95 protein-coding genes (2 of these 95 running past the window's edge) are annotated in these 115,343 nt (G+C 35.6%); 87 read left to right on the top strand and 8 right to left on the bottom strand.

The features are described from left to right. The 3 genes in view from RUH95_RS09715 to RUH95_RS09705 are tightly spaced (at most 39 nt apart) and all read left to right on the top strand, a layout consistent with a single transcriptional unit that may run on beyond the window. Positions 1–586 carry the 3' portion of a response regulator transcription factor gene (locus tag RUH95_RS09715; RefSeq protein WP_313892667.1) on the top strand. The gene continues 116 nt to the left of window position 1, outside the view, so the window shows 586 of its 702 coding nt (coding positions 117–702); its start codon lies off the left edge, out of view; it ends in the stop codon at positions 584–586. Then, positions 583–1,944, top strand: a complete 1,362-nt coding sequence (locus RUH95_RS09710; RefSeq protein WP_313892666.1) for a sensor histidine kinase — start codon at positions 583–585, stop codon at positions 1,942–1,944. Before RUH95_RS09715 ends, RUH95_RS09710 begins: the two co-directional genes overlap by 4 nt. Positions 1,945–1,983: 39 nt before the next feature. After that, positions 1,984–3,036, top strand: coding sequence for a PepSY domain-containing protein (locus RUH95_RS09705; protein ID WP_313892665.1), 1,053 nt, complete (start codon positions 1,984–1,986; stop codon positions 3,034–3,036). Positions 3,037–4,070: 1,034 nt separating this feature from the next. Here the strand turns inward: RUH95_RS09705 and RUH95_RS09700 are convergent. Further along, a complete protein-coding gene (locus tag RUH95_RS09700) occupies positions 4,071–5,048 on the bottom strand; it encodes a proline dehydrogenase family protein (RefSeq protein WP_313892664.1) in 978 nt (325 codons plus the stop codon). 204 nt (positions 5,049–5,252) lie between these two features. Between RUH95_RS09700 and RUH95_RS09695 the strand changes: the two genes are divergently transcribed. Next, positions 5,253–7,559, top strand: coding sequence for a 5'-nucleotidase C-terminal domain-containing protein (locus RUH95_RS09695; RefSeq protein ID WP_313892663.1), 2,307 nt, complete (start codon positions 5,253–5,255; stop codon positions 7,557–7,559). A 47-nt stretch (positions 7,560–7,606) separates the two neighbouring features. On the opposite strand, the gene menC is transcribed toward RUH95_RS09695, so the two are convergent. Together menC and RUH95_RS09685 are read right to left on the bottom strand one after the other, a co-directional pair. Beyond that, positions 7,607–8,716 (bottom strand): o-succinylbenzoate synthase, encoded by a 1,110-nt coding sequence (menC, locus tag RUH95_RS09690; protein WP_313892662.1) that lies wholly within the window; start codon positions 8,714–8,716, stop codon positions 7,607–7,609. Positions 8,717–8,804: 88 nt separating this feature from the next. Continuing rightward, positions 8,805–8,972 carry a hypothetical protein gene (locus RUH95_RS09685; protein WP_313892661.1) on the bottom strand — a complete coding sequence of 56 codons (168 nt, stop codon included), beginning with the start codon at positions 8,970–8,972 and terminating at the stop codon, positions 8,805–8,807. Positions 8,973–9,186: 214 nt separating this feature from the next. On the opposite strand from RUH95_RS09685, the gene RUH95_RS09680 reads away from it, so the two are divergent. The 21 genes from RUH95_RS09680 to RUH95_RS09580 all read left to right on the top strand — a co-directional run bounded on the left by RUH95_RS09680 (position 9,187) and on the right by RUH95_RS09580 (position 36,557). Continuing rightward, the gene (locus RUH95_RS09680) at positions 9,187–9,363 is read left to right on the top strand and encodes a hypothetical protein (protein WP_313892660.1); all 177 of its coding nucleotides are present in this window, start codon (positions 9,187–9,189) and stop codon (positions 9,361–9,363) included. A 242-nt stretch (positions 9,364–9,605) separates the two neighbouring features. Continuing rightward, complete coding sequence (locus tag RUH95_RS09675) at positions 9,606–9,851, top strand: hypothetical protein (RefSeq protein ID WP_313892659.1); 246 nt, start codon at positions 9,606–9,608, stop codon at positions 9,849–9,851. Positions 9,852–9,959: 108 nt separating this feature from the next. After that, on the top strand, positions 9,960–10,385 hold the full coding sequence (locus RUH95_RS09670; protein WP_313892658.1) for a VOC family protein: 426 nt from the start codon (positions 9,960–9,962) through the stop codon (positions 10,383–10,385). A 150-nt stretch (positions 10,386–10,535) separates the two neighbouring features. Continuing rightward, on the top strand, positions 10,536–11,699 hold the full coding sequence (locus RUH95_RS09665) for an aminotransferase class I/II-fold pyridoxal phosphate-dependent enzyme (RefSeq protein ID WP_313892657.1): 1,164 nt from the start codon (positions 10,536–10,538) through the stop codon (positions 11,697–11,699). Positions 11,700–11,813: 114 nt separating this feature from the next. Continuing rightward, the gene (locus tag RUH95_RS09660; RefSeq protein ID WP_313892656.1) at positions 11,814–12,887 is read left to right on the top strand and encodes a hypothetical protein; all 1,074 of its coding nucleotides are present in this window, start codon (positions 11,814–11,816) and stop codon (positions 12,885–12,887) included. Between the two features lie 264 nt (positions 12,888–13,151). Then, the gene (locus tag RUH95_RS09655) at positions 13,152–14,150 is read left to right on the top strand and encodes an ABC transporter ATP-binding protein (protein WP_313892655.1); all 999 of its coding nucleotides are present in this window, start codon (positions 13,152–13,154) and stop codon (positions 14,148–14,150) included. Then, on the top strand, positions 14,140–15,138 hold the full coding sequence (locus RUH95_RS09650) for an ABC transporter ATP-binding protein (RefSeq protein ID WP_313892654.1): 999 nt from the start codon (positions 14,140–14,142) through the stop codon (positions 15,136–15,138). The genes RUH95_RS09655 and RUH95_RS09650 overlap by 11 nt, the downstream gene beginning before the upstream one ends. Beyond that, complete coding sequence (locus tag RUH95_RS09645; RefSeq protein ID WP_313892653.1) at positions 15,135–15,947, top strand: IclR family transcriptional regulator; 813 nt, start codon at positions 15,135–15,137, stop codon at positions 15,945–15,947. Before RUH95_RS09650 ends, RUH95_RS09645 begins: the two co-directional genes overlap by 4 nt. A gap of 11 nt (positions 15,948–15,958) precedes the next feature. After that, positions 15,959–17,551 carry an ABC transporter substrate-binding protein gene (locus RUH95_RS09640; RefSeq protein ID WP_397469491.1) on the top strand — a complete coding sequence of 531 codons (1,593 nt, stop codon included), beginning with the start codon at positions 15,959–15,961 and terminating at the stop codon, positions 17,549–17,551. A gap of 71 nt (positions 17,552–17,622) precedes the next feature. Next, entirely contained in the window at positions 17,623–18,555 is a 933-nt protein-coding gene (nikB, locus tag RUH95_RS09635; RefSeq protein WP_313892652.1) for a nickel ABC transporter permease, read from the top strand. Beyond that, positions 18,555–19,457, top strand: a complete 903-nt coding sequence (locus tag RUH95_RS09630; RefSeq protein WP_313892651.1) for an ABC transporter permease — start codon at positions 18,555–18,557, stop codon at positions 19,455–19,457. Before nikB ends, RUH95_RS09630 begins: the two co-directional genes overlap by 1 nt. 6 nt (positions 19,458–19,463) lie before the next feature. After that, positions 19,464–22,328: a M14 family metallopeptidase gene (locus RUH95_RS09625; protein ID WP_313892650.1), complete on the top strand. Its 2,865-nt coding sequence runs from the start codon at positions 19,464–19,466 to the stop codon at positions 22,326–22,328. A 2-nt stretch (positions 22,329–22,330) separates the two neighbouring features. Next, entirely contained in the window at positions 22,331–22,930 is a 600-nt protein-coding gene (locus RUH95_RS09620) for a pyroglutamyl-peptidase I (RefSeq protein WP_313892649.1), read from the top strand. A gap of 4 nt (positions 22,931–22,934) precedes the next feature. After that, positions 22,935–23,678 (top strand): 5-oxoprolinase subunit PxpB, encoded by a 744-nt coding sequence (pxpB, locus tag RUH95_RS09615; RefSeq protein ID WP_313892648.1) that lies wholly within the window; start codon positions 22,935–22,937, stop codon positions 23,676–23,678. Next, positions 23,675–24,436 carry a LamB/YcsF family protein gene (locus RUH95_RS09610; RefSeq protein WP_313892647.1) on the top strand — a complete coding sequence of 254 codons (762 nt, stop codon included), beginning with the start codon at positions 23,675–23,677 and terminating at the stop codon, positions 24,434–24,436. Before pxpB ends, RUH95_RS09610 begins: the two co-directional genes overlap by 4 nt. Continuing rightward, positions 24,436–25,293, top strand: a complete 858-nt coding sequence (locus tag RUH95_RS09605) for a 5-oxoprolinase subunit C family protein (RefSeq protein ID WP_313892646.1) — start codon at positions 24,436–24,438, stop codon at positions 25,291–25,293. The genes RUH95_RS09610 and RUH95_RS09605 overlap by 1 nt, the downstream gene beginning before the upstream one ends. A 136-nt stretch (positions 25,294–25,429) precedes the next feature. Continuing rightward, a complete protein-coding gene (locus RUH95_RS09600; protein WP_313892645.1) occupies positions 25,430–28,528 on the top strand; it encodes a hybrid sensor histidine kinase/response regulator in 3,099 nt (1,032 codons plus the stop codon). Positions 28,529–28,805: 277 nt separating this feature from the next. After that, positions 28,806–29,411, top strand: coding sequence for a class D sortase (locus RUH95_RS09595; RefSeq protein ID WP_313892644.1), 606 nt, complete (start codon positions 28,806–28,808; stop codon positions 29,409–29,411). Between the two features lie 12 nt (positions 29,412–29,423). Next, positions 29,424–34,862 (top strand): SpaA isopeptide-forming pilin-related protein, encoded by a 5,439-nt coding sequence (locus tag RUH95_RS09590; protein WP_313892643.1) that lies wholly within the window; start codon positions 29,424–29,426, stop codon positions 34,860–34,862. Positions 34,863–34,994: 132 nt separating this feature from the next. Beyond that, a complete protein-coding gene (locus tag RUH95_RS09585; protein WP_313892642.1) occupies positions 34,995–35,192 on the top strand; it encodes a hypothetical protein in 198 nt (65 codons plus the stop codon). A gap of 249 nt (positions 35,193–35,441) precedes the next feature. Beyond that, the gene (locus tag RUH95_RS09580; protein WP_313892641.1) at positions 35,442–36,557 is read left to right on the top strand and encodes a DUF5050 domain-containing protein; all 1,116 of its coding nucleotides are present in this window, start codon (positions 35,442–35,444) and stop codon (positions 36,555–36,557) included. A gap of 42 nt (positions 36,558–36,599) precedes the next feature. Here the strand turns inward: RUH95_RS09580 and RUH95_RS09575 are convergent, their stop codons facing one another. After that, positions 36,600–37,505 (bottom strand): LCP family glycopolymer transferase, encoded by a 906-nt coding sequence (locus RUH95_RS09575; RefSeq protein ID WP_313892640.1) that lies wholly within the window; start codon positions 37,503–37,505, stop codon positions 36,600–36,602. A gap of 223 nt (positions 37,506–37,728) precedes the next feature. On the opposite strand from RUH95_RS09575, the gene RUH95_RS09570 reads away from it, so the two are divergent. The 3 genes from RUH95_RS09570 (at position 37,729) to RUH95_RS09560 (ending at position 42,446) form a co-directional block, all read left to right on the top strand. After that, positions 37,729–39,663, top strand: coding sequence for an NHL repeat-containing protein (locus tag RUH95_RS09570; RefSeq protein ID WP_313892639.1), 1,935 nt, complete (start codon positions 37,729–37,731; stop codon positions 39,661–39,663). Between the two features lie 142 nt (positions 39,664–39,805). Continuing rightward, the gene (locus RUH95_RS09565; protein WP_313892638.1) at positions 39,806–41,536 is read left to right on the top strand and encodes a methyl-accepting chemotaxis protein; all 1,731 of its coding nucleotides are present in this window, start codon (positions 39,806–39,808) and stop codon (positions 41,534–41,536) included. Positions 41,537–41,624: 88 nt separating this feature from the next. After that, on the top strand, positions 41,625–42,446 hold the full coding sequence (locus tag RUH95_RS09560) for an SLAP domain-containing protein (protein ID WP_313892637.1): 822 nt from the start codon (positions 41,625–41,627) through the stop codon (positions 42,444–42,446). A gap of 171 nt (positions 42,447–42,617) precedes the next feature. On the opposite strand, the gene secA is transcribed toward RUH95_RS09560, so the two are convergent. Further along, entirely contained in the window at positions 42,618–44,987 is a 2,370-nt protein-coding gene (secA, locus tag RUH95_RS09555; RefSeq protein ID WP_313892636.1) for a preprotein translocase subunit SecA, read from the bottom strand. Between the two features lie 193 nt (positions 44,988–45,180). On the opposite strand from secA, the gene RUH95_RS09550 reads away from it, so the two are divergent. From RUH95_RS09550 to RUH95_RS09450, 21 genes are all read left to right on the top strand, one after another. Continuing rightward, the gene (locus RUH95_RS09550) at positions 45,181–47,403 is read left to right on the top strand and encodes a ligand-binding sensor domain-containing protein (RefSeq protein ID WP_313892635.1); all 2,223 of its coding nucleotides are present in this window, start codon (positions 45,181–45,183) and stop codon (positions 47,401–47,403) included. 57 nt (positions 47,404–47,460) lie between these two features. Beyond that, on the top strand, positions 47,461–49,968 hold the full coding sequence (locus RUH95_RS09545; RefSeq protein WP_313892634.1) for a phosphodiester glycosidase family protein: 2,508 nt from the start codon (positions 47,461–47,463) through the stop codon (positions 49,966–49,968). 90 nt (positions 49,969–50,058) lie between these two features. Continuing rightward, complete coding sequence (locus RUH95_RS09540; protein ID WP_313892633.1) at positions 50,059–50,469, top strand: hypothetical protein; 411 nt, start codon at positions 50,059–50,061, stop codon at positions 50,467–50,469. Between the two features lie 193 nt (positions 50,470–50,662). Further along, positions 50,663–51,727, top strand: a complete 1,065-nt coding sequence (locus RUH95_RS09535; protein ID WP_313892632.1) for a glycosyltransferase family 4 protein — start codon at positions 50,663–50,665, stop codon at positions 51,725–51,727. A gap of 58 nt (positions 51,728–51,785) precedes the next feature. Beyond that, positions 51,786–52,901 (top strand): DegT/DnrJ/EryC1/StrS family aminotransferase, encoded by a 1,116-nt coding sequence (locus tag RUH95_RS09530; protein ID WP_313892631.1) that lies wholly within the window; start codon positions 51,786–51,788, stop codon positions 52,899–52,901. A 71-nt stretch (positions 52,902–52,972) separates the two neighbouring features. After that, positions 52,973–53,710, top strand: coding sequence for a hypothetical protein (locus RUH95_RS09525; RefSeq protein ID WP_313892630.1), 738 nt, complete (start codon positions 52,973–52,975; stop codon positions 53,708–53,710). Then, complete coding sequence (locus tag RUH95_RS09520; RefSeq protein WP_313892629.1) at positions 53,707–54,720, top strand: Gfo/Idh/MocA family protein; 1,014 nt, start codon at positions 53,707–53,709, stop codon at positions 54,718–54,720. Before RUH95_RS09525 ends, RUH95_RS09520 begins: the two co-directional genes overlap by 4 nt. 179 nt (positions 54,721–54,899) lie before the next feature. Continuing rightward, positions 54,900–56,216, top strand: coding sequence for a nucleotide sugar dehydrogenase (locus RUH95_RS09515; RefSeq protein WP_313892628.1), 1,317 nt, complete (start codon positions 54,900–54,902; stop codon positions 56,214–56,216). Between the two features lie 13 nt (positions 56,217–56,229). Then, positions 56,230–56,961 (top strand): acyltransferase, encoded by a 732-nt coding sequence (locus tag RUH95_RS09510; RefSeq protein ID WP_313892627.1) that lies wholly within the window; start codon positions 56,230–56,232, stop codon positions 56,959–56,961. Beyond that, positions 56,962–58,377: a lipopolysaccharide biosynthesis protein gene (locus RUH95_RS09505; protein WP_313892626.1), complete on the top strand. Its 1,416-nt coding sequence runs from the start codon at positions 56,962–56,964 to the stop codon at positions 58,375–58,377. Positions 58,378–58,391: 14 nt separating this feature from the next. Beyond that, complete coding sequence (locus tag RUH95_RS09500; protein ID WP_313892625.1) at positions 58,392–59,993, top strand: 7-cyano-7-deazaguanine synthase; 1,602 nt, start codon at positions 58,392–58,394, stop codon at positions 59,991–59,993. Continuing rightward, positions 59,990–61,057, top strand: a complete 1,068-nt coding sequence (gene wecB, locus RUH95_RS09495; RefSeq protein ID WP_313892624.1) for a non-hydrolyzing UDP-N-acetylglucosamine 2-epimerase — start codon at positions 59,990–59,992, stop codon at positions 61,055–61,057. Before RUH95_RS09500 ends, wecB begins: the two co-directional genes overlap by 4 nt. A gap of 107 nt (positions 61,058–61,164) precedes the next feature. Beyond that, positions 61,165–62,460, top strand: a complete 1,296-nt coding sequence (locus tag RUH95_RS09490) for an O-antigen polymerase (RefSeq protein ID WP_313892623.1) — start codon at positions 61,165–61,167, stop codon at positions 62,458–62,460. Next, positions 62,457–63,596 (top strand): glycosyltransferase, encoded by a 1,140-nt coding sequence (locus RUH95_RS09485; RefSeq protein WP_313892622.1) that lies wholly within the window; start codon positions 62,457–62,459, stop codon positions 63,594–63,596. Before RUH95_RS09490 ends, RUH95_RS09485 begins: the two co-directional genes overlap by 4 nt. Then, entirely contained in the window at positions 63,568–64,653 is a 1,086-nt protein-coding gene (locus RUH95_RS09480) for a glycosyltransferase (RefSeq protein ID WP_313892621.1), read from the top strand. Before RUH95_RS09485 ends, RUH95_RS09480 begins: the two co-directional genes overlap by 29 nt. Continuing rightward, entirely contained in the window at positions 64,650–65,513 is an 864-nt protein-coding gene (gene galU / locus RUH95_RS09475; protein ID WP_313892620.1) for a UTP--glucose-1-phosphate uridylyltransferase GalU, read from the top strand. The genes RUH95_RS09480 and galU overlap by 4 nt, the downstream gene beginning before the upstream one ends. 13 nt (positions 65,514–65,526) lie before the next feature. Beyond that, positions 65,527–66,747 carry a glycosyltransferase family 4 protein gene (locus RUH95_RS09470; protein WP_313892619.1) on the top strand — a complete coding sequence of 407 codons (1,221 nt, stop codon included), beginning with the start codon at positions 65,527–65,529 and terminating at the stop codon, positions 66,745–66,747. Positions 66,748–66,827: 80 nt separating this feature from the next. After that, on the top strand, positions 66,828–67,871 hold the full coding sequence (locus RUH95_RS09465) for an LCP family protein (protein ID WP_313892618.1): 1,044 nt from the start codon (positions 66,828–66,830) through the stop codon (positions 67,869–67,871). 817 nt (positions 67,872–68,688) lie between these two features. After that, on the top strand, positions 68,689–70,983 hold the full coding sequence (locus RUH95_RS09460; RefSeq protein ID WP_313892617.1) for an N-acetylmuramoyl-L-alanine amidase: 2,295 nt from the start codon (positions 68,689–68,691) through the stop codon (positions 70,981–70,983). 18 nt (positions 70,984–71,001) lie between these two features. Then, positions 71,002–71,715: an SH3 domain-containing protein gene (locus RUH95_RS09455; RefSeq protein ID WP_313892616.1), complete on the top strand. Its 714-nt coding sequence runs from the start codon at positions 71,002–71,004 to the stop codon at positions 71,713–71,715. Continuing rightward, entirely contained in the window at positions 71,716–73,251 is a 1,536-nt protein-coding gene (locus RUH95_RS09450; RefSeq protein WP_313892615.1) for a SpoIID/LytB domain-containing protein, read from the top strand. A 33-nt stretch (positions 73,252–73,284) separates the two neighbouring features. Here RUH95_RS09450 and RUH95_RS09445 read toward each other — a convergent pair whose 3' ends face one another. Both RUH95_RS09445 and RUH95_RS09440 read right to left on the bottom strand, forming a co-directional pair. Further along, positions 73,285–74,421 carry a CAP domain-containing protein gene (locus RUH95_RS09445; protein ID WP_313892614.1) on the bottom strand — a complete coding sequence of 379 codons (1,137 nt, stop codon included), beginning with the start codon at positions 74,419–74,421 and terminating at the stop codon, positions 73,285–73,287. A gap of 27 nt (positions 74,422–74,448) precedes the next feature. Further along, on the bottom strand, positions 74,449–75,084 hold the full coding sequence (locus RUH95_RS09440; protein ID WP_313892613.1) for a YigZ family protein: 636 nt from the start codon (positions 75,082–75,084) through the stop codon (positions 74,449–74,451). 139 nt (positions 75,085–75,223) lie between these two features. On the opposite strand from RUH95_RS09440, the gene RUH95_RS09435 reads away from it, so the two are divergent. Both RUH95_RS09435 and RUH95_RS09430 read left to right on the top strand, forming a co-directional pair. Next, positions 75,224–76,369: a sensor histidine kinase gene (locus RUH95_RS09435; protein WP_313892612.1), complete on the top strand. Its 1,146-nt coding sequence runs from the start codon at positions 75,224–75,226 to the stop codon at positions 76,367–76,369. Between the two features lie 16 nt (positions 76,370–76,385). After that, a complete protein-coding gene (locus RUH95_RS09430) occupies positions 76,386–77,060 on the top strand; it encodes a response regulator (RefSeq protein ID WP_313892611.1) in 675 nt (224 codons plus the stop codon). Positions 77,061–77,577: 517 nt separating this feature from the next. On the opposite strand, the gene RUH95_RS09425 is transcribed toward RUH95_RS09430, so the two are convergent. Continuing rightward, positions 77,578–78,342 carry a nuclease-related domain-containing protein gene (locus tag RUH95_RS09425; RefSeq protein ID WP_313892610.1) on the bottom strand — a complete coding sequence of 255 codons (765 nt, stop codon included), beginning with the start codon at positions 78,340–78,342 and terminating at the stop codon, positions 77,578–77,580. Positions 78,343–78,490: 148 nt separating this feature from the next. Here RUH95_RS09425 and RUH95_RS09420 point away from each other — a divergent pair, with 148 nt between their 5' ends. The 36 genes from RUH95_RS09420 to RUH95_RS09245 all read left to right on the top strand — a co-directional run. Then, the gene (locus tag RUH95_RS09420; RefSeq protein ID WP_313892609.1) at positions 78,491–79,066 is read left to right on the top strand and encodes a nuclear transport factor 2 family protein; all 576 of its coding nucleotides are present in this window, start codon (positions 78,491–78,493) and stop codon (positions 79,064–79,066) included. 108 nt (positions 79,067–79,174) lie between these two features. Beyond that, positions 79,175–80,023 carry a DegV family protein gene (locus RUH95_RS09415; RefSeq protein ID WP_313892608.1) on the top strand — a complete coding sequence of 283 codons (849 nt, stop codon included), beginning with the start codon at positions 79,175–79,177 and terminating at the stop codon, positions 80,021–80,023. A gap of 298 nt (positions 80,024–80,321) precedes the next feature. Beyond that, positions 80,322–81,353 carry an ATP-dependent helicase ComFA gene (locus tag RUH95_RS09410; RefSeq protein ID WP_313892607.1) on the top strand — a complete coding sequence of 344 codons (1,032 nt, stop codon included), beginning with the start codon at positions 80,322–80,324 and terminating at the stop codon, positions 81,351–81,353. After that, positions 81,350–81,973: a ComF family protein gene (locus RUH95_RS09405; protein ID WP_313892606.1), complete on the top strand. Its 624-nt coding sequence runs from the start codon at positions 81,350–81,352 to the stop codon at positions 81,971–81,973. Before RUH95_RS09410 ends, RUH95_RS09405 begins: the two co-directional genes overlap by 4 nt. A gap of 54 nt (positions 81,974–82,027) precedes the next feature. After that, positions 82,028–82,441: a TIGR03826 family flagellar region protein gene (locus tag RUH95_RS09400; protein ID WP_313892605.1), complete on the top strand. Its 414-nt coding sequence runs from the start codon at positions 82,028–82,030 to the stop codon at positions 82,439–82,441. 139 nt (positions 82,442–82,580) lie between these two features. Further along, positions 82,581–82,844: a flagellar biosynthesis anti-sigma factor FlgM gene (flgM, locus tag RUH95_RS09395; RefSeq protein WP_313892603.1), complete on the top strand. Its 264-nt coding sequence runs from the start codon at positions 82,581–82,583 to the stop codon at positions 82,842–82,844. A gap of 16 nt (positions 82,845–82,860) precedes the next feature. Further along, the gene (locus tag RUH95_RS09390; RefSeq protein WP_313892602.1) at positions 82,861–83,355 is read left to right on the top strand and encodes a flagellar protein FlgN; all 495 of its coding nucleotides are present in this window, start codon (positions 82,861–82,863) and stop codon (positions 83,353–83,355) included. 12 nt (positions 83,356–83,367) lie between these two features. Further along, positions 83,368–84,957: a flagellar hook-associated protein FlgK gene (gene flgK, locus RUH95_RS09385; RefSeq protein ID WP_313892601.1), complete on the top strand. Its 1,590-nt coding sequence runs from the start codon at positions 83,368–83,370 to the stop codon at positions 84,955–84,957. A 17-nt stretch (positions 84,958–84,974) separates the two neighbouring features. Next, the gene (flgL, locus tag RUH95_RS09380; protein ID WP_313892600.1) at positions 84,975–85,862 is read left to right on the top strand and encodes a flagellar hook-associated protein FlgL; all 888 of its coding nucleotides are present in this window, start codon (positions 84,975–84,977) and stop codon (positions 85,860–85,862) included. A 68-nt stretch (positions 85,863–85,930) separates the two neighbouring features. Continuing rightward, positions 85,931–86,485 (top strand): DUF6470 family protein, encoded by a 555-nt coding sequence (locus tag RUH95_RS09375; RefSeq protein ID WP_313892599.1) that lies wholly within the window; start codon positions 85,931–85,933, stop codon positions 86,483–86,485. Between the two features lie 13 nt (positions 86,486–86,498). Beyond that, complete coding sequence (gene fliW / locus RUH95_RS09370; RefSeq protein WP_313892598.1) at positions 86,499–86,933, top strand: flagellar assembly protein FliW; 435 nt, start codon at positions 86,499–86,501, stop codon at positions 86,931–86,933. After that, positions 86,933–87,157, top strand: a complete 225-nt coding sequence (gene csrA / locus RUH95_RS09365; protein WP_313892597.1) for a carbon storage regulator CsrA — start codon at positions 86,933–86,935, stop codon at positions 87,155–87,157. The genes fliW and csrA overlap by 1 nt, the downstream gene beginning before the upstream one ends. A 138-nt stretch (positions 87,158–87,295) precedes the next feature. Continuing rightward, positions 87,296–88,201 (top strand): flagellin Hag, encoded by a 906-nt coding sequence (hag, locus tag RUH95_RS09360; protein WP_313892596.1) that lies wholly within the window; start codon positions 87,296–87,298, stop codon positions 88,199–88,201. A gap of 121 nt (positions 88,202–88,322) precedes the next feature. Beyond that, complete coding sequence (locus RUH95_RS09355) at positions 88,323–90,071, top strand: motility associated factor glycosyltransferase family protein (protein ID WP_313892595.1); 1,749 nt, start codon at positions 88,323–88,325, stop codon at positions 90,069–90,071. Next, positions 90,071–90,418 carry a DUF8042 domain-containing protein gene (locus RUH95_RS09350; RefSeq protein ID WP_313892594.1) on the top strand — a complete coding sequence of 116 codons (348 nt, stop codon included), beginning with the start codon at positions 90,071–90,073 and terminating at the stop codon, positions 90,416–90,418. The genes RUH95_RS09355 and RUH95_RS09350 overlap by 1 nt, the downstream gene beginning before the upstream one ends. Beyond that, complete coding sequence (locus RUH95_RS09345) at positions 90,418–91,680, top strand: motility associated factor glycosyltransferase family protein (RefSeq protein ID WP_313892593.1); 1,263 nt, start codon at positions 90,418–90,420, stop codon at positions 91,678–91,680. The genes RUH95_RS09350 and RUH95_RS09345 overlap by 1 nt, the downstream gene beginning before the upstream one ends. A gap of 20 nt (positions 91,681–91,700) precedes the next feature. Further along, the gene (locus RUH95_RS09340; RefSeq protein WP_313892592.1) at positions 91,701–92,702 is read left to right on the top strand and encodes an NAD-dependent 4,6-dehydratase LegB; all 1,002 of its coding nucleotides are present in this window, start codon (positions 91,701–91,703) and stop codon (positions 92,700–92,702) included. Next, on the top strand, positions 92,699–93,853 hold the full coding sequence (locus tag RUH95_RS09335) for a LegC family aminotransferase (RefSeq protein WP_313892591.1): 1,155 nt from the start codon (positions 92,699–92,701) through the stop codon (positions 93,851–93,853). The genes RUH95_RS09340 and RUH95_RS09335 overlap by 4 nt, the downstream gene beginning before the upstream one ends. Positions 93,854–93,856: 3 nt before the next feature. Further along, a complete protein-coding gene (neuC, locus tag RUH95_RS09330) occupies positions 93,857–94,984 on the top strand; it encodes a UDP-N-acetylglucosamine 2-epimerase (protein WP_313892590.1) in 1,128 nt (375 codons plus the stop codon). Beyond that, complete coding sequence (gene neuB / locus RUH95_RS09325) at positions 94,981–96,060, top strand: N-acetylneuraminate synthase (RefSeq protein WP_313892589.1); 1,080 nt, start codon at positions 94,981–94,983, stop codon at positions 96,058–96,060. The genes neuC and neuB overlap by 4 nt, the downstream gene beginning before the upstream one ends. Beyond that, positions 96,053–96,676, top strand: coding sequence for an acetyltransferase (locus RUH95_RS09320; RefSeq protein ID WP_313892588.1), 624 nt, complete (start codon positions 96,053–96,055; stop codon positions 96,674–96,676). Before neuB ends, RUH95_RS09320 begins: the two co-directional genes overlap by 8 nt. A 3-nt stretch (positions 96,677–96,679) precedes the next feature. Next, positions 96,680–97,744, top strand: a complete 1,065-nt coding sequence (locus tag RUH95_RS09315; protein WP_313892587.1) for a nucleotidyltransferase family protein — start codon at positions 96,680–96,682, stop codon at positions 97,742–97,744. Beyond that, entirely contained in the window at positions 97,741–98,664 is a 924-nt protein-coding gene (locus RUH95_RS09310) for a Gfo/Idh/MocA family protein (protein ID WP_313892586.1), read from the top strand. The genes RUH95_RS09315 and RUH95_RS09310 overlap by 4 nt, the downstream gene beginning before the upstream one ends. Beyond that, positions 98,657–99,364: an acylneuraminate cytidylyltransferase family protein gene (locus RUH95_RS09305; RefSeq protein ID WP_313892585.1), complete on the top strand. Its 708-nt coding sequence runs from the start codon at positions 98,657–98,659 to the stop codon at positions 99,362–99,364. The genes RUH95_RS09310 and RUH95_RS09305 overlap by 8 nt, the downstream gene beginning before the upstream one ends. Next, complete coding sequence (locus RUH95_RS09300) at positions 99,361–100,185, top strand: SDR family oxidoreductase (RefSeq protein ID WP_313892584.1); 825 nt, start codon at positions 99,361–99,363, stop codon at positions 100,183–100,185. Before RUH95_RS09305 ends, RUH95_RS09300 begins: the two co-directional genes overlap by 4 nt. A gap of 238 nt (positions 100,186–100,423) precedes the next feature. Next, positions 100,424–101,926, top strand: a complete 1,503-nt coding sequence (rfbH, locus tag RUH95_RS09295) for a lipopolysaccharide biosynthesis protein RfbH (RefSeq protein ID WP_313892583.1) — start codon at positions 100,424–100,426, stop codon at positions 101,924–101,926. Between the two features lie 19 nt (positions 101,927–101,945). After that, positions 101,946–102,728, top strand: coding sequence for a glucose-1-phosphate cytidylyltransferase (rfbF, locus tag RUH95_RS09290; protein WP_313892582.1), 783 nt, complete (start codon positions 101,946–101,948; stop codon positions 102,726–102,728). After that, positions 102,725–103,804, top strand: coding sequence for a CDP-glucose 4,6-dehydratase (gene rfbG / locus RUH95_RS09285; RefSeq protein WP_313892581.1), 1,080 nt, complete (start codon positions 102,725–102,727; stop codon positions 103,802–103,804). Before rfbF ends, rfbG begins: the two co-directional genes overlap by 4 nt. Next, positions 103,801–104,730 (top strand): NAD-dependent epimerase/dehydratase family protein, encoded by a 930-nt coding sequence (locus RUH95_RS09280; RefSeq protein ID WP_313892580.1) that lies wholly within the window; start codon positions 103,801–103,803, stop codon positions 104,728–104,730. The genes rfbG and RUH95_RS09280 overlap by 4 nt, the downstream gene beginning before the upstream one ends. 19 nt (positions 104,731–104,749) lie before the next feature. Further along, positions 104,750–106,516, top strand: a complete 1,767-nt coding sequence (locus RUH95_RS09275) for a thiamine pyrophosphate-binding protein (RefSeq protein ID WP_313892579.1) — start codon at positions 104,750–104,752, stop codon at positions 106,514–106,516. A 37-nt stretch (positions 106,517–106,553) separates the two neighbouring features. Then, positions 106,554–108,407 carry a glycosyltransferase family 2 protein gene (locus RUH95_RS09270; protein WP_313892578.1) on the top strand — a complete coding sequence of 618 codons (1,854 nt, stop codon included), beginning with the start codon at positions 106,554–106,556 and terminating at the stop codon, positions 108,405–108,407. Between the two features lie 326 nt (positions 108,408–108,733). Next, positions 108,734–109,702, top strand: a complete 969-nt coding sequence (gene pseB / locus RUH95_RS09265; RefSeq protein ID WP_313892577.1) for a UDP-N-acetylglucosamine 4,6-dehydratase (inverting) — start codon at positions 108,734–108,736, stop codon at positions 109,700–109,702. A 3-nt stretch (positions 109,703–109,705) separates the two neighbouring features. After that, entirely contained in the window at positions 109,706–110,689 is a 984-nt protein-coding gene (gene galE, locus RUH95_RS09260) for a UDP-glucose 4-epimerase GalE (RefSeq protein WP_313892576.1), read from the top strand. After that, complete coding sequence (locus RUH95_RS09255; protein ID WP_313892575.1) at positions 110,686–111,621, top strand: UDP-glucuronic acid decarboxylase family protein; 936 nt, start codon at positions 110,686–110,688, stop codon at positions 111,619–111,621. The genes galE and RUH95_RS09255 overlap by 4 nt, the downstream gene beginning before the upstream one ends. Positions 111,622–111,645: 24 nt before the next feature. Continuing rightward, positions 111,646–112,917, top strand: coding sequence for a UDP-glucose dehydrogenase family protein (locus RUH95_RS09250; RefSeq protein ID WP_313892574.1), 1,272 nt, complete (start codon positions 111,646–111,648; stop codon positions 112,915–112,917). A gap of 3 nt (positions 112,918–112,920) precedes the next feature. Next, positions 112,921–115,343, top strand: partial view of a motility associated factor glycosyltransferase family protein gene (locus tag RUH95_RS09245; protein ID WP_313892573.1) — the 5' portion only. It continues 367 nt past the right edge of the window; 2,423 of the gene's 2,790 nt are visible here — the first part of the coding sequence; it begins with the start codon at positions 112,921–112,923; the stop codon falls past the right edge of the window.

Genomic DNA, 115,343 nt, shown 5'->3' with positions numbered 1-115,343 from the left:
GATAAAATACCGCGAGAAACAATGGGACCTAATACTATTAGATGTCATGTTGCCAGGACTAAATGGGATGGACGTTTTGCGAAGAATTCGCGCAACAGAATCAGATACACCTGTTATTTTACTAACTGCCAAAAGTAATGTAGAAGATAAAGTAACTGGATTAAACATTGGGGCAAACGATTATGTCACGAAACCGTTTGAAATAGAGGAACTATTAGCACGTGTTCGTACAGCTATTCGCTTTTCAAAACCAACATCTTTTCCAGTGGAACAAGATGAAAATGTACATTCTTTTGAAACACTTACGCTCAACGAACAAACACGAGATGTAGTAAGAGATGGAACTTATATTAATCTGACTCCTCGTGAGTATGATTTATTACTTTATATGATGAAACATCCTACGCAAGTGTTGACACGGGAGCAACTGTTGGATGCAGTCTGGGGATTTGATTATTATGGAGATACAAATGTAGTAGATGTATACATACGATATGTGCGAAAAAAATTAGAAGGAGATAATAAGCCATCTCTTATTCAAACTGTGCGCGGTGTTGGATATGTATTGAAGGGGCAAAAAGAATGAGGCTTAAAACAAAAATACATCTATTCTCTACATTCCTAACATTTATCATTTTGAACATGATGAATGTGGGAATTTATTTTCTATTTGAACAGATGGCTTTTGATACAGAATATAAGCAGCTAAATGCAGATACAGATGACTTGATATCTGCCCTAAGTAAAATGGGAGACCAAGATGATGCTGCAACGATTTTGCGCACATTCATCCCAGCGAATGGTGCAATTCGTGTGAATGAAACGAATGGGAATGTCAAATTACTTGTACAAACACTGATTGATGTAAACGATTATCAGCCGAAGTTTGACGCAGGTGAGAGATATTCTACAGGGACTTTTCATGGTACACCCGTTTTAGCCATTAGTAAGCCTGTTATTTGGGTGGATGGCAAAGTTGCAGAAGTGCAAACAATGGTTTTACTAACAGATACGAAAAAAAACTTGGACTTTTTACGCCTTATATTATTCGGTGTAACGATAGCGGGAATGCTACTTATGATAGCTTCGAGCATATCGTTAGGGAGAACTATTACGAAACCGATTAACAAACTTATTAAAACGATGTCACAAAGTAGATTATCAGGCAAGTATGAAAAAATTACGGTTCCGCCGAATGGAAAAGATGAAATGGCCCAAATGGGTATTGCGTTCAATGAAATGATGGATCAGCTGGAACAAAATTATAATAAGCAGGAACAATTCGTATCAGATGCATCACATGAATTAAAAACGCCTTTAACTGTAATTGAAAGCTATGCAAAACTGCTCTCAAGGCATGGTCTAAATAATAAGGAAATTGCTGAAGAATCGATTGCGGCAATCATAAGCGAAACAAGCAGAATGAAAGAAATGATTTCACAAATGCTTCTTCTTGCAAAAAGTAGCGATAATGCGTTGAAATCCTTTGAAGAAGTGGATATTTACGATTTAGTAGAAACTACTTTGCAATCGATGCGACGTGCTTACAATAGGAACTTTCATCTAAAAGGAGAAGGTCCGATCTATGCACGAACAGATATTGAACAGCTGAGACAATTGCTTTTTATTATTTTAGATAATGCACGAAAATATAGTGAAAAAGATATTAAAACAACTATTTCTGAAAATGCACAAGGTATAGTAATTTCCGTTTTAGATTATGGAAATGGTATCCCGAAAAAAGATTTAGAGCATGTTTATAATCGTTTTTATCGTGTAGACGAAGATCGTAATCGAGAAACTGGAGGAACTGGACTCGGTTTGGCAATTGCAAAAGATATCGCGGAAAGGCTTTCTGCTGAACTGACTATTGATAGTACAGTAGGCTTTGGGACGACGATTATTATTTTTATTCCTAAAAATTTGATTCTCATGGATTTTTAATGTTCATGCAGTATGATGATTTTGAGGAGGAATGTGTGAATGAAATTTTTCCAAAAGAAAAAATTTCTCCCTATTTTTATGGCAACAATTGTTGTTGCAGGGACAACTATTTTAGTCTATGCTACGAAAAATCATCAATCGATATCTGAAAATGAAGTTCGCTCCCAACTGGAGCAAATGTATAGTGCGGAAGTTGCCGATTTAACAATGGGACAAGACCAAGACATTTATGAAGCGATTATTACTAAAAGTGGCGCAATGTATATGGTCGAGATGAATGCTGTAACGGGAGATGTGTTGTCGCTTACAGAAGCGGATGAATATATCATAAAAGATAAATTGAATGCAGCAGACGAGCCGGTGAAAGATGTGAAGGAAGAACCGAAGACATTCATTGAGAAAACGGAGCATAAAAAAGAAGAGAAGTTAGGTACGAAAGAACCGAAGGCGGAGCGTAAAGTAGTGAAGGAAGAAAAGACCGCAATAGCTACAGAAAAACTTAAAAACGATACGAAAGCAACGGGTGAAGTGAAAACAACAAAACCAGTTGAAAAATCATCGGTAAAAACAGACGATCCTCCTGCCAAAGTGGACGATAAAACGGTTGAACAAAAGGAAGAAAAGTCGAAAAGGGATGTTATAAAAGAAGTTATTAAAGATGTGTTAAAAACGGAAGATGAAAAAGCGGAACAAACAAAAGAAGACATAGCCAAAACAGGAACTGCAAAGAACGATGCAGATAAAGTAGAGGACCCATCTAAGACAGAAGTGCAATCATTGGCAGATGGTCAAAAAAATATCCCTTCTTTGGCGTCAAGTCAGCCAGATGTAGCAAAAGTTGATACGGAAACTAAATCTTTACCGGTAGCAACTGTGCTTATTTCAGAAGAGCAAGCGATTAAAATTGCACAGCAGCAACACAAAGGGACGAAGGAGAGCATTTCATTTGTTAAAACAAATGAAGGTGGCTATTATTTAATTTCGATAAAATCGGGTGCTCCAGAGGCAGGAACGAAGGAAAGTAGTAAAGGGAAGGCTACAATCCAAGTTCATGCAATTTCTGGGAAAATTCTTTCTGTGACATTGGAATAGAAACTCTCATCAAATTCTAATAAAACTCTATGTGTATTCTCATTAATTTCGTATAGAATGAATTTAACAACCAAATAGTATATAGAAAGTTTGATGGATGATCTTAGAAGGAAGTAAGTTCTTCAAACTTTTGTAAAGCAGTATAGAGTAATAGGGCGATAATTGAACGAGGAAGTAGAAAGTAGTTTACGGCGTATTTTAATTTAATAATTCCTTGAGCGATAACAAGGAAAGTGAAAGCCCCTCATTTTATGATTGTATAAAATGAGGGGCTTTTTTTAAAGGAAGTATATGAAAATGTAGCCTGAACACAGGGTTTACGGTACATATAGAGTAAGGGAGTATAGGAATGGGTGGAGTGTATTCCATTACAAGCGGTCGCTTTCCGCGGGTACGGCTTCAATCTCCTCGTCGCTGCGCTCCTGCGGGGCTTTCAGCTCGTACTGTTCCCGCTGGAGTCGCCGCTTTTCACTACATCCATCTAATTTAGAAGAATGTAATCATGTGCTTTCTAGTGTTTTTACGAAGTATGTACTTCTCTACTTTTTAGACAATAAAAAGCGAATCTAATCTGTTGAGAATGAGAACAATTTGTCATTCCGCCCTTCTTGTTAAAAAGGTAAAGCCCATTTTCATCTATACAATGGATTAACATGTAGAAGTGTTCCTTTGTAAAAACTTACAAAAAGTCGCCAAAACTGTATCTTTGGCGACCTTCAAAGAATATAGAATTTGACTTGCTTCTCCTATTGCCAAAAGCATTAAAACACTTGATATTAAAGTTTCTGGCGAGCGGAAGGCGAACATTTGCTATACGATGACCGAAGAAAAAGCTTGTTGAAACGGGCGCAGCCACTTTCAACAAGCTTTAAAAATTTTACCGTTGATCGTATAGCCTAATAAGAAGCCTAAAGTGAGCCAAAAACTGCTCGCTTAGTAAAGGGGGCGTCATTTTAATCGTTTTTTCTTACTGTAGCAATAAAAAAAACATGTTGAAAGTGACAATGTCACTTTTCAACATGCAGTATGTTTATTTATTTTTTTCTACCTTTTTTAGTAAGTCTTCCAAGTGCGAATGCACCAGCAGCGATCCCAAGAATTGTGTTTGTATTTTTGTTGAATACTTGTTTTACAACAAGATTCATATTTTGTGGACGTTCTGCAAGGCGGCGCATAAAGTAACCGTACCAGTCTTTACCAAACGGTACATACGTACAGAAATTATATCCTTCTTTTGCAAGTTGAAGTTGCATATCCGTGCGGAAACCATAAAGCATTTGGAATTCAAATTTATCATTTGAAATATTATTATTTTTAATGAATTGCTTCACATGGTTAATAACATTATGATCATGAGTTGCGATAGAAGTAAATTTACCATTCAATAAATGCCATTCGATTAACTCGATATAGTTTTTATCAATTTCTTCTTTTGTTTGGTAAGCAACTTCAACCGGCTCTTTATAAGCACCTTTTACGATACGAAGACGGAAGTTTTTGTACTTTTGAATATCTTCAGTAGCACGATAGAAGTATGCTTGAATTACTGTTCCGACATTATCGAACTCCTCTGAAAGCTTGTCCAAGATGTCAAAAGAAGGTTGTAGATGTTTCGTTGATTCCATATCAATATTGATAAATGTACCATATTTATGTGCAGCTGCTGCAATTTCTTTTAAGTTCTCATATGCGAAATCATGATCAATATCTAACCCTAGTTGAGAAGGTTTTAAAGAAATATGTGCGTCTACTTGGTGTTCTTCGATTGCTTCAATAACAGCAATGATTTGCGCTTTCGCTTCTAAAGCCTCTGATTTTTCAAATACAAATTCCCCAAGATTATCTACAGTACAAGAAATACCAACAGCATTTAATTTTTTAATACTTTCAATTGTTTCAGGAATATTAGTCCCAGCAACTACATGCTGTGCACCCATTTTTAAACCATATTTTTTTGCTGTGCCATTTAATAATTGATTTTCAGATAAAGCCATAAAAATATCTTTTAACATAGTGATGCTCCTATCTTTACTTTGATGATTTATTATACCACAAAATCGACAAAGTAATCATCAAGCTCTTTTTGAAAATTAACGGAGAATTATCAGAATCTTTACTTGCAGATTACTAAAAACTAGGGTAAGTTGGAAATAGTGAGTAATTATGAAACTAGTATGAGTTTTATAATGATTCAAACATCAACTAGGAGGTAAGATATGAAGAATAGTAAGTTAAAAAAGTCAGCTGCAGCTGCAATAATTGCAACATCACTATTTTCTGCAACAAGTGTTTCTTTCGCAAATAGTTCACTACAAGAGGTAGTAGACAATGCGAGAAAAGATATCAAGCATGCATCTTATACCTATGTAACTCCTGCACAATCTGGAAAACTAGCTACAAGTACAGAGTTGTACTCTATACTCAACACTGCAAAAGCAAATTATCAAAAAGCAAAAGACGAAATCGTAAAATCGGATGCTAAAAATAAAGATATTCTACTGAAAAATTTAGATCAGTTATACAATGAAAGAGTTACAAAAGGCCTTATTCCTTATATTGATGCATATAACTATGCAGACAAATATTTAGATCCAATTATGAAAGAACTTGATGAAGCAATTGCAAGTAAAGACTGGGCTAAAATAGAAACAGCTTATCATAAACTATCTGGTCAATTACGCGAGCGAACTGCTATTTTATATCGTTTTACTGGTAAAGATGCACGTGAGCTTTTATTAGCGCAATATAAAAAGCCAGCAGATCTAAAAAGAGATGCACTAGCAATTCCAGTAACTATTTATATGAATGCGAATAAAGCAGCAGCACTTTTTGAAGCAGGTAAAAAAGAAGAGGCAATGGCGATTGTAACAGCAATGAAGCCTTTATATGACCAGTTGCCGAGCGAATTTAATGAACTAAAAGCATATGTAGAAAACTTAGTTCAAGTAGCTTTGAACACTGACTTCTCTTTATCATTAATGCATGTGAATGATACACATGCCCGTACAGCAGAAGCACCGAAACGTTTAACTGCGATTAAAGCAGTTAGAGCTGTAAAACCATCCGCATTATTAATCGATGCTGGGGATGTGTTCTCAGGTACTTTGTATTTCAATGAATTCAAAGGGCAAGCAGATGTAGCTTTAATGAAATTAATGGGTTATGACGTAATGACATTTGGAAACCATGAATTCGATCTTGGTGCAAGTCCAGAAGGGCATAAAGCATTAAAAGAATTCATCGAAAAATCGAATTTCCCACTTGTGAGTTCAAATGTTGATTTTTCAAAAGATGCTAATTTACAAGGACTATTTAATGTAAATGTATCTACAGATCCAAAAGATGGACAAATTTATAGTGGCATCATTAAAGAAGTTGATGGCCAAAAAGTTGGATTATTCGGTCTTACTACAGCTGAAACAGTTGATATTGCAAGCCCACAAGACGTTACATTCTCTGACTACATTGTAGCTGCTCAAAAAATGGTAGATGAGTTCGAAAAACAAGGGGTAAATAAAGTTGTAGCTGTAACACATATTGGCTACGATGATAATCCCGCATATGATAACGATCTAGTATTAGCAGCAGCGGTAAACGGAATTGATGTAATCGTAGGTGGGCATAGCCATACGAAATTAGAAAAACCGGTTGTTGTAGACAAAGACAGCAAAGGTGCTAAGAAAGACCCAACTGTAATTGTACAAGCGTTTCAGTATAGTGAATTTTTAGGTACCCTGGATGTTCAGTTCGATAAAGAAGGAAAAGTTATCGGGCATACTGGTGCATTAATTCCATTGAAAGATCAAAAAGAAGATCCAGCAGCAGTTGAAGTATTGAAAAATTACAAAGAAAAAGTTGCAGAAATTAACGACCAAGAGATTGGTATTGTCCTAGAAGCAGCACTTGAATTTCCACGTACAGAAGGCGATGATACAAAACCAAGTGTACGTAAAAATGAAACAGTACTAGGGAATATTATTACAGATGGAATGTTAGCAAAAGCAAAAACGTACAACGATAAAGTTATTATGGCATTCCAAAATGGTGGCGGAATTCGTGCTGGAATTGATGCTGGTCCAATTACCGTAGGCGAAGTAATTACTGTACTTCCTTTCGGAAATACACTAGCGACAATGGAGTTAACAGGGGCAGAGCTAAAAGCTGCTTTTGAAATTAGTTTGAAAGAGTATCCAAAAGAGAATGGTGGATTCCTACATGTTGCAGGAGCAAAAATAGAATTTGATTCTTCTAAGGCTGCTGGACAACGTGTTGTTTCTATTAAATACAAAGCGGCAGATGGTAACTTTGTAGAATTAAATGATACAGAAAAATATGTTGTAGCTACAAATGCTTTTACTGCTGTTCAAGGCGGAGACGGTTATGATTTATTCAAAAAGGCATATGCAGAAGGTCGTGTTACAGACCTTGGTTTATCAGATTGGGAAAACCTTCAAGAGCAACTGAAATCAATGAAAACGATTAAAAATGAAACTGAAGGTAGAATTGTAGACGTTAAAAAATAAAAACATGGCCCAGTCTTGAACTCCAAGACTGGGCCTATTTTCTATACTTATGCTTTAAACTGAAATTGGTCTACTGTATAACGATCCATTGCTTCTAAATTGGGTTCATACCCAATTCCATAAGCAGTTGGAACAGTAATATATCCATTTTCCGCAACTACTTCTGGAATAATTATGTCCTCTTCCCAATAACGAGAAGAACCCGAGGTATCCCCTGGAAGGATAAAATTAGGTAATGTAGTAAGTGCGACATTATGAGCTCTGCCAATACCAGACTCTAACATTCCACCACACCAAACAGGAATCCTATTTTCCATGCAAAAATCATGAATTTTTTTCGCTTCGGTTAAACCGCCAACACGCCCAATTTTTATGTTAATTATTTTCGTGCTGCCAAGTTCAAATGCTTTTCGAGCATCTTCTAATGAATGAATACTCTCATCTAAGCAAATAGGAGTTAGTAATTCTTTTTGCAGTTTAGCATGATCAATAATATCATCTGAAGCAAGCGGTTGTTCAATCATTGTCAGATTAAATTCATCTAACTGTTTCAATAAATCAATATCTTCTAGTGTATAGGCAGAGTTTGCATCCGCCATAAGTGGAACAGTAGGAAATGCCTGACGCAATGCTCGAATAACTTCTACATCATGACCTGGCTTAATTTTGACTTTCATTCGTTTATATCCTTCTTCTATATAACCACGTACTAACTCTATTAAATCATCTATTGTATTTTGAATACCGATACTAATCCCGACTTCGATTTTTTCGGCTGTGCCACCGAGTGCTTCGGCAAGCGTTAATTTATTTCTTTTTGCATATACATCCCAAATTGCACCTTCAAGCGAAGCCTTTGCCATATTATTTTTGCGAATGGGTGCGAACAGTTTGCTTATTTCGTCAGGATGATTTATTTCTTTTTTCAATACAAGAGGTATTAAGAAATCACGCAGCATATGTAGACTTGTTTCTTGTGTTTCTTCATTGTACCAAGGGGATTGAAATGCAGTAGATTCTCCCCAGCCTGTATTGCCGAGCTCATCTTTTACTTCTATTAATGAAAATTCTTTCTCTTGAAACGATCCAAAACTAGTTGTAAAAGGAGATTTCATCATCATCTTCATTTTACGTATATTCACTTCTTTGATTATCATTTAATTGCTCCTCATTTTAAACTGGACGTATTTCTTCTATTGTATCTAATAAATGAACATAAAAAAACCCACAAAAGTGGGTTTGGATTTAGTGAAAACTTTTTGGTGGCTCCTCGGATTTAGAAGAATCCTTTTTCTTTTTGTCATTTTCCTCTAATGGAACAGGAGCACCTTCGTCGATCATATTAAGGGAAGCAATAAAATCTAAATCGTGTCGTTTAGCCATTTCTTCTGGATCGACATTATTTGGATGCATGAAAATCTCCTCCTTTTCTATTATTATACTAAATGTTCTGAATACTGTACATGAAAATGCAAAAATAAAATTTTGAACATCTAAACACGCTCAAAATGGAATTTTGGATAGAAATAGGACACGAAAACGTTATTATGTTAAATTACTCTGAATTCTGACATTTGAAATTACTCTACGGCTATTTAAAATAAAAGATAATAAGAGGAGGCGGAAAATGGATATCGCAGATTTTATCGAAGGCATGACCCAAAGTTTGCAAAAAGTAGAGGAATCAGTTGAGAATATCGAGCTCCATAAGCATGCAAGTAAAACTGAACAGCACCAAGTGATGCAAGCCGTACTAGAACTAAGTGAAAGAATTAAACAAATCGAAGCCCATATACGAGAATAAAATGATTGCTTTCCAAAATGTAACTCCTTTATGGAAGGTACTAAACAGTATGGAACACGTTATAATAATTGAACAAGAGTGAATCGGGCAGAGAGAAAACAAGCATTACAAAATGTAAGACAAGAAATGTCTGAGGAATTCCAAAACGAAAGACAAGGAATGTCCAAGAATTCCAAACTGCACGACAAGAAATAGCACAAAAATTCGGAAAAGCGAAAAAAGAAACAAAACAAGAATTCCAAGTGGTAAGACAAGAAATAAAACAAGAAATCCAATCACTAAAACAAGAAATGAACGGAAGATTCGATACTGTGGAAAGTAGACTAGATAATGTTGAAAATACATTTAAAAGTCTAGGAGAAATGTTCGAACATACGTTAACGCTACAACAGGGATCTCACGAAAAACTGTCTAAAACAATACATTATTACTCACATAAAATAGCTGAGCATGATCAGGAGATATTTTTGATTAATAATCAGCAGTAATAGCTTATCTCAAATGAAAATGTTGGCTTGCACGAGGCATGAAATGATACAATAACAGTGACATTCATTATTGAATGAATAACATTACGCATATGAGGAGTGTATTAAATGGCTATTAATGTTTACCTTAATTTTAATGGGAATTGTCGTGAGGCAGCAGAATTTTACGCAGAGGTTTTTGGAGTGGACAAACCACAAATTATGACTTTTGGTGAGTCACCACAAGATCCGAGTTATACTCTACCAGAGGAAGCAAAAGATTTAGTCATGCATACGCGCTTAAGTATTGGTGGAAGTAATGTCATGTTCTCTGACACTTTTCCTGGTTCTCCTTTTATCGCAGGAAATAATATAAGCCTTGCTTTCGTTAGCAAAAACGAAGAAGAAGTGCGATCTGCTTTTGAGGCGATTAAAGAAGGCGGAAAAGTTGGAATGGAATTACAAGAAACATTTTGGAGCAAATGTTATGGATCTTTAAAGGACAAGTTTGGTATTGAATGGCAATTTAGTCATGAAGGCGAAGAAATGATGTAATTATAAATGAAATGGGCCGTCTAACATATATTGTTAGTAGGCTCTTTTTATTATTTTCAGAAAATTACAAAATGTATATATACAAGAACGCTAGCATTATATAACATATGTAATAGCAGTACATTTAAAGATGGAAGAGGGAAGAGATACATGTCTCGAAGTTTAAATCGATATGCACAAGCTTTAAAAGTACCGGGGACTCGTCAGTTTTCTAATCAATTAGTAAATTTCCCAAAAGCTATTAATTTAACGCTTGGTCAACCAGATTTTCCAACACCAGAATCTGTAAAGTTTGCTGGAATACATGCAATCGAACAAAACTTAACTAGCTATTCACATAATGCAGGAATAGTACAATTAAGAGCAGCTGTGAATACTTTTTTTTCAAATAAATACGGATTTTCCTATCATCCTGAAAATGAAATATTGATTACAAATGGTGCTAGCGAAGGAATCGATTCCGTATTTCGAACGATTTTAGAAGAAGGCGACGAGGTTATTCTACCAGGGCCTATTTATTCTGGCTATGTACCAATTATTGAACTATGTGGTGGAAAAGTAGTTTACTTGGATACGACAGATACGAACTTTCAACCGACAGCAGAAAGACTGGAAGGCCTCATCACGGAAAAGACCAAGGCAATATTATTTAATAATCCATCCAACCCAACTGGTGTAGTCATTCAAAAAGAAACGATGGATCAGCTAGTTCAAGTGTTAGCGAATAAAGATCTTTATATTATTACAGATGAAATTTACAGTGAAAATACCTTCAATGGGGAACATAATTCATTCGCTACTTATAAACAATTAAGAGATAAATTGTTTTTCATTCATGGTGTATCGAAGTCTCATTCGATGACTGGGTGGCGAATTGGATTTTTAATGGGGCCAGCGAATATTATGCAGTTTGTTATTCGAGTGCACGCATATAATTCAATTTGTGCGAACTTGCCAGCTCAGTATGCAGCAATCGAAGCATTAACAAATGCAAAAGATACACCGGCTAAAATGAATGTAGAATATATAAAAAGACGGGATTATGTATATAGTCGAATTGTTAATATGGGACTTCCTGTAGTAAAGCCGAATGGTGCGTTTTATATTTTTCCTTCTATAGAAAAGTACGGCATAAATTCTTTTGATTTTGCAACAAAGCTTCTTCATGAAGGTGGAGTGGCAGTAATTCCAGGTAGTGCTTTTACCTTATTAGGCGAAGGTTATATTAGGATATCCTATGCATACGCAATGCCAGTTTTAGAGAAAGGAATGGATCTATTAGAGGACTTTATAAAATCTTTACATAATTCATAAAGTTTTCAAAAAAAAGCGTTGAGTTCTATTAAACTTTAAACTAAAATAGAAGTAATTTACATCTTTTTATAACTTTACTAAAGTAATATATTACTTAATGGAATGGGGATTACTATGAAGAAAATTATTTCATATTCATTGGCTATTGGAATTATGGGTTCAACATTATTTGTACCTTTTAGTACTACTTCTGCAGCAGCATTATCAAAAGCAGAAGAAGCTGTGAAGACTGCTGAAGGTTATGCAGGAGCTTTAAAATGGCAAATTTCATATGAAAATACGAAAGCGATTAAAACGCCAGATATGAAAATATTCAATGAAACAAAGTCTGCTTATTTACAAGCAAAAAAAGAGGTTTCATCTGCTAGTGCGGCTGAAAAACAAAAGTTAGAAAAAAGATTAGCAGATAATGTTGGGCTTCATTATGACCGGACAATGGGATATATTGACGCTATAACTTCTGGTAATAAAATTGTAGCTTTGACGAAGACTTTTGAACAACAATATGCAGAAGATCCAACTTCGGATGTTGCAGAGAAATCATACCATGCATTATCTGCTGAAATTAGAAAACAAGCGAAGCTATTATACAAAGTGTATGGCAAAACGACGCGTGATGCTTTCCTTGCTACATATAAAGCGCCTGCGGAAATTTTGTTGAATGGAGCAAAATATACAATATCTGCAAAAGGTGATTTGAATAAACTAGATGCGCTTATCGCGAAAAAAGCAGCTCCAGAAGCAATTGAAAAGCAAGTAAATCAGTTATTTGATTCTTTAGATATGATTGTAGAAGATGATATTTACTATGTGCTTTTTGATAAGTACGGTGTTGCTATTCGAAAAGATGCTAATTTTGCCGAACAAGAAAAAGAAATTAAGCAGTTTTTCATTACTGCAAATGGTTTGTACAATAGTGAAAATGTAGATGGATCGTTTGAACTGTATGATCCAGAGTTTCCTGATTACGATTTTGTAAAAGAACAAATGAAGGAAGGATTTGCAGAATTTGATTTGAAGTTTGAGCTTGTTGATTCAAATGTATATTCGATTTTAGATGGATATGCGTTTGTAGAAACGACAGATAAAATAACAGAAGCTGGTTATTCTGAAACAGTTACGACTGTATATTTATTGAAAAAAGTAGATGGTAAGTGGAAATATGCCGATGTTTTAGATTTATACTAATATTTTATGTTATGAATAGTAAAAAGTTAAATTAAGCTATCCCAAAAGTCGTAAAAATGACTTTTGGGATAGCTTTTTTTTTAGGAAATATATAAATATATATAGAAAATCGCTGTAGATAGCGGTTAAAGAGTAGAAAAATAGTAACCATTGAGCTGAAAAATAAAAAAACTATTGCTATTAATCTGAAAATTCTTTAGTATATAAAAAAGAATCAATATATGAAATAGCGTTCCACATAATGGAACGATGAGGGGTGACTCGATGGTTTCGAAAGTGATGCATGTAGAGAATCTTCAAGTTGGCATACACGATGAGGATAGAGATATTGCAATTGTGAACGGCATTAGCTTTCATTTAAATAAAGCAGAGACTTTAGGAATTGTTGGAGAATCTGGATGTGGTAAGAGTATGACATCTCTTTCATTGATGGGGCTCCTTCCACCTGGGGTAGTGTGGCAAGACGGGGACATTCAAGTAGGAGACTTACATTTTAAACAATTCAACAACAAAGATTGGAGAAAGGTTCGTGGAAAGAAAGTATCTATGATCTTCCAAGAACCAATGAGTTCTTTAAATCCAGTTTATACAATTGGAAGTCAGATTGTAGAAATGATTTTGAGTCATGAAACAGTATCGAAAAAAGTTGCGAAGTATCGAGCTTTAGAAATGCTGAAATTAGTTGGGATACCTAGACCTGAACAAGTACTGAATGATTATCCGCACCAACTATCAGGTGGGATGAGACAACGTATTATGATTGCAATTGCTTTGGCATGTAATCCAGAAATTTTAATAGCAGATGAGCCTACTACAGCTCTTGATGTAACTATTCAAGCACAAATTTTAGAACTTATGAAAAGCTTACAAGAAAAATTACATATGTCTATCGTATTAATCACTCATGATTTAGGTGTAGTTTCTGAAATGTGTGATCGTGTGATTGTTATGTATGCAGGGGAAATAGTGGAAGAAGCGAATGTTGTAAATTTATTTGATTATCCTAAGCATCCATACACGCAAGGATTAATGGAATCGCTTCCAAACATTTCGGAGCAAAAGGAATATTTGTCATCCATACCAGGAGTCGTTCCTGCACCAGGTAGTATGCCAGAAGGCTGCCGTTTTGCTCCAAGATGTAAAAAGGCATTTGATAAATGCTCGGAAAAGCCTCCACTAATTACAACAACAGACGGGACGCGTGTTCAATGTTGGCTATATGATCCAGAAACAGCATCTGAGGTGATTCATAATGAAGCATGAGGAAACACTATTAAAAGTGGAGAACTTAAAAAAATATTTTCCTATTAAAGGCGGAATTTTAGGGAATAAAACACTTCAACAAGTAAAAGCAGTAGATGATATTTCTTTTGAAGTGAAACGTGGAGAAACTTTTGGCATTGTTGGAGAATCAGGATGTGGAAAAAGTACTGTTGGAAGAACGATTTTAAGATTACTAGAGCCAACAGAAGGCTCTGTATATTTTGAAGGGACAGACCTTGCATCACTAGATAAAAATAGTATGAGACTTATGAGAAAAGATATTCAAATTGTTTTTCAGGACCCATTTGCTTCGTTGAATCCCAGAATGAGAGTATTCGACATTATTGAAGAACCACTTATCAATTTCGGAATGACAAGTAAGGAAGAAAGAGAAAAAAGTGTACTTGAAGTTGCAGAACAAGTTGGTTTGACGGTTAATCAATTAAAACGTTTACCCCATGAATTTTCAGGGGGGCAGCGACAACGAATTGGAATTGCAAGAGCTCTAATATCTAAGCCTAAACTTATTATTGCAGACGAGCCAGTTTCTGCATTGGATGTATCTATTCAGTCACAAGTATTAAATTTAATGCGAGATTTACAAAAAGAGTTTGGATTAACGTATATATTTATTTCCCATGATTTAAGCGTAGTTAAACACTTCTGTGACCGAATAGGTGTTATGTATTTAGGGAAGATGGTTGAGATAGCAGATAAAGATGACCTATACGATAATCCAAATCATCCCTATTCGACAGCCCTATTATCAGCTCTACCAAGTGCACATCCTTTGCAAAAGAAAGAACGTATCATTTTAACGGGAGATGTACCGAGTCCAGCGAATCCACCAAATGGATGTACTTTTCATCCAAGGTGCTTTGCAGCGATGGAAATATGCAAAACGATTAAGCCGACTTTATTGGAAACAAAAGATAATCATTTTGTTTCATGTCACTTGCACGAATCAAAAGATGTGGTGAATGTATGAGTAAAACAATCGAAAAAGGATTTCAATTACTCGAATTATTTACGGAAGAGAAATCTTTTTGGCGACTGGATGAAATATCTACTTTTACACAAATACCCAAGCCAACCGTACACAGACTTTTGAAAACTTTCGTGGATTATGGATTTCTACAAAGATCAGAAATAGAAAAAAATGGAGTATTAGTAGAAGGAGATACTTATTCGTTAGGGCTTAAACTAATGTATTTAGGAAATATTGTTGCTAGTAATTTGGAAATCCGTAATATTTCTCTACCATATATGAAAATACTTCAATCTAAATTCAATGAAGCTATTCAATTAGTTTCAAGAGATAGAGACGAAGGTGTTTATATAGAAAAAGTGGAAAGTACAAGACCTGTTCGTCTATATACCAAAACAGGTAGAAGAGCACCACTTTATGCTGGAGCTTGTACACGAACGTTACTTTCTTATTTACCTGATGACGAAATTACAGAAATTTTAAATCAACCGATGACTTATTATGCAAGTCAAACACCTAAAAAAGTAGAAGATGTCTGGTCTTTTATTCATGAAACAAGAAAAAATGGATATGCGTACAGTGATTCCGAGTTAGAAGAAGGAACGGTATCAATCGCTGCTCCTATTTTTAATAGATTAAATGAAGTGGAATTTTCCATAAGTATTGCTGGATTTTCTAGTTCGCTACCTAAGGAAAGGGTGCAGGAATTTCTCGTGCCACTATGGGAAGCTGCGGCAAGTATTTCTCGGAAGATTGGTTACTCTAATCCGTATCCATATGGATTGACAAATAATGAAATGAAACATTAGGAGGATGGGAAATGAAAAAAATGTTCAAAACAAGATTAGTAGCGATATTAGCCATTTTAATGTTAGTTTTAGCTGCATGTTCGAGTGAAGGTGGTAAGACGACAACCAAAACAGAAGGTGAGTCAAAACCTACTTCTGGAGAAAATCCGGCGGCAAGCAGGGGCAATGAAGTAGTAGTAGGTATTTCAAGTGATCCACAAAGCTGGGATCCAATTGATACATTCCTATTAGATTGGAGTACAGTAGCAAACTCTGTGTTTGAAGGGTTAGTAGAACGTACACTAGATTTGGAGTTAAAACCTGGTTTAGCAGAAAAATGGGAGTACACAGATAACAACACAATCGTATTCACATTACGTCAAGGAATCCAGTTCCATAATGGAGAGCCATTTAATGCGGAAGCAGTAAAATATACATTTGATCGATTATTAGGCGACGAAGGTAAAAAAGGACCTCAATATTCAAACTATACGTCAATTGAATCTGTAGAAGTGAATGATGAATATACAGTAACAATGCATTTGAGTAATGCAGACCCAGTTTTATTAACAAAGCTGGCTGGTTATGGGGCAGTAATCGTTCCTCCAGGATATATTGAAGAAAAAGGCGACGAAAACTTCAATAATAATCCAGTAGGAACTGGTCCATTTAAAATGACAAGTTACAAACGAGATCAAGAAGCAGTACTTGAGAAGAACGAAAACTACTGGAAAGAAGGACTTCCAAAATTAGATAAAGTAACTTTTAAAATAATTCCAGAGCCTTCTACTCGTTTGGCAGAACTACAAACAGGAAAAATTGATATCATGAAACGTGTAGATGTAGCACAAGCAGATACGATAAAAGGTACTGATTTCTTAGAACTAAAAGAGGTAGGAACTCCTACTGTTTATGCATTGAGATTTGACACTGCTAAAGAACCTATGGGAGATGTTAGAGTACGCCAAGCGATTAACTATGCGATCAATAAAGAAGAAATTATTAGCACAATTCTTAATGGATATGCGAAACCAATTAGTACTTTCCAAAGTGAATTGTCATTCGGTAACAATCCAGATTTAAAACCATATCCATATGATCCAGAAAAAGCGAAAGAGTTGTTAAAAGAAGCAGGAGTTGCTGAAGGTACTGCATTAGACTTATTTATCCCTGGTACAGATGGCAACTTTAAAGAAATTGCTCAAGCAGTTTCGTTCTATTTAGAAGAAGTAGGATTAAAAGTTAATATTAACAGTGTAGATGGCACGACTTTAACATCGGATTTAATTCCAAAAGGTGATGCGGGACATATGTATCGCAATGGATGGGGCGGATGGACGTTAGACTTTGATAATACAGCATATTTAATGTATTACGAAGGTGAACTATGGAATCCATCATTTAAAGACGAAAAAGTGGAAGAGCTATTAAGAGCGCAACGTGCATCAGTGGACCAAACTGAACGTGCGGCAATCTTTAAGCAATTAACGGAGTTACTTTACGAATTAGCACCGGAAGTAAATCTATATCAAGCAGTAGATTTATACGGCGTTAATAAACGTTTGAAAAACTTCCAACCACCAAACGAAGATCGTATGCGTTTAGAAGAAGTTACGGTCGAATAAAAGCAATATTTAAGAGATAGTATGAACATCTCATACTATCTCTTTCTTTTAAAAGGGGACGGTGGATAAGTATGTTAACTTATGTTATTCGAAGATTACTCCATACTGTATTGGTTGTATTTGCAATCTCACTTATTGTTTTCTTTGCTATTCGTTTAACTGGGGATCCTGTTTCCGTGATGTTTGGTGCAGGTGAGCCGACAAGAGAAGCAATTGAAGAAATAACTAAAAACTTAGGCTTAGATAAACCGTTGTACATACAGTATGGACTATTTTTAAAAGGTGTAGTGACGTTGGATTTTGGAACATCCTATAGAAGCGGAATGCCCGTTACAGATTTAATATTTGAGCGAATTGGTGCAACATTAGCTTTAGCATTAGGTGGAATTGTAGTAGCAATTCTTATTGCATTTCCAGTAGGTATCATATCGGCAGTTAGAAGAGGGACTCCTATAGATTTCTTCGGAAGAATATTTTCTTTAATTGGTATTTCATTTCCGAACTTTTGGTTAGGAATTATGCTTATTTTAGTATTTGCAGTGACACTAAAATGGTTACCTTCCTCCGGATTTGATGGTTTTTCTTCATTAATTTTGCCATCCATTACGCTTGGAATGATTTTATCGGGTATATTGGCGAGATTAGTTCGTTCGTCGATGCTTGAAGTGATGAATCAGCAATATATTGCAACGGCCAAGTCGAAAGGTATTAGTTCATGGGCAGTTATTATAAAGCATGCATTTCGAAATGCACTATTACCAACAATTACTTTTTTAGGTTTGCAATTCGGTTCTTTGCTAGGTGGAGCAGTTATTATCGAGCAAGTTTTTGCATGGCCTGGTGTTGGAAGACTTATTATTGATGCGATTAATCAACGAGATTATCCTGTTATCCAGGGTGGCGTTATATTTTTAGCAATTATCATGGTAGTAGTCAATTTAATCGTAGATTTAAGTTATTCCATTATTGATCCACGTATTAAAACTGGAAAGGGGAGTAACTAATGACAGTTGCAGTAAAAGAAAAATCATTAGCTCAACCTAAAAAGTCTTTTTGGAAAAGATTCACAAGATTTATCAAAAAGAATCCAGCAGGTTTTATCGGAATATTTTTAGTTTCAATTAGTGTGGGATGTGCTATTTTTGCACCATGGCTAACATCATTTGATCCGGGTAAAGCAAGTTTAGTTTCAAGACTAACGCCCCCTTCCTGGTCAGATCCAACGGGAGAATCTACTTTCTTTTTAGGTGCTGATCAGCTAGGAAGGGACTTGTTCACACGAATATTATACGGTGCAAGAATTTCGTTAATGGTCGGCTTTTTCGGAGTATTAATCTCCCTTGTTATCGGTACAATTTTAGGATTAGTTTCAGGGTATTTTGGGAAGTGGTTAGATGATTTTATCATGCGAGTTGCTGATATCCAATTAGCATTTCCGTTTATCTTATTTGCAATCGTTGTTATGAGTATTTTGGGTACTGGTATTTGGAAAATCATAATTATTTTAGGAATAACGTATTGGGTAGGTTTTGCGAGACTTATACGAGGGCAAGTAATTGCATTGAAAGAGCAAGAGTTTATTCATGCTGCAAAAGCAATTGGTGGTACGAATTTTACGGTTATTAGGAAGCATATTTTACCGAATGTACTTTCTTCTATTTTTGTATTAGGAACGATGTATATTGCAGAGTTTATATTATTAGAAGCATCGTTAACATTTCTAGGCTTAGGGGTAGATCCAACGATTCCTTCTTGGGGAGGAATGCTAGCAGATAGTCGAAATTATATTACGACTGCTTGGTGGACTGCTGTATTTCCCGGAGTAGCTGTTATGTTTACTGTTTTAGGATTTAATTTACTAGGTGACTGGTTACGCGATCGTTTCGATCCAAATATGAAAATGTAGGAGGTAATGAATCTGAAAAAGCTACAAGATATTTGGACGTTAGATGGAATATTCGTCGACAAAAATCATGATCATGTGATAGATGGGGTATCTCTATTTGTAGATTTACCAGTAGGATTCATGCCAAACGGCTTACTAGACTTTTTTGCAAGAGTAGGCTATGAAACAACAGCATTATCGTATAACTTTTTTGTAGATAATGGTCAAACAGTGAAGATGATATTTATGGAAAATGAAACATCTAATCTGGTCGAATATAAAAGCGATACGATATATATTTATTATCAAAATGAAAAAGAATGTTCTAGATTATTATCCGAACTTTCATTACTAGGTTTGGATTCTGCTGGTGAATTAGATGAGCAACTGTCTGTTATAAAGCCGATTCAAAGTATATCCGACATTTGGAGCTTTTCTGGCTTTGGTTCAGATATAGAAGCGTCGCCGCATCAAACATTATGCTTGAATGTGGAAGTAAATGAAGAACTTAAGTCTAGAGATGTTTTTATAGAACTATGCCATTTTGTTGCAAGAGCCGCATTATATTGCACGGAAATTAGGTTGCCTGTAACGGGTGATCCTTTTGCAACAATCCAATTTTCTATTTCTCCAGGTGAAAAAATTAAGTTTGAACTTGTCCGGAAAAATGTGTTTAAGTTAGAAGGAAATAAAATAGAAGTAGCTTCAGCGTTAGCATGGTTGAATGTGCAGAAAAACTGGAGTGAAGAAGGGACATTCGGGTACTGGGAGCAAAAAATGCGTTTAGATGAAAAAAAGGCGTCTAAGCTACTTTTTCAAGAAGATTGGGAAGATGTATCCGAAGTTGAATTAGCCCGAAATATTTTACAAAATGCAGTAGTAGAAGATGGAGCTAAAATAGAAGTATTCATTTCAGAACCGACACATATTCGACGAGAGTTGCAAAAAGAAATTCAGACTACTTTTCCGAATGTACAAAATGTGAAAGTGCACTCCGCTTTTAAAACTGGGTTTCAGTGGGTTAGGGAAGAAATCATTCCAATGATGACGAAAGAAACAATTGGGCTGAAAATCTATGCAAAAAACGATGACAATGAGGCTTGCTTAGAGCTACCAATTCGTTGGATTCAAGAAATGTATCCGATTGATGCTTATATTGCCAAACATACACATTTACAATTAGAAAACATTACTTTTTACAAAGAAGATCATTTAGAGCATACTTTCATTATTTATGGGATAAATAGTGATGGAACGATAAGTCAGCTTGGATATTTAGATATTCCAACCGTACAAATTCCATATGTGGAAGAAGGAAAATTTGCTTATCCTACTACTGGAGCAGTTCGAATTTACCGAGCGGACCATTCCTTTGAAACACATTTAATACCGACCGATCGAGAACGATTTTATGTCTATTATTTAGAGGAGTTTTTACCTCGTCTGACAGAGTATCTAAAAGAAATAAACGATGGACAAGGTACTAATCGACCATTATTTGATCGTATTGTATTAGATGTTTGGATGAGTGAACAAGAAGAGAAGCTGCAAATTGATGAAGAACGTATTTCTTCCATGGAGGCGCTTTACGAAGATATATATTTTAATACATTGGATTACTTTTCTGAATGGGGGAAAAAGAAGCAAGGTGTTTCGTTTAATGCACCAGGCGGACTTTATCCTTTCATGCACATAAGAGAAGGGGAGAAGCCAAAATCGACTATACAAGTTTTCGAGTGGGTAGATTATACACCTGCTACTTACAAAACTACTCAAATTCAGTTTGATGGCAATGAAATAACTGCTATTGTTGAGTCGAATGAAGAAAGGTATTCCTGTCTAGTAGAATCTTTTATTGCTGAAAAAAATGAGATTTGTGCTGAATTACAAGAGCAAAATGTGCGTGTAGTGTACCCAGATCATTCTTATTACGGAGAAAGTATCCCAGTTATCGAATGCTTTTTAGCGTCGGAGGAAATGTTCGATGCGGCTTTGAAGTTAACTTTGTTTAAGAAAACGATTGTTATAGAAGCTGGACATCATGCAAACGAAGTTTCAAGTACCCCGGCCGTTTTAAAGTTAGTAAAAGATTCATACATGAATGCTAGCTTGCTGCAAAACGTAAATATTATTGTCATTCCACAAGCAAATATAGATGGAAGCTATTTACTTTCGCAAATGGTAGTAGAACATCCAGAGTGGAAGCATCATGCAGCACGTTATAATGCTGTTGGTTTAGAATTTGCACATGTTAAATATCAGCAAACGATTTTTGGAGAAGCGAATATTTTACCGCAGTTAATGAGAAAATGGGCTCCAGACATTGTTGTAGATAATCATGGAATTCCGTCACATGAATGGGTACAACCTTTTGCTGGATATAATAGTCCACCTAGATTTCCGGTTTCTTATTTCTTACCAAGTGCAAAAATATATGGAATTGGGCGGATCTCACAGGATGTAAATCAGAATCTGTTGGCGGATAATTTAGAAGTAATTGTTCAATCGATTAGTAAAAAATTCGATGGAACGTCAATTGCAGATGAGAACGCTTACTGGAAAGAACGATTTATCAAATACGGTCATGCATGGTTGCCTGAAGTATTTCCAATTGAAGAAGCATCATCGATTAACTTTTATCGGGAGCAAAGTGTTACTCCAACTTACCCAACGGTTAGTATTTTACGTTATCCAGATTGGGTTGCGGCCGATATTATTTCTGAAGCTGCAGATGAAGTAGTATATGACGAAGTGCTAGAAAGCTGTGTGCAATCGCAGTATCTCTTTAATCTTGGAGTAATAGATGTTTTAAAAAATAGTCCAATGTCAATTATCGAACATTCTTTACGAAAGTATCGCGTACGTCCAATAAAATTAGAAATGGGGGAGTAATGATGAAAAAGTTATTATTAACAGGGTTTGAACCTTTTCTACATTATACTGTGAATCCTACGATGAAAATTGTGGAGGAACTAGATGGATTAGTAATTGGAGAATATAAAGTGATTAGTAAAATAATGCCTGTCGATTTTAAAGTTTCTGGGCAGCAATTACTACAGTTTTTAGAAGAAATACAGCCGGATGCTCATATTTCACTTGGGTTGGCAGCTGGAAGATTTAAAATTACACCGGAACGCATTGCGATTAATTTTAAAGACGGCGATGCGGATAATGAAGGGAACAAGCCAGTAGATGAGCTAATTCAAGAGGCTGGCGAACCAGGTTATTTATCTACTTTACCAGTCCGAGAAATGGTAAATAAGTTATTAGAAAATGGCTTTCCTGCTGAAATGTCTAATAGTGCAGGAACTTACCTTTGTAATAATGTCATGTATGAAGGACTGCACTATGCGAAAGCGTCTAATTCGAAAATGCTCTCCGGTTTTATTCATATTCCTGCATCTCATGAGCTTGCGATTCAACATGGGAATATTCCGAGTTGGTCACATGAGGACTTGAAGAAAAGTATCATTACATGCATCGAAGTATTGTAATATCATGAAAAATAATTTACCTCAAGTATGGAGAACTGGGGAACGTACGCTACGATATAGTTTTGGGGAAGGGATTAGTCGCGATATTTATCAGTCTGTCCATTCCTTTTCTGATTTTATCCTTTCAGAATTAGGCTATTTTATTGAAGAGGTTGTCCCAAGTTATCATACAGTTACTGTTTTTTTTCACAAATCATCTACTTTAGATACACTGAAAATAGATGAACTTCTCGAAAAATGGGAAGTGCTTGAATTAGACAATAGACTATTTTCTACCCGACAAATTACAATTCCTGTTTGCTACGAATCACCTTATTGTGAAGATATTACGAGAATTGAATGTATTACAGGATTATCACAAGATGAAATTATCCATTTGCACTCGAATAAAATATATACGATTTATATGATTGGTTTTTTACCGGGTTTTCCGTATTTAGGTGATTTAGATCCTGCATTATTTGTCCCTCGACTAGAAAAACCAAGAGTAAAAGTTCCAAAAGGGACAATTGGTATTGGGGGAAGTCAAACAGGCATTTATCCAATTGAATCGCCTGGAGGATGGAATATTATCGGAAGAACCCCCTTGGATATTTTTTCATTGCAACGAGAAAATCCTTTTCTCTTAAAAGCAGGAGACCAGTTGAAATTTGCATCGATTGGTCATAAGGACTTTAAGGAAATAGAGGATGAAATGAAAAACGATCGTGATGCAGTTTACAGATTTATAGCGGAGGTGGGAGTGTGAGAATAGACATCAATGCGGATGTTGGAGAAAGCTTCGGAAATTATGTAATCGGACAAGATTTTGAGCTTTTTAAAGTAATTACTTCAGCAAATATTGCTTGTGGGTTTCATGCAGGCGACTTTACCGTGATGAATAAATCAGTACAAGATGCAAAAGAAAACCATCTTTCTATAGGAGCGCATCCTGGATTTCCTGATAAACAAGGATTTGGCAGAAGGAGTATTAGCATGAGTCCTACTGAAATTTACGAAATGGTAGTATATCAAATAGGCGCTTTACAAGCTTTTTGTCGTATTCACGATGTGCCTTTATCGCATGTGAAACCCCATGGTGCTTTATATAATATAGCTGCAAAAGATGCTGATGTAGCAAAAGCTATTGCCCAAGCAGTATTTGATACGATACCTAGTGCTATTCTTTTCGGACTGTGTAATAGTGAGTTATTACATGCAGGAAATGAAATTGGGTTAAAAACGGCGGGAGAAGCATTCGCAGATCGTCGATATGATGATTTAGGACATTTAGTTGACCGAAGTAAACCAAATGCAGTTCTTACAAAATTAGAGGATATTATAAAGCAAGTTGAACATATAGTAATGCACCAGCAAGTTGAAACTGCTAGTGGCAAACTCATTCCTATACAGGCAGATACAATTTGTTTTCATGGTGACGGGAAAAATGTCGCTGAAATTGTACAAAAGACTAGAGAAGTACTAGAAGCAAAAAATGTAAAGGTTACACCTTTGGAGTTGATCTAATGAAAGAATTATTTCGAGTATTAAAAGAAGGTGTCTATGCTTCTCTACAAGATGGTGGTCGAATAGGTTATCGTGCGTTTGGAATACCTGTAGCAGGTCCAATGGACACAAACACATTTCAATTAGGCAATAAAATTATTGGGAATTCTCCAAATGAGGCAGCGATTGAATTGTTTTTAGGAGGGCTTTCCTTAGAAATTTTAACTACACATATGATTACGATTGGTGGAGCAGATCTTCGTGCGGAAATAGACGGTCAAAAAGTTCCTTTATGGAAGTCGATAACTGTTTATAAAGGGCAAATATTATCGTTTATACATCCGGTTCATGGAAGTATTGCATATATTTTTGCGTCAGGAGGCTTTGATACTTCTTCAATCATGGGAAGTAAATCAGCTTATCCGAAAGCAGAAATTGGGTGTACATTAAAAAAAGGAGCTGTATTATCAGTTCCTAACATAGTACTTCCAAAATACCAACGTGGGTTAGTTGCAACAGAAATCCCTACATATGAACAAGAGGTTGAAGTCGCAGTTTGGAAAAGTCCACATGAAGTATTGTTTCAGGAAGAAAGTATTCAAGCTTTTTTTCATTCAGAGTTTACATATAAGGGTGGAGATCGAATGGGTTATTATTTTAATGGCCCCGAGCTTCATTTTACAGAAAAAAGTGATATTTTATCGGAGGCAACTCAGTTTGGAACGATTCAAGTACCTTCCAACGGCCAGCCAGTCATTTTAATGGCAGATGCACAGACACTCGGTGGGTACGCAACGATTGGGAAAGTTGCTGATGCAGACTTATGGAAAATAGCTCAGTTAAGAAATGGTGGGAAAATTCGTTTTAAAGAAAAGTGAAAGTTATTTAAAGTAAGAAGCTTTTTGCGCAAGCGAGAGCTTCTTATTTTTATGCAAAGTTAACTTGTAATGTGAAATAGGTTCATTGTACAGTGAGGGTAAGAAGAAATGTCTTAATGAGGAGGGGTGTGGAGAGATGAGTAGAAAAACCTCTATTGTAATATCAATAAGTGTCTATTTACTAACGATTTTTAATGTGTATTACTATTCATGGCGACCTAATTCGAACGTTCCAATAGCAGAGAATGGCGCACTCTCGATAGAAAATTGGAATTTTAATGAGGACGGTGTAGTGAAGCTCGACGGTAACTGGGATTTTTACCCGAATGAATTAATAACACCAAATCCATTAGTAGACATTTATACAAAGTATGAACCGATACATAAACTTATAAAGGTTCCAGCTAAATGGGACGAGCTACTTCCAAAAGAACAGACTCCCTATGGTGTTGGAACATATCGTTTAATTATTCAAGTTCCAAAGGATGATCTTTACGGAATTAAGGTAAATACGATTCGTAATGCTAACAGAGTATATATAAACGGAGTAGAAGTTGGAGCAGCTGGAAATCCTTCCAAAGACAAAGCAGAGTATCGCTATGATTTTAAAAAGCATGTTGTATTTGCAGATAGTATAAACAATCAAATTGAACTAGTTGTTTTAGTTGCAAATTACGAGTATGCGCGCGGAGGAATTGTAACCTCATTAATTTTCGGTACGAAAGAGCAAATTATCGTGAAGCAAGACACAGCAAAGCTACTTGATATTGTCCTTATTTCTGGGTATATACTTTTTGCAGTTATTTATTTTATTACGTATTTCCAACGAAAAAAGTATATTTATGAACTGTTTTTTAGCTTTTTTTGCTTATTCCAAGGATTATATAATTCTACTGTAAATGAAAGATGGTTGTTTTTACTATTCCCTCATGTAACTGCAAAAGTACAAGTTGATATACAAATGACATTTATAAGCTTGTCCATGCTATTTTTTATTTTATTTGTGTATCGTTTTTTCTATTTAAGCTTTTTTAAAAAAGGAACAATTGTTTTTTGTACGGTCTTAGGGGTACTTGCATTCTTATTTGGTATATGTAATCCATTACTCGATATATTTCGATTTTTGCCATTGAAAAATATTCAGTTACTAATAACTTGTACAGTGGGAATCAGTTATATGTATATATTGATCATGCTTTTGAAGGTTTTTAAGAAAAAAATCGATGAAACCGAGTATGTAAGGGTAACAGTAACCTCTTTTATGGCTTATGGAGTATTGCTAGGCTTAGAGTTCTTTTTTGAAATATATATTGTAGGTATTTCGCTGTTCTTATTTTTATTAATGGTAGCAAGTTTATCATTACTAATGAACCATCGTTCGCAAGTGGCTTTTTATAAAGTAGAGGAATTGTCGAAGGAACTCCTTGTGTACGATCAGCTAAAAGATGAATTTTTGGCGAAAACTTCTCATGAATTAAGTACGCCTTTACATGGTATTTTAAATCTTTCTAAATCATTGATGGAAGGTGTCGAGGGGCCACTCAAGCGGCAACAGCAGGAAAGCGTTATATTAATCCATAATATCGGAAGAAGACTCGCAAATTTAGTAGAAGATCTGTTATTTTCATCTAATATTAAAAATAGAGAAATATCCGCTTTTGCAAGACCTATAAATATGGACGTAATAGAAGACGTTCTTGCCGAAATGGTTTACTTAATACCTGCAACGAAATCGTTAAAATTAATAAACAAAGTACCGACAAACTTGCCGTTGCTATTTGTAGATGAACATCGTTTGAAACAAGTGTTATTCAATCTTATTTATAATGCAATTACCTACACACATAGGGGAAAGATTACAATACATGCAGAAGTGCATGAGAATGAGATGCAAATATGTGTAGAAGATACTGGAATTGGTATTAAGGAAGAGCATTTTGATTTACTATTTTCTACGTTTTATCAAATAGAAAATAGCGGCTTAGGAAAAAAAGAAGGCCTCGGACTTGGTTTAAGTATAACGAAGCAAATAGTAGAAAGTTCAGGAGGGCGTATTTGGGTTACTTCTGAAGTTGGTCAGGGGTCACGCTTTACATTTACAATTCCACTTGCTGATGAAAAACAAAAAGAAGTTATAATGGCTATAGAACAAGAGACAGAAGTGATTCATATTCCAAAGAGGGAAGTAGATAGTTTGCCAGAACTACCTAGGAAAATTAGTGGAAAGAAAGCTCAGACTATTTTAGTCGTAGATGACGAGTATGCCAATTTAAAAGTACTGATCAATATTATTAGCTCGCTTGAGTATAATCTCATTGCTGTTGATAGTGGGGAAGCTGCGATCGAAATACTGAAAGAAGAAAAGATAGATTTGATGATAGTTGATGTGATGATGCCAGAAATGTCTGGCTATGAACTGTGTAATATTGTCCGTATGGAATATGATTTAGTTGAATTACCAATAATCATCCTTACAGCAGCTGGACAATTAACGGATTTAATTGTTTCATTCCAAGCAGGTGCAAACGACTTCTTACAAAAGCCTGTTGATTCGGAAGAGTTGAAGGTGAGAATTGAATCGTTACTCGCTATGAAAAAATCAGCGGAAGATGCTGTTAATAATGAATTGGGTTTTTACAATGCTCAAATTACACCACATTTTCTTTATAATACGCTGAACACAATTATTGGGTTAAGCTACCAAGATGAAGAAAAAACGAGGGAAGCATTGGAATATCTCTCCATCTTTTTCCGAGCAAAATTAGATTATAAAAAATATAATTTGCTTATCCCACTAGAAGATGAGATAGAACTAGCAAAAGCGTATTTAGCTATTGAAAAAATGCGTTTTGGCGATCGACTAACGATTGAATACTATATAGATGAAACGATAGAAGCCTATCTTCCTTCTATGACGATTCAACCATTAGTGGAAAATGCAGTTCAACACGGTATTTCCAAAAAAGAATCTGGAGGCATTTTAAAACTTTCGATTCAATGTGACACGTCACAAGTGATCATCACGATAGAAGATAATGGAGTAGGAATTCCTCTTGAAAAACAAAAAGAGCTTTTAAGCAATAAAAACGATCGAATTGGATTTACGAATCCTTTTAAAAAGTTAAAATTGATAAAGAAAGCATCGTTTAAATTAGAAAGCGAAGAAGGTATTGGAACAAAAATCACCATTTCATTACCAGGGGCGAAGGAGGGTTTAGATAAATTAATTGAATAATAGTGGAAATATAACATGAAGCTACAAGAAAAAAACACTAATTTTCTTATGAATTGAGAAAATTAGTGTTTTTTTTAGATTTTGATAATGTAATTTGTTCAGAATTTGTTCAGTGGAAAAGGTTAACATAAAGTAGGTATTTCTGATTGCAAATAATATGAACCGCTAAGAAGTGCAAATAAAAGAAGTGACAAAGAACTAAAAAAAAGAAAAAATTGTAATTTAGAAAATACCTAAGTTTTGAATGAATGATTAAACTAGGAAAGGAGATATGAAATTGCGGACAATAGTCAGTATTTGTTTTTTACTTTTAGGTTTTTTCTTAATTTTTTCTCCCCAAATCGAAAAAAAATTTTCAGATTCTAAACAGGATCACTTGATAGAAGCTTTTGAAAACCTAGGGAATATTAGTGTACATGAAGAAGCCGAAATGCCAATAGAAGTACAAGCAAATGCTGATGAAGAGAAACCAGCATTATTAGAAGGGGCGAGAGGCATCGTACGTATTCCGGCAATTGAATTGGAAATGATGATTTTTGAAGGGGCGAGTGAAAGTTCTTTAACAAAAGGAATTGGCATGATTGAGCCTGATAAAGAATTCGACGTTCATAATGTTGGACTAGCGGGACATAGATCGACGACTAAAGGAAAGCAATTCAATCGTTTAGACGAACTAGCACTTCAAGATGTCATTGAAGTACAAACCGAATCTGGTACATACGAATATGAAATAGTTGACACATTCGTTGTAGACCAATCAGAAGTACATGTGCTCGACGATCAAAAAGATGCATTACTAACTCTAGTTACATGCACGCCACTAGGCAAAAAAAATCCAACCGACCGGTTAATCGTTCAAGCAAAAATAAAGACTATAAACTAACAGGAGGTTACTATGAAAAAAATTAGTTTTATATCACTAGTTTTCCTACTAGTCTTGCAAAGTTTCATAGGACCACTAGCGGCAAGCGCAAACGCTGACCCAGTCCAAAACTTTACTGCCGAAGTCCAAGTAGACGAAGCAGGAAAAGCAACACTAGTTTGGAACTTTACAGCAGGAACTGGCATGGAAACAGAGCAAACATACTCTATCCAAAGCCAGCATAAATTCGACACAGTACAAACAGGTGACCTATTAATCGGAAGCACTAAAATAGGAACATTCACTATTTCAGTGGACGGTCTTGTTACTGTAACGATGTTGGCTGGCCAAGCAACAGATGGTTCTGGTGCAGTTGAAGTTACTGGAGTGCAAGTTGAAGAGCCAGTTGCGCCAGAAGAGGAACAAGCAGAAGAGCAAGTTGCTGGTGGAAAACAAGCAGCTTTAGGGAATGCGTTGTTGGGCCCAGTGCTGTTGGCTGCTGGAACTAATGAACCAACTGTGAATCCAAATGTTATTCACACAATTACAGCAGATCCGAAAATAAAAGTTCCAGGTTATCGTCCAACAATGGACGAACAAATTGATTTAGAAATTAAATTTACACTTCCTGCTGACCATAATTATGGAAATGGCTCGACATTAACTTATCCATTGCCTGAACCGTTAAAAGCGGTGAGTGGATCTGGTGACTTACCGAGTGAGGATGACCCGTTGGTGGCAATGGGGACTTATAAAATAATTGGTGGCAATGTGGTCATTGTATTTAATGAAAACATTCGTACAATTTCAACAGAAGGTGTATCTCTACCACTTGAAACGAATGGTAATTTTAACATCAAAGCTATATTTAGTTCTTCTAGTAACGAACTAGAGCAAGAATTGAAACTGCCAATGGCTGGTGGTGAAGAAACGATTCAACTGTATTTCCAACCAAAAGGTGGAAAAACAATTGATAAAACTGTCGCACAAGAAAATGCAGATAGAAAAAACAGTACCTTTGTAGAGTGGACAGTTAATGTCAACACTGAGATGGTTGACCTTAAGACTGGGAGTGAATTCAGTGATGTACTGACAGGTAACCACAAATACGATACAAATTCACTGAAAGTTAATAGATACACAGTAGATGCAGTTGGAACTAAAAGTGCTAAAGTGGATGTTACAGCTTCATATACAGCACCAAGCGATACTGCAACTAACTTCAAGTTAAATCTAGAAGGTAAATATGCGTATGAAATTATCTACAGAACAATTCCTGGAGATACTGATAACGCTAGCCAAACAGTGAGTAATGTAGCGAATTTTAATTTGAAGTCTACACCGGCTCTTTCAACAACTATTCAATATGGTGCACCTTTAACTAAGTCGGTAAATAAAACGACAGCCCAAACGACTAAAGCTAATGAAACAGCAACATGGACAGTTAAAGTCAATGAAAATCGCAAAACGTTAACAGTTGGGACTAAAATTACTGACAAATGGACGTCTAATTTGGATAAGCACGAATTTACTGGGGATATTACCGTTACTGGCGGTCCTATATTAGGAATGGACTACAAGGTTCGGTACTTACAGGCTGATGGTGTTACAACAGAAACCGACAAAACGTCTGCAAAAGGATTTGAGATTGAATTATTAAAACCAGTATCTGAGCCATTCGAAATCAAATATCAAACAAAACCAAATGATTTAATAAAGGGCTCTAACATTAACCTTGGAAACACAGTTGTTCGTAGTGACCGTTTATCTGATTCTAAAACAGCTACTGCTCTTTATGGACAAAACGTAATCAGAAAATCAAATGCAAATCTTAACTATCAAACGAAAACAGTAGACTGGACAATTGTGTTAAATAATGCGGGTTATGAGATGACAAATCCGCTATTAAACGATGTTTTCGAAAATAGTAATTTAGGTGTTGTTGGAACGCCGGTTGTCAGTTACGGTAGTAATACTGAGGTGACGCACGTTTATACCAACAACAGTAAAAATGGATTTGACATTCAATTCACGGGCACAGTAAGAAGTCCAATCACAATTACGTACACAACAAAATATGATGTTCAAGCAGAAACGAATCTTGACGCATATAACAATATTGGGACATTGGAATGGGATGGAAAAACATACAGTTCTACTCATTCAAATGCGGTAGTAATCAATGACCAACAAAAAAACAAAGGGTACAAAGAAGGTAAATATAATTATCAAACGAAAACATTTGAATGGGAAGTTGGAATTAACTACAACTTCGATGATATTACGAGTGCTGTATTTACAGACACATTATCCGACACACAAGTAGTTGATCGTGATTCAATCAAAGTGTATCCACTAAATTTATCAAGCGGTGGAAATGGAACGATTGATGGAGTTGCTTTAACGGAAGGTACCAATTACACATTAACATCTGCACCATTAGAAAATACATTCACGATTGAATTTAGCAATACGATCACCAAGCCATATCGAATTGTGTATGAATCGAAGGACAAAGACGATTTCTACACACCGAATAACACAAAAGATAGTGTTTCAAATAACGCTACTCTCAGCGGAACTTATTCAGTTGGACCTTACTCAGCAGCATGGAATAACGTTACAGTTCCGGTTGAGCATTCACAAAATTTAATTTCGAAGGTAGCCAGCCAAACTGGAACTGGTTCAACAAAATTGAATTGGACGATGAATCTAAATTGGAACCAGTCAACACTTACCAATGCAATCATTAAAGATACAGTAGGTGATGATTTGGCTGGCAATCCGAACCAAAAGATTTATGAAGATTCGTTCAAAATTTGTGAAATGAATTTTAGTGGAACGAACTCAAATCCTACTGAAGGCATATGTCATGATCCTGGTGACGGGCTGTATGACGTTTCATTTACCGACATGGATTCAACATTTACTATCGACTTTAATCGTACAATCGATAAAGCGTACCGTGTAAAATACGACACTTTCTTCTTAGGTGGAGGAGGTTCACAAACAGTTGTAAATGAAGCAAAACTAACTTACACTTCAGATGATACAACTAATCATGCTGGTAAGACTGCTAATTACAATCAAAATTTTACATTCTCAGGTAGCGCATCGAATACTAAAGGTCAATTTGTTATTACGAAGGTTGACGCAGATGACAATACTAAAAAATTAGATGGTGCAGTGTTTGAACTTTGGACAGCAGCATCGGGAGGTATTCTAATTGAAAGAGTTTCTGAGAGTGTTGATGGTGAGTACACTTTTAAATCAAAATTAGGACAAAAAGGTAACTACTTCCTAATTGAAACGCAGGCTCCAGCGTTTTATGACAAGGAGTCGTCGCCGTATAAAAACCGTGTAAAAGTAAATCTAAATAATGTCTTAGAACCGATAAATGTAACGAACAAAAAATTTAATCAAGCAATTAAGTTAGTGAAAACAGATGAAATTACTGGAGACTTACTTGCAGGTGTTGAGTTTAAACTTCAATTGTTAGATACCGCTGACTCGGTCTATAAAGATGTTGTCGGCAAAGAAAGTTTAATAACAGATGTGAATGGTGAGATTTATATTGATGAACTTGAAGCGGGTGACTACCGACTTGTTGAAACTGTCCCATTGAATTTATACTATTTCGATACGACTAACCCAACAACAGTGAATTATAAAGTCATTGACGGTCAAACAGTAGCACTTTCAAAAACAGCAACGAATTTCAAACAGGGTGATCTTCTCATCAAGAAAACAGACAAAGATGGCGGTACATCATTATCAGGTGCAGTGTTCACATTGAATGTTGTCGGTGATAATACAGTGCTGTACACATCTTCAGCATCAAATAGTGAAGGTCTTGCAACATTTACAAATGTAAAATATGGTGTATATGAAGTTAAAGAATTAACGCCACCAACTGGCTATGCTGGGGCAACAGGTATTCCAAATATCACAGTAAATGATGCTACCAATATCTTAGTAACTGCTGATGTAATCGCCGCAACAGTGGAAAACGAAATAATTAAGCAAGCTGTTACACTTACTAAAGTTGACGAAGATACTCATGCACCATTAGTAGGAGCAGAATTTGAGTTATACGATTCAAGTGATGTAAAAGTGACTAAGGATGCTGACAATGATGATATTACAGTAGCCGAATTAACAACTGGTAGTAATGGTAAGATTACTATCAATAATTTACCAGCGGGTACCTATTACTTTAAAGAAGTAAAAGCACCAAACTATTACTTATTACCAGATGCAGCTGACCTTAATACAGCTCCTTTTATAATTGAACCAGATCAAACAGACATGGACGATGTAGGAGAAATTAAAAATAAACGTGGTCAAGGAGAAATAGTTATTACAAAAGTAGATGCTGCTGATAATTTAATTCTTTTAGATGGAGTTAAATTTGAACTTTCTAATAAGGATGGCTCTGTTAAGAAGAACGGAACAACCGTAAATGGTGTCTTGACGTTTACTGGACTTCCATACGATAGCTATACTTTAAAAGAAATAGAATCACATGCAGATTATATTCTTGATAAAACTGAAAAAACGATTGTACTAGATTCAGATGCACGAGTTAATGGAGCGATTGTAAAAGAAACAATCAAAAACACTAAAACAGATCGTTCTGTAACATTAACAAAATATAATTCGAACAAATCTCAGAAACTAAAAGGGGCAATTTTCGAGTTAAGAAAAGATACAGGTACTTTAGATGGAGACAACAACCCTATATATGATGTTGTTCCAGGAATAGATGTAGCCGACTTAACAACTGATACTAACGGTGAAATCAGTTTGAAAGATTTACCGGTTGGGAAATATCAGTTAGTAGAAACAAAAGCTCCTGCTGGTTATAAGTTAGATAAAACACCAGTAGAGTTCGAAATAACAGAAAAACAAGAGCAAACTACATTAGTTGAAAAAACGAATGTTAGAGTTTCTACAGGCGGGGGTGGAGGTTTCCCAGTAGATCCGGGAACACCACCAGTAGATCCGAATAAGCCAGGAACACCAGGTACTCCGGGAGATCCAAATAACCCGGGAACACCAGGTACTCCGGGAGATCCAAATAACCCGGGAACACCAGGTACTCCAGGAGATCCAAGTAACCCGGGAACACCAAGTAACCCGGGAACACCAGGTACTCCGGGAGATCCAAGTAACCCAGGAACGCCAGGTACTCCGGGAAATCCAAATAACCCAGGAAATCCGAATAACGCTGGAAACACAACGGGTAATGGAAATCCAAATAATGCGGGCAATGTATCGAGCGAAGGCGATCGAAATAATGCAGGAAACGTATCGAACGCAGGAGATTCTAATGCGTTAGGTGCTAATGGAAAAAATGTTTTACCTCAAACAGGTGACACATATCCATACGGAACATTATTTGCAGGTCTAGCATCGATTCTTGTCGGACTTTGGATTATGTTCAATAGAAGAAAAACGACAAAAGCATAACAAAACCAAAAAGACTATTAGTCGGTTAACGCCGCTAATAGTCTTTTTGGTTTTGGATGAATTTTTCTCAGAAGTACATTAACAAATTGATTATCCATATCGAACCACAAAGCTATGGACAAGTTTGTTTCAATGAAAGAATCTACCACTATTTTAGTCTGTTGTACAACTAAACAAAGAGGAATTGAAAAGGGAATCGAACGAGGAATAGAAAAAGGAACTGAACAAGTAGTCCGCGGAATGCTGCTGGAAAACCTATCGGTTGAGTTAATTGCAAAAGTAACCGAATTGGAAATGGAAAGAATCGAGCAAATTAGAATCATTTTATAAATATAGTGTAAAAGCAGTTGGAAGTGACTATGTCGTTTTCAAATGCTTTTTATATCTGAAAAATATTATTATCGATTGATAATAACGGTAATTTTTCATTATAATTTAAATTCATTATAAAGATAGGTATTTAGTTATTTTAATTTTTTCTTAAAACAACGAAAAAACATGATATTCGAACTAATGTTGGGTGTAATCATAGAAGATTATGAACTATAATTAATTCATGATTGAGTAGGAGGAATAAAGATGAAGCAAATAACGAAACTTGCAATTGCTATTACATTAATTTTGAGCATCTTTCCAATACAGAGTTTTGCAAAAGAAGTTTCTACTATAGCTATATTAAGTAATGAGAAGCAAAAAGCTTATAATAGCATTGTAGAAAGTCTTTTAAAAGTTGAGGCTAGTGCAAAATTTAACCCAGATGAAGTAAATTACATGGAAATTAGTGACCTTGTAAATAAAGCGGTAGATAATAACCCATCTATTTTTTATTATGCATCTGTGAATACGTCTTCTGATGGCACGATTAATTTCAAATACAATGATGACACGCAAACAATTTTAGATAAAAAGAAAAAAATCGATGTTGAAGTGGATCGTATTATCAAAACAACGATCAAAAAAGACATGAGTGATTTAGAAAAGGTAAAACAAATTCATGATTATTTAGTTATGACGATTGCTTACGACACGAGAACAAAAGACCTTCCAAAAGAGTCGTATGGAGTTGAGGGAGCTTTATTTAACAAAACTGCTGTTTGTGATGGATATACGAAATCGATGCAATTATTGCTGAATAAAGTAGGAGTTGAGACTTTATTTGTTGCTGGAACAAGTAAAGGTGTTAATCACTCTTGGAATCTCGTGAAAGTGGATGGTGAGTATTATCATGTCGATGCTACTTGGAATGATCCAGTTCCGAATAAACCAAATGTGAATTACAATTATTTCTTAATGACTAATGAGCAATTGAAAAAAGATCATCAGTGGAATGAAAAAGACTACCTAATAGCAAAAAGTAATAAGTTTAGCTATTTTCATCTAATGGAAAAAATGATTGAAAAAGACGGAGCGTATTACTATACGAATGGAAAGGACGAATTGTTATACAAAATGGATAAAAAAAGTAGTAAAGTTTCTAAAGTAACGAATGATAAAGTTCCTTATTTCGCTATTCACGGTCAATGGATTTATTATAGTAACTACTCAAAGAGTGGTTATTTATATAAAATGAAATTGGACGGAAAAGGAAAAAGTCAAATAAATTCTATTCATGTACAAGATTTAGTTGTAAAAGGTAGTACTCTACACTATAAAGATAATAAGTCGAATAAGAATCGTACTTTGGTGTTAAAATAATTGAAAAACTAGCATACCTGTAAGTAGGGATGCTAGTTTTCTTTATTTGAGTTCTAAATGCTCCTTTAAACTTTTTGTTACAGTTGAGAGCTCGTTTTCATCCATTAAATAATACCAAATGCCATCGATGCGTTTTCCTTCACCTTTTTGAAAAGATAACGAGTCTATTTGATTGAGCGAGTTTTTATAGCCTTTTTGTATATCAACCATTTGTTCAAAAGTCATATTTGTTCGTATATTTTGTTGGAGAGATGCCAGTAGCTCTTTATAATTCCATAAACTGTTTAGAGAAGCTCCTTCTCGCAAAATAGCTTGCAGTACTTGTTTTTGTCGTGCTTGTCTTCCGAAATCACCAAGAGGATCATCCATTCGCATTTGCACATAACCAAGTGCTTGTTCTCCAGTTAAATGAATGGAGCCTTTTTTATATTCAACATCATCGACTAAAAAAGCAAGGTCATTTTCTACTGTAACACCACCAACAATATCTACAATTTCTAAAAAACTTTCCATATTTACTTGGATTACATAATCGATCGGTATACCGAGTAAGTTTTCAACTGTCAGTAAGGACATGTCCATTCCACCAAATGCATAGGCGTGATTGATTTTATCAAGCTTTGCTTTCCCGATAATTTCAGTATACGTATCTCTTGGAATACTAATCATCTTAGTGGAGTTAGTAGTTGGATTTACTGTTAGTACAATGATTGTATCAGAGCGACCGACATCATTCTCGCGTTCATCAACACCAAGTAAAAGTAATGAAAAAGGTTCTTTTTCTACTAGCTCGACTTTCTCTGTTCTTAGTTCAGAGACTTTACGTATTTCTGGTTCGTGAATTGTTTCGAGTGTAGTAGAGACATCTTTGTAAAGAGTGCTTGCGTATACGGTACAACCTAGAAAAAAGCTTGCTATAAGTAATATCCATATTCTTTTCTTTCTCATCATGGACCTCGATTCTTTCATTACACATGTATGGTTAAATGTATGAAATGTAATTAGAAAATATTAATAACTAGTATGTATTTAGAATGCTAATCTTAAACGTTTAGAAGGAAACTGCCTTCTTTGTCGAATCTATTATTATTTCTCGGGAAATATTTCTAGTAATTCCCTGTAAATTCGATAAAATGAGAAGGAGATATAAGTTTAAAAATTGGGGGATATTATGAAGAAGTTTGCAGTATTAGCGGTATTGTTTATTTTATTATGTAGCAGTTTACAAGTGTCGGCTGCAACTAAGACAGAGAAGGTAGGGGCTTCATTTGTGCGTTCTGTTGCAATGAGTGGGGCAGCGGCAACCGTAAATGATGTTGCGTATCAATATGTTATTTTACAAGGAGATCCAGCAGCGCTTGCTGTTTATAAATTGCCATCAAAAGAGTTGGTTCATGAAGTGAAATTACCTAAATCTTCAGCGGCGTGGGCGATTACAACGGATGCTAGTGGTCAAGCGTGGATTGGTGGAACGCCTACTGCGGTATTATATAGTTATAATCCGGTAACTAAAAAACTTACGAATCATGGAACTCCTGATAATAGTCATACATCTATATTAGACTTAGAAGTAGTTGGAAATGCTATTTATGGAAGTACGGCTCCTAATGGGAAAGTGTTTAAATTTGAAAAAGGAAAATTCACAACACTTGGTGCCGCAACTGGCGTGCAGAAAAATGCCCGAAGTATAGCTTTACAAAAAGGCTCTAACCGTTTGTTTGTAGGCTCTGGTTCCAAAGCATCTCTTATCGTATGGGATTTAAAAACGAATGCGAAAAAAGAAATTTTGCCACCAGCGTATAAAAAAGAAAGTGATGTATATGATTTAGATTTTGCTGGAGGATATATTTTTGCGAAAGTTAGTCCAAGTAAAAAAGTGTTAGTTTTTGAAGCTAGTACAAATAAGTTTTTAAAAGAGCTACCTGCGGGATCAAGAGGTGTTTCACCAGCTTCTCCTATAGATGGTAATGTTTATTATTCTTATATGCAAAATTCATCTACTAGTTTGTATCGTTTTAATATGAAAACAAAATCTGCTGAAGATATGAAAGTGAATTTAGCAGGAACGGAAGCTGTGTCTTTAGATTTCGTGAAATTAGCTTCAGGTGAAACAATGCTGACGGGACTGTTAGGGAATACGGGTACTCACTTACTATATAATGTATCAACTAATAGTGTAGAAATTTCTAAACTGGTTTTGCCTGAACAAAGCGTTCCGATCCATACAATCAAGTCAGATGAAGCGGGCAATATTTTTACAAGTGGCTATGTGTCAGGTCAAGTAGCAATACTAAATCCGCTTGATCAAAGTAAAAAGCAAATTTTAGGTATTGGGCAAGTAGAAGGGATGGCTCCTTATGACAAAGGAATGTATTTAGGGGTGTATCCAGCTGGGGATGTGATGTATTATCATCCGAAAACGAGTCCATATGGGACGACTATTTTTTCAGTTGCTCAAATGGGACAAAATCGTCCAATCTCGCTTGCTGTTGCACCTGCTGAAAAAATGCTTGCTGTAGGCTCGCATCCAAAGCAAGGGACGGTCTCAGGTAGCTTTAGTTATTACAATATAAATACAAAAAAAGTATCTCATCGTAAAGCTTTATTTCCAAACCAAAGTGTAGTTGCTTTAACATATTCAAACGGTTATTTTTACGGGGGTACTTCTTCATTTGCGAATAGTAATCCAAATGGGATTGGCACTGCAAAGTTTTTCCGAATTTCTGCTAGTAATGTGAATGCTAAGCCTGAAGAGCTTGCAGCTCCGATAGCGAAAGCTAGACTGATTTCAGCCATGGCAACTGGTCCTTCTTCTACTATTTGGGGCTTAGCAGATGGATCTGCCTTCGTATATAATCCTAAAACAAAGAAGATGCAATCGATTTCTGTTGTCGCTAGAACAAGTGGACAAATTAAAAATGGCTCTATTGTTGATGGAAAGGATGGCTATATGTACGGAACAATTGAAAATAAACTGTTCCGAATCCATGCTACTTCACTAAAATTAGAAATGCTTGGAGATCAACATGCGAATGGTGTTGCTTTAGGTGGAGATGGACATATTTATTTCACTACGGGTGGAGATGTATGGCGATATAAAAAATAATATATGAAAAAGGTTACCTACAAAAAAGGTAGCCTTTTTTGTAGCCACAAATATGTAACAAATAATGCCTCGAAAAGCAAATTTGTATATGTTTTGTCTTTCTTTATTTCTATAATGGAAAGAAAGGGAGGGATTAATGTTGATGAGTTCCGTTCGAAACAAATTAGTACTATTAGCTGCTGTCGTTATAATTATTCCCCTACTTACTGTAGGAATCATGAATTATAGTGTTGCAAAATCAGAGTTGGATTACTTAGGAGAAGTAGGACTTCAAAATGGAACATTCGCTATTATAGATTTAATCGATGAACTTAATGAACAAGTTGAAAGCGGTTCCATAAGTTTGGAAGCTGCACAAGCAAGAGTTGGGGAGAAGATGATTGGACCAGTGGATGCGGAAAATAAGAGATCTATTGCGAATCCTGCTAAGTATGGTGAGAACTTTTACTTTTATGCAGTGGATGAATCAGGCGTATTGCAAGTGCATCCTAGCTTAGAGGGCCAAAGCTTATACGATGAACAAACGGATGATGGTCGTTATTTTATTCGAGAAGTAATCGAAGTTGCTAAAAGTGGAGGAGGATTTGTCTCATATGATTGGCCCCTTCCTTCCAATCCCGATAAAATTGAACCAAAAATTACGTATAGTATGTTAGACCCGAATTGGGGATGGACTATTGCGGCAGGAACATATGAAGTAGATTTCAATGGAGGGGCAATGGCAGTATTAAAAACATCTATTCTTGCAATAATTGGTTCACTAATTGTAGGAGTTGGATTGTTTTGGTTTTTTGCCGGAAAAATGACTGTTTACATTCAAAAAATTATGCATCTTACTTCGGATATTGCGGAAGGAAAGCTAAGTGGATCACTTGTTCCAATAGAAACGAAGGATGAGTTAGGAAAGCTTGCACAAAATGTGAATGAAATGAAAAGCAGCTTGGAAATAATGGTTGGGCAAACCCGAGAAAGCTCTGAACATATGAGAGTTTCTTCGGAAATGTTAAGTGCCATTACGGAAGAAACGACAGCATCTGCAGTTGAAATAACAAATGCAATTACAGAAGTTTCGAAAGGTGCGGTCATGCAAGCAGTAAATGCTGAAACAGCTATTGAGAAAGTAAATAATCTTTCGGATATAATTATGAAAACAACAGACCAATATAATTATATTATTGAAGATGTTTCAAAGATGACGACTTTACAAGAAAATGGACTTTCAAATGTAAATTATTTGGCGACAAATACAGACAAGTTTCATGGAGTTATAGAAGCTTTACGCAAAAATTTCGAACAGTTAACAACTAGAATGGGACAAATTACTGAGATTGTTCAAACAATTACAAATATCTCTGATCAAACGAATTTATTAGCTTTAAATGCAAGTATTGAAGCTGCTCGAGCTGGTGAGCATGGAAAAGGTTTTGCGGTTGTAGCAGATGAAGTTCGAAAACTTTCAGAAGGAACACAGGATGCTACAAATAATGTGAAAATGCTGCTTGTCCAAATCGAATCGGATACAAAGTCCGCTCAAATGCAGATGGAAGATACGTTGAAAATTTCTGTGGAACAGATTCATTCTGTAGATGATACAAAGCAATCATTTGTGGATTTATCAGAATCTATTAAGCAAATAAAAGAAGACTTAGCTTTCTTAGATGAAGAAATGAATGAAATGACTAAAAATCGAGAAGTAGTGGTTGAGTCTATTTCACATATTGCGATGGTTGCTGGAGAGTCAGCAGCTGCAACTGAAGAAATGAATGCATCTATTGATGAACAAAATAATGCGATACATTCTATTATGACCTCTGCACTTGAGTTGCAAGAAGAGGCAGAAAAAATGCACGAGCTTGTTGCGAGATTTACTTAAACGTTGTGCCAGCGCTCGACCGGAAATTTGGTTGAGCGTTTTGTTATGTTATACTTAAAACATATTTTAAAAAAGAAGGGACTTTCACATGACAAACGTATCTAACACATATAAAACAGAACTAAGCTTTTCGACAGATTGGGATATACCTGCACAAGAAAAATATATTTACCAATATTTTCATCAACAGCTAGAAGATTTAGAAGCAAACCAACTTCATGTTCATGGAGTGAAATTATATAAAGTGAGTGAAGATATAGTTGTTACTGCTATATTAAGACATTCTTTACCGAAGAAATTGCAATTGGAGCAAGTTGTTCTTATCGTAAAAGATAAAGAAGGAAAAGAATTAGCGAAGAAGCAATTTGATATGCAATTGTTTGGTGAATTGGAACCATGTACAGCTAGACCGTGGAAGTTTTTATTTGAGAAAGAAGATTTACTCGTTTCGCTTGATGAGATTACAAACGAAATGGACTTTGAAATGGTATTTGAATACTATGAAAAAGTAGTGAAAGATTTCGATTTGTACTTAGATGAAAATTGGTCGAATGGTTTAACAGAAGATCAACAGGTTTATGTGAAGGAGTTAGTTTCTACTTTAGAGCCGATTAAAGTAAATGAAATTTCAATTGTTGGATTCCATTTTTATGAAACGGAAGAAGCAGTACAAATTTATATTATTATCCGTAATGGATTTACAGAGACATTAACAATTGAAAACTTGCCGATTCAGTTATTTGATGCAACTGGAGAAATGGTATGTAAACTAGGCTTCCCAATTGGAGAGTTTGAGATTGCTTCGAAACAAGCACGACCGATTAGTTTGTCGTTCTCAAAAGAAGTGTTCATAAAAGAAAATCCAGATTTCAGCTCTTGGAAAATTGAAATGATCCCACAAACTTTATAATAAAAAAGGTCAGTACAATGGATTTTTCCGCTGTACTGACCTTTTCTTATTGTCTAGCTTCAGCACCTAGCCCCTCGGGGTCAAATGTGAAAAAGCTGTGATGGCTGAGGAACTGCCTCCTCGCTTTTCCCCATTTGCCTGTCGGGGCAGACATAGGTGCATACGCATTTCTTATTGTTCGTTTTTCGATGCGTGTACATGCAAATAGTAACGAATAATATCTCTGTTGAAAGAGTGAAGCATTTCATTGAACAAATGAAGTGCATCGAAAGAGAATAGTCGATAAGGATCTTCTTGTGAATAACCTCGAATACCGAGACCTTCTTTTAAATGATGAAGATTATCTAAATGAGTAATCCAATAACGATCCAATGTTTCTAAGTAAATCGATTGAATATCGTGCCAAATAGCGCCTGTAGCATCATCACTGCTTAATATATTTAATGCATCATTGTAAACTTCTTCTAATGTTTTTGTTAGTTTCTCTTTATTGTCCGAATCGAGCGATGTGAAATTGCTTTCGTCTTTAGACGTTAACATGTTCATAATTTTAATCTCATCGACTATTTCTTTTAAAAGAGAATGGCTATCAGATTCTTCTATGTTTAGTTCAGGAATTTCTTCTACCAGACCATAAAAGCGTTCTTGCAAAGCACTTTCTATAAGTGATTGCATATTTTCTACATATAATGCTTTTTCGCGATAGTTGTACATTACTTTTTGTTGATCATTACTAATTTCGTCTATTTTCAATAAATGAGAACGACTAGAAAAATGCATACCTTCGATTACATTTTGTACATTGTATACAAACTTCGTTGGATTTGGTGCACTAATTAGACCAGCATCATTTGTTTTAACTTTGCCTTTGTATTTCGCAAATTCTTCTTCATCGTAATAATAGAATAACTCATCTTCTAAAGAAACGATAAATTGTGTACTACCAGGATCACCTTGGCGACCTCCGCGACCACGAAGCTGCATATCAATTCGCGCACTGCTATGAAGCTCAGTGCCGATAATATGCAAACCTCCAAGTTCAGCGACACCTTCTCCAAGAATAATGTCTGTTCCACGGCCAGCCATATTTGTTGCAATCATTATTTTATTTAATTGCCCAGCAATTGAGATAAGTTCTGCTTCATCTTCTTCTGTTTTGGCATTTAAAATAGAATGTTCAATTTTCAATTCTTTTAAATAAGTAGAAAGTTTTTCGGATTGCTCAATAGACGTCGTTCCAATTAAAACAGGTCTTTTAATTTCATGGAATTTTTTAATCTCATCGACAATTTTTTTTGTTTTATCATCATATGTTAAATAAACAAGCGTTTCCATATCGATTCGCTTATTTGGTTTGTTTGTTGGAATTTCGGTCACTCGTAAATTATATGTTTCCCAAAACTCTTCTTTGGAAGGTACGGCACTACCAGTCATACCGGAAACATGCTTATACAATCTGAAATAATGTTGGATCGTAACAGAAGCTTGTGTATTGTTTTCTTCTTTTAAAGAAACTTTTTCTTTTGCTTCTATTGCTTGGTGGAGCCCGTCACTGTATGTACGACCATCCATCACACGACCTGTATAAGGGTCAACAATCATAATTTTATCGTCTTTTACAATATAATCTACGTCTTTATGCATAATAACTTTCGCACGAAGCGTTTGCATGGCAATATGCATGAATTCACGATGTTCGCTGTCATATACATTTTTAATGCCAAATGCAGCTTCTAAACGATCGGCACCGCCATCTAATAGTACAATTTGCTTCGTTTCAGGATAATGATCATAGTCTTCGCCTTCTTTGAAAGAATCCACTACAAGATGCATGATTGGAAATAAGTTTAAACTTGCGTTTGATTTCCCTGCAATGATTAATGGAGTTCTTGCTTCATCGATTAAAATACTATCGACTTCATCAATTAAAGCGTAAAAAAGAGGGCGCTGCACTAATTGGCCTTGGCCTTGCACCATATGATCTCTTAAATAATCAAAGCCGAATTCAGTACCAGTACCATAAGTAATATCACAATTATATGCAGCTTGTTTTTCACCACTATCGATTCCAGAAACGTTTAATCCAACCGTTAAACCTAAAAATTCAAATAGAGGTTTTGTTTCTTCAAAATCTCGCGTAGCTAAGTATTCATTTGCTGTAATAATATGCGTACCATTGCCGTAAAGCGCCATCACATATGCTGGAAGAGTAGCAACTAATGTTTTCCCTTCCCCGGTTTGCATTTGCGCAATCTGCGATTGGGTAAGAACAGCACCACCCATTAATTGCGAGTCATAATGACGCTTACCTAGTATACGTTTAGAAGCTTCACGTACGACTGCAAATGCTTCTATAATTATTTCTTCTGGTGATACATTATTGTTTAATTGATCACGGAAGTAATAGGAGTATTCTTGTAGCTCTAAATCAGTTTTATTTATAAATGAGTCTTCTAATGAATTAATTTTGGAAACAATTTTTTTTAATTGTTTAATCTCGATTACTTCTCCCGAGATCATTTTTTTTATAGATTGTAACATCGTCATTCTCCCTACTGTGTTTTCATGTGTTTATTATAACATGAAAAATAAAGGCAAGCATTTACTAGATTTTGCAAACAGAAAGGAATGTGAATTTCTTATGAATATTTCAATTATATTACATCCTTAGGTTTTAAATGTTACTGTATTGATATTAATGGTAAAATAAAATGCAGAGAGGGGTTTTTAAGTTTTGAAGAAAATATTAATATCTATGATGGCGGTTTCCTTAGCTTTACCTGTAGGGAGTTTTGCGTATGCAGAAGATTTAACGACTCCACCAGTAGAAACAGAAGAAATTATTGAAGTAGAAGAAAATGTGGAAGAATGGTTAGAAAATGCAGTGGAAGAAGAAACAAAAGAAGAAGTCGTGGAAGAGGGCTATGAAAATTTAGGACCAATGATTTTCAAGTCATCGGCTATTTCATCTAAAATTGCTGCAAACAAAGCAGGAGAGTACTTTATTTATTACATCATGCATGGTTCTCCGGCAGCGTTAGTCGTAGTAGACTATCAAACGAAAGAAACTGTACATACTTTTACGTTAGAAGATTCCAAAAGTGCATGGGGATTAGACATCGATGAGAATGGCAAGCTTTGGATTGGTGGATCTGTATCAAGTGTTTTATATAGTTATGATCCTAATACAGAAAAATTTGAAAAACATGGTAGCATTTTTTCGAACAAGAGCGACACATCTATTCAAGATTTGATCATCGAAGGAAATAAATTATATGCCGGTTCTGCATATGGTGGATCACTAATTGCAATGGATTTAGAGACAAAAGAAATAGAAGACTTTGGGCAAGTACGTAAAAGAAGAGAATTTGTAAAAGCAATCGTAGCGGATGAAGAAACGGATGAAGTATTTGTTGCAATCGGCTCTCCGATGGATTTATTAGTAAAAAAACGTGGAACTAAAAACTTCACTTCATTTTTGCCTGCAAAATATATGTCTGAAAAATATGCGCAAGATATGGTGCTAACAGATAAATATATTATTGCTAGATTACACCCTTCTAATATAGCGGTTATTTTTGATAGAAAAACGTTGAAAATTGTTGATGAATTTGAGTTGAAATCAAAAACAGTTTCTGCTGTTTCACCTGAAGGGGATGCTCTATATTACACAAAAGATCAGCAACTAATAAAATATACTTTTGAAACAAAAGAGCATACGGAATTAGGCTTGTTTTTACCTAAGGGAACAGAAGCAATTAATCTAGATTTCGTATTAAAAGGAACAAATGAAGTTAAACAAGAAGTGAAAAAGCCGAAATTACCTTTTGATTTAAAAAGAGTTTTGGAAGGTAGAGGTATAGAAGTAGACACAACAATTGAAACACCTTCAAATGAAACGGGATTGCCAAATGTAGAAAATAATACAACTGAGGATTCTAAAGAATGGTTGTTGTCTGGAATGGTTGATAATTTGGGGCAATTATTTGAGTACAATCCAAAAACTGGAACGATGAGTTATTTGCAATTTAAATTACCAGAGCAGCCAGTAGAGTTATATACACTAGAAGCAAGTTCGGATGGCACAAAAGTATTTGCAAATGGATATATGTCTGGTGGCCTTGGAATATACGATGTAGAAACTGGGGATAAAGAATTATATAGAAATATTAGTCAAATTGAGTCAATGTTTGATATTAATAACACATTGTATATCGGTGCTTATCCTTTAGCTAGATTACTAGTATATGATCGTTCACTTCCTTGGAATCCGGCAAATCCGAAAGAAGTTATCCGAATGAGTCAATATGGACAAGAAAGAACAACAGCTGTTACGCCGTATAATGGCGGAAAAGAAATTATTTTTGGAACATTACCGGATACAAGTGTTGGTGGTGGAGCCTTAGCTTTTTATGACACGATAACTGGAAATGTAGAAGTTCTTGAAAACTTTATTTACAACCAAAGTATTAGTTCTTTAGTTACTAGAGGAACGGAAGTATTTGGTGGTACTTCAATTCACGCAAATCAACAAGTGAATCCAAGGGGAGCGCGCTTATTCTATTTTAATAGAAGTAATCCTGATGTGAAAAAGTATATCCAACTTCCTTTCAGCGCAAGTATGATTACAAGTTTATTGGTAGATCAAAATAATAAAGTTTGGGGAATGGCGGATGGAAAGCTGTTTTCTTATACGGATGAGTCGACAGAAGTCAGAACAGTGGAGTTATTACCAACAATATCAGGTAGATTCCGCAATGCAGAAATTATAGATAGCGGCGATGGTTCTATTTATGGAAGTGTTGAAGGGAAATTGTTTAGAGTAACAAAAGATAATCTAGAAGTAGAATGGTTGAAAGATAGCGGTGTTTACGGCTTAGTGAAAGATTTGAATGGAGATCTGTACTATTATGAGGGAAGTAATTTATGGAGATACACAATCGAAAAAAATCGCTAAAAAAAGAAGAGCAACAAAAATAATATTGCTCTAGGAAACAAAGGAGATTCACAATAAATGAAACAAAAATTGATTTACCTTGTTATTATGTTTGCGATTGTCAGTGGAATAGTATTTCAGCCTAGCCAAGTGGAAGCTCAAGCGAAAAAAGTCTATTGGGACGGTATTTTAATGGTTCCTGGGCAAGCAGGTAAAATCAAAGTGATTAAACCTATTAATCTATGGAAACGTACTGCTGATGGACTTGTTTTTGAAAGAATATTAAAACCGGGAGAGCAATACAGAGTGTACCGCTACGATAACTTATACGGTGGTCAATATGGTCTTGGTGGAAATATGTATATTACGAAAGTAGAAGGGTACGTAGATTACCGTACTCCTTCTAAAGCGAAGTTACGAGAATTAGAACTTGCACAAGGCCAAGGTACAGTGACACCACCAAGTAATGGTTCATCTAATTTATTTCCTACGGAAGCAAAACCGAACTTAAGTATTGGGAAAGTTGTGAATCAGTCTATTACACAAATCGCTCCTGGCGTTCGAAAAAAGTTCTTTGATGTAGATGGAACAAATGGTAAACAAAATGTTTTTGTCGTCGACTATGATGGGAAAACAGCTAATATCGAAATGAAGGCAGAGCTTGCGAAAGATCAAGTGATTGGGTTTGAGTCAACGTCTTCTCAAGCAAACAGTGTAGCACAAAATGATTCATATCACGTTGTTGCTGGAGTAAATGGTGATTACTTTGATAAGCAAGGGCAGCCAATAGATTTAATGATGATTGGTGGTTCTATCGTGTCTACGCCTCAAACTGCTCTTAGTGATTTAGCTGTTTTAGGAATCACTGATACTGGTAAAGCGATAATAGGTGCCCCTCAAGTAGCTATGAATCTATCTGTAAATGGCCAATCTTATGCCATTAATTCGGTTAATAGAAAGAGATCTGCTAATCATTTAGTTGTTTATACGAGAGATTTTGCTGGAACTACAGGCACAAATGAGCTTGGTACAGAAGTTCGTGTGAAAGTAGAATCCGGTAAGTTAAATGGAGCAGAAGTTTTAACAGGAACTGTTACAGAGAATATGACTGGTGCTGGAAATGCAGCGTTAAGTTCAGGTGAGATTATTTTATCAGGTCATAACTTTGCAAGTGACTTTTTGAAAAATCTCCAAGTAGGAGACAAAGTAGAGATAAGTACAAGCTTTACTCCGGCTGAATGGAACAGTGTTCGAGAATCAGTAAGTGGACGATATCATTTAGTGAAAAATGGTGTACTTCAAACAATTACTACTCCAGGTATTGCTCCACGTACAGCAATTGGAGTGAAAAAAGATGGTAGTATTTTCACAGCAGTTATTGATGGGAGAACAACGAAGAGTAAAGGCTTAACTTTACAAAATACTGCTAAACTAATGAAAGATTTAGGGGCGCAGTACGCAATGACTTTTGACGGTGGCGGTTCCTCTACTGTAGTTGTTCGAGAACTTGGAAACAACAAAGTAACAGTTGCAAATAAACCTTCGGATGGAGCAGAGCGTGCGGTTGCGAATTCATTATTGTTTATTAGTAAATATAAAACAAGTGCAGTTATGACAATTACGCCTTCTTCAAGTACGGTAGAGGTGTTCCAAGGAGCGGCTTATAGTGATCTATCCGTTGCGGTAAAAGGGATAGATCAATATATGAATCCAGTGCCGATTTCTGGTAAAGGGAAAGTAACTTCTACTATTTTGAAATCAGAAGGTGGTAAGCAAGTAGTTACAGCTGGACCTGGTACATATCCAGGAGTTGTAACGTATGACGGAAAGACAACAAATATTCAATTGAAAGTTACGAACACATTAGATGATATCAAGCTTTCAGAAAGTTATCTGCAAGTGCAAAAAGGTCAATCGATTCAATTGGCTGCTAGCGGTATGAAAAATGGACAAGCTGTACTGACAGAAGCATCAGCTTTTAGTTGGACTACTACAGCAGGAACAATTCAACCTAATGGTAAATTTACAGCACAAGCCAAAGATGGTATTGGGACGATTGTCGTGAAATATGGCACGAAATCTATCACAGTACCAGTAATTGTTGGGGAAGTTTCTCCTACAATATTAGAATCATTTAATAAAGGTATATTAAATTATGAAGCTACAGGAGACCGGGTAAACTCAGTTTCTGTTCAAGGAGTAGCAAATGATCGAGATGGGACAAAAGCGTTGAAACTAGTGTATGACTTTACAAATACAACTGGAACTTCAGGTGCATATGTAAAAGCTAAAACACAATTAACAATTAGTGTACCTCCAAAGAAAATTGGTATGTGGGTTAAAGGTGACGGAAAAGGAAACTGGTTACGAGCTCAACTAGTAGATGCAACTGGTAAGACAGTTCAACTTGATCTTAGCAAAGATGTAAATTGGACAGATTGGCAGTTTGTTGAAACGGAAGTACCAGCTGGATTATCTTATCCACTTAAAATGGATTTACCTGTCCGTTTTATGCAAACTGAAAATGCAAAAAAATCTTCTGGTGAAATCATCATTGATGATATCCAGGCGATTTACAAAGATTAATGCTTAGTAACTAGTAATAGTAGTTGCGAACGATTTTGATGTATGATAACGTAATCAGTATGGATTTTTGCAAACTGTGGAGGGAAGTACATGGCTTCGGGAGAAAAAAGTAAAGAAAATAAATTATCTGGTTCTTCTACGGAAGGAAATACCCCAAAAGTTATAGGGTACTATAAACGCCAGGCGTGGGCACTAAAAGTATTTGAAAAGATAGATCAAGATAATTTAGTTTCAGATGGTAAAAATATAGTACTTGCTACTTCTATTATTCAATCAAATAATGATTTATTTTTCCCTGCTTTTATTCGTGTGAATACGAAAGAAAAAGGAAAAGTAGAAGGCGCATATTTGATAATTGAAGAAGACGATAGTTTTCAATTGTTACCACTAGAAAGAGCGCTAGAAGAATTGAATATGAATGAGTTGATTCCATTCAAATATCGTACATTAGAACAAATTGATGGTGACGAATTTCAAGTAAACTGGCCAGATTTTTCCTAATCGAAGTAAAAGAGACTGACTTTCGCTAATGCATGGCGAAAAGTCAGTCTTTTCTTTCTTTATATTAAATTTGTTTACTTCGCTATTTTTATAGTATAATCAGTAATTGAAGAAACTTTCATGTTACTATTACGTCTATTGAATTAAGAACTCAACAAGCATTACAAATATATAAAAAACAAGGATGATATTTTTGGATATAAAATTACTTCTTGCTTTTATCGTATCTATGGCGACTGCTATTGCTATCACACCATTAGTTATTAAACTGGCACATATTATAGGAGCAGTTGATAAACCGTCAGAACGAAAAGTTCATGCAAATGTGATGCCTAGATTAGGTGGACTTGCAATTTTTATTGCAGTCGTAGTTGGCTATTTTGTTGCAGGACTATACGAAGCAAAAATTACTGGAATAATTGTTGGTGCATTAATCATTATTGTTTTGGGAATAATAGATGACAAATATGAACTATCTGCAAAGATTAAATTATTAGGTCAAATTCTTGCTGCATGTGCAGTTATGGGAAGTGGCTTAACAATAGAAGTGTTAAATATTCCGTTTTTAGGTGTATTTCATCTTGGGATATTTTCTTATGTTGTTACACTCATTTGGATACTAGCTATTACGAACGCCATTAATTTAATTGACGGCTTAGATGGCTTATCAGCAGGTATATCTTCGATTGTATTTGCGAGTATTGCATTTTTAGCTTTCTCAGGTGATAAAATGCTTATCCTATCTCTTTCATTAATATTATTAGGTAGTACACTTGGATTCCTTTTCCATAACTTTTACCCAGCGAAAATTTTCATGGGTGACACAGGGTCTATGTTTTTAGGATATTCGATTTCTATATTGTCTTTATTAGGTTTATACAAAAGTGTGACATTGTTTAGCTTTGTTGTACCAATTATGATTTTAGGTGTGCCAATTTTTGATACGTCGTTTGCGATTATTCGTAGACTTGTAAATAGGCAGCCGATACATGCTGCTGATAAGTCTCATTTGCATCATAGACTATTAGCGCTTGGATTATCTCATCGAGACACTGTACTAGTTATATATGGGTTTGGATTGATATTTAGTATTACTGCAATTACATTTGAAACACTTACGTTAAGATGGGCTATTTTTATCGTCGTATTCATCTTAATAGCGTTTGAAATTATTGCAGAAAAAATAGGTCTTGTGAATGAAGAATTTAGACCGATCATTTCTATTTTCCGAAAAGTAGTTGGGTATAAGCGCAATTAGTTGTGCTTTTCACATAATAAAAAAATAATTAATTTATTGATAGGTTGGTGTAAATGACATGAAAGTCCCTATGTTAGATTTATCTGAGCAATACGCTACATTAAGAAGTGAAGTATTAGAAGCTTTAGATGGTGTTATGACTAGTTCGCACTTTATCCTTGGAAGCAATGTGAAAAAGTTAGAAGAGGATATAGCCAAGTATAGCCATGCTGCCCATGGTATTGGATGTGGCAATGGTAGTGATGCAATTCATATTGCTCTACAAGCAGCAGGGATTGGTGAAGGCGATGAGGTTATTACAACTCCATTTACTTTTTTCGCAACTGGCGGAGCAATCGTAAGAGCAGGGGCAAAACCTGTTTATGCAGATATAGATCCTGTTTCTTTTAACTTAGATCCGGAAGAAATTGAAAAACATATTACAGATAAAACGAAAGCAATCATTCCTGTCCATTTATATGGACAAATGGCAGATATGGTACGAATTCGTGAAATAGCAGATAAGCATAACCTAGTGGTTATAGAAGATGCTGCACAAGCAATTGGAGCGAAACAAGGAGAATATTCAGTAGGTGAACTTGGAGACGCTGCAACGTATAGCTTCTTCCCTACGAAAAACCTTGGAGCTTATGGTGATGCAGGTATGGTCGTTACAAATAATGACGATATCGCTGAAAAAAGCCGTGTAATTCGTGTACACGGAAGTAAACCAAAATATTACCACCATGTACTTGGTTACAATAGTCGTTTGGATGAAATGCAAGCGGCTGTATTAAACGTGAAGTTCCCTCACTTAGATTCATGGGGAGAGCAACGTAGAAAACATGCAGATTTTTATACAAATTTATTAAATGAAAAAGTAGCTGAGTTTGTAAAAACTCCTGTTAAAGTAGAAGGTTTTTATCATGTATTCCATCAATACACTATTTTGACTGAGCGACGTGATGAACTACGCACGTACTTAGAAGAAAATGGCGTGTCGACAATGATTTACTACCCACTACCATTGCATCTACAACCTGTTTTTGAAAGCCTAGGATATAAACAAGGGGATTTCCCTAAAACAGAAAAAGCTGCAAATGAGGCACTTTCTTTACCAATGTTCCCAGAACTTAAAGAAGAACAACAACAATACGTTGTAGAGAAAATTGCTGAGTTTTTTGCTGGAAAATAATGAAATGGCAAAATGGTAGAGGGAAACGTGTATATACGTTTCCCTCTACATGCCTGTTTAGGAGAAGTGAAATGACGGAAAACAAAAGTTATCGTTTATATGATTCATTAGAATTTTTTTGGAAAAAGAAAATTTGGTTTATTATTATCCCATTAATCGTAGCATTACTTGGATTTGTAGGATCTATGTTTATACCTAAAGATGGTGAATATGTTGGAAAAAGTACAATATTCACAGGCTCTGTAAAATTAGAAGCATTGACGAATCCAACTCATATTATGGCGAAATACGGCACTCACTTCACTGGTAAGTCGGAAGTGTTTGTTCCTACTAGAGCCTATATTAAAACTGAAATTTTTGGAGATAATGAAGAACAAGTAACAAAAGAAATCACACAATTCAATGAACAATTATTAGATGCTTTAATGGCTCAAAATGATAAAGTAATTGAAGGAACAGAAAAATATGCTAAGGAACAAGAAGCGAGAAGCAAGCATTTGCAAGAAGCAATTGATGCATATCAAGTAGCTATTAACAAATCTGTGAATGCAACAGAAATCAGCAATTATTCTACGTTGATATTCCAAGCTGAACAAGAACTAACGAATGCTACTGCAACAGTGCAACGAGTACGAAATGATATTATTGCATACGAACAACCCGAGTTGGCTTTATCTAAAGTTAATAAAACAAAATCATACGGTACAGAAGGTGCTATTGCTGGATTTATATTCGGTATTTTACTAGCAATATTTACTTTATCTTTATGGAAATACATGTTAGAAGCAAGAGGGAGTAAGAAAGCATGATTCAATTTGCCATTGTAGGTATGGGTTTTATCGCAGATAAACATATAGCGGCTATTCGTAATACAGAAGGCGCGAACTTATTTGCTATTTGTGATACGAACGCAGATCGACTAGTAATCGATGACGAAAACGTCCTTAAATATACAGAATTAGAAAAAATGCTTACAGAAAATCCACAAATTGATGTAGTAAACATTTGTGTTCCATCTGGTTTGCATGCAACTTTAACAAAAATTGTTGCGAAACATAAGCGACATATTATTACGGAAAAACCAATGGCTCTTAATTCCTCTGATGCGAAAGAAATGATGGAAGTAGCAGCTGAAGAAGGCATTAAATTAGCAATCGTTCATCCAAACCGATACCGTCCAGCAATTATGGAAGTTCGTAATCTAATGGATGAAGGAAAATTTGGTGAATTAAGCCATGCGAACGTAACTGTTCGATGGAATAGAGGTCAAGAATATTACGAACAAGCACCATGGAGAGGCACTAAAAAGTTTGATGGTGGCGTATTGATGAATCAAGCCATACATAATCTTGATTTACTTTTATGGTTTATGGGTCCAGTAAAATCAGTGCAAGGAATGGTAGCAACAAGATTCCGCAATATTGAAACAGAAGATGTAGCTACAGCAATTATTGAGTTTGAAAGTGGTGCACTTGGTGTAGTTGAGGCTGCAACAACTATTTATCCTCAAAACATTGAAGAATCCATTTCTATATTTGGAGAAACAGCTAGCGTGAAAGTTAGCGGTAAAAATGCATTATTCTTAGAAACATGGGAAGTTGAAGGACATGCAGAAGCGGAAGTAGAAGCGCTAAAAGCAAAAATTCAAAATGATCCTTGGGGCAAAAAGGGACATGATTGTATCATCGAAGATATGATAGCGGCGATTAAAGAAGATCGAGCACCTGCTGTTAGCGGACTGGATGGATATAATCCTGTACGTTTAATCGAAGCAATCATTGAATCATCAGAAACGGGTCAACGTATTTTATTCTCGTAAAAGAAATGCGCAAGTGCCTATTTCAGCCCCGACAAGTAAATGACGGTTTTTGAGGAAGCAGAACTTCAGCCACCGCAGAAAACTGGCATTTAACCTCGAGGGGCTAGGCGCTGGAGCTAGACGGTAACTAATTAGAAGAGTTTATATATTCTTAGTGATAACAGAAGGAGAGACAAATAATGTCTACATACTATGAAGAATTATTAGCAAAAATTGAAAATCATACAGCAGTAATTGGTGTAGTTGGTTTAGGTTATGTTGGATTACCACTTGCAGTAGAAAAAGCAAAAGCTGGTTACAATGTAATAGGTTTTGATGTGCAAGAATCAAAAATTGAACAAGTAAACAAAGGTATTAACTATATCGGTGATGTAGTGGATACTGATTTGAACGAAATGGTAAAATCAGGTCAGTTACGTGCTTCTTCTGATTATGGTTCAATTAGTGCAGTGGATGCGGTTGCAATTTGTGTACCGACACCACTAGATATATATCAACAACCGGATACCTCTTATGTAGAAAGTTCTGTACGTGAAATTGCGAACTATGCGAAAAAAGGAACTTTGGTAGTGCTTGAATCTACAACATACCCTGGTACAACAGAAGAAATTATTAGAACAGCTTTAGAAGAAAAAGGGTTTATTGTTGGGGAAGATATCTTTATCGCTTATTCCCCAGAACGTATTGATCCAGGTAATAAAAGCTTTAATACAAAAAATACACCAAAAGTAGTTGGTGGTATTACAGAAAAATGTACGGCAGTAGCTGCTGCTCTTTATAGTAGCGTACTTGATGGGGATGTTCATACAGTTTCAAGCCCAGCAATTGCAGAAATGGAAAAGATTTTTGAAAATACTTTCCGTCATATCAATATCGCGTTAGCAAATGAAATGGCTATCCTTTGTGAAAAAATGGGGATCGACGTTTGGGAAGTAATCGATGCAGCAAAAACAAAACCTTATGGCTTTATGGCGTTTTACCCAGGCCCAGGTTTAGGTGGACACTGTATTCCAATCGATCCATTCTATTTAACATGGAAAGCAAGAGAATATAATTACCACACAAAATTAATCGAACTAGCTGGCGAAATTAATAACTCTATGCCTGATTATGTTATTACTCGTGCAATGCAAATATTAAACGATGAAGGTAAAGCACTTCGTAACGCAAAAGTAGTTTTATTAGGCGTAGCGTATAAAAAAGATATCGATGATATGCGCGAATCTCCATCATTAAAATTAATCGAACTATTAATGCAACAAGGTGCGGATTTCAAAGCAATCGACCCACATGCGGATAAATTCAAAGTAAATGGTCAAATATTAGAAACGACTGTACTGACAGATGAACTATTAGACGAAGCAGATATCGTTATCTTAGCGACAGACCATACGGCATTTGACTATGCAAATATTGCTCAAAGATCAAAAGTAATTTTTGATACACGTAATGCATTTAAAGGAATCGAAACACCGAATCGTTATATCAAATTATAAGGGTGGTACGACAATGAATTTTATACATGAAACTGCTGAACTAGGTGAAAACACTACAGTTGGACATTTTTCTGTAATTGAAGAAGGAGCGAAAATTGGAAACAATGTTCGCGTAGGAAATCGTGTAACAATTCATGCTGGTACGATCATTGGTGAAGGTACAACGATTGATGATGGGGCTGTAATCGGTAAACAACCAAAACCAGCTAAAACAAGCACGATGCAAATTACGAAAGAAATTCCACCTCTTCAACTTGGAAAAGAATGTACGATTGGTGCAAATACGATTGTATATCGAGGTGCTATTGTTGGTGAAAGTACTTTAATCGCTGATTTAGCAACGGTTCGAGAAGATGTAGAAATTGGTTCTTTCGTTATTATTGGTCGCAATGTTACCGTAGAAAACTTTGTAACGATTGGTAACCGCACGAAAATCCAATCAAACTCTTATATTACGGCTCACTCTACATTAGAGGACCATGTATTTATCGCTCCTTGTGTAACAACAACGAATGATAATTTCATGGGCAGAACAGAAGCACGTTTCGATAAAATCAAAGGCGCGATTGTAAAAAGAGGGGCTCGTGTAGGTGGAGCATCTATTATTTTACCTGGTATTACAATTGCGGAAGAAACTTTTGTAGCTGCTGGAGCGTTAGTAACAAAAGATACAGAAGCAAAAACGCTTATTAAAGGATTCCCAGCTAAAATAATGAAAAATGTACCTGAGGAGGAACTTCTCTAAGTGTTTTCTCAGCTAAAACGTTTAGGAGCGGATTCGCTCCTTTATGCATTTATGAATGTTGGAACCAAACTAATTGCTTTTATATTGTTTCCTTTGTACGCCCATTATTTAGTAGATACATCGCTAATAGGTTTACTTCAGCTTGTAGATACGAATGTGTCGATGCTTACATTCTTGGTCATATTTGGAACAGATTCGGCTTTGGCTTATTACTACTTTGAGTATAAAGACAAAGAGACTCGTGAAAGATATGTTCGATCCGTTATGACGTTTAGAATTTCCATCGTTATCCTTTTATTTGCCGTATTCTTATTAGGTGGAGAGTGGCTTTCAGTACTGCTTTTAGATGTTCCTGGCCAATCTCAATTATTTTATATTGCACTTGGAACTCTTTGTTTAGACACTATTATCACGCTCGTACTAACTATCTTGAGATATGATTTTCATACGAAAAAAGTTGTAGCAACAACTGTTGCAAAAATGCTTTTAATTGCCGTTGTATCTCTTCTTTTTTTGATGTTCGTTTGGACATCACTTGAGGGAATACTTTTAGCAAGATTAATAAGTGTCGCGATAATCGTTTTAGTATTAATAAAACCTGTAACAGTTTATTTACGACCTTTGTTCGATTGGAATATTTTAAAGAAAATACTCATTTATGCAACTCCTTTAGTACCTGCATCTTTAGCATTTTGGATTATTGCTAATGCAAACAACTACTTTCTAAAGGCATACGCTACCTTATCAGACATAGGGATATATGGGACAGCCATGAAATTTGCTACATTCATCACTTTATTGACCAGTGGGATTCAGCTTGCTTGGCGACCTTTTTCGATGTCGTTAAAAGATAAGGAAGATAGCCCAAAACTATTCGCTACTTTATATGCAGCATTTTTATTGATTGGTAGTTTAGGAGTATTAGCGTTAGCTACATTTATGCCATGGATTATTTTAGTTATGCCTGAGCAGTTTAGAATTGCATTTCAATATGTAGCTCCAATTTCTATTGCTACTTTTTTAAGTTTTTATTATATGATTGTCTCTACAGGGATATTTTACTCTAAACAGACAAAACATATTTCTGTTGCATTTGGAATTGCAGCAATTGTATCCATTTTATTGAATTTTATATTCGTTCCAATGTTTACAATTTGGGGTACAGTTATTTCTTACGTAGTTTCTTATTGTGTCGCATTATTTTTAGTGTTTCGCAAAAGTCAGAAACTTTATTATGTCCCTTTCTCTGGTTTCAAAATGGGATGGACAATTTTTTGGTTAATCGCTGCAACTGGCAGTATAGTGTATATTCAAGTTAATGATTTAAATAGTTGGTTAATAGCAGGAGTGTGGATTGTTTTTATTATCCTAGTCCTTGTAGTTCGCATTGATAAGTATCTTGTAAAAAGAAAGTAATGGGGGATAAAAACATGGTGAAAAATTGTATAACTAACCTTAGGCATAAAGAATTTTATCCTTTAAAAGGTACAGGGTATGAGGGGTTTATAAGAGGTTACTTTTACGTTGAAAACCAGTATGTTACCCATGAAAACTTCACAACTATTTATGAATCGGGATTGATTAATCCTTCAGAAATCGCTACATGGAATGGTGAATTTGCGCTTATTTTAAAACGCGAAGATGAAATTACATTAGTTACGGATAAAAAGCGCTCCATTCCTTTATTTTATTCGTACGATGAAACGAATAATGAGTGGCTTGTTCAAGATCATCTACAGCCGAGTACTTCTATGTCTATTCAAAAAGAGGCGGCGGAAGAGCTTTTATTAGCTGGTTTTGTAACGGGAGATAAAACATTATTTAGTGGATGGCATCAATTAGAAGTAGCAACTATTGTAAGATTAAGTGAGCATGCATCGAAACATGCTTACTATTCTTATGTTGTTGAAAAAGAGTCAGATTCGATTGATACATTTGCTGATGAGTTAGCGCATATTTTACATAATATTTTTGATGATCTTGCAGTTAGACTTGCTGGGAGAAAGATCGTCCTACCTTTAAGTGGCGGTTATGATTCACGTATTATGGCACTAATGCTTAAAGAGAAAGGCCTTTCGGATTCGATTATTACATTTACTTATGGAAGACCCGGTAACGGGGAGGCAACTGTAAGTAAAGAAATAGCGGATCGTCTAGGCTTGAAGTGGAAATACTTTGCTTATGATAAAGCGATGTGGGAAAATCTGTACAAATCACAAGAGTGGAAAGATTATGTGTTGTATGCATGTAACGGGACATCGGTTGCGCATTTGCAAGACTTTCCAAGTACAAAGTTGCTAGTAGAAGAAGAAAAACTAGATAATGCTGTTTTTTTACCAGGTCATTCGTTAGACTTTTTAGGTGGAAGCCATTTGCCGTATGAAGCGACTATTGAAAAACAATTTACGACGAAGGAAGTAGTAGATTTTATTGTTCCAAAACATTTTCGATTATGGCAATTGTCTGGTGGATTGAGTCAGGAAAATAGTGAGATTGGTAAAAGTGTTACACAAGATGTAGCTGCTTATACGAATCTGACAAATGAGCGAGTTACGTCTATTATCGACGAATGGAACTGGAAAGAACGACAAGGGAAGTTCATCATTAACTCAGTTCGAGTATATGAATACTTCGATCAAGATTGGTCGATGCCTTTATGGGACGACCGATTAATCTACTTTTTCAGTAAAATACCAGTAAATTTAAAGTATAAAAAGTATTTGTATGACTATACATTACACAAAATGTATCCTGATTTTTACACATTACCACAGCGACCTGGTCCAGAAAATTCGTTGAAAAACAAATACGGATTGCTTTATCCATTACTGCGAAAAGTGTATCGTAAGAAAAAATTGTATCGCCAATATTACGATGAGCCAATGGAATGGTATGGAATTTATCCAACTTATAAACAATATGTACAAGCACTTTCCTTTAAAAGAGGCGGCAATAAATATGAACAACCATATAATATTAACTCATTTATTGCGAAAGATATGATTGAAATGATGGAGGAGATGACCAAATGAAAGTTCTTACAATATTAGGTGCAAGACCTCAATTTATAAAAGCGGCTGCAGTGTCCCGCGTTCTACGTGAAGAAGTAACAGAGTTAATCGTGCATACAGGGCAACATTATGATGCAAATATGTCGGATATCTTCTTTGATGAATTAAATATTCCAAAACCAGATTATCATTTAGGAATTGGTTCTGGTAATCATGGGAAACAAACTGGAGAAATGTTAGCAAAAATTGAAGAAATTATTCTAACAGAAAATCCGGATTTCGTGCTTGTTTATGGAGATACTAATTCTACACTTGCAGGTGCTCTTGCAGCTTCTAAGCTACATATTCCAATTGTTCATATCGAAGCCGGTCTTCGTAGCTTTAATATGAGAATGCCGGAGGAAGTGAACCGTATTTTAACGGATCACGTTTCTAGCTTACTTCTTTGTCCGACAGATACTGCAATTCAAAACTTAACGAATGAAAATATTTCCGCTGGCGTTCATAATGTTGGAGATGTAATGTATGATGCGGTGCTATACAATAAAACACTTGCAGAATCGACATCGACTATATTAGAAAGAGAAAATTTAACGCCGAAAGATTATTTATTAATAACGATTCATCGTGCTGAAAATACAGATGATATGGATCGAATGACATCTATTTTAGATGCATTTAGCCAACTTCCAGATAAAAAAGTATGGCCAATTCATCCACGTACGAAAAAGAAATTGGAAGACTACGGATTCAAATTGGATCAAATCCCGAATTTACAAGTAATTGAACCAGTAGGCTATTTAGATATGCTATCTCTTGAAATGGGTGCTAAAAAAATCGTAACGGATTCTGGCGGCGTTCAAAAAGAGGCTTATTTTGCAGAAGTACCTTGTATAACAGTTCGCGATCAAACCGAGTGGGTTGAAACATTAATAGAAGATGCAAATATTTTAACAGGAACGGATACGACTAAAATAGTTGAAGCAGTACAAAAGCAAGTTTCTCCTTCTTATACACCAGTATTTGGTGATGGAAAAACAGCTGAAAAAGTATTGGTTTTATTAAAGAATTACTTAAGTAAATAAAGTAGGTGTGAGCATTGTTAATTTTCAGCATATGGCTCTTTACTGTGGTGGCTTCCACATTCCTTTTTAAAAAGGTTTCTGGGAGCCTTTCTCTTGTAAGGCCAAATATGATTACAATTATATATTATTATTCTTTCCTTATCTCCAGTTATATTGGCGGATTATTAATAGCACTAGGAATAGATGATTATTATATGATCAAAAGAATGGACCATGAGGAATTTAGAATCATTGGATTTGTTTTATTGACGATATTAATGATTTTATTTCCACTAGTGCAATTAGTTGTAGGGAGAATTTTTAACTTTAAATCTCAAATAGAATTCAATCGATACCTACATGAACCTGTTCGTACAAGTGTAGATAAGAATAAGCTGTTGTTTAAGCTTGCATTTTCAGCTCTGTCGGCTATTTCGGTTTTAGCGGTAGCTTATACGCTATTGAAGACATCTTCGATACCATTGTTGGAATTGTTAAAAGGAAATACATCTGAGCTTGCTTCGATGCGTATAGACGCATCGAGAGGCTTTGCTGGAAAAGTATTAATAAAGAATATATTTGCACTTGCTTTAACACCATTTTTATCTATTATTGCTTTTGTTTACGCAACGCGAACGAAAGAATTATGGTGGAAATTTACTTTCCTCATTTTATTTGTTTCTTCTGTATTAATTACAACATATGATTTAGCAAAATCGCCTATTTTCTTTTATGTGATCATGCTTATATTAGCAAGTGTATATGCAAGAAGCTTACAACTTAATTGGAGAAAAATTAGTGGTTATTTAGTTGCAGGGGTTGTTGTATTAGTTGGTATGTATGTTGCTATCCAAGGAGTAACTCAAATCGAGAGCTTTTTATCGTATAATTCGGGACCAATAGGAAGAATTATATTAGCGCAAATCTCTCCTTTCTTTTTACATTTAGATGCGTTTTCCTATTCGATAGCTGCTTTAGAGTTTCGAGGATTACCTTCATTTATCATTGGGTTTTTCGATTTAGAGCAAGTTCGTTCGGCCCGTATGGTAATGGAAAATGTGTTTCCTGAAAATGTGGACAAAGGTACTGGCGGAGTATTAAATACGATTTTCATCGGAGAGGCTTTTGCTTCTTTTGGTTATATTGGGGTGCTTTTATCTATTGTTTACGTAGCTGCAATAATTCAAGTACTTTATATTGTGTTTTTACGTTTACCAAAAACACCAGTGTTAATCGCATTGTTTGTCTATTTCACGATTAATATCCCAAGAACACTTGTTGGTGGAGTTTCCGATTTCTATTTTAATCCGATTTGGATCATCATTACAGTTACTTCAGTAGGTTTATTAATAGTAGAGCAATATTTTATGACCATTTGGAATTTTGTTATGGACAAAGTTAGGAAGAAAAAGGTGAAGGTATGAAAAATATAATCATTTATTATCCTTTTACAATAGCTGCTAATCCTAAAAGTGGTTCGGCACTACGTCCTGTGGAAATGCTAAAAGCGTTTGAAGGCTATGCGCAAAAACATGCTTTAGAGATCATTGTTATTTCTGGTAATAGCCAGGAACGAAGACAGTTATGGAACAAAATAGTGGAAGAGAAAAAGTATGAACACACGCTTTTTTGCTATTCTGAAAACCAAACGATTCCTTTGTGGTTAACGGACGCTGGACATATTCCAAAGGATTGGAAAATAGATAAAGACGTTTTCAAAACTTTAAAGAAGCATCATGTTCCAATAGGTGTTTTTTACCGAGATGTTTATTGGAAGTTTGATGAATTATACTCATTAAAGGGTCTTAAGAAATTTGTCATGCAAACTATTTATAAACTAGAAGAAAAGTTTTATAGCAAATATGTTCATACGGTATTTTTGCCAAGCGATGCAATGGGGAAATACGTGAACATTCATGCGACGAAAATGGCTTTGCCTCCGGGAGGCCGTTTTACAGAAATTCAAACGAATACAAATGAATTACAAAGCCCCTTCAAAGGAATTTATGTAGGTGGTATTAATAATGATGATTACGGCTTACCAACTTTAGTAGAAGCGTACTATTTGTTGAATAAAGATCATGTATTAGGTGAATTAATTATTGTATGTCGTGAAGATGAATACACACAATTAAATCCTACAGATAAAGCAAAATTAAACAAAGATTATATTCAGTTAAAGCATGTGAGTGGTGCAGAATTACAAGACGTTTATGAGGAAGTAGACTTTGCATTTATTCCAAGAAAAAGATCTGTTTATAATGATTTTGCAGTACCGATTAAACTGGTAGAATATTTAACAGCCGGGCTTCCAATCATTGCAACAGATTGCTCGGCACAAGAAGACTTTATACAATCGGGTCCTTATGGTGTTATTACGGGAGATACAGCGGAAAGCCTTGTTGCGGGAATGCAGTCAATTGAACCGCAGTTTAATGATTACAAAAAGAACATTCAGGAATCTTTTTTACAGCAGCATGCATGGAATGAACGTGCCGAACAAGCGGCGCATGCGCTAATGGGAGGTCAACATGAAAATAGCGATATTAGCACCAAGTAAGTCTATACATACACATAAATGGGCTTTATTTTATCAATCACAGGGTCTAGAGATAAAAGTGTATACATTTAAAGATCATTATTCAGAAGAAAATGCAAAGCAAGTGCCTACTGAAATATTACCTAAATTATTGCCCGGGAAAGCTTCTTATTTAGCGGCTGCCCCAGCATTAAAGAAAATGTTAAAAGAGTGGAATCCAGATATTTTACATTCTCACTTTATATCTAGCTATGGCTTATTAGGAGCACTTGTTAATTATAAAAAATATTTCGTATCGGTTTGGGGAAAAGATATTTTTGTATTCCCGAGAAAAAGTAAGTTAAATCAAAAGCTTATCGAATTTACTTTAGGCAAAGCTACAGCTATTTGTTCGACGAGTAAAATTATGGCGAAAGAAACGAATTTATATACAACTCGTCCTATATACGTAACGCCATTCGGAGTAGATATAGAAGCATTTCATCCTGCTATAAACGCAGAGGATGCGGATGATAAAATTATTGTCGGTACCGTAAAAGCGTTGGAAGATAAGTACGGCATTGCAGATTTAGTAAGAGGCTTTGCTTATTTCCATAAAGAATTTCCAAACTCTGAGTTACTTATTACGGGCGATGGTCCACAAAGAAAAGAATATGAGCAGTTAGCGAAAGAATTAGAAATAGAAGCTGTTACAACATTTACTGGAAGAGTGCCGAATACAGAAGTACCAAATATCATTCGTAAAATGACGATCTTTGCTGTTCCTTCTACAGAAGATAGTGAAAGTTTCGGTGTTGCTGCTGTTGAAGCAATGGCTTGTGGTATTCCAGTTGTCGTTTCAAATGCAGGTGGATTACCGGAAGTTGTCGTTCAAAATGTGACGGGTATTGTAACGGATAAAGAAAGTCCAGAACAATTAGCGACGGCATTTAAAAAGTTGGCACGCAGTAGTGAACTAAGAGCTTCCATGGGAGCTGCTGGAGTAGCTCATGTAAAAGAAAATTACAGCTGGATAGACAATGCGAATTATATGTTATCGTTATATGAGAAATATACGGGAAAAGGTGATTTGAAATGATCAAAAAGGCAGTTATTCCTGCTGCAGGTTTTGGAACACGCTTTTTACCTGCTACAAAGGCATTACCAAAAGAAATGCTTCCAATCGTCGATAAACCAAATTTACAATATATTATCGAAGAAGCAATTGCGTCTGGTATAGAAGATATTATTATCGTGACAGGACGCAATAAAAAATCAATGGAAGACCATTTCGATAAATCGGTTGAATTAGAATTACTTTTGAAAAAGACAGGCAAAATAGAATTGCTAGAAACGGTAGAAAACATTTCTAATTTAGTGGACATTCATTATATGCGTCAAAAAGAGCCACTTGGACTTGGACATGCTATTTTATGTACGAAAAAGTTTATCGGTAATGAACCATTTGCGATTTTATTACCAGATGATATCGTGGATGCAGAAGTTCCAGCTTTAAAACAAATGATCCAAAAATACGAAGAAGTACAAAGTAGTATTTTAGGTGTACGGGAAGTTCCAAACGAAGACGTCAATAAATACGGAATTGTCGATTATAGCAATGCGGAAAATGACTTATTTGCTGTGAAAAGATTAGTGGAAAAACCATCGATTGAAAATGCTCCTTCCAATCAAGCAATCGTTGGTCGTTACATTTTAACTCCAGCTATTTTCGAGGAGCTTGAAAAAGTAAAACCTGATGCAAAAGGCGAAATCCAATTAACAGATGCGATTGATTCTTTATCGAAAAGAGAGTCTGTCTATTCGTATATTTTTGATGGTACACGCTATGATGTTGGAGATAAACTTGGCTTTTTACAAGCAACATTTGATTTTGCATTAAAACGAGAAGATTTAAGAGAACCATTACTAGCATATTTGAAGAATAAATTGAAAGATTAACTCGGTGATAGCTATGAAAATTGTATATTTATGTCAACACTTTCCGCCAGAGACAGGTGCTCCACAAATTCGTGTATACGAAGTGAGTAAGGAATTACTCGCTCAAGGACATGACATTCAAGTGGTTACTGCATTCCCACATCATCCACATGGAATTATTCCGGATGAATATAAAGGAAAGAAATATGAATTTGAAAAATGGGATGGAATTCCTGTACATCGTACATGGATTTATCCTTCAAAAAAGGGAACGTTTTGGAAGCGGTTAGTTTCTTATTTTTCGTTTACTTTTAGTTCGTTTTATGGGCTAATGAAAGCTGGTAAAGTGGATGTAATCATTGTAAATTCTCCACCTATCTTTTTAGGTTTAACTGGATTATTAAGTGCGAAACTAAAAGGTGCAAAATTTGTATTCAATGTTGCGGATGTTTGGCCAGAATCAGCAGTTAAGTTAGGATTAGTAAAAAATAAGTTTTTTATTAAGCTAGCGGAAATATTAGAATCATTTCTTTACAAGCATTCTTGGAAGATTGCCGCAGCAACAGACGGTATAAAATCTTATATTATAAATCACTCTCAGCCAGAAGAAAAAGTGTTTGTATTGCCAAATGGTGTAAATACGACATTCTTTCAACCAGGGGAGAAAAATGAAGAGTATGTAGAAAAATTTGATTTGAAAGATAAGTTCGTGTTTGCTTACGGTGGGAATATTGGCTATGCACAAGGACTCGAATTTATTTTACATGCCGCAAAAAAAATGCAGGAAACGGTTCCGAATGCGCACTTTTTAATCGCTGGTGCAGGCCCAGAAGAACAAAAGCTTCATCGTTTAGCAGAAGAGTTAGGGCTTTTAAATATTTCCTTTTTAGGACATTTGCCTTTAAAAGAAATGCCAAAACTATTTTCAGTAACAGATGTAAGTATTGTTCCTTTAAGGGATTTAGCATTATTTGAAGGCGCAAGACCATCGAAAATTTTCCCAGCAGCTGCATCTGGTGTACCAGTGTTGTATTGCGGAAAAGGGGAAAGTGCTGAAATCGTTACGAAAAACAATATTGGTCTAGTTGCTCTGCCAGAAAATGTGGATTCGATTGCGTCTTCGATGTATCAATTCGTGGAAATGAACGAGGTAGATAGAAAGGCAATGCAGGAAAATGGTAGAAATCTCGCTATAAATGAGTACAGCTGGGGGACTATCGTTGCTGATCTTTTGCAAAACCTTACCAAAAAGTAATATTCTTTTCAATATACAGAGTACATAAATTTATGTATAATTGGTGAGATTATAATTTAACAGTAAAGTAGGGAAGTATTATGTCTACTTCACGTCGCACAAAGCGTAAATCCAAGACGAGAAGAAAATTTTATTATACATTGCTTATTGTATCGATGCTGGTTGTATCAGCCGGTATTGTCTTCGCTATAAATTTATCTATTGGCACAAAAAATGCTATGACGCAAATATACGAGCCTCTTGAGGGAGATACAGAAAAAGGTAGTGAAACAACAGATAAGTTTAATAATGCTAAAGCAGAAGATTCCGCATTTACGATTTTAGTAGCTGGTATCGAAAACCAAGAAAAAGCTAAATATGGTCGTTCAGACGTTTTAATGGTAGTAACAGTTAACCCTAAAACGGGAAAAATTTCTATGCTTAATATACCTCGTGATACTAGAATTTATATATCGAAAATGGGTTATGAGGATAAAATAAATCATGCATATGCAAATGGTGGTATTAATTACACTGTTCCAACAGTTGAAGAACTTTTAGATATTAAAATAGATTATTACGTATCGACAGATTTTAAAGGATTTGAAGATATTGTTAATACAGTTGGTGGAGTTGACGTAGAAGTTCCTTTCACGTTTAAAGCTCAGCTTACAGAAAGCTTGAAATGGAAGACATATACGAAGGGCCCGATGTATTTAAATGGAAATGAAGCTCTTGCATATGTGAGAATGCGTAAAAAAGATCCACAAGGTGATGCTGGTCGTAATATTCGTCAAAAGGATGTTATTAAAGCAGTTATCGACAAGGCTACTAGTTTAAGTTCTATTACAAAATTAGACGATATGATTAAAGATGTCGGGAATAATGTGAAGACGAATATTCCCTCTTCCGAGTACTTTGGTTTGATCAAAATGTATCAAAAGATTAAAGATAATCCAATTGAGCAGTTAGTATTGGAAGGCTATGATGATAGAGTGAATGGCATTTCTTATTTTTTCATAAAAGAAGATTCTCTTGAAGAAGTGAAGAAACAGTTACAGTTAAATCTAGATGACTTTGGACAAAATGCACAGAGTGATTTGAATACGGATAAAAAGTTGAATGATCTATCTATAGGTGAGTAAGTAAAGCAAATTGTCCGTAAGGGCAATTTGCTTTATTTTTTTTGAAAGAAGAAAGTATATAAAATTGTTCCATAAACACAGGGTTCGGGGAGTGGATTTCGTTACAAGCGGACGCTTTCCGCGGGGCTTTCAGCTCGCACTTTTCCCACTGGTGTCGCCGCTTTTCATTACACCCATCCTGCTTTGGGGAGTGGATTCATGTTCTTTCTACTTAAGCTCTTTCATGTAAAAAGAAGAGAAAAGTTCATCAACACTTCAAGTTAGAGATAGACCGACAATTTTCGTACCAATTAAATCTGTCATCTGCTTCTCCACTTTATGATCAAATTTAGAAGTGTCTCTTTGTAAAAACCTACAAAGAGTCGCCAAAATTGTATCTTTGGCGACCTTCAAAGTAGATAGAACCGACTTGCTTCTTCTATTTCCAAAAGAATTTAACTACCTGGTACTGAAGTTTCTGGCGAGCGGAAGGCGAACATTTGTAATACGATGACCGACTAATAAACTTGTTGTAAGTGACGCAGCCACTTACAACAAGTTTAACTTTTCCGTTCATTGTATAGCCTAATGTGAAGCTTGAAGCGAGCTAGAAACTACAGCGTTAAGATGTTTTTGCTCGGTTTTTCTTATTTTGGTGTTAAACGTTACGCGTAGCAAAAAACTTTACACCTATTAAACCTTACTACTTTATATGCACTCAAAAACAAAATCCAATCATTACATTATTGTTACAAAAGGTTTTAATTACATTAGTTGGATTGTTTTATACATATGAGTCTATTAAAATAGAGGAAATACGAGATTCAAGGAGGAACAAATGAGAAAAGTAATCGCATCTTCTGTTTTAGCAACTTCTGTCCTATTGCCCATCAATTTTATGGTGAGTGAGCCACCATCTACATATGCAGCTTCTAATCAAACTGTCGCATCAACTAATCTTGTAGGAACAACACAAAATATTGGAAAGAGCGCAGCAAATATGAGAAGCGGAGCAACGACTTCTTATAAAGTACTAGCGACAATTCCTTCCGGTACTTCATTAAAAATATTAAATGCATTTACAAATGCGCAAAAAGAAGTTTGGCTGAATGTAGAATACAAAGGAAAAAAAGGGTGGGTAACATCGGACCTATTTCTATTAAATGCAACAGCTGGTCAATCAGGATCTTCTATGAAAGTGATCAATCAAGCAACTGTCCACAAAGGTGCTACGAAAAATTATGACATCGTGCATACAGCGAAAATAGGAACAGCTTATGTTATCCATCAAGAAATAACAAATGGTTATAGCGAGAAGTGGGTTCAAGTAACGTATGCTACTGGAAAAAAAGGGTGGATGTTAGCTTCTGCATTTGAAGAAGCTTCTATTGCCAATAAAGTAGTTATTAAAAGCTCGACTGTACATACAGGAGCAACGAAAAGCTATAAAACGGTAGCAACAATTAATGTTGGAACAAAACTATCAATCCATCAAGAGTTTACAAATGCTTCAAAAGAAAAATGGTATCAGGTTTCATATGCTATTGGTAAAAAAGGCTGGATTTCTGCGGAAGCTTTTGAAAGTGTTGCTTCCGTTCCAGAAGTACCAGAAACTCCTCCTACAACAGACGGTTCTATTGTTGTAGTTGATACGAATTTGAAAATAACTGTTCCAGTTGCAAACATGCGTTCAGGTCCAAGTACTGACTTTAATGTTGTTACACAATCAAAACTGAACGATACCTTCCTCTCAAAGGAATATACGGTAGATGCTAAACAAGAGAAATGGTATAAAGTGAGCACTGTTAGCGGTGAAGAAGCATGGTTACACCAATCTGTTGCTTCTCCGGTAGAACAAGTCGAAGAAACACCGAGTGAAACTCCAGGAGCTGGTGAAACAGGCGCTATTAAACGGTTTAATGCTCTTTTGTATGCAGACAGCAATTTTAGTTCTGCTGTTGTACAAGGGCTACCAAGAAATACAGCTTTCACGGTATTGAATAAAGTAACTTCTTCAGATGGTACTAATTGGATTAATATTTTAACTACTACAGGTAAAGAAGGCTGGATACCTGATTTCGAAATAAATGAAAATATTCCAACTAAATATGGAAAAAAATCAGCTACTGTATATAGCGGGGCAAGTACTACTTCGAAAAAAGTAGATTCTATTACGACAAATTCGCCAGTTCGAGTATTGCGTACTTTAAATGGCTGGTTAAATGTCGAAACGCAAAGTGAAAAGCGCGGGTGGATTGAAGCTTCAGCTGTAGCAGATGTTTCTCCATTACAGTTAATGAATGGAAGAACGGAAGTTAGAAATGGACAAGACTATCTTGTATGGACTAAGCCATCTAATTTCAAACTGTCTTATTCAATGCCATCAGCTAATGTTTTAAAAGTTTCCGGAAATCTATCTCAAATAAATGAAATTAAGTCGAGTATGACTGGTGTACAAAGTATGAAAGTAGAAAAAGTTGCAGGTGGAACGTCTGTTTTATCGATAACATTTGATTCAAAATATACTTACACTATTCGTGATTATGATAAAGAACTTACGATTAAAGTAGTTCCAAAAGGATTAGCAAATAAGAAAATTATTATTGATGCTGGTCACGGTGCGAAGGATCCGGGAGCAGTAGGTAAAAATGGAACGAAGGAAAAAGAAGTAACACTTGCGACTGCATTAGCTTTGAAGGCAGAGTTAGAAGCAGCAGGAGCAGAGGTTTTATTAACAAGAAGTATTGATGTGTTTTTAGAACTGAGCGAGCGTACGGATATTGCAAATAGTTCAGATTATGATGCATTTATTAGTGTTCATGCAGATTCTTATACGACGACGTCAAAAGGTTCGACTACGTATTATAATTCTTCGGTTAATTTTAATGGACCTAAGAGCTTGGATTTGGCAAAAAGTATTCAAGCTGATTTAGTGAAGGCAGTAGGGACGTATGATAGAGGTGTCAAACAAGAACTATTTTATGTAAACCGTATGAATAAATTACCTTCTGTTTTAGTAGAGTTAGCGTTTATTTCGAATCCAACAGAAGAAGCAAAATTAGCTACCGCTGCCTTCCAAAAAAATGCTGCAATCGGTATTCGCAAAGGCCTAGAAAAATACTTCAATCAATAAAAGTGAGGAAGATATTAGATGAAAAAAAAAATACTAGCTACTATCGCAATTACAGTAGGACTTAGTTTAATCGTTTTGATCAATATTCCAACATCTACAAAAGCAAATTCGAATGTACTTTTAGCATCGGTTGAGTGGGTGCAAGCGCAATTGAATCCATTACAAACAAAAGTAACGGCTTTAGAAAAGCAAGTGGCAGAGCAAGAGCAAGCGATTAAACAATTACAAAAAGCTGTAGCTGAAGGAGGCGGAGTAGTTACTCCTCCTACGAACCCACCTACAACAAATCCTGGTACACCTCAAGATTTACCAACAGTAGTGTACACTACTGCGAACAATGTAAAAGTTCATAGTGGGGCATCACGAAATTATAAAGTGCTAGCAACACTAGGGACTGGTAAAGGTGTTACTGTAATCGACCAACATAAAGCAGCAGCAGGTGTATGGTACCGAGTAGAAGTATCTGCAAGCGTTAAAGGTTGGGTATTTACAGAAGATGTTTCGACAACAAAACCAGGTAGCTATGTTCCGTCACAAGTTGTGACTAAGGGAGCTGTTAATGTAAGGAAAGGTGCTACAACAACTTACAAATCACTTGAATTAGTTGCAAAAGGATCTACTTTAAAATATTTAGGTTCATTTAAAAATGCTAGCGGGGAAACTTGGTATAATGTGCAAACGCCAAAAGGAACTAAAGGTTGGGTGCTAAGTACGCTTACTGAGGTGAAATAAATGAAGAAAAAGATTATAACTATTTTATCAGTAGCGGTACTAAGTTTATTAACTACTAATTCAGCATTTGCTTTTACACAAGAAAACTATGCAAAAGAAGTGAAGGTGGAAGTGCATAATACATTTTCTACTTCCCTTCATTTGACTGGTATTTATAAATTAGAAAACTTAACGACGAAAGAAATGTTCTATGCACTACCAAATACTCCGATTACATTTTCTCAAGTGAATGGCGAAATTTCTATCTATCAAGCTGGAGCTTCTATGTATTCAGCTAACGGTTTTGCATTGCATGCATTATCAGGCAATGAAAAAATGGTCGTGTTTACTTCGGGCGTAGATGGAAAAAAAGGTGCATCGGCAGATTATGAAGTTGTAAACTCTTATAGAGCTTTTCAAGGTGCCTATTTAGTCAATGAATTCACGAACGCAAACGGTGAACTTTGGTACTCAATTACCGATGAGCAAGGTGTATCATCATGGGTTCCTGCAACAAGTGCAACTGTTGGAGCAGTCGTAACAGGACCACTAGGCAAGACGCCAAATGGCACGCAATATAGAGGAAGCTTTAGCGTTGTGAAATCGGGTACAAATGCACAAATTGTCAATAGACTTGATTTAGAAAACTATTTAAAAGGTGTAGTTCCAAATGAGTCATACGCTTCTTGGCATCAAGAAGCATTAAAAGCTCAAGCAGTTACTGCACGAAGCTTTACATTGAGTAAAGCTGGAATTTTGAGCAGTACAACGAAGGATCAGATGTATAAAGGTTATACATCTGAAAAAGCAAGTACAAACTCAGCAGTTGAAGCAACAAATGGACTAGTATTAAAATCAGGTGGCAAGCTTGTGGAAGCATTTTACTACGCTGCAAGTGGTGGTCGAACGGCTAATATTAGTGAAGTGTGGAACAGTACTCAGGTTCCTCACTACGTTTCCGTTGATGATTCAATCGAGAAGTCACCTTACGACAATTGGTCAGTGAGTATTCCAGCTGCCAATATTTTAACGAAATTTGGATTCAATGCTTCTACAGATATGTTACTAGATGTGAAACTAACAAAAGGCGGTTCCAATGGAGAAGTTACAGCAGTTACCGTTGTTACTTCAACAGGGGAAAAAACAATTAATGGAAATGAGTCTATCATTAGAGGACTATTTTTAGATGCGAATAAAGCATCTTTAAAATCCAACTGGTTCGATATTAGCTTTACAAAGCCAACCGGAACGACAGATTTAGCTGTACAACAAGTAAACGGTTCGACACCAATTACTTCATTGACAGGGATGTCTGTTCAAACGTCAGCTGGCGTGGAAACAATTTCTAGCGGTTCTGCCATGATTCAAACGAAAGATGGTGTTGCTTCTACAACAGCAACAACTGGAGCTCCGTCCTCCGTTACTGTAAACGGTAAAGGGTACGGACATCGTATCGGTATGAGTCAATGGGGAGCAAAAGCTCGTGCAGACGCTGGATGGACGTATGATCGAATTTTAAAACACTATTACCAAGGTGTAACCATCGAAAAACAATAAGAAAAGGTGACCATTCATGTGGTCACCTTTTTTCTATGGTTGTATAAAGTTTTCTGTGTAGTAAGGTATAAAGCCATTCGTCCATTTTGCAAAATGGACACCTATGCCGATTTCCGTGTAATTGGTGCTAATAATATTTTTTCGATGACCGAGAGAATTCATTAGTGCCTCATGTGCAAAATAGGCATTCGTATAACCCATTGCAATATTTTCTCCTGCGTATGTAAACGCTACTCCTCCTTTTAACAGTCGATCGAACGGAGTTTCTTCCTTTAAGTTCTCGTGTTTAAAATAATCGTTGTTCCCCATATCTACACTATGCAGTCGAGCAACTTGCGCTACTTTCGTCGAATAGGATAATACAGGGACATGGTGAAATTTTCTTTCTGCATTTATTAGTTCAAATAATAGGGATTCATAGCCCACTTGTAATGGGTTCATCTTTTTGGGATGAAGATTAGAACTATTTTCAACTAATAAAATCGCAGAAATCGTATTCTCATTGTGTACATCGATAAAGAAATTAGCATTGTATGTTGGGAAATGATACGTGATGATTTCGATTGGAAACGTATTTCCGGTTGTAGTATAATTCGTTCCTAACTTTTCTTCCAGCTGTTTTATCGTATTTGTTACAGAAATATCGTTAAACTGATAGTTTTTATCTTTTGTATAAATAGATGTGATTTTATTATTTAAATAACTAATTGCATAAAATTGGTCATAGTTAGTGTGATGAATGGAAGTGGATAATCCATCACTACTAGCTATTATGTTTTGCACTTTGCCAATTGTAGTTTGAACCGGACCTCCAATTGTGAAAGAAGTGTTACAATCGAGCGTTCTTAGCTTTTCTTTGGACGGAGTTTCGTACAAAATAGCTGCATCATTTTGTATAACTAGTCCCCCACCGAGATGAAAATACGTTTCTTTATTTACATATACGCGAAAGCTTTCTCCTTGTTTTGCATTTTTCCAAAACTCAAAACTACCATTGACGTTTTTATAAATTGTCGTTGATTTTTGAATCGTTACTCGTCCAATTTGCCCAGCCTTTAGTTCGATTCCATCCCATTTGACTTCTTGTTCACCGGAGCAAGTGGATTTTGCAAATGTATATGTAGGGAAAACAATTAGACTCATAATTAGTATTACGAAAACTCTTCTCAAGCATCTTCACCTCTTTTAAATGATTTTTCATTCAACTTCAAACTCCAAAAACTCTTTTTCGACAATGTCGATTTTTGCTTGACCGCTCGTAATTTCTGTCACCCAATCAACAAATTTTGTCTCATCTTCGGATTTTGTGTAAACTAGTAATTCGACTAATTCTGCATAATTAATTTCTTTTAAAGGAAATTCAGAAGATCGAACTTCATTTTCGACTTTTCCAAGCCAAGTGTAATCGATTGATACTTTCATCAAATGATGGAGGTTACGTTCAACGACTTTTGCAGCATCAATTCCTACTGTAGTTGCCTTTCCATATGCTCGAATTAACCCACCGCCACCAAGTTTGATACCGCCATAATAACGGGTAACGACAACTACTGTGTCTTTAAGCCCTTGCTTTTTCAACACTTCAAGCATTGGGAAACCAGCAGTACCACTAGGTTCCCCGTCATCATTGGCTTTTTGAATATTATCATTTTCGCCAATTATATAAGCAGAGCAGTTATGTGTAGCATCTTTATGTTTTTGTTTGATAGAATAAATAAAATCAACTGCATCTTCTTCCGTCTCTGCTCTATTGACATAAGTTAAAAATCGAGACTTTTGTATAATGATTTCACTTTCTCCGTGTCCTTTAACAGTTTGGTAATTATTTCTCATAGTTGGATTGTCCCTTCTAATATAAATTGAAACATAGTTGTAAAGTAATTTTAATTTATTTTTAGTAATAAAGTGCTATAATAGGTATTGTTATAAGTGAATGTAAGTTCATTCACGTCGATAAAGGAGTTTAATGCAGATGACGAACAGGAAAGTTGAGACTCAATCGTTAGATGTTATTTTAAATCGAATGGTTGAAGTGATGAATCATTCCAAAACTGATATCTTCATTATAAGCGAACAGAGCCGTCAAAGCTTCGATGAAATGAAAGTGGAACTAGAAAAAATTCGTGGAGAAATCGAAACGGTAATTTTTGAAGGTGATTTATTAGAAGAAAAATCGAAACTTTCACGAAATCGACTAGCTGAAGTATCCAAACACTTTGAATCATTTGACGAAGCCCAAGTTCGAAGTGCATATGAAACTGCGAATGAAATTCAAATAGGTCTCCTCATTAAAAGGTCAGAGGAACATCGACTAAGAGAAAGAAGAGATGACTTAGATCGTAGGTTACAAAATCTTTTGGAAATGATAGAACGAGCAGATCACTTAGTCAATCAAGTAAATATCGTTTTAAATTATTTAACATCAGACTTAAAACAAGTTGGAGAAGAGCTCGAAAACGCAAAAATTAAAAAAGATTTTTCACTAAAAATTATTGAAGCACAGGAAGAAGAACGAAAAAGACTGTCCCGTGAAATACACGATGGCCCAGCTCAGATGCTTGCTAATGTTTTACTACGTTCAGATTTGATCAATATTACATATCAGCAACGTGGTGGAGAAGAAGCGATGAAAGAACTGGCAGCATTAAAAGAAACGGTCCGTACTGCATTAACTGAAGTACGCCGGATTATATATGATCTTCGTCCGATGGCATTAGATGATTTAGGTTTGATCCCAACTCTAAGAAAATATATATCGACTATTGAAGAATATAATCCAAAAATAAAAATAAACTTTCAAGTATTTGGAGAAGAACATAGATTATTACCGAATTTTGAAGTAGCTATTTTTAGACTTATTCAAGAATGCTTAACAAATAGTTCAAAACATGGTCAATTTAGAGAAGCTTGGGTCAAAATAGAATGGGTGCAACAAAAGATCAATATTATCGTCAAAGATAATGGGATTGGCTTTGACCCGAATGTGGCAAAAGAAAAATCATTTGGTTTAATTGGAATGCGGGAACGTATCGAGCTGCTAGAAGGTACGATGAAAGTTATTTCTTCACCTGGAAATGGCGCAACGATATTGTTTTCCATACCATTCAATGAGAAATAAGTAGGAGGAAATAATTATGACAAAAATAGCTATTATAGATGATCACCAACTTTTCAGGGAAGGTGTTAAACGCATTCTAGATTTTGAAGACTCATTTGAAGTTGTTGCAGAGGGCGATGACGGCAACGATGTAATGGGAATATACGAGCAATATTTTCCAGATGTTATATTAATGGATATTAACATGCCATCTAAAAACGGCGTAGATGCTACCGAAGAACTTATGCAAAAGTATCCAGACGCAAAAGTAATTATGCTTTCGATTCATGATGATGAGTCATATGTTTCGCACGCATTAAAAACAGGCGCACTAGGATATATGTTAAAAGAAATGGATGCAAATGCAATTGTTGCTGCGATCAAAGTAGTAGCGAAAGGCGGTTCTTATTTACATCCAAAAGTAACACGCAATCTTGTAACAGAATTCCGTCGTTTAAGCGAACGTGAAAATAAAGGGAATTTCCATCAAACAGAAATTCGCCGTCCATTCCACTTATTAACGAAACGTGAATGTGAAGTACTACAATTACTAACGGATGGACAAAGTAACCGCACAATCGGTGAAACTCTATTCATTTCAGAAAAAACAGTAAAAAATCACGTATCTAGCATTTTACAAAAAATGAACGTAAACGACCGCACACAAGCAGTAGTAACCGGCATCAAAAACGGTTGGGTCGAAGTACGCTAACTTTTAAAAACCTCCTTACTCTTGAAAATTTGAGAGTGAGGAGGTTTTTTTGTGGGTTAGATAGGAAGAACTTGCGATTCGGAGGAGTGAACTTGTGATTTGAGCCATGGACCTTGCGATTCACATAAAGTGAGAGGGGAACTTGCGATTTGCGATGCTGAACTTGTGATTCTCCTCGTTGAACTTGCGATTCGGAGGTGTGAACTTGTGATTTAGGCCATGGACCTTGAGATTCACATAAAGTGAGAAGTGACCTTGCGATTTGCGAAGCTGAACTTGTGATTCACCCCATTGAACTTGCGATTCGGAGGTGTGAACTTGTGATTTGAGCCATGGACTTTGCGATTCACATAAAGAAAAAGGATCGAACGTTATCGATCCTTTTTCTTGGTATAAAATGTCCATGCACCAGCTTTATGACTTTGTAAGTTCAAATTATTTAGCATGCGAGAAGCGGAATAAATGGAATCAATCTGACAAAATTGACGAAAATCTTTATTTTTCATCTTATTATCGATTAACCAGAAAAATTCATCGACAGCATATTTATGAGCATCTCTTGATTTTTTTTGCATGCTATACATGTCCAAGTTTTCCCTGTTCGCTTCATCCCTAACGCACCGCAATGAGGACATTCCACACCAGTTAGTATTTCTTGGATAGGAATTTTATAATACTCGCATAGTGGCGGATAAGAAAAAGTTGATTGCATGCGTATAATTTTTTGCTTAATTTCATTGAATTCGGAATCAGACAACTGTGTGGGGGACGAGTTGTTATATAGGTGCAGAACTTTTTCAATCATGCTTTCTAGTTTGAAAATGGGATAGTTAGCCGGCTTTTCATGGATTCTGCAGGATTTGGCTGTCATGATGACGCGGCCTGTGACTTTCATTTTGGGAATGATGTCACGTAAGAATTCTTTCATGAATCGAATATGTCGCATAAGCTGATAGTATGGATTTGGGTATGATATTTCATTGCCATTCGGATTTACTTTAAAAAAATCATCCGAATTTTCATCAAAATATAAATCTCCACTTATGTTTTTCGATTCAATAACGATGCAACATCGGTCTGTTACAACCATGCAATCAATTTGTACTTTCCATTCACCTAGAATCAATGAAACGTCGGAAAAAACGTAGCAAGTGCCTGGTATTCGTAGTTCGGAGAGTTTGAGTAGTATACGATTTTCACCTCGTACTCCGGCTTCTTTTTTCCTGATTTCTTCACGAATAAAATCCAATTTCCCATGGCATGCTGGCAGTCTCTTCAACAATGCAATATGTCCTTGCAGAAATCCACCTCCAATCTACCTATATCTTACAAGTTATTTACAGAATATTCTACCATTAAATATATGGAACCAATTAATTGAGTTTTCGTCTTAGTTATGACAAAATAACCTCTAGCAAGGAGGAAAACAGATGAAACTTATACAAACAATAACACTTGCAGCAATCGTATTATTCCTCGCTGCTTGTACAAATAATGATGAAACGCAACAAAACTCAGGTTCGGCAACAGATAATGTTCCTTCTGATACACTAAAGACAACAGATCACGGAGTAGAAGATAAATCCGATGTTGGCTTTGAAATGTCAGGAAACAATATCGAAGAGGCAGAAAACATACCGAAACAGGAAAAATCTGCAATCATTGCAGCATTTGACGAATATATGGCTGCGTTCAACGAAGAAGATATTGATCGTTATATGAAATCGATTTCTAAAAAACCAGAAGGCTTTAACTACGACACAGAAAAAGCAGACGTACAAGATGTATTTAAACAATTCGACACAATTCGTACAGCAGAAAATGTGACAATTGTGAAATACGATGAAACACATGCGCAAGTTTTCGCACAACTGAATGTTGCATTGGAGCAGGAATCGACTGGAGCAAAGCTTGATAGCAAGGGACGTCAAGTGACAGTGTTCGCAAAAGAAGAGGGTAAATGGCTTGTAACGAGCGTGTACTTTATTCGAGATACAACTGAATAAAAGATGGAATCCCTCACATATATGACAAATATCATGTTGAGGGTCTTTTTTTACTTTCTTTTCATGAACTTATTCAGTAAACTAACGAATAGGAGTGTGATTTTTTAGATGAGAACAGCAGTAATAACGGATAGTACGGCTTATATTCCAATAGAAGTTAGAGAAAGCCTTCAAATTCATATGGTGCCGCTTAGCGTAGTCATTGGAACGGACATTTATAAAGAAGAGATAGATATAAACGCTAGTGAGTTTTATGAGAAAATCCGAAATGAGCGCGCGCTACCTAAGACGTCGCAGCCTGCTCTTGGAGACTTTATCACAACCTATGAAAAACTATCAAAAGAATACAATGCAGTCATTAATATCCATCTATCAAGCGGAATTAGTGGGACATTTGCTGGTGCTGTACAAGCTGGAGAAATGATTGAGAATTTGGACGTGTACACATTCGATTCAGAAGTTTCTTGTATGGTGCAAGGCTTTTACGTTATTCGTGCTGCAGAAATGGCAAAAGCAGGAGCACATCCGGATGAAATCATGAAAGAACTAAATGAGATGAAAGAAACATCTCGCGCATATTTCATGGTCGACAATTTAGATCATTTACATCGTGGTGGTCGCTTAAACGGCTTCGAGCGCATTATAGGTTCGATGCTTCAAGTGAAACCAATCCTGCATTTCGAAAACAAAGTGATTGTGCCATTTGAAAAAGTACGTACACGTAAAAAAGCGTTAAAACGTATTGTAGACTTACTTCAAGCAGATGCACAAAAATATCCGAAACTACAAGCAACGATTATTCATGCCAATCAACAACAAGAGGCAAACGAATGGAAAACGGAACTGGAAGCACTTTTACCAAACGTTCAATTCACAATTAGCTATTTCGGTCCAGTTATTGGAACGCACTTAGGAGAAGGCTCTATGGGCTTAGGATGGGTAAAAATCCAAAGTTAGGAAGATGCCAATGAACGAACAACTACAACAATTTTTAACAGGCCGCATATGGCTTCGCGAGCATACCCCATTCTCGCACGAAGTCATCGACGCCCACATCGAAAGTGGCCATATTTACCTCAAACAAGGCATCGTCACAAGTAGTAATTCTTGGCAATTAAAGAAGCATTGCTGTAACCGATGCCACAATACCAATCCCACATTATTTCAAACATTTCATTGCGCTCGTTGTAAACAACAATGCGTTTATTGTCGCCATTGTATTCGCATGGGAAGAGTAAGCAGTTGTTCCGAGCTAATGCTGTGGAATAAACATCCAGCAAAAACGAAAAACACACATATATTTACATGGAGCGGCAAACTAACGCCTGCTCAGCAAAAAGCAAGTGAGGAATTGCTTGTAAGCGTTCAACAAAATAAATCTCATTTATTGTCTGCAGTTTGTGGGGCTGGTAAAACGGAGCTTTTATTTCCATCCATCTATACATGTTTACGGGAAGGAAAAAGAGTTTGTGTTGCAGCACCACGAACCGACGTTATTTTAGAGCTATTTCCACGATTTCAACAAGTGTTTCCACAAACGACTATTCATGCACTATATGGGGGGGCACAGGATCAGGAAGGTTTTGCAGATTTAGTAGTTGCTACAACGCATCAGCTCTATCGTTTTGAAGATGCATTTGATGTTGTGTTTGTCGATGAGGCCGATGCATTTCCGTATTATGCGGACGAAACATTGCAACAAGCAGTTAAGAAAGCCGTGAAAAATGACGCTGCTATTCACTTTGTAACAGCAACTCCAACGAGCTCATTACGCACCGAAAACGAGTCTAATATTTCAAGAAGATACCATGGTCACGACTTACCAGTCCCGAGATTCAGTAGTTTATGGGGCTATGCAAGGCGAATGAAAAAAGGGAAAGTGCCCAAAAATTTGTACGACTGGATAGAAGAAAAAAAGAAACATCAAATCCCATTTCTCGTATTTTTACCAACAATTGAAATGCTGGAAAACTTCCCAGGAGATTTCGAAAGAGTACATGCAGAACATCCTGAACGAAAAGAAAAAGTACTGCTACTTAGGGAAAAGAAGATACCTGGTTTACTAACAACAACTATTTTAGAAAGAGGAATTACCATTGAAAATGTCCATGTAGCTGTCGTAGGAGCAGAACAGAAAATTTTCACTGCAAGTGCACTTATCCAAATAAGTGGACGTGTAGGAAGATCAAGTAACTTTCCAACAGGCGATATTGTCTTTTTTCATCACGGCATTAGTCATGAAATGGACAAAGCAAAAGCGGCAATTGAAAGGTGGAATAAACAATGATTTGCGTCATTTGTGGAAGTCATTTTCAACCTTTGCCAACATGGACTAGATTAATCGTATATAAACTAGAAACGAGTACATGCACTCGCTGTATGAGTAAATTTGAAAAAGCAGATCAAGTCATAGACTTTACTGATTTTATAGGGACGCCTTATGAAGGGGCAGTAGATAAAGTACTAGTAATGTATACGTACAACGAGGCGATGAATGACTATTTTCATCAATATAAGTTTCTGCAAGATGTAGCATTAGCGCAAGTATTCGCAGAAGTGCTACACGAAACATTTGAAGCGAAAGAAGGAATTGTCGTACCTATTCCAATGCATCCTGAAAAACTACTGTTAAGAACTTTTGCCCAAGTAGACGAATTATTAAATTATGCTCGTACCCCATTTCAACATGTATTAGAAAAAACAGAATCTAGCGAGCAAGGGAAAAAGTCGAAAAAAGAAAGATTAGATGCAAAGTCCCTTTTTAAAGTGTCGGGAAATGTCGAAGCTAAAACATATATTTTATTTGATGATATTTACACGACTGGTGCAACGATTCATCATGCAGCAAAAGTGCTGAAAGATGCTGGAGCAACAAGAATCGAAGCAGTCACTTTAATAAAGGGGTAAACAACCGATAAAAAATATGAGATAATGATAGAAAAGAACTCGGAGGGATTCAACATGGGTGAATTGAAAAACTGTCCGTCATGCGGGGAATTTTTTAACTATACAGGCATTAGAGATGTATGCAATAAATGTGCGATGAACGAAGAAAAACTCTATGAAGAGGTGTATCGTTTTTTACGCAAACGAGAGAATCGTGCGGCGAATATAGAACGAATCAAAGAAGCAACTGGTGTAGAAGAAACACTTCTATATAAATGGGTACGAAAAGGTAGACTACAACCAGCAATGTTTCCAAACCTAGGCTATCCATGTGATAACTGTGGTCGTCTAACAAACACAGGAAAGCTATGCACAGAATGTACCGCAAATATAAAAAATGGACTTCGCCAATTAGAAGCAGCAACTGAATTCAGAGAAAAAGTTTCCAAACAAAATAGCGGTACGTATCATACGGACAGGAAAAAATAGGAAATGACTCCAAGGGTTGAGAAAGAACAACTTTTGGAGTCATATTTTTTCCTAATTTCAAAAAAAATCTAAACACTTCTTAATCTAAACCGAAATAAGCTATAGACACTTGTGATATAGAGGGGAGGAAGAATTCATTATGAAAATATTTAATAGTGCAATAAGCCAAGTAAATCCATATAAGCGCAGTCAGCAACAATCAGAAAAAACACAAAATGCATCAAAAGCATCAACAGACCAACTAGAAATCTCTTCTGCTGCAAAAAGCATGCAAACAAAGACAACGGTTGGGCCAGAACGTGCAGACCGTATCGCAGCTATTAAAGCAGATATCGATGCTGGAACATATAAGGTAGATGCGAAACAACTGGCATCGAATTTGATCAATTATTACCGCATCTAAAAAGGAGTCTAAAAAAATGTCCGTTGAAACGATTTTGCAGGCATTAGAAAAGCTTGAACATCTTCATAAAAGCTTATTAGAGCTTGCCTATAAAAAGACTGAAATGATTAAAACTGGAGACACGGACAGTCTCGACCAACTGCTCAAGGATGAGCAGGCACATGTAGCGGCTATTTCACAGCTTGAACAACAGCGTCAAACAGTGGTAACGGATTACCTACGGGCAAAAGGAATTGCCCCTGCTGACCATCCAACTGTTGCTCATGTGGTAGATGCTGCTGACACAATGGAAGAAAAGGAACAACTGAAAGCAACACGAAAAAAGTTGCTTTTAGTGTTAGAAACACTCAAACACCAAAATGATTTAAACCAAAAGCTAACGTTTCAATCACTTCAATTCGTACACATGACATTAGACATGTTACGACCAAAGCCAGACCAAATAAACTACTCAAATACCGAAGCTCGAGGCCCATCCAAGGACCAAAAGTACTTCGATTCACAAGCATAAGGAGGCGACCCCATGCGTTCTACATTTATGGGATTAGAAGCTAGTAAACGAGGATTATTCACACAGCAATCGGCTCTATATACAACAGGACACAATATTTCAAATGCCAACACATTAGGTTTTTCACGCCAACGTGTTAACATGGAAGCAACTTTAGGCTTTCCAGGTACAGGGCTAAACGCACCAAAAACAGCTGGTCATCTCGGAACAGGTGTTCAAGCACAATCTGTTCAACGTATTCGCGACGAGTTCATCGATCGCCAATACCGTCAAGAGTCAACAAAGCTTGGCTACTGGGATTCAAAATCAAAAGCAATTAGTCAAATGGAAGACATTATAGCTGAGCCATCTGAATTTGGCTTAAACGAATCACTAGATTTGTTTTGGAAATCACTCCAAGATTTAAACACGAACCCAGATAACGCAGGTGCACGTAAAGTAATTCTTCAACGTGGTCAGCACGTAGCGGATTCTTTCAACTATATGCATAAGCAATTATCCGATATCCAAGGAAACCTTGGAAATGAAATTAAAGTATCAACGAATGACATTAACTCTAAATTAAAACAAATAGCAGACTTAAATGCACAAATAAAAGCAATCGAACCAAATGGCTATATGCCAAATGATTTATATGATGCACGTGATATATTAATTGATGAGCTATCTCAGTATTTCCCTATTGAAATTGAACGCGTTCCATCAGGAGGAAATTCTCTTGCAATTGCCGAAGGTAGTTTGACGGTAAAAATGAAGGTGAATGGACAATCGATAGAACTAATAAATGGGAAAGAATATGTGAAGTTAAATACAATTGATACTAGTGGGGATACTTTAGATGGAACAAACCTTGCCAAAGGATTTGGAGGAATCCAGTATACAGGATTAGGAAACCCTCCTTCAAACATGTATTCTGGAAGTATTAGCTATGCTAATTTAGAACAATCTAAAGGAAAACTATTATCTTTAATTGATTCATATGGTCATGGTGGGACGCCTGAAATCCCCGGTCCTCCTGTTATCCCAGCAGTTCTTCCAAAAGGTACTTATCCTGATATGCTTGCTAACTTAGATAAAATGGCAAATGCTTTTATGGAAGCATTTAACGACATGCATAAACAAGGTTTTACACTAGAATCTAGCCCTGGTGCTGGGGATAGTGTTCTTGGAGGAGATTTCTTTAATGGTGCTGGAGCAGCGGGAATTAAAGTCAACGATGACATTATTAAGGATCCTAATCTAATTGCTGCATCTGATCGTGCAGGTGAAGAAGGTAACGGAAAATGGGCTATTGAATTATCAAATCTAAAGTTTACTTCATTAGCTAGTTTAGGCGGAGCAAATCTTCAATCATTCTACCAAGGTGTAATTGGTCAGCTAGGTGTTGACGGCGAACAAGCGGAGCGTTTAGCTTATAACTCAGGAACGATTATGTTAACAGTTGAAAACAAGAAAGCATCAGTTAGTGCTGTATCACTGGATGAAGAAATGACAAATATGATTACATTCCAACAAGCATACAATGCAAATGCGCGTATGATTACAGTAATAGATGAAACATTAGATAAAATTATTAACGGTATGGGCCGTGTAGGTTTATAAGAGAGGGGCATATTTAAATGCGTGTTACACAATCAATGCTTTCCAGCAATATGCTGCGTAATTTATCGAATAGTTATTCAAAAATGGGAAAACTGCAAGACCAGATCACTTCTGGTTCAAAAATTAACCGTCCATCCGATGATCCAGTTGGAGCTATTAAGGGAATGGGCTTTAGAACTTCCTTAGGAAAAGTAGAGCAATATAAACGTAATATGATTGAAGTAACTAGCTGGATAGACAACACAGATGAATCTTTCGACGGTGTAGGAAAAGCATTACAACGTGTGCAAGAGCTTGTTACTTCAGCTGCAAATGATGCAACGGTTACGGATGACGATCGTGAAAAGATGAAAGCAGAAATTGATCAAATTCGAAAACAAATTCAAGATTTGGCGAATACTAAAATTGGAGATAAATATATATTCTCGGGTACTAATACTTCTAGCCCGCTTTTTAAGAAAGATGGAACAATGAATACAGGACCAGGTATGGATCAAGAAGTGAAAATTGAAGTTTCTGACGGAGTACAACTTACGGTGAATACAGTGGGAAATGAGATATTTGGAGATATTGATGCAATGATGGGGGACATAAGTGCAGCTTTGACTAAAGGAAGCGGAGTCGACGGAAATGTAATTGGTGGATACCTAGACAAAATCTCAGGGCAGCAAGCTAAAGTCCTAGAAGCTCGTTCAGACGTAGGTGCGAAACAAAACCGTGTAGAAATGGTAGAAAACCGTCTAGGTGTGCAAGAAGTAATGGTTACAAAGCAATTGTCTGATAATGAAAGCGTTGAGTATGATAAAGCAATTACGGAAATGGTGACGCAACAATCACTTCACCAAGCAGCTCTTTCTGTAGGAGCCAAAATTATTCAATCGACATTAGTAGACTTTATTAGATAATATTAATAGGAAGCGTTTGGACAACTTGTTCAAACGCTTTCTTTCGAATGAAAAGGAAGGTGATTAGGGTGAATATCCCTCATATTCAAATAAGAACAACGGATGCACAACTTGGTTTAAATATTGCGGATGCAAAACAAGTTATTCGACAACCAAGGGCAACTCAACATATTGAACAACCAGCGGCTATTTTAGAAATGCATACAACAAGAGGAATTATGAGAATTGACTCGACGCAAGCGCGAAGAGATGTTGGATTAATCAGTCCGGCAGAGTTTACATCAAAATACGCTTCTGAAGCACGTCAAAAAGCAATGCAAGGAATTGCAAGACGTGCTAGTGAAGGAAGACAAATGATGGAAATTTCAAAAGATCCAAATGCAATAGCGACTATTGCTAAACAAAATACTTTTCCAACTCCTGCAAAATTAGGAATAGACTTCATCCCTTCTGTAGGTTCTGTTAAACTAGACTACACACCTGCGAAACTTGATATAAACGCGCAAGAGCAAAAAGCGAAAATCAGTGCACAGGTGAATAAGCCAGTTCATGAATATACGCCAGGGAAAGTATCTGGATATATGATACAGCACGCATCAATAGACATCGATGTCATTGGTTAAAAGGAGAGCAAACATGAATATTGAAACAAAGTTTCTCGGAGAAGTTACAATAGAGCAAAAAGAAGTTATTCAGTTTCCAAATGGTTTACCAGGTTTTGAAGACATAAAAGAATTTGTTGTCTTACCATTAGAAGAAGCGTCACCATTTGCAATTTTGCAATCGATCAAACAGCAAGAAATAGGATTTGTTGTTGCATTCCCATTTGTATTTAAACAAGACTATGCATTTGATGTAACAGAAGAAGACAAAGAAGAGCTAAAAATAGAAGCACCAGAAGATTTAATAACATATACAATCGTTACACTAAAGGAACCTTTTAATAGCTCCACTTTAAATTTACAAGCACCAGTACTCATTAATCATAAACAAAAAATTGCAAAACAATTAGTATTGCATGACGCAGTTGCATATCCACTTCGATTTCCGATTGAAGGAGGCAACGTCTAATGCTTGTTCTTTCTCGTAAAAAAGATGAGTCCATTATGATTGGTGACCAAATAGAACTAAAAATATTAAGTGTCGATGGAGACCAAGTCAAACTAGGAATCATTGCTCCAAAAACCGTCAAAGTCTATCGTTCCGAGGTTTATAAGAGCATCCAAAACCAAAATAAAGAGTCTTTAAATATATCTAAATCACTAATTGAACAACTTTCTAAAAAAAATATTTAAAAACTATTAAACATTTTCAAATCGGTACGATAATACTATTGTAAGGCAGGAATGGGGCGGCCGACCTTAAACCTGCCAAGCACTTTCCACAAGGATGTGGAATTAAATAAAAACCAAAATTCAAGGAGGAATCTCACAATGAGAATTCAACACAACATTTCAGCACTAAACACACACAGAAACTTAGGTATGAACAACGCTGCAGCTTCTAAAAACTTAGAAAAACTTTCTTCAGGTTACAAAATCAACCGCGCTGGAGACGACGCTGCTGGTCTTGCGATCTCTGAAAAAATGCGTGGACAAATCCGCGGTTTAGATATGGCTTCTAAAAACGCTCAAGATTCAATCTCTCTTATCCAAACGGCTGAGGGTGCACTTAACGAAACACACGCTATCTTACAACGTATGCGTGAACTAGCAGTACAATCTGCGAATGATACAAACGTAACTGGTGACCGTAAAGCGCTTCAATTAGAAATCGAATCTCTATCAAAAGAAATCACTCGTATTTCTACTGATACTGAGTTCAATACTCAAAAATTATTAAACGGTACATTTGGAACAGCAATTACTAACGCTGGTTCTGCTACAGTATCTGGTGGTAAAGTATTCCATATTGGTGCAAACTCAGGTCAAAGTATCAATCTAAGCATTGGTAATATGGGAGCATCAGCTCTAGGAGTTAATGCTCTTGCGACAGGTAGTGCTAAAGCGTTAACTGCAACTGACAGTAAAGGTGCAGGTATCAACATTACTACTCAATCAAGTGCTGATAACTCAATTTCAATTATTGACAAAGCATTGACAAGAGTTTCTGAATCACGTGCATCTCTTGGTGCGGTACAAAACCGTCTTGAGCACACAATCAACAACTTAGGAACTACTTCTGAAAACTTAACAGCTGCAGAATCACGTATCCGTGACACTGACATGGCTAAAGAGATGATGAACTTCACTAAGAACAACATCTTAACTCAAGCTGCTCAATCTATGCTTGCGCAAGCTAACCAACAACCACAAGGTGTTCTTCAATTATTACAATAATTGATAACCTTAAACCTGTTTCTCAATTGAGAAACAGGTTTTTTTGAAGTTAATATCTAGAATTGCTTAGTAGTTGTTGATTATCTGTGATTTTTGCCGATATATAAGTAGAGGTGTTATCATGGAAAAGCAATTTGTAATAGAAACAATTGAAACAAAAAGTGGACATATGACATTAAAAGTAAATGATTACTTTTTACATAGTAAATATAATCCTATAGCAGAAGCACAGAAGTTTGTAGAAAAACAATATGAAGCCCATCATGTGCATATTTTGTTTGGGTATGGTTTAGGCTATATAGTAGATAGTCTAAAGAGACAATTTAAATTTAACGAGCCGTTAATCGTCATCGATCCCCTATTTGATTATTCACTTATAGAGGTACAGGCCAGACATAAAGAAAATGAGATGGATAAGCTTTTATATAATAGTGAATCTATTAATACATTGGAATATATAATAGATAGCACTAAAGAGTTGGACTTTCTGAACAGCTTTAAAGTTATCTGCTCCCCTAATTTTGATAAACTATTTCCGGAAACTTTTTTGCAAGTTTTGAAAACAGTAAAAGATATACAACAAAAAAGCAAGGTTAATGAGAATACAGTCATTAGAGACTCTGAAGCTTGGCAAAAAAATCTAAGTGAAAACCTTATTTCAATTTTTGAAGATAGAAACTTAGAAAGTTTGCATCAAAAATATTCTTGGCCAGTAGTTGTTGCTTCTGGAGGGCCTTCCCTTACTAAACAGTTGACTTTGCTAAAAAGTATTAAAGATGATGTAATTATTATTGCGGCAGGATCTACAATCAACTCTTTATTGGCTGTTGGAATAGAGCCTGATTTTGTTGCTTCTATTGATGGTTCAGAAGCAAGTTATAATCAATTTAAAGATTTAAATTTAAAAAAGACACAACTAATGTATACAGTTTTTAATAATCCCGGAATTAGGGAGAAATTTAGTAATTCAAATTATGCTTTTATGGCTTCTTCAGATGTAACAATTTATAACTATTTAGAAAGTAAATTAGGTGTTACTTTACCGAAAATTCTAGGTGGTGGAAGTGTTGCTCAATATGCCTATACACTTGCCCAGTATATTTCAAGCGGACCGATTGCTTTAATAGGACAAGATTTAGCTTATACAAACAACCAAACACATGCTGCTAATAATAAGCAAGCTGAAGAAATTGAGGAAAGCTGGAAAGCCAGTGATAATATGTTTACAGTGGAAGGCTTTGATGGTGAGAATGTTTGGACAAGCACGATGTTTTATTCGATGAAGCTAACATTTGAGCAAATGATTGAAAATTATCCACCTGTAAATGTGGTTTATAATTGCACTGAAGGTGGGGCAAAGCTAAATGGTTTTGCTCAAAAAAACTTTAATGATTTTTGTGAAGAATATATTCACGAAAAAAAACCAAATAAAGAAATAGATAATCAAAGCTATTTGGTTTCTCAAGATGAGTGGAAAAAGTTGCAAGGAATACTAGAGGATGAATTAAAAGATTATGATCAAATCATCAAGCATTTATTAAAAGGCTTAGCTGCATTGGAAAATAATAATTCAAGTACAGTTTTTAATAATAAAATATTAAAAAAATTAGATAAAGTTGATATAGAAATTGCGAAACTTTATCCAAACGTGCAAATGGATTTCATCGTATCTCCAATTACGATAGAAGTATTAAAAGGTTTTTTAGAAAAAGAGAACGAGACATCTGTGGAAAAGTATACTAGAGTATATAATCAAACAAAGACACTCTACTATAAACTTTTAGAAGCAACGAAAAAGTCAAAAATGTATACTGAAAATGTAATAAAACGAATCGATAGTGAAAAAATAATAAAAAGCGAGGAATTATAATGACAGAAATTTTAAAAGATACAATCCAAAGTTTTAACGAATACTTACCAAGAGTAGTTGCGGGAAGTCACGACATTGCAGAAAGTTTAAGAAGTGACAATGTGGCAGTAGCATTGCCTATGATTTTAGATTTCTCAGAAGGAATGTCTTGGCTGGTAGAAGCTATTGAACTTTTTAAAATAAATGAAGTAGATGCAAATCTACATATAGATAGAATACATGAATTTTTGAATGAGATTAATGCTGGTCTTGAAATGCAAGATTATGTATTAGTAGCAGATATGTTTGAATATGAAATTGCTCCTTTCTTTGAAGAAGCTTCACCAATCGTGGCTTTCCAAAACTAATGAAATGGCTTGTTGACATTGCAAAGGATGGATTATACACGCTTCAATTAAATGATATTTACCTTTATAGTAAATATCGTCCGAAAGAAGATGTAGAAAAATTCATTGCAAAAGAAATAACAGATGAATGTAATAACTATATTTTATTTGGACTGGGCCTTGGCTATCATGCTAAGGCTCTTCTTGAAAAAAGCCCTGAATCTGTAGTGTATATTGTTTTAGCAGATAAAAAAGAACTAGATCTTTGCATGGAGTATGGAGCATCATCTATCTTGGAAGATAAGCGTATTCACATTATTAGCGATGAATTTGGTTTAACGAATATATCATTAGCGGAAACAGAACTTATTATTCCATTACAATGGCTAAAGGCAATAGGATCAAATCATCCATTATTCGCACTTTTAGAAGATATAAAAATAAGACAAATGTCTTTTCAACAAGTTAGTGAAATTATGCAAGAAAATTTCTTAGCAAATACCTTAAATAATGATCTTTCTTTACAGAAATTTATAGGTTTTGCGAAAAATAATTATGCTGTGTTAGTATCGGCAGGCCCAAGTCTCAATCAAACAGTTGAAGCTTTGAAAGAAATAGGTGAATTCTGTTTCGTATTAGCAGTCGGATCAGCATTAAAAACTTTACTCAGAGAAGGAATTGTTCCAGATGCGATGATTATTACAGATCCTACACACTTAGTACAAGAGCAAATTGAGCATACAACTTATGACGGCTTGTTATTTTATATGGCTACGGCAAATCATGAAATGACAAGTTTACATAAAGGGAGAAAAATAATTTTATTCCAAAAGGGATTTCCATTATCTGAGGAGTTTGCTACAGCAAATAAGAGTCCACTCATAGAAACAGGTGGTTCTGTTGCAACGACTGGCTTATCACTACTAGAGTTCATGGGCTTTCAAACCGTTTATTTATTTGGTCAAGATTTAGGCTTTAAAAACAATCAAACCCATGCAAATGCATCGACATCTTCTAATACTTACGAAACTGATATAAAGTTTCAAACTGTTCTTTCCAATAACGGTGAATATATAAATACATATAGCAATTTCAATATTTTCAGACGTTGGTTTGAACAGAAAGCGGCAAATACATTAATGCAAGTGTATAACACAGCGTGGGATGGTGCTAAAATAGAGGGGATACCTTATATAAGTGCTAGTGAGATGGAAAAGCAATTAGTAGGAGCCTCTATGATCGACTATAAAAACGTGTTGAATGATACTCTATCAACTAAATAATTAGAGAAGGTGCAATAAATATGACTAAAAAAATCTTAGTAACTGGAGCAGATGGCTTTATCGGCTCTCATCTAACGGAAGAACTTGTTAAACAAGGCTATGATGTACGTGCATTTGTTTACTATAACTCTTTTAACTCTTGGGGATGGCTAGATCAATCTTCGAAAGAAGTGAAAGAATCCTTAGATATTTTTTCTGGAGATATTAGAGATCCATTCGGTGTAAAAGAAGCAATGAAGGGATGTACACATGTTTTACATTTGGCATCGCTAATTGCTATTCCATATTCTTACCATTCTCCAGCTACTTATATTGATACAAACATAAATGGAACGCTTAATATTGTACAAGCTGCACGTGAGTTGGGGGTAGAGAAGGTTGTGCACACATCTACAAGTGAAGTATATGGTACAGCACAATATGTACCGATTGACGAAGATCACCCGTTACAAGGTCAATCTCCATACTCAGCTTCTAAAATTGGCGCAGATCAAATGGCTTTATCGTTTTATCGATCATTTGATACACCTGTAGCAATTATTCGACCATTCAATACGTATGGACCTCGCCAATCGGCACGTGCTGTTATTCCAACGATTATTAGTCAATTAGCAGGTGGACAAATGACGATTAAATTAGGCGCTATTAGCCCAACACGCGATTTCAACTATGTAAAAGATAGCGTTGGTGGATTTATTTCTGTTATGAACTCACCAAAATCTATCGGGGAAGTGATTAATGTTGGTTCTAACTATGAAGTGTCTATAGGAGAAACAGCTGAAATGATTGCGGATATTATGGGTGTTAATTTAACGATTGAAACGGATGAGCAACGTCTACGTCCAGAGAAAAGCGAAGTAAATCGTTTATGGGCTGAAAATAAAAAAGCAAAAGAATTAATTGGTTGGGAGCCACAATATGGCAATAAAGATGGATTCCGTCGTGGATTAGAAGAAACGATTGAATGGTTCACGAATCCAAAGAATTTAGCTCAATATAAGGCAGATGTGTACAATATATGAATACACAATGGCTAGCGCTTACAAATCAGATTAAAGAACATTATAAGAAGGATTTTGTGTCACTGCATGAGCCAACTTTCAATGGCAAGGAACTTGAGTATGTAACAGATTGCATCGAAGCAGGTTGGGTATCTTCTGTAGGTGCATATGTGACGCGATTTGAGGAGGATTTAGCACGTATTACAGGGGTAAAGCGTGCCGTTGCTGTTATGAATGGTACTGCCGCATTGCATATTGCATTAAAAGTAGCGGGAGTACAGGAGAATGAAGAAGTTTTCATGCCTTCCCTAACATTTATTGCGACTGCAAATGCAACGTCTTATTTAGGAGCAGTTCCACATTTTGTTGATGTATCTGAAAAGACATTGGGTCTTGACCCGCAAAAGCTAGAAGCGCATATTTTAGAGATTGGCGAAGTAAAAGGAAATCTGTTGTTCAACAAAGAAACAGGACGTGTAATTCGTGCCGTCGTGCCAATGCATACTTTTGGTCATTCGGTAGAATTAGATGAATTACAGCTTATTTGTGAGAAATATCATTTAGTTTTAGTAGAAGATGCCGCGGAATCGCTCGGTTCTTATTATAAAGGCAAGCATACAGGAAGCTTTGGTAAAGTAAGTGCTCTAAGCTTTAATGGCAATAAAATCATTACAACCGGTGGCGGTGGTGCCATTTTGACGGATGATGAAGAACTTGCCAATTATGCGAAGCATATTACGACAACAGCAAAAGTGCCACATCGTTGGGAATATGAGCATGATGAAATAGGATATAACTATCGTTTACCGAATATAAACGCAGCATTAGGGTGTGCACAACTTGAAAAAATGCCGGAATTTATCGAGCAAAAACGTCAGTTAACAAATTTTTATGAAGAACTGGTAGCACCATTAGAAGGTGTAACACTTTTTAAAGAACCAGAGCATTCGACTAGTAACTATTGGCTTCAAACATTGATATTAGATGATTCTTTAAAAAGAGAAGAAGTATTAACATTTTTAAATGAAAATGGTGTCATGAGTCGTCCGATTTGGACACCTATGCACGAATTGCAGCTGTACGCGCAAATGCCAAAAGCAGATTTATCAACTACTGAACGACTTAACCAAAAAATTATTAATATCCCAAGTACGCCAGTAAGAGAGGTGTAAGCGTTGATACGAAAAATCTGTGTTGTAACTGGAACCAGGGCGGAATATGGGCTGTTATCCAACCTAATGAGAGCTATCCAACAATCAATTGATTTTGATTTGCAGCTAGTTGTAACCGGTATGCATCTGTCGCCTGAATTTGGGTTGACATACAAGCAAATAGAAGATGACGGCTTTGTAATTGACGAAAAGGTAGAAATGTTATTATCGTCTGATACATCGTCCGCAGTAGCAAAATCAATGGGATTAGCAACTATCGGTTTTTCTTCTGCATTTGAACGAATCCAACCTGACTTGCTTATTATTTTAGGTGATCGTTTTGAGATGCTTGCTGCGGCCCAAACTGCGCTTGTTATGCAAATTCCGATAGCCCATATTCATGGCGGAGAGTGTACTTTTGGTGCTTATGATGATGCAATTCGCCATTCCATTACGAAAATGGCTACATGGCATTTTACAAGTACCGAATCACATCGAAATCGAGTGATTCAGCTAGGTGAAAATCCAGAACGCGTTTGGAACGTAGGGGCAATAGGAATAGAAAATATAGTAAACCTTCCGTTGATGACAAGGGAAGAGTTATATGCAAACTTACAGTTAGATATAGATAAACCTATGTTCTTAATTACGTATCATCCTGAAACAAATCTTCAAATAGACGGTATTTATTCATTATTGGAAGCATTAGATTCATACCAACATGTAAATTTGGTTTTTACGAAAGCAAATGCCGATAATGGTGGACGTCAAATTAATGAAGTCCTTGAGGAATATACATTAAAGTACGATAATGCATATTTGTTTGACTCTTTAGGACAATTGAGGTATCTAAGTGCAGTGAAAGAGGCGGCAGTTGTCATAGGTAATTCTTCAAGTGGGTTGATAGAAGTTCCTTATTTACAAACCCCGACCGTTAATTGCGGAGACCGTCAAGCAGGGCGAGAAAAACCGAGTTCAGTATTTGATTGCACATTAGAAGTACCATCAATTGAAGATGCAATAAAACATGCTTTTACATATAAAGGTCCGTACGATCAAATTTTTGGTGACGGACATGTAGTAGAAAAAATAATGGCCACTTTAAAGCAAATACCATCATTTTCGGTACAAAAGGAGTTTTATGATTTATGAGCCAATCAACGTATATCATTGCCGAAGCTGGGGTCAATCATAATGGCTCCTTTTCCATGGCAAAACAGCTAATAGATGTTGCAAAAGAAGCAGGAGCAGATGCGGTTAAATTTCAAACATTTCGTGCGGAAAATTTAGTAACCAAAGAAGCCCAACAAGCAAATTATCAAGTAGAAAATTTGGGTGAAGCAACGTCTCAGTATGAAATGTTGAAAAAGCTAGAATTATCTTTTGAAGAATTTAATTCACTAAAACATTACTGTGATGAAATAGAAATTGAATTTTTATCTACGCCGTTTGACTACGATAGCGTGGATTTTTTAGTTGATGATCTTCAAATGCAAACTGTTAAAATTCCCTCTGGCGAATTAACGAATTCACCATTTATCCACTATATTGCAACAAAGCAAAAGAAAATAATCATTTCAACTGGCATGGCTACTATTGATGAAATACATGAGGCACTGGCTTTTGTTGCATACGGTTTAGCAAAGCCATTGGCCGATGTTTCGGTTGATCGTGTTCACTCTTTTTATCAAACGAATGAAGCGAAAGAAGTTTTACAAAAATACGTAAAAGTTCTCCATTGTACGACGGAATATCCAGCACCTTTTGAAACGATTAATTTAAATGCGATGAATCAATTGAAACAAGAGTTTAGAGTATCGATTGGGTTTTCAGATCATTCACAAGGAATTGCTGCTTCGATTGCAGCAACAGGTATGGGTGCTACTGTGATTGAAAAGCATTTCACGTTAGATAAAGGGTTACCAGGTCCAGATCATGTTGCTTCATTGGAACCATCAGAACTAATAATGATGGTTGAAAATATACGTCAAATAGAGCTTGCTCTTGGAACTGGTATAAAAGAACCGACGGCAATCGAGTTGAAAAATCGCATTGCAGCGAGAAAAAGTATTGTTGCAAGTAAAGATATTAAACAAGGGGAAGTTTTAGAGGCTTCCAATATGAATGTAAAAAGACCGGGGAGTGGTATTTCACCGTCAAAATATTGGTCTGTAATCGGAAAAAAAGCAACTAAGAATTATCACGAGGATGAACTAATTGATGAATAAGCCGATAATAATAATAGGAAATGGCGGCCATGCCTCTGTTTTGACGGAAATATTATTACTTCAACAACGGAATATTCTTGGCTTTACAGCACCTAGTGAAGAAACGAATGCATATGGTGTAAAGTATCTTGGTACAGATAAGGCAATCGAAGCATATAGCCCTGAAGATGTGGAGCTTGTTTTGGGACTAGGTACTATACGTGTTTCTACTATTCGTCAAAGTATTTTTCGGGTAATGAAAAATCAAGGATATACGTTTTCCAATTGTATCCATCCTAAGTCAATCATCTCTCTAACTGCTATACTAGCTGAGGGGATTCAAATAATGGCGGGTGCAATTATACAACCACACGCACAAATTGGTAAAAATACGATTATTAATACAGGGGCAATTATTGAACATGATTGTTTAATAGGTGCCCATGTTCATATAGCACCAGGTACGACTCTTTCTGGAAAAGTCATTATAGGAGACGAGTCACATATAGGCACAGGAAGTTCTATTATTCAAGGTGTTGAGATTGGGAAGAACACGCTTATTGGTGCAGGTTCTGTTGTAATTACAAATATAGGTACGAACAAAAAAGCTTTTGGAGTACCTGCAAAGGAAGTGTAATCGATGAAAAATTGGAGAAGTATTTTAGTTAATGAAAGTAATACTCTTTTAGAAACGATGAAAATCATCGATGATTCTTCCCTGCAATTTGCCGTAGTTGTAGATAAGAATCAAAGCCTACTTGGTACTGTAACGGATGGAGATATTCGAAGAGGGATTTTAAGAGGAGAAGGATTAGACGTTCCGATTAAACAAGTTATGAATCCCTCTCCTATTTGTGCAACGATTGAAAATACATATAGTGATTGCTTAAACTTACTAAAGAAGCATAAATTAAAACAAATTCCGATTGTTAGTGAAGATAATAAAATAATTGATATTATTTTTGCAGATAATGATCAAGCTACTATAAATAATGAAAATACGGTAATTTTAATGGCAGGTGGACTTGGTACACGATTACGTCCATTAACGGAAAATATACCGAAACCAATGTTACATGTTGGAAATAAGCCTATTTTGGAGACAATTATTGAAGGCTTTAAGCAATATGGATTTACGAATTTCATCATATCTGTTAATTACAAAAAAGAAGTCATTCAAGACTATTTTCAAGATGGCACAGCTTTCGGTGTGTCTATATCATATATAGAAGAAAACAAAAGAATGGGAACAGCAGGGGCTCTATCTTTGTTAAAAGAAAAGCCTACTAGCCCTATTTTTGTGATGAATGGTGATTTATTAACACAAGTCAATTTTGAACAGCTATTGCACTTCCACGAGGATACAGATGCAGTAGCTACAATGTGTGTGCGAGAATATGAATACCAAATTCCATATGGAGTTATTGAAACGGATGGACAGCAATTAGTTTCAATTAAGGAAAAACCTATGCAGCGCAGTTTTGTAAATGCGGGGATTTATGTGTTAAGCCCAGAGGCATTTGATTATATCCCACAAGGTGAATATTACGATATGCCAGATCTGTTTAAGCAATTAATGGATAAACAAAATAATGTTTCCGCATTTCCAGTGCGAGAATATTGGTTAGATATTGGGAGAGTTACCGATTTTGAACGTGCTGATGGAGAGTATAGCAGTTATTTCGATAAGGTGGATAATAAATGATGCAAGTAAGCAAAGCCGTTGTCGTTGGCTATGGTTCTATTGGACAAAGGCATACGAGACTTTTAGAAAGTTTAGGAGTATCAACTGTTGTTGTATCGAGACGTTCTATTGCGGACAAAAAAAGTTATTTAACAATTGAAGAAGCTGTTATTTGTGAAAAGCCCGACTATATTGTTGTTGCCAATGAAACATATTTACATGAAGAGACACTTACGAAGTTACAAAACATTGGTTATGATGAAAAAGTCTTAGTAGAAAAACCGCTTTTTTCTACTCAAAGTGAAAAGAAGTTTGAATTTGCTTTTCTTTACGTAGGATATAATTTAAGATTTCATCCAATTATACAAAAACTGTATGAATTGTTGATAAACGAAAAAGTGATTTCAGTTAATGCATATGTTGGGCAATATTTACCGACATGGAGGCCTAATACAGATTACTCTACAGGTTATTCTGCGGATGTAACAAAAGGCGGCGGCGTGATTCGAGATTTGAGTCATGAACTAGATTACTTACATTTTCTATTTGGTAAATGGTCTGAAATGACGGCAAATGGCGGTCAGATAAGTGGCTTGTCTATACGATCAGATGATTATTACTCCATGTTATATAAGACAGCTACCGGTATTAATGTTTCTGTCGAAATGAATTATTTGGATCGAATAATCCAAAGAGGGTTAACGATACAAACAAATGAGCACACATATAAAGCAGATTTCATCAAAAATACATTACAAATAGATGATGAAATCAAACAAATAGAAGTAGAACGAGATGAAACATACTTAAACCAGCATATTGCAGTATTAAACAATCAAACGGAAATGCTTTGTGATTTACAAAGTGGATTAGATATAGTTCGAATGATTGAAATAGCGGAAAAATGCTCTAAGGAAAAGGTGTGGATGAAAAATGAGTAGAATTTGTACGATTTGTGCTCGTGGCGGGTCTAAAGGTGTTAAAAATAAAAATATAAAGTTAATAGTAGGAAAACCATTAATCGCTCATAGTATTTTACAAGCAAAAGCTAGTGGGTTATTTGATGTGATTGCGGTAAGTAGCGACAGTCAAGAAATATTGCAAGCTGCTATGGAATATGGAGCTGATATTGTAGTCGAACGTCCAGTGGAGTTAGCGACAGACACAGCTGCAAAACTTCCAGTTATTCAACACTGTGTTCGAGAAGTTGAGAAACAGACTGGATTATCTTTTGATGTAATGACGGATATTGATGCTACTTCACCATTGCGCACAGTGGGAGACTTGAAAAATAGTGTTGAGCTATTAGAAAATCACGAGCGGGCAACTAATTTAATTACTGGTGCTCCTTCTAGAAGAAGTCCTTATTTTAACTTAGTAGAACAAGACACAAATGGTTTTGTACGTTTATCGAAAGAATTGCCAGCAGCAATTGTAAGAAGGCAAGATGCTCCAAAAAGCTTTGATATGAATGCTTCCATATATGTTTGGAAAAGAGAATCATTCTTCAAAGAGGCATCTATTTTCACTCCAACTACCGTTTTATACGAAATGCCTGAAGAACGTTCGGTTGATATAGATTCAGAACTAGATTTTGAATTCGTCTCATTTTTAGCGGAGAAAAGAGGGACTTTGCTATGAATACAAATTATTTTGAACGATTTAGCCTAAAAGGAAAAAAAGCAATTGTTACTGGTGGGGCTGGAATTCTGGGCAGACATTTTTGTAAAGGTTTAGCAGATAGTGGTGCACGAGTAGCGGTTGTTGATATTAATATAGAAGAAGCAACTAAAGTTGCGCAACAAATTACAGCCGATTACAAAACGGAAGCAAAGGCTTTTTACTGTGATTTAACATCAGAGGAATCTGTTAAACAAATGGTGCAAGCAGTTGTAGCTGAATTTGGCGAAATAAATATTCTACATAATAACGCAGCGGGAAAATCAAGTGATTTAAACGCATTTTTCGCTCCATTTGAAGATTATGAGTTGGATCAGTGGAAAGAAATTATGAGCACTAATTTAGATAGTATGTTCTTGATTGCAAAACATGTTGGAAAAGTGATGAAAGAGCAAGGAACAGGTGGATCGATTATTCAAACATCGTCCATATATGGTGTCCTCGGTCCAGATAATCGTATTTATGAGGGCTCTTATTATTTAGATCGACAAATTAACACTCCTGCTATTTACTCTGCTTCTAAAGCCGGAGTTGTAGGGCTTACTAAATACTTAGCTACATATTGGGCGAAGGATGGCATTAGAGTTAATACGATTACTCCAGGTGGCGTTGAAAGTGGACAAAATGATACATTCAAACAAAGTTATAGCAATCGTATTCCATTAGGAAGAATGGCACAACCAGAAGAGATGGTAGGGGCATTGATTTATCTCGCTTCTGATGCGTCTAGTTATGTAACAGGACAGAATATTCTTATTGATGGTGGATTGAGTGCTTGGTAAGAATCTAATAACAATTGAAATACTTATCGTCATGAAAGTATGACGGTAAGTATTTTTTGTGGATTATTTTACCTGTCGAATATTACTTTTGTCTTTGGGTAAACACTTTCAATTATGCAAAAAACGACCGATATATAGTGTATGAATACTGATATAATATAATATGAGGAAAAGTATTATTAATACTGCTTTCTTTTAGTAAAGTTAAGATCAATTATAAAAATTAAGGAGTTAAATAATGTTTAAAATAGGCGATATTATTAGGATGGACGATGAGCTACAAGTAATTGTGGAATGCAATAAAAAAAGTATTGTTGCAATGGAATATAAAGAAGAAACAATTTTTTCTGATAAAGTAGAGGAATTTACATATACAGAATTAAAAGAAGCTTCTGTAAGTGTAGTAGGGTTAGTTGATCAACAAGGTCTTGAAAATGCTAAGCGCAAAATGATTTTTAATAAGGTCGAAGAATTTCATGATTTATTTCATCAGAAAAAGGAATTTGTTTCTGGGGAAAGTCAATTAAATTATGCTGGGAAAGTTTATGATAAGGATGAGATGGTTGCTTTAACAGATGCTTCATTAGATTTTTGGTTAACATCAGGGCGCTTTTCTAAAAAATTTGAGAGTGACTTTGCAAAGTATTTAGGTGTGAAATATTCATTACTTACAAATTCAGGATCTTCTGCGAATTTATTAGCGGTGTCCGCATTAACATCTCCTAAATTAGGAGAAAAACGCTTATTACCTGGTGATGAAGTAATTACGGTAGCGGCAGGTTTTCCGACAACAGTTGCGCCTATTATTCAAAATAGGCTAATTCCCGTTTTTGTCGATGTTGATTTAGGTACATATAATATTTCAAAGGATCAAATAGAACAAGCGATATCAGACAAAACAAAAGCGATTGTTATTGCTCATACAATGGGGAACCCATTCAATTTAGATGCTGTTATGGAAGTAGCAAATAAGTATGGTTTATGGGTAGTTGAGGACAATTGTGATGCGCTCGGAGCAAAATATAACGGTAAGTTAACAGGGACACATGGACATATTGGTACATCTAGTTTCTATCCTCCACATCATATGACAATGGGAGAAGGTGGAGCAGTTTACACAAACAATCCAAGATTGAAATTGGCATTGGAGTCATTTAGAGACTGGGGACGCGATTGTTGGTGTCCATCTGGTTGCGATAATACATGTAATAAGCGTTTTGATTGGCAATTAGGTCAATTACCTCATGGGTATGATCATAAATATACCTACTCACATATTGGTTATAATTTAAAAGTGACAGATATGCAAGCTGCAATAGGTTTAGAGCAACTGAAGAAACTTCCTAGCTTTATCGAGAAGAGAAATCACAACTTTAATAGACTTTCTTCCAACTTAGCAGCCATTCAAGGGGATATAATATTACCTATTGCTACACCTAATAGTGAACCTAGTTGGTTTGGATTTATTTTAACAGTAAAAGATGGTGAAAAAGTTTCAAGAAATAAAATGACACAATATCTTGAAGCCAATAAAGTTCAAACAAGAATGCTATTTGCAGGGAATTTGACAAAACAACCAGCATTTGAAGGGGTAGAATATCGACTTGCAAGTGACCTTAAAAATACAGATAAAATTATGCATGATACATTTTTAGTTGGTGTTTATCCTGGTTTAACCAATGAAATGATTGATTATATGAGTGAGAAAATCATAGAAGCTGTTGAATTTGCCAAGAAATAAAAAAACTCGAGGTGGTTAAATGAAAGTTGTTATTTTAGCAGGTGGATTTGGCACACGTATTAGTGAAGAATCCCATTTAAAACCAAAGCCAATGATTGAAGTTGGTGGTAAGCCAATTCTTTGGCATATTATGAAAATATATTCGCATTATGGTTTTAACGATTTTGTAATTTGTTTAGGCTATAAATCTTATTATATTAAAGAATATTTTGCACATTATTTTTTACATGAATCAGATGTTACTTTTGATTTTAGTAATGGAAATAAGCAAATCATACATCATGTTTCGGCTGAGCCATGGAAAGTTACGCTAGTAGATACTGGTTTAGAAACGATGACAGGTGGCCGACTGAAGCGAGTAAAAAAATATTTGAATGATGAGACATTTATGATGACGTATGGTGATGGTGTTTCAAATGTCGATATTAAAGAATTAGTTGATTATCATAAACTACATGGCAAAATCGCTACTGTGACAGCAACCCAGCCAAGTGGTAGATTTGGAGCGTTAGCACTAGGAGAAAACCAGGAAGTACATGGTTTTCAAGAAAAACCACAAGGAGATAGTGGCTGGATTAATGCTGGATTTTTTGTTATGGAGCCAGAGATTTTCGATTATATTGAAGGTGACGAAACTATTTTTGAGAAAGCTCCTCTAGAAAATCTAGCTCGAGATGGACAGCTTAATGCTTTTAAACATAATGACTTTTGGCAGCCAATGGATACACTAAGGGATAAAAATTATTTAGAGCAACTTTGGGCGAAAGATGAAGCTCCATGGAAATTGGAGAAAAACTTATGATTAATCCATCATTTTGGAAAAATAAAAGAGTATTCTTAACAGGGCATACGGGATTTAAAGGATCGTGGCTGTCAGTATGGTTGCATTCAATGGGAGCCAATGTAACTGGTTATGCTTTAGCACCACCAACTGAGCCGTCATTGTTTAAAGAAGCAAAAGTGGATGAACTAGTGAATTCTATTATTGGAGATATACGTGATGCAGATGCACTTGGAAAAGCAATGCAAGAAACAAACCCAGAAATCGTTATTCATATGGCGGCCCAGCCTTTAGTAATAGAATCTTATAAAAATCCAGTAGAAACATATTCGACTAATGTGATGGGAACAGTTCACTTATTTGAGTGTGTAAGGAATTGTTCTTCTGTAAAAGCTGTTATAAATGTAACAACGGATAAATGTTATGAGAATAAGGAATGGGTATGGGGATACAGAGAAAATGAGCCACTTGGTGGCTATGACCCATATTCCAATAGTAAGGCTTGTTCAGAATTAGTAACAGCTTCATACCGTAGCTCATTTTTTAATCCAGCTAATTATGAAAATCATGGCGTAGCAGTTGCTTCAGCAAGGGCTGGAAATGTTATTGGTGGTGGAGATTGGGCGGCAGACCGACTTATTCCTGACTGCCTTAATTCTTTGATAAGTAATAATCCAATTATTATTCGCAATCCGAATGCGATTCGACCTTGGCAGCATGTACTTGAGCCACTAAGTGGTTATTTCCTGCTTGCGGAAAAATTATATACTCATGGGGCAAAGTATGCGGAAGCATGGAATTTTGGACCGAATGATGAGGATGCAAAGCCAGTTGAATGGATTGTGCAAAAGATGGTTGAAAAATGGGATGAACAAGCGTCTTATATTGTTGATAGTGGTGATCGACTGCATGAAGCTGGTTATTTAAAATTAGACTGTTCAAAGGCAAAACAAGAGTTAGGCTGGCAATCTCAATGGAATTTATCGATGACTATTGAAAAAATTTTAGAGTGGAATAAAAGTTATCAATGTAAAGAAAGTTTATATGAAGTATGTTTAAAACAAATACAAGAGTATACAGAAGCAGGGATAGTATGAAAAAAGTATTGATTACTGGTGCTACAGGATTTATTGGAGGAGCTTTAGCTCACAGATTAGTTGAGCAAAATGTTGAAGTTCATGTCTTCATACGTGAACATTCTGATATTTGGAGATTGCAAAAAATTCAAAGGTCTATTTTCATACATGTTGTAGATTTAAGAGATTTATCTACATTAAAGGAAAAAGTGAAAGAGATTAATCCGAACGTTATTTATCATTGTGCTACACATGGTGGTTACCATTTTCAAAATAATACTACGGAGATTATCGAATCTAATTTTATCGGTACTGTTAATTTATTGACAGCATGTTTAGAAATAGAATTTGATTACTTTGTTAATACTGGAAGTTCATCAGAGTACGGTATAAAAAATCATATGCACCGAGAAGGCGACGTACTATTTCCTTTAGGTGATTATGCGGTTTCAAAGGCAGCAGCGACTTTATATTGTCAATCGATGCGATTACAAAGAGAATTACCTATTATTACATTACGATTATTCTCACCTTATGGCCCATGGGATGCCCCATCAAGATTTATTCCTTATGTTATCAAGTCTTACATACAGCATGAATCACCTAAAATTTCTACCCCTAGTTCTGTAAGAGATTACATTTATATCGATGATGTAATCGATGCATATCTGCGCTTTTTACACTTAAAATATTTAGATTGCGATATTCTTAATATTGGTTCTGGCAATCAAACAAAGTTAGCTAAAATAGTTGAAATAGTGCAGGGGAAAACTAATAATGAGATTCAACCAATGTGGGGAGAAAATCAAGTAAGAAAAGAGCCAGAGATGTGGCAAGCAGATATTAGTTTGGCAAATGAAGTTTTGAAGTGGTCGCCAAAAGTAACTATTGAAGATGGGCTACAAAACACAATCGATTGGATGAGGAATAAGATTACTTACTACTAGATAAGGATGTGTATAAACCATGAAACTATCTGATTACGTTATAGATGTTCTAGTTGAACAGAACATTAAGCATGTGTTTGAAATGATTGGTGGTGGTATTACACATTTATTAGATTCCATTTACATAAGAGAAGATATTGAATGTGTATCTATTCATCATGAACAAGCAGCTTCTTTTGCTGCTGAAGGATATGCACGTATTAACGGTAATTTAGGTGTAGCTATGGCTACTAGTGGTCCTGGAGCCTTAAACTTATTAACTGGTATTGGAAGCTGTTATTTTGACTCGATTCCTTGTTTGTTTATTACAGGACAAGTTAATACGTATGAATATAAATTCGATAAAAAAATACGTCAAATTGGGTTTCAAGAAACAGATATAGTAAGTGTAGTTAAGCCTTTAACCAAATATGCTGAATTAGTGATAGATCCTGAAAAAATCAGATATCATCTTGAAAAAGCTATTTATATTGCTCAAAATGGAAGACCAGGTCCAGTACTGTTAGATATACCGATGAATATCCAGCGTGCAAATATCGATCCGAAACAACAAGTTAGTTTTTTCGATAGTGAAGAATATCAGGGACTCGTTAAAGAAGAAAAAAATGACGAATTCCTATTAGATGAAATTATTGAATTAATGAAAAATGCAGAACGTCCAATAATTTTAGCAGGTGGCGGAATTAGAACTGGAAATGCTACTAGAGAACTGAATGAGCTGGTTAAAATCACAAAATTTCCAGTTGTTTCATCATTGATGGGTATTGATTCATTAAGCCATGCCAATGAAGAGTATATTGGGATGATTGGTTCTTATGGTAATCGCTATAGTAATTTAGCTTTAGCTAATAGTGACTTATTATTAATATTGGGATCAAGACTTGATACAAGACAAACTGGCACTAGACCAGATACGTTTGCCAGAGGAGCCAAAAAAGTTCACGTTGATATCGATAGATTGGAACTCAATGAGAAAGTTAAGGTAGATATTGCAATTCATTCTACACTAAAGCCTTTTCTTCAAAAGTTAACTGAAAAACTAGAAACAGAATGGTTAGACACGAATATATCTAAATGGTATCAAACTATAGGTATGTATAAAGATAATTACCCTACGGCTAATTATCAAGAAGATTCGATTGATCCTAATTGGTTTATGGAGCAGTTATCTAATAATCTTAAATCAGACGATACCATTTGCTTAGATGTAGGACAACATCAAATGTGGGCTAGTCAATCTCTAAAGCTGAAGGATGGTCAAAGACTGCTTAACTCTGGTGGAATGGGTGCAATGGGATTTGCATTGCCAGCAGCAATGGGTGCATATTTGGCAAAAGAGGATGGCCAAGCAATTGTCATTGCTGGCGATGGAGGTATACAAGTCAATATTCAAGAATTTGATACAATTGTTTCAAATAATTTGCCTATAAAGATTATTATTATGAATAATAAGAGCCTGGGTATGGTAAGGCAGTTTCAAGATTTATATTTTGAAAAACGCCGTCAATCAACTATAATCAGTAATCCAAATTTCCCTGGAATAGCGAGAGCATATGATATGAAGGCATTCACTATTAATACTGTAAGCGAAGTAGAATCGGTACTAGAACAAGTATTTCTAGAAGAAGGACCAGTATTAGTAGACGTATCGATAGCTTCAGATGTAGTTGTTAATCCTAAATTAGTTGTGAATAAACCGATAGAGGATATGTCGCCACATTTAGATAGAGATGAATTAAAGAAAATAATGTTAATAGATTTAGTTGAAGAACAGAAAAATAATTAATTGAGGCATTATATTAATAAAAAGGTGTTGGATAATATTGGAAGATAAAGTTGCTCCAGAATTAAACAATTTTTTACATGAGATAGATAAGCTGATAGCAGAAGATTTAGTTCTAGAAGCAAACCGAAAGTATATTGAATATATTACAGCATTAGAGCGACATAGTAGAAACAACGGTAATAAAAAATTGAAGGCCGATAGCTATGCTGAATATGCATTTTTTCTTTTTTCACATCATAACTATGAATCATTTTTTGAAATGCTTCGTAGAGCACAAGAAAATGGATACTCAAGTGATACAATACAAAAGATTGTAAATGAAGCGTTTATTGAACCTAATCTGGATGAATTTAAATCCATATATAATAAGAATATAGAATACTTATTATCAAATGAGTATATCGAAGTAAAATCAATTTTGACTTTCGAGGATTTACCGTATTGGTTAATGCCTATCGAAACAGAAAATGAATATTATCTATTTGATAAAAAAAACGGATTATTATTAGAAAAAATTACTTTAAATAGAAATTCTGAATTAGAGATATTACCCACAGGAGATGTATTTTCAGATTATTTATTAATGGAAAATGGCAGCTGGGAAAACACTCTAGCCTATACAACTAAAATTAGAAACAATAATAAAAAAGCTTACATTGTTATAGAGAATATTGGAAAGTTCTTTTCTTGTTTACAGGGTGAGCTACTAAATGAGGAAATTATTTCAAATGTAATGATATTTGAAGATTTATACAATATGGAGAATCATTTTGTGAATTCAAATGATTACCTTCCAAGAAACATTATAAACTTAGTTGATAATACTAATCACATTCAAAATTATATTAATGTAATTCATAACTATAGAATTAATAAAAAAGAGAGAGCGCGTAATAACATACTTCTTAGTATCTGTATTCCAAGTTTTAATAGAGGAAACAGGGCGTATGAAAATATTATTCATCTTTTACAATCTAAGTACGACGAAGAAATTGAATTTATAGTGTCTAATAATGGTACACAAAACGATACACAAAAGTATTATGAAAAAATCAAAGATATTGAGGATACTAGAGTTAAATATTTCTCTTTTGAAGAAAATAAAGGTTTTGCATTAAATTGCAGTAAAGCTTGTGAACTTGCAGAAGGTGAATATATTTTATTATTAAGCGATGAAGATTTGGTGGACTTTAATGTTCTCGATAAAATAATGGATGAGTTAATGCGATCCAAAGAGACATTAGCTATAGTGCGAACATCTACAATTCGTCAAAGTAAACCTGCTGTTAAAAATGCAGTTCAAGGAAAAGATGCGTTATTAACTTTTATGTTAACTTCAAATTATATGTCAGGTATTATTTTGAATAATAACCTGTTAAAAAAGCACAAGGGAATTGAATACGTTAAAGAAAATTTAGATAATAAAGTGTGCTACAATTATCCTCACATGTTCTGGGAGTTACTTTTAGGTCAGTATGGAAATGTACTAGGTACAGATCTGGTATTAGTACACGAAGGCAAAGCAGAAAAAACAGAAGTAGAATTGATTAAATTAAGTGGCAATAAAACTGAAATATATTCTTATGCAACGTTCGAAGGTAGACTAGAACAACATAAAGGTTTTTTCACTATTTTTAAGCATTTAGATATATGTAAAGAGGATCCTAACCTTTTCAGAGAAATGTATATAAGGCTGTGTGCTAAAACCTTATTCTTAGTTAGTCACAGCTTATCAGCTTTCTATAAAAATACAGATATAAATACTTCAACAATGTTGGATGAAGCATACGCTTTTTGTATTAGAGGAGAATTTCTTGATGAAAAAAGTAAGTTCTTCAAAGAAGATGTAAGAATAATTAAAGGGTGCTATGATCAATATCAAAGGAGATAGAGTAAAACATTAAGATACTAATTACTTATAATGCTCTCCTCAACTAGGAAAAAGCCAATTGTATCTGAATACTTGAGCTTAAAAAATTCGGTACAGTTTGTTAGAGATACAAAGCAGTGCAACCTAAAAAATTTAATGCTATTAAAAAATACTTACCATCATACTTTCTTGATGGTAAGTATTTTTTGTGGATTGTTTTACCTGTTGAATATTACTTTCGACTTAAGGTAAACACTTTCAATAATGAAAAAAACGACCGATATATAGTGTATGAAGACTGATATAATGGAACGTAAATAGATATGAAATAAGAATGGGGCTTTGCAATGAATATATTAAAAAATAAAACTGTTTTAGTGACAGGTGGAACTGGATCGTTCGGCAAAATGTTTACAAGAGAGGCACTGAGTTTAGGTGCGAAAAAAGTAATCGTTTTTAGTCGTGATGAACTAAAACAGTACGAAATGAGACAAGAGTTTGAAGATAGTAGAATTCGTTTTTTTATCGGAGACGTGCGTGATAAAGACCGTCTTTACCGCGCATTTGAAGGCGTCGATATTGTAATCCATGCAGCTGCAATGAAGCATGTAGAAGCTTGTGAATATAATCCGTTCGAAGCCGTTAAAACAAATATTCATGGTGCACAAAATATTATCGAAGCTGCAATTGATAAAGGAGTAGAAAAAGTGATTGCGCTTTCTACAGACAAGGCAGCAGCTCCTGTTAATTTGTATGGTGCAACAAAACTTGCTTCTGATAAATTATTTATCGCTGCGAATGCCTATGTTGGTGAAAAGCATACGAAGTTCTCTGTAGTTCGCTATGGCAATGTAGTTGGTAGTCGTGGTAGCGTTGTACCTTTTTTCAAAAAAATCAAAGAAACTGGTATTTTACCAATAACAGACGAACGAATGACAAGGTTCTGGATTACGCTTGATCAAGGGGTACAATTTGTTATCGATAATCTTGAACGCATGCATGGTGGAGAGCTATTTGTACCGAAGATTCCAAGCATGAATATTATTGACTTAGCGAAAGCGATTGGTCCAGAATGTGAGATTAACATTGTTGGTATCCGTCCCGGTGAAAAACTGCATGAAACAATGATTACAGAAGATGATGCACGTCATACAGTTGAATTTGATGATTATTATGTAATTGCACCTGAATTTACTTGGTGGTCTAAAGAAATACAAGGCGGAAAGTCATTGCCAGAAGGCTTTGAATACAATAGCTCGATTAATGATAAATGGCTAACTGTGGAAGAATTGCAAGAAATCATTAAGGAGTTGTAGCATATGATAGCAATTGTCGGCGGGGCAGGTTATATCGGTTCACACACAGTGAAGTATTTAGTACGACAAGGAAAAGAAGTAGTAGTATTTGATAATTTGAGTACAGGTCATAGAGAATTTATAACCGAAAAAGTCTCTTTTATTGAAGGGGATTTAGCGAATAAAGAGGATTTAGATAATCTATTTAATCGTTATCCAACTATTGATACGGTTGTTCATTTTGCGGCATTTGCATACGTAGGAGAATCTGTTGAGCAGCCTGCAAAATATTATCATAATAACGTAATCAACACGATTCAATTACTCGACGTTATGCTAAAGCACAACGTAAAGAATATAGTGTTTTCTTCCACTTGTGCAACTTATGGGGATCCGATGGAATGGCCTATTACAGAGCAGCATCCTCAGAACCCTATCAATCCGTATGGTCGAACAAAACTTATGATTGAACAAATTATGGAAGACTATTCGAAAGCATATGGTTTGAAGTTTGTTGCATTACGTTATTTCAATGCTGCTGGAGCAGATATAGAGTGTGAAATTGGCGAATGGCATGACCCGGAGTCGCATTTAATTCCACTTGTGCTAGATATAGCATTGGGAAGGAAATCTTCTATCTCCGTATTTGGTAGTGATTTTGAAACACCAGATGGCACTTGTATTCGTGATTATATTCATGTGACTGATTTAGCAGATGCCCATAGTAAAGCAATTGATTATTTACTGAAATGTAATGAAAATCTCAAACTTAATTTAGGAAATGGGTTGGGATATTCTGTATTAGAAATTATTCAAACTGTGGAAAAAGTAACAGGTAAACAAGTACAAGCTGTTATGGCAGAACGTCGCCCGGGGGACCCAGCAAAACTAATCGGTTCTGCCGCAAATGCGAAAGCGATATTGGACTGGGAACCACAATATAATTTACAACAAATCATTGAAACAGCATGGCAATGGCATGTAAAGAAATTTGGAGGAACATTATGAAACGTATTTTAGTAGCAGGCGGAGCAGGCTTTCTTGGCTCACATTTGATAGATAGATTAGTAGAACAAGGACATACAATTATATGCATGGATAACTTGCAAACAGGTGCAATGGATAATATAAGTCATGTAACGAATAAAATTCAGTTTGTTCAGCATGACATTACAGAACCTTTTCCTGAATTAGGTGATTTTGATGAAATCTATAATCTAGCTTGCGCAGCAAGCCCAGTGCACTATCAAGCTGACCCAGTACATACGTTTAAAACAAGTATTCTAGGAGCTATAAATATATTAGAGCTTGCTCGTAAAACAGGAGCAAAAGTGTTTCAAGCCTCTACTTCAGAAGTATACGGAGATCCTTTAGTACATCCACAACCAGAACAATATTGGGGGAATGTTAATCCAATCGGTATTCGGAGCTGTTACGACGAAGGGAAACGTGGAGCAGAAACATTATTTTTTGACTATGCTCGCATGTATAACCTTGAAATAAAAGTAGTGCGTATTTTTAATACATATGGTCCACGTATGGATGCAAAAGACGGGCGTGTAGTGAGTAACTTTATCGTTCAATCATTACAAAACAAAGCCCTTACCGTATACGGAGATGGCAAGCAGTCGCGTTCATTCTGTTACGTAGATGATTTAATAGAAGGTTTTTTACATATGATGGCAACACCGAAAGAAATTACAGGACCTATAAACCTTGGAAATCCAAACGAATTTACAATGTTAGAGCTTACAGAGAAAGTGATTAAATGGACTGGCAATGAAACATCATTAAAATTTGAAGACTTGCCACAAGATGATCCAAAGCAGCGTAAGCCGATTATTGACGAAGCGAAGCGTCTACTAGACTGGGAGCCAAAAGTAATGTTAGATGAAGGGCTTCAAAAAACAATTGCTTATTTTTCGGCAATAAAAGAATAATAAATAAGAAAGCAGGATTGTAGCATGAATGTAGCGATAATAGGGACAGGATATGTCGGATTAGTAACCGGAGCAGTATTATCTGAGATTGGACATAACGTCATATGCCTAGACATAAATGAAGAAAAAATCACGAAGTTAAAAAAAGGTGAATCTCCTATTTATGAACCAGGCTTAGATGAAGTGCTAGAAAGAAATATTGCGGGCAATCGTCTCTCTTTCACTACAAGTGCAGAAGAAGCATTTGAAAATGCGGAAGTTATTTTCATTGCAGTTGGAACTCCTCAAGGGGAAGATGGAGCAGCAAACCTTACGTATATTCAACAAGCAGCTAAAGATATTGCAATGCATATTAATAGAAACTTGATCGTTGTTGTGAAAAGTACTGTTCCAGTCGGAACGAATGATTTAATCGAAGAAACCATTCGCACAAACGCAATAGGAAGTTTCCAAGTAGATGTCGTGTCGAACCCAGAGTTTTTACGTGAAGGACATGCGATTAATGATACATTTCTTGGTGATCGTATTGTCATTGGATCGGAAAATGAGCACGCAGGTAGCACGGTAGAATCACTATTTACGAAATTGAATATTCCATTTTTGCACACAAATCGTCGTAGTGCAGAAATGATTAAATATGCATCAAATGCTTTTTTAGCAATAAAAATAAGTTATATCAACCAAATATATAATCTATGTGAAAAGGTAGGAGCAGATGTAAATGATGTAGCGGACGGAATGGGTATGGATCACCGAATTGGTCGAGCGTTTTTAAATGCAGGACTAGGCTATGGTGGATCTTGTTTTCCAAAAGATACAGAGGCTTTAGCCTATCTAGGGAGAGAAAATGAAATATCCATAAGCCTAGTAGATGCGGCAATTCAAGCAAACAAAGAACAACGCATTCTGTTTGTAAACAGAGTGCTAGAACATTTTAATGGTAATGTCGAAGGGAAGAAAATAGCGGTCCTAGGCTTAGCATTTAAACCGAATACAGATGATATGCGAGAAGCCCCTTCATTAGATATTATTCGCATATTGTCAGCTGATGGAGCAGAAGTACATGTAATTGATCCAGTCGTAAAAGAAACCAAATTATTAGCAGAAGTAGCTGTAACCCATTCTAAAACGCTAGAGGAATGTGTTCAGAGCGCAGAAGCTGTTTTATTAGTTACTGAATGGGAAGAATTTGTGCGTGCAGACTGGGAGGAGCTTTTAGCTTTAACAAAAAATGCAACTATTTTTGATGGTCGTAATGTATTACACAACCATAAATTAATTAGCCAGGTGGTGTAAAAAGTGAATGAACTAACTGTTGAAGTACTAGAGAGTAAAATAGGTGTACCTGCATTACAAGTGAATATAGATGGTAAAAACATGATGCTCCATAGTAAATATAATCCAATCCAAGAGGCGGAACGTTTTATCGATTCATTGAATGAAAGAATTGAGGTAGCGGATCATGTCTTGTTTTATGGCATAGGACTTGGTTATCACGTCGGGTATTTTTGTGAACAATATCCTGAAAAATTAGCATCAGCTTACGAGCCGATTCCTGAAATTGCTAACTTATGTTTGGAACTTCAGTCTAGAACTGCATTCCCAAAAGAAAAGTTAGCACATTTTTTGATTGAAGATAAAGAGGATTCCTTGCAAGAAAATTTACAGCAATTAAGAGAATTAGTACATCAGAAGTTCGTGATTATTACTTTACCCGTATATGAAAGACTTTTCCCAACAATGACAGAGAGTTTTAGTCAGTCATTCCGAAACTTTTTGTTGATGGTTGGGAATGATATGGCAACAGTAATGGAGTTCTCAGAGAGATGGACGATTAATTCAATGAAAAATTTACCATTTACAGCTGAAAGTCACAGTATATTTGAGAAGAAATCTTTTTTTAAAGGAAAACCAGTGATAATTGTTAGTGCTGGACCGTCTTTAAATGAAGAACTTGCAAACTTAAAATATATAAAAGAAAATGGACTCGCTTATATTTTCGCAGTAGGTTCAGCAAATAAAATACTGATTAATAATAATATTTATCCAGATGCAGTGTGTACGTATGATCCGCAGCAACACAATTATAAATTATTTGAAGAAATATATAATAATCGCATTAAAAGCATCCCAATGATTTATGCAACGACTGTTGGACATGAAACACTGGATCAATACCCTGGACCATTGTTTAGCTTTATTACAACGCAGGATAACTTAACTCAGCAATTACTAGAGAAACAACAGAAACCAGTTATATATGATGCGCCATCAATTGCAGTTATTACCTTACAAGTACTTAACGCTTTAGAGGTAAGTAAAATTATTTTAGTCGGTCAAAATTTTGCCTTCAAACAAGGTAAGTTTTATGCGGATGGTATTGAACGATTTGACAAAGAAAAACAGGGCTTTTCAGATAACGCAGTTCAGCGTCAAGATGAAGCTACAATCGTTGAAGTAGAAGATGTACATAATGGTAAGGTAAGAACAAATGCTCATTTTCAACAAATGAAAGCAGACATGGAGATTGTGATTCAACTAAATCATATGCCCACAATAAACACTACTCAAGGCGGCGCGAAAATTGAAGGTGCGAAATTTAAAAGTTTAAAAGCAGTTATTGAAGAAGAATTGACCCAAAATGTTGTGGATGAACAATGGTATCAAAATGATATGAAAAGACAAAAGCTTAATGGAAAAGTACTTAAACAGTTAGAAAAAGAGTGCTCTACGTATATAAGTGTATTTAACGAAATGGAAAGTATACTGAAGCAGTTGGCTGGAAATTTAAAGGTAATATCATCCGAACAGCCAATCAATACTTTACAAAAGTTTGAGAGACTCTTAAATGACATGCAAAATACTTTATTCTCCAAAATAATTCTTAATCCGATTCTCAAAATGGACAATGAAAAATTGGTAGCAAAATTAGAAGTAAGCAATAAAAAAGTAAGCATAGAGGAACGTCTAAAAGCTTTACAAGAACATTATCAAACATATTTAAATACGATTTTAGCGACTTATAAAAAAGTAGTACCAATTTTACAAACACACGTATTTTTGAAAATGAATGCAGATCAAAGATTGAAATTTTATGAAGCGACATGTGGTGTTTTTCATTATGAAGGAATGTGGGAAAAAAAATGGCTTACACTCTTTGAAAAAGAAAATGAGAAATTTTATTCAGTAGGTATTGAAACGAAGGAGAGAGGGGCTTCCTTTGAATTTAAATGCAAAGGGAGAAATCTCCAAATAATTGCATCAAATCATTCGAAAAGTCCTTTGAAAATAAAGGTTACTATTGATGATAATGAACAGGTTGTTATGGTTTATGAGAAGTATGATGAGGAGAGATTTGGCTCATTTCAAAATCAAATTATATTCGCAGTATCTGAACTGACTAATAATATACATGAAGTAAAAGTGGAATTTCTTTCTGAAGATATTGATTTGAATTTTATCGGGATTAATATAGATGCAGGTGGACGAGTCTATCATATTCATGAGGTAGATAGAATTGAAGATTTAAATGTAGGAAAGCGGATTAGATGTCATTACGAAGCGGAAAAATATCAAGTAGGGAAGTTCAGGGCACTAGGAAAAGAAACTGGATTCTTTTTATCAATCATGCCAATAGCCTGTCCTAAAGGTGATTTTTACTTTATTTGTGTAGATGACAACAAGCTTATTGCAGATCGTAATATTCAAAATGAAATTTCATG

The sequence above is a fragment of the Psychrobacillus sp. genome, from assembly GCF_032154225.1.
In the GTDB taxonomy this organism is placed as follows: Bacteria; Bacillota; Bacilli; order Bacillales_A; family Planococcaceae; genus Psychrobacillus.
The sequence above is the reverse complement of the archived record's forward strand: the minus strand, read 5'-3'. Positions and strand labels throughout refer to the sequence as shown.

Bases quoted from the DNA above. Each gene is read 5' to 3' on its own strand.
- RUH95_RS09570 (WP_313892639.1), top strand. From the start codon at position 37,729: ATGAAGAAGTTTGCAGTATTAGCGGTATTGTTTATTTTATTATGTAGC.
- galU (WP_313892620.1), top strand. From the start codon at position 64,650: ATGATCAAAAAGGCAGTTATTCCTGCTGCAGGTTTTGGAACACGCTTT.
- RUH95_RS09315 (WP_313892587.1), top strand. From the start codon at position 96,680: ATGAAAAATTGGAGAAGTATTTTAGTTAATGAAAGTAATACTCTTTTA.
- RUH95_RS09335 (WP_313892591.1), top strand. From the start codon at position 92,699: ATGAATACACAATGGCTAGCGCTTACAAATCAGATTAAAGAACATTAT.
- RUH95_RS09430 (WP_313892611.1), top strand. From the start codon at position 76,386: ATGACAAAAATAGCTATTATAGATGATCACCAACTTTTCAGGGAAGGT.
- pxpB (WP_313892648.1), top strand. From the start codon at position 22,935: ATGAAAAATAATTTACCTCAAGTATGGAGAACTGGGGAACGTACGCTA.
- RUH95_RS09680 (WP_313892660.1), top strand. From the start codon at position 9,187: ATGGATATCGCAGATTTTATCGAAGGCATGACCCAAAGTTTGCAAAAA.
- hag (WP_313892596.1), top strand. From the start codon at position 87,296: ATGAGAATTCAACACAACATTTCAGCACTAAACACACACAGAAACTTA.
- nikB (WP_313892652.1), top strand. From the start codon at position 17,623: ATGTTAACTTATGTTATTCGAAGATTACTCCATACTGTATTGGTTGTA.
- RUH95_RS09465 (WP_313892618.1), top strand. From the start codon at position 66,828: ATGTCTACTTCACGTCGCACAAAGCGTAAATCCAAGACGAGAAGAAAA.
- RUH95_RS09420 (WP_313892609.1), top strand. From the start codon at position 78,491: ATGAAACTTATACAAACAATAACACTTGCAGCAATCGTATTATTCCTC.
- RUH95_RS09590 (WP_313892643.1), top strand. From the start codon at position 29,424: ATGAAAAAAATTAGTTTTATATCACTAGTTTTCCTACTAGTCTTGCAA.
- RUH95_RS09450 (WP_313892615.1), top strand. From the start codon at position 71,716: ATGAAGAAAAAGATTATAACTATTTTATCAGTAGCGGTACTAAGTTTA.
- RUH95_RS09585 (WP_313892642.1), top strand. From the start codon at position 34,995: ATGAAAGAATCTACCACTATTTTAGTCTGTTGTACAACTAAACAAAGA.
- RUH95_RS09355 (WP_313892595.1), top strand. From the start codon at position 88,323: ATGGAAAAGCAATTTGTAATAGAAACAATTGAAACAAAAAGTGGACAT.
- RUH95_RS09525 (WP_313892630.1), top strand. From the start codon at position 52,973: ATGACGGAAAACAAAAGTTATCGTTTATATGATTCATTAGAATTTTTT.
- rfbG (WP_313892581.1), top strand. From the start codon at position 102,725: ATGATTAATCCATCATTTTGGAAAAATAAAAGAGTATTCTTAACAGGG.
- flgM (WP_313892603.1), top strand. From the start codon at position 82,581: ATGAAAATATTTAATAGTGCAATAAGCCAAGTAAATCCATATAAGCGC.
- RUH95_RS09400 (WP_313892605.1), top strand. From the start codon at position 82,028: ATGGGTGAATTGAAAAACTGTCCGTCATGCGGGGAATTTTTTAACTAT.
- RUH95_RS09485 (WP_313892622.1), top strand. From the start codon at position 62,457: ATGAAAAATATAATCATTTATTATCCTTTTACAATAGCTGCTAATCCT.
- RUH95_RS09405 (WP_313892606.1), top strand. From the start codon at position 81,350: ATGATTTGCGTCATTTGTGGAAGTCATTTTCAACCTTTGCCAACATGG.
- flgK (WP_313892601.1), top strand. From the start codon at position 83,368: ATGCGTTCTACATTTATGGGATTAGAAGCTAGTAAACGAGGATTATTC.
- RUH95_RS09300 (WP_313892584.1), top strand. From the start codon at position 99,361: ATGAATACAAATTATTTTGAACGATTTAGCCTAAAAGGAAAAAAAGCA.
- RUH95_RS09390 (WP_313892602.1), top strand. From the start codon at position 82,861: ATGTCCGTTGAAACGATTTTGCAGGCATTAGAAAAGCTTGAACATCTT.
- RUH95_RS09545 (WP_313892634.1), top strand. From the start codon at position 47,461: ATGAAACAAAAATTGATTTACCTTGTTATTATGTTTGCGATTGTCAGT.
- RUH95_RS09645 (WP_313892653.1), top strand. From the start codon at position 15,135: ATGAGTAAAACAATCGAAAAAGGATTTCAATTACTCGAATTATTTACG.
- RUH95_RS09530 (WP_313892631.1), top strand. From the start codon at position 51,786: ATGAAAGTCCCTATGTTAGATTTATCTGAGCAATACGCTACATTAAGA.
- galE (WP_313892576.1), top strand. From the start codon at position 109,706: ATGATAGCAATTGTCGGCGGGGCAGGTTATATCGGTTCACACACAGTG.
- RUH95_RS09600 (WP_313892645.1), top strand. From the start codon at position 25,430: ATGAGTAGAAAAACCTCTATTGTAATATCAATAAGTGTCTATTTACTA.
- RUH95_RS09250 (WP_313892574.1), top strand. From the start codon at position 111,646: ATGAATGTAGCGATAATAGGGACAGGATATGTCGGATTAGTAACCGGA.
- secA (WP_313892636.1), bottom strand. From the start codon at position 44,987: ATGTTACAATCTATAAAAAAAATGATCTCGGGAGAAGTAATCGAGATT.
- RUH95_RS09620 (WP_313892649.1), top strand. From the start codon at position 22,331: ATGAAAAAGTTATTATTAACAGGGTTTGAACCTTTTCTACATTATACT.
- wecB (WP_313892624.1), top strand. From the start codon at position 59,990: ATGAAAGTTCTTACAATATTAGGTGCAAGACCTCAATTTATAAAAGCG.
- flgL (WP_313892600.1), top strand. From the start codon at position 84,975: ATGCGTGTTACACAATCAATGCTTTCCAGCAATATGCTGCGTAATTTA.
- rfbH (WP_313892583.1), top strand. From the start codon at position 100,424: ATGTTTAAAATAGGCGATATTATTAGGATGGACGATGAGCTACAAGTA.
- RUH95_RS09515 (WP_313892628.1), top strand. From the start codon at position 54,900: ATGTCTACATACTATGAAGAATTATTAGCAAAAATTGAAAATCATACA.
- fliW (WP_313892598.1), top strand. From the start codon at position 86,499: ATGAATATTGAAACAAAGTTTCTCGGAGAAGTTACAATAGAGCAAAAA.
- RUH95_RS09580 (WP_313892641.1), top strand. From the start codon at position 35,442: ATGAAGCAAATAACGAAACTTGCAATTGCTATTACATTAATTTTGAGC.
- pseB (WP_313892577.1), top strand. From the start codon at position 108,734: ATGAATATATTAAAAAATAAAACTGTTTTAGTGACAGGTGGAACTGGA.
- RUH95_RS09650 (WP_313892654.1), top strand. From the start codon at position 14,140: ATGAAGCATGAGGAAACACTATTAAAAGTGGAGAACTTAAAAAAATAT.
- RUH95_RS09280 (WP_313892580.1), top strand. From the start codon at position 103,801: ATGAAAAAAGTATTGATTACTGGTGCTACAGGATTTATTGGAGGAGCT.
- menC (WP_313892662.1), bottom strand. From the start codon at position 8,716: ATGATAATCAAAGAAGTGAATATACGTAAAATGAAGATGATGATGAAA.
- RUH95_RS09510 (WP_313892627.1), top strand. From the start codon at position 56,230: ATGAATTTTATACATGAAACTGCTGAACTAGGTGAAAACACTACAGTT.
- RUH95_RS09500 (WP_313892625.1), top strand. From the start codon at position 58,392: ATGGTGAAAAATTGTATAACTAACCTTAGGCATAAAGAATTTTATCCT.
- RUH95_RS09520 (WP_313892629.1), top strand. From the start codon at position 53,707: ATGATTCAATTTGCCATTGTAGGTATGGGTTTTATCGCAGATAAACAT.
- RUH95_RS09455 (WP_313892616.1), top strand. From the start codon at position 71,002: ATGAAAAAAAAAATACTAGCTACTATCGCAATTACAGTAGGACTTAGT.
- RUH95_RS09705 (WP_313892665.1), top strand. From the start codon at position 1,984: ATGAAATTTTTCCAAAAGAAAAAATTTCTCCCTATTTTTATGGCAACA.
- RUH95_RS09655 (WP_313892655.1), top strand. From the start codon at position 13,152: ATGGTTTCGAAAGTGATGCATGTAGAGAATCTTCAAGTTGGCATACAC.
- RUH95_RS09275 (WP_313892579.1), top strand. From the start codon at position 104,750: ATGAAACTATCTGATTACGTTATAGATGTTCTAGTTGAACAGAACATT.
- rfbF (WP_313892582.1), top strand. From the start codon at position 101,946: ATGAAAGTTGTTATTTTAGCAGGTGGATTTGGCACACGTATTAGTGAA.
- RUH95_RS09660 (WP_313892656.1), top strand. From the start codon at position 11,814: ATGAAGAAAATTATTTCATATTCATTGGCTATTGGAATTATGGGTTCA.
- RUH95_RS09440 (WP_313892613.1), bottom strand. From the start codon at position 75,084: ATGAGAAATAATTACCAAACTGTTAAAGGACACGGAGAAAGTGAAATC.
- RUH95_RS09340 (WP_313892592.1), top strand. From the start codon at position 91,701: ATGACTAAAAAAATCTTAGTAACTGGAGCAGATGGCTTTATCGGCTCT.
- RUH95_RS09310 (WP_313892586.1), top strand. From the start codon at position 97,741: ATGATGCAAGTAAGCAAAGCCGTTGTCGTTGGCTATGGTTCTATTGGA.
- RUH95_RS09255 (WP_313892575.1), top strand. From the start codon at position 110,686: ATGAAACGTATTTTAGTAGCAGGCGGAGCAGGCTTTCTTGGCTCACAT.
- RUH95_RS09490 (WP_313892623.1), top strand. From the start codon at position 61,165: ATGATTACAATTATATATTATTATTCTTTCCTTATCTCCAGTTATATT.
- RUH95_RS09625 (WP_313892650.1), top strand. From the start codon at position 19,464: ATGAATCTGAAAAAGCTACAAGATATTTGGACGTTAGATGGAATATTC.
- RUH95_RS09640 (WP_397469491.1), top strand. From the start codon at position 15,959: ATGAAAAAAATGTTCAAAACAAGATTAGTAGCGATATTAGCCATTTTA.
- RUH95_RS09540 (WP_313892633.1), top strand. From the start codon at position 50,059: ATGGCTTCGGGAGAAAAAAGTAAAGAAAATAAATTATCTGGTTCTTCT.
- RUH95_RS09665 (WP_313892657.1), top strand. From the start codon at position 10,536: ATGTCTCGAAGTTTAAATCGATATGCACAAGCTTTAAAAGTACCGGGG.
- RUH95_RS09700 (WP_313892664.1), bottom strand. From the start codon at position 5,048: ATGTTAAAAGATATTTTTATGGCTTTATCTGAAAATCAATTATTAAAT.
- RUH95_RS09565 (WP_313892638.1), top strand. From the start codon at position 39,806: ATGAGTTCCGTTCGAAACAAATTAGTACTATTAGCTGCTGTCGTTATA.
- RUH95_RS09560 (WP_313892637.1), top strand. From the start codon at position 41,625: ATGACAAACGTATCTAACACATATAAAACAGAACTAAGCTTTTCGACA.
- RUH95_RS09575 (WP_313892640.1), bottom strand. From the start codon at position 37,505: ATGAGAAAGAAAAGAATATGGATATTACTTATAGCAAGCTTTTTTCTA.
- csrA (WP_313892597.1), top strand. From the start codon at position 86,933: ATGCTTGTTCTTTCTCGTAAAAAAGATGAGTCCATTATGATTGGTGAC.
- RUH95_RS09685 (WP_313892661.1), bottom strand. From the start codon at position 8,972: ATGCATCCAAATAATGTCGATCCAGAAGAAATGGCTAAACGACACGAT.
- RUH95_RS09670 (WP_313892658.1), top strand. From the start codon at position 9,960: ATGGCTATTAATGTTTACCTTAATTTTAATGGGAATTGTCGTGAGGCA.
- RUH95_RS09470 (WP_313892619.1), top strand. From the start codon at position 65,527: ATGAAAATTGTATATTTATGTCAACACTTTCCGCCAGAGACAGGTGCT.
- RUH95_RS09605 (WP_313892646.1), top strand. From the start codon at position 24,436: ATGAAAGAATTATTTCGAGTATTAAAAGAAGGTGTCTATGCTTCTCTA.
- RUH95_RS09460 (WP_313892617.1), top strand. From the start codon at position 68,689: ATGAGAAAAGTAATCGCATCTTCTGTTTTAGCAACTTCTGTCCTATTG.
- RUH95_RS09695 (WP_313892663.1), top strand. From the start codon at position 5,253: ATGAAGAATAGTAAGTTAAAAAAGTCAGCTGCAGCTGCAATAATTGCA.
- RUH95_RS09305 (WP_313892585.1), top strand. From the start codon at position 98,657: ATGAGTAGAATTTGTACGATTTGTGCTCGTGGCGGGTCTAAAGGTGTT.
- RUH95_RS09435 (WP_313892612.1), top strand. From the start codon at position 75,224: ATGACGAACAGGAAAGTTGAGACTCAATCGTTAGATGTTATTTTAAAT.
- RUH95_RS09630 (WP_313892651.1), top strand. From the start codon at position 18,555: ATGACAGTTGCAGTAAAAGAAAAATCATTAGCTCAACCTAAAAAGTCT.
- RUH95_RS09350 (WP_313892594.1), top strand. From the start codon at position 90,071: ATGACAGAAATTTTAAAAGATACAATCCAAAGTTTTAACGAATACTTA.
- neuB (WP_313892589.1), top strand. From the start codon at position 94,981: ATGAGCCAATCAACGTATATCATTGCCGAAGCTGGGGTCAATCATAAT.
- RUH95_RS09415 (WP_313892608.1), top strand. From the start codon at position 79,175: ATGAGAACAGCAGTAATAACGGATAGTACGGCTTATATTCCAATAGAA.
- RUH95_RS09710 (WP_313892666.1), top strand. From the start codon at position 583: ATGAGGCTTAAAACAAAAATACATCTATTCTCTACATTCCTAACATTT.
- RUH95_RS09410 (WP_313892607.1), top strand. From the start codon at position 80,322: ATGCTGTGGAATAAACATCCAGCAAAAACGAAAAACACACATATATTT.
- RUH95_RS09480 (WP_313892621.1), top strand. From the start codon at position 63,568: ATGAAAATAGCGATATTAGCACCAAGTAAGTCTATACATACACATAAA.
- RUH95_RS09320 (WP_313892588.1), top strand. From the start codon at position 96,053: ATGAATAAGCCGATAATAATAATAGGAAATGGCGGCCATGCCTCTGTT.
- RUH95_RS09345 (WP_313892593.1), top strand. From the start codon at position 90,418: ATGAAATGGCTTGTTGACATTGCAAAGGATGGATTATACACGCTTCAA.